General features: G+C 72.0%; 97 protein-coding genes, 5 tRNA genes and 2 pseudogenes (1 of these 104 running past the window's edge). 69 read left to right on the forward strand and 35 right to left on the reverse strand.

Annotation, left to right across the window (positions count from 1 at the left end):
* Nucleotides 1–185: 185 nt before the first annotated feature.
* The gene (locus ABZ635_RS05115; protein ID WP_357759150.1) at nt 186–1,433 is read right to left on the reverse strand and encodes an amidohydrolase family protein; all 1,248 of its coding nucleotides are present in this window, start codon (nt 1,431–1,433) and stop codon (nt 186–188) included.
* Between the two features lie 157 nt (nt 1,434–1,590).
* Here ABZ635_RS05115 and ABZ635_RS05120 point away from each other — a divergent pair, with 157 nt between their 5' ends.
* Nucleotides 1,591–2,424, forward strand: coding sequence for a MurR/RpiR family transcriptional regulator (locus tag ABZ635_RS05120; protein ID WP_357759152.1), 834 nt, complete (start codon nt 1,591–1,593; stop codon nt 2,422–2,424).
* A gap of 111 nt (nt 2,425–2,535) precedes the next feature.
* Nucleotides 2,536–3,945, forward strand: coding sequence for a sodium:solute symporter family protein (locus ABZ635_RS05125; RefSeq protein ID WP_357759155.1), 1,410 nt, complete (start codon nt 2,536–2,538; stop codon nt 3,943–3,945).
* Nucleotides 3,946–4,141: 196 nt separating this feature from the next.
* On the opposite strand, the gene ABZ635_RS05130 is transcribed toward ABZ635_RS05125, so the two are convergent.
* The gene (locus tag ABZ635_RS05130) at nt 4,142–5,293 is read right to left on the reverse strand and encodes a hypothetical protein (RefSeq protein WP_357759158.1); all 1,152 of its coding nucleotides are present in this window, start codon (nt 5,291–5,293) and stop codon (nt 4,142–4,144) included.
* A 306-nt stretch (nt 5,294–5,599) separates the two neighbouring features.
* Between ABZ635_RS05130 and ABZ635_RS05135 the strand changes: the two genes are divergently transcribed.
* The 6 genes from ABZ635_RS05135 (at nt 5,600) to ABZ635_RS05160 (ending at nt 14,716) form a co-directional block, all read left to right on the forward strand.
* The gene (locus tag ABZ635_RS05135; protein ID WP_357759159.1) at nt 5,600–6,982 is read left to right on the forward strand and encodes a nitrate/nitrite transporter; all 1,383 of its coding nucleotides are present in this window, start codon (nt 5,600–5,602) and stop codon (nt 6,980–6,982) included.
* Nucleotides 6,979–9,111 (forward strand): molybdopterin oxidoreductase family protein, encoded by a 2,133-nt coding sequence (locus ABZ635_RS05140; RefSeq protein WP_357759162.1) that lies wholly within the window; start codon nt 6,979–6,981, stop codon nt 9,109–9,111. Before ABZ635_RS05135 ends, ABZ635_RS05140 begins: the two co-directional genes overlap by 4 nt.
* Nucleotides 9,108–10,550 (forward strand): FAD-dependent oxidoreductase, encoded by a 1,443-nt coding sequence (locus tag ABZ635_RS05145; RefSeq protein ID WP_357759164.1) that lies wholly within the window; start codon nt 9,108–9,110, stop codon nt 10,548–10,550. Before ABZ635_RS05140 ends, ABZ635_RS05145 begins: the two co-directional genes overlap by 4 nt.
* 142 nt (nt 10,551–10,692) lie before the next feature.
* Nucleotides 10,693–13,203 (forward strand): nitrite reductase large subunit NirB, encoded by a 2,511-nt coding sequence (gene nirB, locus ABZ635_RS05150; protein WP_357759168.1) that lies wholly within the window; start codon nt 10,693–10,695, stop codon nt 13,201–13,203.
* Nucleotides 13,200–13,562: a nitrite reductase small subunit NirD gene (nirD, locus tag ABZ635_RS05155; RefSeq protein WP_357759170.1), complete on the forward strand. Its 363-nt coding sequence runs from the start codon at nt 13,200–13,202 to the stop codon at nt 13,560–13,562. Before nirB ends, nirD begins: the two co-directional genes overlap by 4 nt.
* Nucleotides 13,559–14,716 carry a uroporphyrinogen-III synthase gene (locus ABZ635_RS05160; RefSeq protein WP_357759173.1) on the forward strand — a complete coding sequence of 386 codons (1,158 nt, stop codon included), beginning with the start codon at nt 13,559–13,561 and terminating at the stop codon, nt 14,714–14,716. The genes nirD and ABZ635_RS05160 overlap by 4 nt, the downstream gene beginning before the upstream one ends.
* Nucleotides 14,717–14,955: 239 nt before the next feature.
* Here ABZ635_RS05160 and ABZ635_RS05165 read toward each other — a convergent pair whose 3' ends face one another.
* The 3 genes from ABZ635_RS05165 to ABZ635_RS05175 all read right to left on the reverse strand — a co-directional run bounded on the left by ABZ635_RS05165 (nt 14,956) and on the right by ABZ635_RS05175 (nt 18,000).
* Entirely contained in the window at nt 14,956–15,216 is a 261-nt protein-coding gene (locus ABZ635_RS05165; RefSeq protein WP_357759176.1) for a hypothetical protein, read from the reverse strand.
* Nucleotides 15,213–16,559, reverse strand: a complete 1,347-nt coding sequence (locus ABZ635_RS05170) for a TRAP transporter large permease subunit (RefSeq protein WP_357759178.1) — start codon at nt 16,557–16,559, stop codon at nt 15,213–15,215. Before ABZ635_RS05170 ends, ABZ635_RS05165 begins: the two co-directional genes overlap by 4 nt.
* Before the next feature lie 88 nt (nt 16,560–16,647).
* Nucleotides 16,648–18,000, reverse strand: coding sequence for an NAD(P)-binding domain-containing protein (locus ABZ635_RS05175; protein WP_357759180.1), 1,353 nt, complete (start codon nt 17,998–18,000; stop codon nt 16,648–16,650).
* 216 nt (nt 18,001–18,216) lie between these two features.
* Between ABZ635_RS05175 and ABZ635_RS05180 the strand changes: the two genes are divergently transcribed.
* Nucleotides 18,217–18,969 (forward strand): IclR family transcriptional regulator, encoded by a 753-nt coding sequence (locus ABZ635_RS05180; protein WP_357759183.1) that lies wholly within the window; start codon nt 18,217–18,219, stop codon nt 18,967–18,969.
* A 114-nt stretch (nt 18,970–19,083) separates the two neighbouring features.
* On the opposite strand, the gene ABZ635_RS05185 is transcribed toward ABZ635_RS05180, so the two are convergent.
* Nucleotides 19,084–19,266, reverse strand: a complete 183-nt coding sequence (locus ABZ635_RS05185) for a hypothetical protein (protein WP_357759185.1) — start codon at nt 19,264–19,266, stop codon at nt 19,084–19,086.
* A gap of 274 nt (nt 19,267–19,540) precedes the next feature.
* Here ABZ635_RS05185 and ABZ635_RS05190 point away from each other — a divergent pair, with 274 nt between their 5' ends.
* Nucleotides 19,541–20,770 carry an FAD-dependent oxidoreductase gene (locus ABZ635_RS05190; protein ID WP_357759187.1) on the forward strand — a complete coding sequence of 410 codons (1,230 nt, stop codon included), beginning with the start codon at nt 19,541–19,543 and terminating at the stop codon, nt 20,768–20,770.
* Nucleotides 20,771–21,007: 237 nt separating this feature from the next.
* Here ABZ635_RS05190 and ABZ635_RS05195 read toward each other — a convergent pair whose 3' ends face one another.
* Nucleotides 21,008–22,102, reverse strand: a complete 1,095-nt coding sequence (locus ABZ635_RS05195) for a glycosyltransferase family 9 protein (protein ID WP_357759190.1) — start codon at nt 22,100–22,102, stop codon at nt 21,008–21,010.
* 233 nt (nt 22,103–22,335) lie between these two features.
* Here ABZ635_RS05195 and ABZ635_RS05200 point away from each other — a divergent pair, with 233 nt between their 5' ends.
* The 17 genes from ABZ635_RS05200 to ABZ635_RS05280 all read left to right on the forward strand — a co-directional run bounded on the left by ABZ635_RS05200 (nt 22,336) and on the right by ABZ635_RS05280 (nt 41,202).
* The gene (locus ABZ635_RS05200) at nt 22,336–24,000 is read left to right on the forward strand and encodes a carbamoyltransferase C-terminal domain-containing protein (RefSeq protein ID WP_357759193.1); all 1,665 of its coding nucleotides are present in this window, start codon (nt 22,336–22,338) and stop codon (nt 23,998–24,000) included.
* On the forward strand, nt 23,997–25,496 hold the full coding sequence (locus ABZ635_RS05205; RefSeq protein WP_357759196.1) for an HAD-IIIA family hydrolase: 1,500 nt from the start codon (nt 23,997–23,999) through the stop codon (nt 25,494–25,496). The genes ABZ635_RS05200 and ABZ635_RS05205 overlap by 4 nt, the downstream gene beginning before the upstream one ends.
* 17 nt (nt 25,497–25,513) lie before the next feature.
* On the forward strand, nt 25,514–26,494 hold the full coding sequence (locus ABZ635_RS05210; RefSeq protein WP_357759514.1) for a glycosyltransferase family 9 protein: 981 nt from the start codon (nt 25,514–25,516) through the stop codon (nt 26,492–26,494).
* Nucleotides 26,491–27,531: a glycosyltransferase gene (locus ABZ635_RS05215; RefSeq protein ID WP_357759199.1), complete on the forward strand. Its 1,041-nt coding sequence runs from the start codon at nt 26,491–26,493 to the stop codon at nt 27,529–27,531. Before ABZ635_RS05210 ends, ABZ635_RS05215 begins: the two co-directional genes overlap by 4 nt.
* Nucleotides 27,528–28,787 (forward strand): glycosyltransferase, encoded by a 1,260-nt coding sequence (locus ABZ635_RS05220; protein WP_357759202.1) that lies wholly within the window; start codon nt 27,528–27,530, stop codon nt 28,785–28,787. Before ABZ635_RS05215 ends, ABZ635_RS05220 begins: the two co-directional genes overlap by 4 nt.
* A complete protein-coding gene (locus tag ABZ635_RS05225; RefSeq protein ID WP_357759205.1) occupies nt 28,787–29,380 on the forward strand; it encodes an SIS domain-containing protein in 594 nt (197 codons plus the stop codon). Before ABZ635_RS05220 ends, ABZ635_RS05225 begins: the two co-directional genes overlap by 1 nt.
* On the forward strand, nt 29,377–30,762 hold the full coding sequence (locus ABZ635_RS05230) for a PfkB family carbohydrate kinase (RefSeq protein WP_357759208.1): 1,386 nt from the start codon (nt 29,377–29,379) through the stop codon (nt 30,760–30,762). Before ABZ635_RS05225 ends, ABZ635_RS05230 begins: the two co-directional genes overlap by 4 nt.
* 27 nt (nt 30,763–30,789) lie before the next feature.
* Nucleotides 30,790–31,476 (forward strand): SDR family oxidoreductase, encoded by a 687-nt coding sequence (locus ABZ635_RS05235; RefSeq protein ID WP_357759211.1) that lies wholly within the window; start codon nt 30,790–30,792, stop codon nt 31,474–31,476.
* A gap of 55 nt (nt 31,477–31,531) precedes the next feature.
* Nucleotides 31,532–32,590: an NAD-dependent epimerase/dehydratase family protein gene (locus ABZ635_RS05240; protein ID WP_357759214.1), complete on the forward strand. Its 1,059-nt coding sequence runs from the start codon at nt 31,532–31,534 to the stop codon at nt 32,588–32,590.
* Complete coding sequence (locus tag ABZ635_RS05245) at nt 32,574–33,416, forward strand: glycosyltransferase (protein WP_357759216.1); 843 nt, start codon at nt 32,574–32,576, stop codon at nt 33,414–33,416. The genes ABZ635_RS05240 and ABZ635_RS05245 overlap by 17 nt, the downstream gene beginning before the upstream one ends.
* The gene (locus ABZ635_RS05250; protein WP_357759219.1) at nt 33,398–34,306 is read left to right on the forward strand and encodes a glycosyltransferase; all 909 of its coding nucleotides are present in this window, start codon (nt 33,398–33,400) and stop codon (nt 34,304–34,306) included. The genes ABZ635_RS05245 and ABZ635_RS05250 overlap by 19 nt, the downstream gene beginning before the upstream one ends.
* Nucleotides 34,307–34,441: 135 nt before the next feature.
* On the forward strand, nt 34,442–35,737 hold the full coding sequence (locus tag ABZ635_RS05255; protein ID WP_357759221.1) for a biotin carboxylase: 1,296 nt from the start codon (nt 34,442–34,444) through the stop codon (nt 35,735–35,737).
* Between the two features lie 18 nt (nt 35,738–35,755).
* Nucleotides 35,756–37,777, forward strand: coding sequence for a CocE/NonD family hydrolase (locus ABZ635_RS05260; RefSeq protein ID WP_357759224.1), 2,022 nt, complete (start codon nt 35,756–35,758; stop codon nt 37,775–37,777).
* 147 nt (nt 37,778–37,924) lie between these two features.
* The gene (locus tag ABZ635_RS05265) at nt 37,925–38,965 is read left to right on the forward strand and encodes an acyl-CoA dehydrogenase (protein WP_357759227.1); all 1,041 of its coding nucleotides are present in this window, start codon (nt 37,925–37,927) and stop codon (nt 38,963–38,965) included.
* Nucleotides 38,955–39,740, forward strand: a complete 786-nt coding sequence (locus tag ABZ635_RS05270; RefSeq protein WP_357759229.1) for a PIG-L family deacetylase — start codon at nt 38,955–38,957, stop codon at nt 39,738–39,740. The genes ABZ635_RS05265 and ABZ635_RS05270 overlap by 11 nt, the downstream gene beginning before the upstream one ends.
* Nucleotides 39,737–40,348: an SAM-dependent methyltransferase gene (locus ABZ635_RS05275; protein ID WP_357759232.1), complete on the forward strand. Its 612-nt coding sequence runs from the start codon at nt 39,737–39,739 to the stop codon at nt 40,346–40,348. Before ABZ635_RS05270 ends, ABZ635_RS05275 begins: the two co-directional genes overlap by 4 nt.
* A complete protein-coding gene (locus tag ABZ635_RS05280; protein WP_357759235.1) occupies nt 40,348–41,202 on the forward strand; it encodes a glycosyltransferase in 855 nt (284 codons plus the stop codon). The genes ABZ635_RS05275 and ABZ635_RS05280 overlap by 1 nt, the downstream gene beginning before the upstream one ends.
* On the opposite strand, the gene ABZ635_RS05285 is transcribed toward ABZ635_RS05280, so the two are convergent.
* The 4 genes from ABZ635_RS05285 to ABZ635_RS05300 are packed head-to-tail and all read right to left on the reverse strand — an operon-like array spanning nt 41,108 to nt 43,539.
* Nucleotides 41,108–41,437, reverse strand: a complete 330-nt coding sequence (locus ABZ635_RS05285) for a PRC-barrel domain-containing protein (protein ID WP_357759238.1) — start codon at nt 41,435–41,437, stop codon at nt 41,108–41,110. The genes ABZ635_RS05280 and ABZ635_RS05285 overlap by 95 nt on opposite strands.
* On the reverse strand, nt 41,434–41,820 hold the full coding sequence (locus ABZ635_RS05290; protein WP_357759241.1) for a hypothetical protein: 387 nt from the start codon (nt 41,818–41,820) through the stop codon (nt 41,434–41,436). The genes ABZ635_RS05285 and ABZ635_RS05290 overlap by 4 nt, the downstream gene beginning before the upstream one ends.
* A gap of 1 nt (nt 41,821) precedes the next feature.
* Nucleotides 41,822–43,051, reverse strand: coding sequence for a divalent metal cation transporter (locus ABZ635_RS05295; protein ID WP_357759244.1), 1,230 nt, complete (start codon nt 43,049–43,051; stop codon nt 41,822–41,824).
* A complete protein-coding gene (locus ABZ635_RS05300; RefSeq protein WP_357759248.1) occupies nt 43,048–43,539 on the reverse strand; it encodes a hypothetical protein in 492 nt (163 codons plus the stop codon). The genes ABZ635_RS05295 and ABZ635_RS05300 overlap by 4 nt, the downstream gene beginning before the upstream one ends.
* Before the next feature lie 103 nt (nt 43,540–43,642).
* Between ABZ635_RS05300 and ABZ635_RS05305 the strand changes: the two genes are divergently transcribed.
* Nucleotides 43,643–44,377 (forward strand): DUF2071 domain-containing protein, encoded by a 735-nt coding sequence (locus tag ABZ635_RS05305; RefSeq protein ID WP_357759250.1) that lies wholly within the window; start codon nt 43,643–43,645, stop codon nt 44,375–44,377.
* A 72-nt stretch (nt 44,378–44,449) separates the two neighbouring features.
* On the opposite strand, the gene ABZ635_RS05310 is transcribed toward ABZ635_RS05305, so the two are convergent.
* Entirely contained in the window at nt 44,450–45,778 is a 1,329-nt protein-coding gene (locus tag ABZ635_RS05310) for a cytochrome P450 (protein WP_357759253.1), read from the reverse strand.
* A 53-nt stretch (nt 45,779–45,831) separates the two neighbouring features.
* Nucleotides 45,832–47,727, reverse strand: a complete 1,896-nt coding sequence (locus tag ABZ635_RS05315) for a glycoside hydrolase family 15 protein (RefSeq protein WP_357759256.1) — start codon at nt 47,725–47,727, stop codon at nt 45,832–45,834.
* Between the two features lie 234 nt (nt 47,728–47,961).
* Here ABZ635_RS05315 and ABZ635_RS05320 point away from each other — a divergent pair, with 234 nt between their 5' ends.
* Nucleotides 47,962–48,417, forward strand: coding sequence for a hypothetical protein (locus ABZ635_RS05320; RefSeq protein ID WP_357759517.1), 456 nt, complete (start codon nt 47,962–47,964; stop codon nt 48,415–48,417).
* Between the two features lie 284 nt (nt 48,418–48,701).
* Here ABZ635_RS05320 and ABZ635_RS05325 read toward each other — a convergent pair whose 3' ends face one another.
* Entirely contained in the window at nt 48,702–49,607 is a 906-nt protein-coding gene (locus tag ABZ635_RS05325) for a sigma-70 family RNA polymerase sigma factor (protein ID WP_357759259.1), read from the reverse strand.
* Nucleotides 49,608–49,894: 287 nt separating this feature from the next.
* On the opposite strand from ABZ635_RS05325, the gene ABZ635_RS05330 reads away from it, so the two are divergent.
* Together ABZ635_RS05330 and ABZ635_RS05335 are read left to right on the forward strand one after the other, a co-directional pair.
* Nucleotides 49,895–52,360: a nitrate reductase gene (locus ABZ635_RS05330; protein ID WP_357759262.1), complete on the forward strand. Its 2,466-nt coding sequence runs from the start codon at nt 49,895–49,897 to the stop codon at nt 52,358–52,360.
* Nucleotides 52,357–52,824, forward strand: a complete 468-nt coding sequence (locus ABZ635_RS05335) for a hypothetical protein (protein WP_357759264.1) — start codon at nt 52,357–52,359, stop codon at nt 52,822–52,824. Before ABZ635_RS05330 ends, ABZ635_RS05335 begins: the two co-directional genes overlap by 4 nt.
* 97 nt (nt 52,825–52,921) lie before the next feature.
* Here the strand turns inward: ABZ635_RS05335 and ABZ635_RS05340 are convergent, their stop codons facing one another.
* On the reverse strand, nt 52,922–53,140 hold the full coding sequence (locus ABZ635_RS05340; RefSeq protein ID WP_357759267.1) for a hypothetical protein: 219 nt from the start codon (nt 53,138–53,140) through the stop codon (nt 52,922–52,924).
* Nucleotides 53,141–53,359: 219 nt separating this feature from the next.
* Here ABZ635_RS05340 and ABZ635_RS05345 point away from each other — a divergent pair, with 219 nt between their 5' ends.
* The 3 genes from ABZ635_RS05345 to ABZ635_RS05355 all read left to right on the forward strand — a co-directional run bounded on the left by ABZ635_RS05345 (nt 53,360) and on the right by ABZ635_RS05355 (nt 57,476).
* Nucleotides 53,360–53,971 (forward strand): NAD(P)H-dependent oxidoreductase, encoded by a 612-nt coding sequence (locus ABZ635_RS05345; RefSeq protein ID WP_357759269.1) that lies wholly within the window; start codon nt 53,360–53,362, stop codon nt 53,969–53,971.
* A 148-nt stretch (nt 53,972–54,119) separates the two neighbouring features.
* Nucleotides 54,120–56,207, forward strand: a complete 2,088-nt coding sequence (locus tag ABZ635_RS05350) for a catalase (RefSeq protein WP_357759272.1) — start codon at nt 54,120–54,122, stop codon at nt 56,205–56,207.
* Nucleotides 56,208–56,291: 84 nt separating this feature from the next.
* The gene (locus ABZ635_RS05355; RefSeq protein ID WP_357759274.1) at nt 56,292–57,476 is read left to right on the forward strand and encodes an alcohol dehydrogenase catalytic domain-containing protein; all 1,185 of its coding nucleotides are present in this window, start codon (nt 56,292–56,294) and stop codon (nt 57,474–57,476) included.
* 60 nt (nt 57,477–57,536) lie between these two features.
* Here ABZ635_RS05355 and ABZ635_RS05360 read toward each other — a convergent pair.
* The 5 genes from ABZ635_RS05360 to ABZ635_RS05380 form a co-directional block, all read right to left on the reverse strand.
* Nucleotides 57,537–57,610: transfer RNA gene (locus ABZ635_RS05360), tRNA-Val, on the reverse strand.
* A gap of 20 nt (nt 57,611–57,630) precedes the next feature.
* Nucleotides 57,631–57,705, reverse strand: a tRNA-Cys gene (locus ABZ635_RS05365).
* A gap of 48 nt (nt 57,706–57,753) precedes the next feature.
* Nucleotides 57,754–57,826: transfer RNA gene (locus ABZ635_RS05370), tRNA-Gly, on the reverse strand.
* A 70-nt stretch (nt 57,827–57,896) separates the two neighbouring features.
* Nucleotides 57,897–57,969: transfer RNA gene (locus ABZ635_RS05375), tRNA-Gly, on the reverse strand.
* A 159-nt stretch (nt 57,970–58,128) separates the two neighbouring features.
* Nucleotides 58,129–58,560 carry a roadblock/LC7 domain-containing protein gene (locus tag ABZ635_RS05380; RefSeq protein WP_357759277.1) on the reverse strand — a complete coding sequence of 144 codons (432 nt, stop codon included), beginning with the start codon at nt 58,558–58,560 and terminating at the stop codon, nt 58,129–58,131.
* Between the two features lie 399 nt (nt 58,561–58,959).
* Between ABZ635_RS05380 and ABZ635_RS05385 the strand changes: the two genes are divergently transcribed.
* The gene (locus ABZ635_RS05385; RefSeq protein ID WP_357759280.1) at nt 58,960–59,802 is read left to right on the forward strand and encodes an aminotransferase class IV; all 843 of its coding nucleotides are present in this window, start codon (nt 58,960–58,962) and stop codon (nt 59,800–59,802) included.
* A 107-nt stretch (nt 59,803–59,909) separates the two neighbouring features.
* On the opposite strand, the gene ABZ635_RS05390 is transcribed toward ABZ635_RS05385, so the two are convergent.
* On the reverse strand, nt 59,910–60,332 hold the full coding sequence (locus ABZ635_RS05390; protein ID WP_357759281.1) for an SsgA family sporulation/cell division regulator: 423 nt from the start codon (nt 60,330–60,332) through the stop codon (nt 59,910–59,912).
* A gap of 479 nt (nt 60,333–60,811) precedes the next feature.
* Between ABZ635_RS05390 and ABZ635_RS05395 the strand changes: the two genes are divergently transcribed.
* Nucleotides 60,812–60,885: transfer RNA gene (locus tag ABZ635_RS05395), tRNA-Val, on the forward strand.
* 129 nt (nt 60,886–61,014) lie between these two features.
* Here the strand turns inward: ABZ635_RS05395 and ABZ635_RS05400 are convergent.
* Nucleotides 61,015–61,311, reverse strand: a complete 297-nt coding sequence (locus tag ABZ635_RS05400) for a PGPGW domain-containing protein (RefSeq protein WP_357759284.1) — start codon at nt 61,309–61,311, stop codon at nt 61,015–61,017.
* Nucleotides 61,312–61,865: 554 nt separating this feature from the next.
* On the opposite strand from ABZ635_RS05400, the gene thrS reads away from it, so the two are divergent.
* Nucleotides 61,866–63,842 carry a threonine--tRNA ligase gene (gene thrS / locus ABZ635_RS05405; protein WP_357759287.1) on the forward strand — a complete coding sequence of 659 codons (1,977 nt, stop codon included), beginning with the start codon at nt 61,866–61,868 and terminating at the stop codon, nt 63,840–63,842.
* A 338-nt stretch (nt 63,843–64,180) separates the two neighbouring features.
* Here thrS and ABZ635_RS05410 read toward each other — a convergent pair whose 3' ends face one another.
* From ABZ635_RS05410 to ABZ635_RS05435, 6 genes are all read right to left on the reverse strand, one after another.
* Nucleotides 64,181–64,342, reverse strand: a complete 162-nt coding sequence (locus ABZ635_RS05410; protein WP_357759290.1) for a hypothetical protein — start codon at nt 64,340–64,342, stop codon at nt 64,181–64,183.
* Between the two features lie 116 nt (nt 64,343–64,458).
* Nucleotides 64,459–65,145, reverse strand: coding sequence for a hypothetical protein (locus ABZ635_RS05415; RefSeq protein ID WP_357759293.1), 687 nt, complete (start codon nt 65,143–65,145; stop codon nt 64,459–64,461).
* A 438-nt stretch (nt 65,146–65,583) separates the two neighbouring features.
* Nucleotides 65,584–67,197: a serine/threonine-protein kinase gene (locus ABZ635_RS05420; RefSeq protein ID WP_357759296.1), complete on the reverse strand. Its 1,614-nt coding sequence runs from the start codon at nt 67,195–67,197 to the stop codon at nt 65,584–65,586.
* A 147-nt stretch (nt 67,198–67,344) separates the two neighbouring features.
* Entirely contained in the window at nt 67,345–68,502 is a 1,158-nt protein-coding gene (locus ABZ635_RS05425; protein ID WP_357759299.1) for an acyl-CoA dehydrogenase family protein, read from the reverse strand.
* Nucleotides 68,499–70,610, reverse strand: coding sequence for a biotin carboxylase N-terminal domain-containing protein (locus ABZ635_RS05430; protein WP_357759302.1), 2,112 nt, complete (start codon nt 70,608–70,610; stop codon nt 68,499–68,501). The genes ABZ635_RS05425 and ABZ635_RS05430 overlap by 4 nt, the downstream gene beginning before the upstream one ends.
* Nucleotides 70,611–70,617: 7 nt before the next feature.
* A complete protein-coding gene (locus ABZ635_RS05435; RefSeq protein ID WP_357759520.1) occupies nt 70,618–72,228 on the reverse strand; it encodes a carboxyl transferase domain-containing protein in 1,611 nt (536 codons plus the stop codon).
* 136 nt (nt 72,229–72,364) lie between these two features.
* Between ABZ635_RS05435 and ABZ635_RS05440 the strand changes: the two genes are divergently transcribed.
* A complete protein-coding gene (locus ABZ635_RS05440; protein ID WP_357759305.1) occupies nt 72,365–72,970 on the forward strand; it encodes a TetR/AcrR family transcriptional regulator in 606 nt (201 codons plus the stop codon).
* Nucleotides 72,971–73,075: 105 nt separating this feature from the next.
* The gene (locus tag ABZ635_RS05445) at nt 73,076–74,542 is read left to right on the forward strand and encodes a catalase (protein ID WP_357759308.1); all 1,467 of its coding nucleotides are present in this window, start codon (nt 73,076–73,078) and stop codon (nt 74,540–74,542) included.
* Nucleotides 74,543–74,619: 77 nt separating this feature from the next.
* Here the strand turns inward: ABZ635_RS05445 and ABZ635_RS05450 are convergent, their stop codons facing one another.
* Complete coding sequence (locus tag ABZ635_RS05450) at nt 74,620–75,090, reverse strand: hypothetical protein (RefSeq protein ID WP_357759311.1); 471 nt, start codon at nt 75,088–75,090, stop codon at nt 74,620–74,622.
* A gap of 302 nt (nt 75,091–75,392) precedes the next feature.
* On the opposite strand from ABZ635_RS05450, the gene ABZ635_RS05455 reads away from it, so the two are divergent.
* The gene (locus ABZ635_RS05455; RefSeq protein ID WP_357759314.1) at nt 75,393–76,769 is read left to right on the forward strand and encodes an FAD-dependent oxidoreductase; all 1,377 of its coding nucleotides are present in this window, start codon (nt 75,393–75,395) and stop codon (nt 76,767–76,769) included.
* On the opposite strand, the gene ABZ635_RS05460 is transcribed toward ABZ635_RS05455, so the two are convergent.
* Together ABZ635_RS05460 and ABZ635_RS05465 are read right to left on the reverse strand one after the other, a co-directional pair.
* Nucleotides 76,754–77,464: a metal-sensitive transcriptional repressor family protein gene (locus tag ABZ635_RS05460; protein WP_357759316.1), complete on the reverse strand. Its 711-nt coding sequence runs from the start codon at nt 77,462–77,464 to the stop codon at nt 76,754–76,756. The genes ABZ635_RS05455 and ABZ635_RS05460 overlap by 16 nt on opposite strands.
* A 68-nt stretch (nt 77,465–77,532) precedes the next feature.
* Nucleotides 77,533–77,823, reverse strand: coding sequence for a metal-sensitive transcriptional regulator (locus ABZ635_RS05465; protein ID WP_357759319.1), 291 nt, complete (start codon nt 77,821–77,823; stop codon nt 77,533–77,535).
* Nucleotides 77,824–78,137: 314 nt separating this feature from the next.
* Between ABZ635_RS05465 and ABZ635_RS05470 the strand changes: the two genes are divergently transcribed.
* From ABZ635_RS05470 to ABZ635_RS05495, 6 genes and pseudogenes are all read left to right on the forward strand, one after another.
* Complete coding sequence (locus tag ABZ635_RS05470; protein WP_357759322.1) at nt 78,138–79,691, forward strand: LPXTG cell wall anchor domain-containing protein; 1,554 nt, start codon at nt 78,138–78,140, stop codon at nt 79,689–79,691.
* Between the two features lie 62 nt (nt 79,692–79,753).
* A complete protein-coding gene (locus ABZ635_RS05475; RefSeq protein ID WP_357759324.1) occupies nt 79,754–79,999 on the forward strand; it encodes a DUF2630 family protein in 246 nt (81 codons plus the stop codon).
* A 109-nt stretch (nt 80,000–80,108) separates the two neighbouring features.
* Nucleotides 80,109–80,720: pseudogene (locus ABZ635_RS05480) on the forward strand (DUF4126 domain-containing protein); the annotation flags it as partial.
* A gap of 342 nt (nt 80,721–81,062) precedes the next feature.
* On the forward strand, nt 81,063–81,737 hold the full coding sequence (locus ABZ635_RS05485) for an HAD hydrolase-like protein (RefSeq protein ID WP_357759327.1): 675 nt from the start codon (nt 81,063–81,065) through the stop codon (nt 81,735–81,737).
* Between the two features lie 214 nt (nt 81,738–81,951).
* Entirely contained in the window at nt 81,952–83,991 is a 2,040-nt protein-coding gene (locus ABZ635_RS05490; RefSeq protein WP_357759330.1) for an acetoacetate--CoA ligase, read from the forward strand.
* A 122-nt stretch (nt 83,992–84,113) separates the two neighbouring features.
* The gene (locus ABZ635_RS05495) at nt 84,114–85,445 is read left to right on the forward strand and encodes a heparan-alpha-glucosaminide N-acetyltransferase domain-containing protein (protein ID WP_357759333.1); all 1,332 of its coding nucleotides are present in this window, start codon (nt 84,114–84,116) and stop codon (nt 85,443–85,445) included.
* Between the two features lie 79 nt (nt 85,446–85,524).
* Here the strand turns inward: ABZ635_RS05495 and ABZ635_RS05500 are convergent, their stop codons facing one another.
* Nucleotides 85,525–86,214, reverse strand: a complete 690-nt coding sequence (locus ABZ635_RS05500; RefSeq protein WP_357759336.1) for a hypothetical protein — start codon at nt 86,212–86,214, stop codon at nt 85,525–85,527.
* A 358-nt stretch (nt 86,215–86,572) separates the two neighbouring features.
* Between ABZ635_RS05500 and deoC the strand changes: the two genes are divergently transcribed.
* The 7 genes from deoC to ABZ635_RS05535 all read left to right on the forward strand — a co-directional run bounded on the left by deoC (nt 86,573) and on the right by ABZ635_RS05535 (nt 93,772).
* Nucleotides 86,573–87,520, forward strand: a complete 948-nt coding sequence (deoC, locus tag ABZ635_RS05505; RefSeq protein ID WP_357759338.1) for a deoxyribose-phosphate aldolase — start codon at nt 86,573–86,575, stop codon at nt 87,518–87,520.
* Nucleotides 87,521–87,523: 3 nt separating this feature from the next.
* Entirely contained in the window at nt 87,524–88,954 is a 1,431-nt protein-coding gene (locus ABZ635_RS05510) for an aldehyde dehydrogenase family protein (RefSeq protein ID WP_357759341.1), read from the forward strand.
* On the forward strand, nt 88,947–89,882 hold the full coding sequence (locus ABZ635_RS05515) for an aldehyde dehydrogenase family protein (RefSeq protein ID WP_357759344.1): 936 nt from the start codon (nt 88,947–88,949) through the stop codon (nt 89,880–89,882). Before ABZ635_RS05510 ends, ABZ635_RS05515 begins: the two co-directional genes overlap by 8 nt.
* Before the next feature lie 67 nt (nt 89,883–89,949).
* A complete protein-coding gene (locus ABZ635_RS05520; protein ID WP_357759347.1) occupies nt 89,950–90,594 on the forward strand; it encodes a GNAT family N-acetyltransferase in 645 nt (214 codons plus the stop codon).
* The gene (locus ABZ635_RS05525; protein ID WP_357759350.1) at nt 90,591–91,211 is read left to right on the forward strand and encodes a GNAT family N-acetyltransferase; all 621 of its coding nucleotides are present in this window, start codon (nt 90,591–90,593) and stop codon (nt 91,209–91,211) included. The genes ABZ635_RS05520 and ABZ635_RS05525 overlap by 4 nt, the downstream gene beginning before the upstream one ends.
* 13 nt (nt 91,212–91,224) lie before the next feature.
* Complete coding sequence (locus tag ABZ635_RS05530; protein WP_357759353.1) at nt 91,225–92,022, forward strand: purine-nucleoside phosphorylase; 798 nt, start codon at nt 91,225–91,227, stop codon at nt 92,020–92,022.
* Nucleotides 92,023–92,098: 76 nt separating this feature from the next.
* On the forward strand, nt 92,099–93,772 hold the full coding sequence (locus ABZ635_RS05535) for a phospho-sugar mutase (RefSeq protein ID WP_357759356.1): 1,674 nt from the start codon (nt 92,099–92,101) through the stop codon (nt 93,770–93,772).
* 18 nt (nt 93,773–93,790) lie between these two features.
* Here the strand turns inward: ABZ635_RS05535 and ABZ635_RS05540 are convergent, their stop codons facing one another.
* Nucleotides 93,791–94,285, reverse strand: coding sequence for an Lrp/AsnC family transcriptional regulator (locus ABZ635_RS05540; protein ID WP_017546759.1), 495 nt, complete (start codon nt 94,283–94,285; stop codon nt 93,791–93,793).
* A 622-nt stretch (nt 94,286–94,907) separates the two neighbouring features.
* Here ABZ635_RS05540 and ABZ635_RS05545 point away from each other — a divergent pair.
* The 10 genes and pseudogenes from ABZ635_RS05545 to ABZ635_RS05590 all read left to right on the forward strand — a co-directional run bounded on the left by ABZ635_RS05545 (nt 94,908) and on the right by ABZ635_RS05590 (nt 106,211).
* Nucleotides 94,908–95,945, forward strand: a complete 1,038-nt coding sequence (locus tag ABZ635_RS05545; RefSeq protein ID WP_357759359.1) for a thiamine pyrophosphate-dependent enzyme — start codon at nt 94,908–94,910, stop codon at nt 95,943–95,945.
* The gene (locus tag ABZ635_RS05550; protein WP_357759363.1) at nt 95,942–96,961 is read left to right on the forward strand and encodes an alpha-ketoacid dehydrogenase subunit beta; all 1,020 of its coding nucleotides are present in this window, start codon (nt 95,942–95,944) and stop codon (nt 96,959–96,961) included. The genes ABZ635_RS05545 and ABZ635_RS05550 overlap by 4 nt, the downstream gene beginning before the upstream one ends.
* 5 nt (nt 96,962–96,966) lie before the next feature.
* The gene (locus ABZ635_RS05555) at nt 96,967–97,311 is read left to right on the forward strand and encodes a biotin/lipoyl-containing protein (protein ID WP_357759366.1); all 345 of its coding nucleotides are present in this window, start codon (nt 96,967–96,969) and stop codon (nt 97,309–97,311) included.
* Between the two features lie 168 nt (nt 97,312–97,479).
* On the forward strand, nt 97,480–98,181 hold the full coding sequence (locus tag ABZ635_RS05560) for an alpha/beta hydrolase (RefSeq protein WP_357759369.1): 702 nt from the start codon (nt 97,480–97,482) through the stop codon (nt 98,179–98,181).
* Nucleotides 98,182–98,519: 338 nt separating this feature from the next.
* Nucleotides 98,520–99,569 (forward strand): BMP family ABC transporter substrate-binding protein, encoded by a 1,050-nt coding sequence (locus tag ABZ635_RS05565; protein WP_357759372.1) that lies wholly within the window; start codon nt 98,520–98,522, stop codon nt 99,567–99,569.
* A 179-nt stretch (nt 99,570–99,748) separates the two neighbouring features.
* A complete protein-coding gene (locus ABZ635_RS05570) occupies nt 99,749–101,356 on the forward strand; it encodes an ABC transporter ATP-binding protein (RefSeq protein WP_357759374.1) in 1,608 nt (535 codons plus the stop codon).
* On the forward strand, nt 101,353–102,831 hold the full coding sequence (locus tag ABZ635_RS05575; protein WP_357759377.1) for an ABC transporter permease: 1,479 nt from the start codon (nt 101,353–101,355) through the stop codon (nt 102,829–102,831). Before ABZ635_RS05570 ends, ABZ635_RS05575 begins: the two co-directional genes overlap by 4 nt.
* Nucleotides 102,828–103,847, forward strand: a pseudogene (locus ABZ635_RS05580) (ABC transporter permease); the annotation flags it as partial. The gene ABZ635_RS05575 and the pseudogene ABZ635_RS05580, both read left to right, overlap by 4 nt.
* Before the next feature lie 560 nt (nt 103,848–104,407).
* The gene (locus tag ABZ635_RS05585; protein WP_357759380.1) at nt 104,408–104,824 is read left to right on the forward strand and encodes a cytidine deaminase; all 417 of its coding nucleotides are present in this window, start codon (nt 104,408–104,410) and stop codon (nt 104,822–104,824) included.
* A gap of 97 nt (nt 104,825–104,921) precedes the next feature.
* Nucleotides 104,922–106,211, forward strand: coding sequence for a thymidine phosphorylase (locus ABZ635_RS05590; protein ID WP_357759383.1), 1,290 nt, complete (start codon nt 104,922–104,924; stop codon nt 106,209–106,211).
* Between the two features lie 47 nt (nt 106,212–106,258).
* Here the strand turns inward: ABZ635_RS05590 and ABZ635_RS05595 are convergent, their stop codons facing one another.
* Both ABZ635_RS05595 and ABZ635_RS05600 read right to left on the reverse strand, forming a co-directional pair.
* Nucleotides 106,259–106,825 carry a hypothetical protein gene (locus ABZ635_RS05595; RefSeq protein ID WP_357759386.1) on the reverse strand — a complete coding sequence of 189 codons (567 nt, stop codon included), beginning with the start codon at nt 106,823–106,825 and terminating at the stop codon, nt 106,259–106,261.
* A 79-nt stretch (nt 106,826–106,904) separates the two neighbouring features.
* Nucleotides 106,905–107,372, reverse strand: a complete 468-nt coding sequence (locus tag ABZ635_RS05600) for a hypothetical protein (protein WP_357759389.1) — start codon at nt 107,370–107,372, stop codon at nt 106,905–106,907.
* Nucleotides 107,373–107,569: 197 nt separating this feature from the next.
* Between ABZ635_RS05600 and ABZ635_RS05605 the strand changes: the two genes are divergently transcribed.
* The 6 genes from ABZ635_RS05605 to ABZ635_RS05630 all read left to right on the forward strand — a co-directional run.
* A complete protein-coding gene (locus tag ABZ635_RS05605) occupies nt 107,570–109,330 on the forward strand; it encodes an acyclic terpene utilization AtuA family protein (protein WP_357759391.1) in 1,761 nt (586 codons plus the stop codon).
* Nucleotides 109,327–110,925, forward strand: a complete 1,599-nt coding sequence (locus tag ABZ635_RS05610; protein WP_357759393.1) for a carboxyl transferase domain-containing protein — start codon at nt 109,327–109,329, stop codon at nt 110,923–110,925. The genes ABZ635_RS05605 and ABZ635_RS05610 overlap by 4 nt, the downstream gene beginning before the upstream one ends.
* Before the next feature lie 13 nt (nt 110,926–110,938).
* Nucleotides 110,939–113,062, forward strand: coding sequence for a biotin carboxylase N-terminal domain-containing protein (locus ABZ635_RS05615; protein WP_357759395.1), 2,124 nt, complete (start codon nt 110,939–110,941; stop codon nt 113,060–113,062).
* Nucleotides 113,063–113,070: 8 nt separating this feature from the next.
* The gene (locus ABZ635_RS05620) at nt 113,071–114,231 is read left to right on the forward strand and encodes an acyl-CoA dehydrogenase family protein (protein ID WP_357759398.1); all 1,161 of its coding nucleotides are present in this window, start codon (nt 113,071–113,073) and stop codon (nt 114,229–114,231) included.
* A 21-nt stretch (nt 114,232–114,252) separates the two neighbouring features.
* Nucleotides 114,253–114,864 (forward strand): TetR family transcriptional regulator, encoded by a 612-nt coding sequence (locus ABZ635_RS05625; RefSeq protein WP_357759401.1) that lies wholly within the window; start codon nt 114,253–114,255, stop codon nt 114,862–114,864.
* 167 nt (nt 114,865–115,031) lie between these two features.
* Nucleotides 115,032–115,343 carry the 5' portion of a hypothetical protein gene (locus tag ABZ635_RS05630; RefSeq protein ID WP_357759523.1) on the forward strand. 210 nt of this gene lie beyond the right edge of the window, so the window shows 312 of its 522 coding nt (coding positions 1–312); the start codon lies at nt 115,032–115,034; the stop codon falls past the right edge of the window.

A 115,343-nucleotide genomic window follows, 5' to 3' on the forward strand; every position in this document is an offset into this window, starting at 1 on the left:
ATCTGGCCGAGCGGCTGCTTTTGGTCCCACACCCCTAACACCCCCTCCCGCCCCCGTTTTTTAAACCCCCACCCCCCCGCCGGCGGCCGCCTGGCCAGGCGGCCTCGGCCGGGTGGTTCGGCAACCGTCGCTGACGGGGGCCGTCCGGCCGATCCGGTCCGACCGGCCCCCGTTCCCCGCTTCCGCTACGCGCGGGAGCGGCGGATCACACCGTCGCGCAGGACCGCGCGCACACCGCGCTCCGGTTCGGCCAGCAGGGTGAGGTCGGAAAGCGGGTCGCCGTCCACGACGATCAGGTCGGCCCGCGCCCCCGTGCGCAACGTGCCGATCTCGCCCTCCAGTCCGAGGAGCGCGGCCGCCTCACTGGTGGCCGAGCGCACCACGTCGGCCGCGGGCTGGACCTCGCCGCGAAGGGCGAACTCGGCGCTCTGGTGCGCCTGCATCCCGCCGAGCAGGTCCGTGCCGAACACCAGGCGCACGCCGCCCTCGTGCGCCATCCGCAGGGCCTCCAGCCCCTTGTGCAGCACCGTGTCCACCTTGGCCTGGCTCTCGGCGGGAAGCCCGTTGCGCGCGCCCTGGCGCGACAGTTCGCGGTAGGTGACCAGGGTCGGTACCAGGAAGGCCCCGTGCTCCACGAACAGCTCCACACTGCTCTGGTCGATGAGGTTGCCGTGCTCGATGCAGCGCACACCCAGGCGCAGGCCCCGGTTGACCGCCCGCGCGGTGTAGGCGTGCCCGGTGACGTACCGGTTGGCGGCCTCGGCCTCCTCGACGACCGCCCGCAGTTCGTCCTCGGAGGACTGGGTGGAGTCGATCCGGTCGGTGGGGGAGGCCACTCCGCCCGAGAGCATCACCTTGACGTGGTGGGCGCCGGTGCGGAGCTGTTCACGCGCGGCCTTGCGGAACTCGACGGGGCCGTCGCAGACCAGCCCCGCGCCGGGGCAGCACCCGTGCTGGTCGGTGCCGTGTCGCCCGCGCGGCCGGAAGTCGCCGTGCCCTCCGGTCTGGGAGAGCGCCTTGCCGCCGAACACGAGGCGGGGGCCGTCCACGAGCCCGTCGTCCACGGCCTCGGCCAGACCCCAGTCGGCGCCGCCCACGTCGCGCACCGTGGTGAAGCCGCGCCCCAGCATGTCGGACAGGGACCGGGCGGCGAAGGCCGCGACGTAGGAGGGGGAGTGGTCACCGACCGCGCCGAGGTCCGCGCTGAGCGCGGTGACGTGGACGTGGGAGTCGACGAGGCCGGGCATGAGGGTGGCCCCGCCGAGGTCGACCGTCTCCGCGCGGTCGGTGACGGAGACCGGCACCTCGCCCGTGCCGCGCGCCGCGATGACGCCGTCCTCGACGAGCAGCCAGGACCCGGGGGTCCGGGTGCCGGTCTCGGGGTCGAGCAGGGCCGTGTTCGTGTAGGCGGTGGGCCGGGGGCCGTCGGTCACGGGGAACCTCCAGGGTCGGGTGCGCGGTCCGTCGCGGGTCGATTCGCGGCGACGAGATGCAATATACGTTGCACCGGGCCTCGGTTGTCGAGCGGGGGTGGTATCGCTGGATGGGCGCGACCCGGGTGGTCCGGACCGCTCGAACGGAGGAGGACTGATGGCGGACTGGATCGAGGAGACGCTCGCGCGGGGGCGCCTGGGCAGGGCCAGCGAGAGGGTCCTGCACGTCCTGCGGGACGAGCCCCGGTTCGCCTCCTACGCGACCGCCGCCGAGGTGGCGTCCAGGGCGGAGGTCAACGTCGCCACCGTGGTCCGCGCGGCCCAGCAGCTCGGCTTCACCGGGTGGCCCGCCCTGCGCGTCGAGCTGCGTTCGCGCTACCTGGCCTCGCTCAGCGCGGGAGAGGTGCTGGCCGAGCACGCGGGCTCCGACACCGACCCGGTGCGCGCGGCGGTGCGCTCGGACCGGGAGAACCTGCGACTCCTGGAGCGGACGCTCGAACCCGACCGGGTGCGGGCCGTCGCCGCCGCCATCCACGGGGCACGGAACACCCTGGTCCTGGGCTCGGGCACCTTCGCGGCCCCGGGCGTGCAGCTCTCCCACGCCGCCGGGATCATGGGCTACGACGTGCGCCTCCACGACTCCGGAGGCACCGCCCTGGCCAACGCCCTGGCACGGATGGGAGAGGGCGACCTGCTCGTGGTCTGCGACCTGTGGATGCTCCCGGTCGGGCTGCGTCGCGCGGTGGAGATCGCCGCCGAGGAGTCGGTGGCGATCGCCCTCATCACCGACCGGCGGGACTCGCCCCTGGGGGCGCTGGCCGACCACGTCGTGGCCGTACCCAGCGAGGGGGTGGGCATGTTCCCGTCCCTGACGGCGGCGATGACGGTCGTGCACGCGGTGCTCGCGGAACTGGCCAGGATCGGGGGCGACGCGGCGCTGGAGTCGGTCCGGCGGGCCGAGGAGTTCTGGCGGCGAGCCGACCTCTTCTAGGATGATCTGGGTCACACCAATTGCAACAAGCATTGCATTCGGGGCATCGTTGCTGGTTACATCGGGCTTCACCCGCCGTTCACCCCATCGTGTCCCCTCCTGAGGCAGCCCATGCAAACGACCCACCTGGTCCTCATCACCGCCTACCTGCTGGTGATGGTCGGGATCGGCCTGTACTACTCCCGGTCCTCCAAGGTCCGCACCGGTGAGGACTTCCTCTTCGCCGGGCGGAGCCTGTCCACACCCGTCATGATCGCCACGCTCATCGTGACCTGGGTCGGATCGGGCACGATCATCGGTGGCGCGAACTTCGCCTACAACTACGGCCCCATGGCCGGCATGATCTTCTTCGCCGGCACGCCACTGGGCATCCTCGTCCTGCTGCTGGCCGCCCGCCGCATCCGCAGGGCCGCCCGCCACACCGTGCCCGAACTGCTCGAAGCCCGCTTCGGCAGTGGGGTGCGCACCGTCGCGGCGGTGGTCACCACCATCGCCTACGTCGGTCTGGTCGCCTCGCAGTTCGTCGGCGGCGGATACGTCCTCTCCCTGATCACGCCGCTCACCACGACCCAGGGCGCGCTGATCGTCGCCGCCGTCGTGACGATCCTGACCGTCACCGGCGGTCTGTTCTCCGTCGCCTACACCGACTTCGTCTCGGCCATCCTCGTCTTCGGCGCGCTGATCGTGGCGGTGCCGCTGATCCTGGTCGCGGTCGGCGGACTGCCCGTCTACTGGGAGGGACTGCCCGAGGCGGCCCGCACTCCCAGCGGCGGCCTCAGCCCGCTCCAGCTGCTCGGCTACTTCCTCCCGCTGTTCCTGCTCCTGCTGGCCGACCAGAACCTCTACCAGCGGCTGGCCGCCGCCAAGGACGAACGCTCCGCCCGCAACTCCACGCTGGGCATGCTCATCGCGAGCTTCTTCGTGTTCGTCCCCGTGATCATGCTGGCCACCTCGGCGGCCGTGCTCATGCCCGGGATCAACGGCGACGAGTCGGTCCTGCGCCTGGCCACCGACGGCCACCTGCCCACGCTCATCGGCGGGCTGCTGCTGGCCGGTGCCGTCGCGTTCGTCGTCACCACCGGTTCGTCGTTCATGCTCTCCGGTGCCTCCAACATCGCCTTCGACCTGTTCGCCAGGTTCAGCGGGGGCAAGGTGGGCGAGCGTGGCACCCTGATCGTGCAGCGCCTGTCCGTGGTCGCCATTGCCCTGGTCGCGGTCGCCCTGGGCCTGTACTTCCCGACCGTCCTCGACCTCCAGATGTACTCGTACACGATCTACGGCGCGGCGATCACCCCCGCCGTGCTGGCGGTCCTGTTCTGGAAGCGCGCCACCACGGCGGGCGCCGTGGCCGCCCTGATCACCGGTACCGCCGTCACCATCGGCTGGGAGGTGGCCGGTGCCCCGGGCGGCTTCAACGGGGTGATCGTGGCACTGCCCGCCGCCGTGCTCGCCCTGGTCGTCGCGAGCCTGCTCACCAAGGCCCCCGACCGCCGGACCCTGGAGGCCGCGGGCGTGGACTGAGGCCGTCGCACCGTGCGCGCCGCCGGGGACACCGGCGGCGCGCACGCGTGTCCGGGCGTCCTCCCACGAGCGGCTGACCTCAGTCACCCCCGGGCGTGGGACGAGGGACCGGCGGTCCGGGCGGGCGGTCGTGGACGGACACGTCCCGGTTCCAAGAGGTCGTCGCCGCTGCCCGGTACCCGGGATGTCGCGGGCGTCACTGCCAGGCGACGATGGTCGACCCCAGGTGCTCGGCGGGCACGTCGGAGATCCGCTCGGGCTCTGTAGAGCCGTCGAAGGGCACGCGGTACCAGCTCGCCTCACCGGATTCGGTCTCCGAGAGGAAGACGATCTCGGTGCCGTCCGGGGAGGGCTGCGGCGAGGTGTTGGTGCGCTCGCTCGGAGGCACCAGGGTCCGGGAGCCGAGGTCGTCGCCCACCGCTCCGTCCGCGGTGAGGTCCTCGGCGGTGAACTCCACCACGGTCAGCTCGTCGTTCTCGACCAGGAGGCTGGGGCCCTCGAACATGTGGGCGACCTCGCCCATGACGTTGGTCGGCTCGCCGGTGCCGTAGGAGAACTCGGGGAAGCCGTCCGTGCTCTCGGAACCGGGGTCGAACAGGAAGACCGAGGGTTCGTAGGCGCCGTGGGACGCGGCAGCGAGACCACTCCCGGGATCGACCACGATCCGATGTGTGGCCAGTCCGAACAACGGACTCTCCGCTCCAGGCGGCAGCGTGATCGTGTGGCAGTGGGTCTCACACTCACCGATCGGCGTGGTCTCGCCCGAGCCGAGGTCGAGCGCGTGGACGGTTCCGTCGCCCTCGTCACCCTCCTGCTCGACGAAGACGATCCGATTCCTCTCACGGTCGAGGTGTGGCCGGGTGTAGTCGCTCAGGACCGTGAAGTCGCCGGTGTCCCGGGGCGGACTGAGGGCAGTGAGGGTTCCGGCCTCGTCGACCACGCCGAAGCCGTTGACCTCCGTGCCGTCGAGCTCTTCGACGAAGGAGACGAAGAGAAGCTCTCTGTCGTTGAGGAAGGGGTCCGCGTTCTCGCAGTCGACGCCGCGCACCGACCCCTCCTGCGGCAGTACCGCGTGGCCGAAGGGGAAGTGCTCCGACTCGCCTCCGGTGACGGAGTCGGTGTCGAACGTGCGGGCGGAGAGCTCGGTGCCGTCCTCGTCAGAGAGGAGGGTGAGGGTCACCTCCCCCGATCCGCAAGCGGCGGTCAGGATTCCCGGGGCGGTCAGATCGGTTCCCTCCTCGTCGACCACCCCCTCACTCGGCTGGTCGGTCGGTGGCCTTCCCTCACCGGGACCGCAGGCGGAGGCCGCCAACGTCAGGGTCGCGAGGGGTATCAGCAGGCGCGGCACGGAGGAAGAGAGAATGGCACACACAGCTCGTGTCTAGCACCGGCAGTGCCCATGACCGTCCGAGGTGACCGGATGCGGTCACGGGCGCCACGGCCAGCGGGGGTGACTCTGTTCACAGTCGGGTGTCCGTCGCGGCCAAGCTGGCGTACCACCATCCCCCCACCAGCGGTGACGGGGGTTCTCACCATGACCGTGCCCGCTCGGTGAGCGGACTGTCTCCGTGCGTGTCATCAAAGGACACCCCCAGGCAACGAGGCCTCCCTATCGTCGGTTCGTCGACAGCCGCCGAGCAGGAAGGCACCAGCCGTGACCGGAACAGGCCAACGCGCGCCGCGCACAGGCAGGAGCTGGATCTCCCGCTGGGACCCCGAGGACGAGGCGTTCTGGGACGCCGGGGGGCGCCGGGTGGCCCGCCGCAACCTCTGGGCCTCCATCGCCTCCGAACACATCGGCTTCTCGGTGTGGAGCATCTGGTCGGTGCTCGTACTGTTCATGACCCCCGAGCACGGCTTCACCACCACCCCCGAGCAGAAGTTCCTGCTGCTGTCGGTGGTCACCCTGGTCGGCGCCGTCCTTCGCGTGCCCTACACCCTGGCCGTGCCCGTCTTCGGCGGGCGCAACTGGACCGTCGTCGCCACCCTGGCGCTGATCGTCCCGACCGTGGCCGCCTTCTTCCTGGTCCGCGACCCCGACACCCCCTTCTGGCTGCTGCTGGTCCTGGCCGCCACCGCGGGCCTGGGCGGCGGCAACTTCTCCTCCTCCATGGCCAACATCAACTCCTACTTCCCCGAACGGGAGAAGGGGTGGGCCCTGGGCCTCAACGCGGGCGGAGGCAACATCGGCGTCGCCACGGTCCAGCTGGTCGGGCTGGCCGTCATCGCCCTGTTCACCACCTCCGCCGGATACCTGGTCCCGCTCTTCTACGCGCCGCTGATCCTGCTCTCCGCCTGGTGGGCGTACCGGTCCATGAACAACCTCGTGCACGTGCGCGCCGACGCGGCCGCGCAGCTGTCGGCCACCCGCGACCACCACTTCTGGATCATGTCCCTGCTGTACGTGGGCACTTTCGGCTCCTTCATCGGCACCGGGTTCGCCTTCGGTCTCCTGCTCCAGGCCCAGTTCGGCCTGGAGCCCGTGCAGGCCGCGGGGATCGCCGTCCTGGGCCCGGTCCTGGGCTCGCTCATCCGGCCGGTCGGCGGCCGACTGGCCGACTCCCTGGGCGGTGCCCGCGTCACCCTGTGGGTCTTCGCCGCCATGGCCGCCTGCTCCGCCGTGCTCGTCCTGGCCGTCCAGGCCAGTCAACTGACCCTGTTCATCGGCGCGTTCGCGGTGATGTTCGTCCTCACCGGCCTGGGCAACGGCTCCACCTACAAGATGATCCCCTCCATCTACGCGGCCCGGGCCGAGGACGCCATCGCCGCCGGTGAACCCCGGGAGCAGGCCCTGGCCCGCACCAAGCGCGTGGCCTCCTCCATGCTCGGCCTGATCGGCGCGGTCGGCGCACTGGGCGGCGTGGGCATCAACGTCGGCTTCCGCGAGTCCTTCGCGGCGACCGGTTCCACAGCGCCCGCCTTCGTCGCCTTCGGCGCGTTCTACCTGCTCTGCGCCATGGTTACCTGGGCGGTGTACCTGCGTCGTCCCGCGAGCCCCGCCTCCGCCGACCAGCTCGTCCCGGTCACGGCCCGATGACCACGACCCACTGCCCGTACTGCGCGCTCCAGTGCGCCATGAGCCTGGAGCCCGGACCGGACGGGCGTCTGGCCGCCCGCCCCGCTCCCTTCCCGACCAACCGGGGCGGCCTGTGCCGTAAGGGGTGGACCGCCGCCGAGGTCCTCACCGTGCCCGACCGGCTCACCCGCCCCCTGCTGCGCGAGAGGCGCGGCGGCGAGTTGGTCGAGACCGACTGGGACACCGCCCTGGACCACGTCGCGGAGCGTCTGCTGGCCCTGCGCGCCGCGTCAGGGCCCGACTCCGTCGCGGTCTTCGGCGGTGGCGGCCTGACCAACGAGAAGTCCTACACCCTGGGCAAGTTCGCGCGCCTGGCCCTGGCCAGCTCACAGATCGACTACAACGGCCGGTTCTGCATGTCCTCGGCGGCCGCCGCCGGTACGCGCGCCTTCGGCCTGGACCGGGGCATGCCCTTCCCCCTGACCGACGTGGCCGAGGCGGAGACGGTCCTGCTCGCCGGGGCCAACCCCGCCGAGACCATGCCACCGATGATGGGACACCTCCGCGCGCCCACCCTCATCGTCATCGACCCGCGCCGGTCGGCCACCGCACGGGTCGCCCTCGACCAGGGCGGCCTCCACCTGGCTCCCCGGCCCGGCACCGACCTCGCCCTGGCACTGGGCCTGCTGCACGCGGCACGTGTGCGGGGCTGGTGCGACGAGCCGTTCCTCGCCGAGCGCACCACCGGGTTCGACGCCGCCTGGGAGCACGCCGCGGCCTGGTGGCCCGAACGGACCGAACGGGTCACCGGTGTGCCCGCCGCGAGCGTCCGCGCCGCCGCCGACCTACTGGGCCGGGCCGCCGGAAACCGGTCGGCCTACGTCCTCACCGGCCGCGGCACAGAACAGCACGCCAAGGGCACCGACACGGTGTCGGCCTGGATCAACCTGGCGCTGGCCCTGGGCCTGCCCGGCCGCCACGGTTCGGGCTACGGGTGTATCACCGGTCAGGGGAACGGCCAGGGAGGCCGTGAACACGGGCAGAAGGCCGACCAGCTGCCCGGGTACCGCCGTATCGACGACCCGGACGCGCGCGAACACGTGGCCGGGGTGTGGGGAGTGGACCCCCGCTCCCTGCCCGGTCCGGGCCGCTCGGCCTTCGAACTCCTCGACGCCCTGGGCGCCCCCGACGGGCCGCGCGCCCTCCTGCTGTTCGGCTCCAACCCCCTGGTGTCGGCTCCCCACACCGCGCGCGTCCGCGACCGCCTGGACTCCCTCGACCTGCTGGTGGCGGCCGACTTCGTGCTCTCGGAGACCGCCGCCACGGCCGACGTGGTCCTGCCCGTGGCCCAGTGGGCGGAGGAGGGCGGCACCATGACCAATCTGGAGGGCCGCGTGCTCCGCCGCGCCCCCGCGACCGCCCCGCCCGAGGGGGTGTGGACCGACCTGGAGGTCCTCTCCGCCCTGGCCGTGCGGTTGGGACAGCCCGCCGGACGCTTCCCCACCGACCCCGACGCCGTCCTGGCCGAACTCGGCCGCGCCTCCGCCGGAGGCCCGGCCGACTACTCCGGGGTCACCCCTCGGCGCCTGGCCGACGGCCAGGCGCTGTACTGGCCGGTCCGGACCCCCACCGGGTCCACGCCCCGCCTGTTCCTGGAAGCCTTCGCCCACCCCGACGGGCGCGCCCGCCTCGTACCGGTCACCCACCGCGACCCCGCCGAGACCACCGATGACGAGTACCCCCTGGTGGCCACCACCGGCAGGCTGATGGGCCACTACCAGTCCGGAGCCCAGACGCGCCGCGTGGCCGAACTCGACGACGCCGAGCCCGAGGCGTACGTGGAGGTACACCCCGCCACGGCCGCGCGCTCGGGCCTGGCCGCCGGTGACTGGGCCCGCGTCACCTCCCGCCGGGGACACACGCGCGCCCGGGTGCGCCTGGAACCCACCGCCCGTCTGGACACGGTGTTCCTGCCCTTCCACTTCGCCGGTGAGCAGGCCGCCAACAACCTCACCCACCCGGCGCTGGACCCCGTCAGCCGGATGCCCGAGTTCAAGGTCAGCGTCGTACGCCTGGAACCCGAACCGCCCGGCCCGGGGCGAGGAGCCCCGGACCCGGCGGACACACCCACGCCAGGAGGCCCCAGGTGAACACCGCGCAGAGGACGTCGCCGCGCCGAGTCGTGGTCGTCGGGAACGGTATGGTCGGCGCCCGCTTCGCGGAGGAGGCGGCCCGGCTGGACCCGGCGGGGAACCGCGTCCGCGTCAGCGTGGTCGGCGCGGAACGGCACCCCGCCTACAACCGCGTTCTGCTCTCGGGTGTGCTCGCCGGGGACTACGGACCCGACCAGATCCGGCTGCCCGCCCCCGGTGGTCCGGGGGTCACCGTCCGCACCGGTGTGGCCGCCACCGCCCTGGACACGCGGCGGCGGACCCTCTCCCTGGACGACGGGACCCGCCTGCCCTACGACGAACTCGTCCTGGCCACCGGGGCGCACGCCGCGCTCCCGCCGGTCCCCGGCGTGCGCGCCCCCGACGGCGGTCCGGGAGAGGGGGTGTGCACGCTGCGCGACCTGGAGGACTGCCAGCGCATCGTCGCCCTGGCCCGGCCCGGCGCCCCCGTGGTGGTGCTGGGCGGCGGAGTCCTGGGCCTGGAGGCCGCGCGCGGCCTGGTGGTCCGGGGGACGCGGGTGTCCGTCGTGGAGTCCGCGCCCTGGATCATGTGCCGACAGGTCGACCAGGGCGCCGCGCGGGTCCTGGCCGCCGGGTACACCGCCCTGGGGGTGGCGGTGCACGCGGGCCGGGCCGCCGCGCGCTGGGTACCCGGTACCGGTCTGGAACTGGACGACGGCACCGTCCTGCCCGGCGACGCCCTGGTGGTCGCGGCCGGGGTACGCGCCAACACCGAACTCGCCGCCCGGGCCGGGATCGTGGTCGATCACGGTGTGGTCGTGGACGACCGCCTGGCCACCTCCGACCCCCGGGTCCACGCCATCGGTGACTGCGCCGAGCACCCCGGCGGCGGTGCCGGGCTCGTCCAGCCGGGCTGGGAACAGGCCGCCGTGCTGGCCCGGCGCCTGACCGGTGCCGCGCCGCAGGCCGCCTACACCGGGGCCCGACCGCTGACCCGGCTCAAGGCCGAGGGCATCGAACTGACCGCGTTCGGGCGGGTCCACGAGGAGGACGACGCCCCGGGGCTGGAGACCGTCACCATCAGCGACCCCCACGGCGGCCGGTACGCCAAGCTCTCGGTGCGCCGTGAACGGGTGGTGGGCGCCGTGCTGCTGGGCTTCCCCGAGGCCGCCGCCACCCTGTCCCAGCTCTACGACACCGGCGCCCCGGTGCCCTCCGACCGCCTCGCCCTCCTCCAGCGGCCGCCCACCGCCGTCGCCGCGACCCGGGAGGAGGCGCAGGCACCGGTGTGCCGCTGCAACGCGGTCGGCCGTTCCGACATCGAGAAGGCGTGGCTGGACGGGGCCCGTACCCGCGAGGCCGTCGCCGAACGTACCCGTGCCACGACCGGCTGCGGAGGGTGCGTGCGCGACGTGGGGGCGTTGCTGGAGCGCCTGCGGGGCACACCGGTCGGCTGACCCCGGACCGCGCATCACACGCCGCCCGCCCCAGGAGTCGGCACAACGAAACAACCGTGACACAGGCGGCTGACCACGGGGAAACACCCGGAAGGTTGCCTGGGGAAAGTCCGCCCCCGTACCAGGAGGAGCCGCGCACACCATGGAAGAACTCGTCGTCATCGGCAACGGCATGGTCGGCCACCGGCTCGTCGAGGCCCTCCGGGACCGCGACACCGACCGGCGCTGGCACGTCACCGTGGTGGGGGAGGAACCCCGCGCGGCCTACGACCGCGTCGCCCTGTCCTCCTACTTCGACGGGGCCAGCGCCGACGACCTGTCCCTGGGAGACCTGTCCGGCCCCGGCGTCGACGTGCACGTCGACGAACGCGCCACCGCCGTCGACCGCGACCGTCGCACCGTGACCACCGCCAGCGGACGGGTGCTGCCCTACGACCGCCTGGTCCTGGCCACCGGCTCCACCCCGTTCGTGCCGCCCGTTCCCGGCCGCGACCTGCCCGGCTGCCACGTGTACCGCACCATCGAGGACCTGGAGGCCATCACCGCCTCCGCCCGGGGCGCCAGCACCGGTGTGGTCGTCGGCGGCGGCCTGCTGGGCCTGGAGGCCGCCAACGCCCTGCGTCTGCTGGGCCTGGAGGCGCACGTGGTCGAACTCGCCCCGCACCTGATGCCCGCACAACTCGACCGGGGCGCGGCGTCCCTGCTGCGCACCCTGGTGAGCGACCTGGGCGTCCACGTGCACACCGGCACCGCCTCGACCGGTGTCGAACCCTCGCCCGGGGGTCGGGCCGCCCGCCTGACCCTCGACGGCGGCACCCACCTCGACACCGACCTGGTCGTGTTCTCCGTGGGCATCCGCCCCCGCGACGACCTCGCCCGCGCCGCCGGACTCCGGGTGGCCGAACGCGGCGGGATCGTCGTCGACGACACCTGCACCACCAGCGACCCCCGCGTCCACGCGGTCGGCGAGGCCGCCCACCACCGGGGCACCGTCTACGGCCTCATCGCCCCCGGCAACGCCATGGCCGAGGTCGTCGCGGACCGCCTCCTGGGCGGTACGGCCACCTTCACCGGTGCCGACACCTCCACGCGGCTCAAACTCCTCGGGGTGGAGGTGGCCAGCTTCGGTGACGCCCACGGACGCGCCCCCGGGGCCCTGGACGTGGTCGTCAACGACGCCGCGGGCGGCCGCTACGCCAAGCTCGTGGTCTCGGACGACGCCACCACGCTGCTCGGCGGAGTCCTGGTCGGGGACGCCTCGGCCTACGCCACCCTGCGCCCCCTGGTCGGATCGCCGCTGCCCGGTGACCCGCTCGCCCTGATCACGCCCGAGGGCACCACCGGCGCCGGTACGGACGCCCTGCCCGACACGGCGCAGATCTGTTCTTGCAACGCCGTCACGAAGGGCGACCTCACCGACGCCATCGCCGACGGGCACCACGACGTCCCCGCCCTCAAGGCCTGTACCAGGGCGGGTACCAGCTGCGGCTCCTGCGTTCCCGTGCTCAAACAGATCCTCGACCAGTCCGGGATCGAGCAGTCCAGGGCCCTGTGCGAGCACTTCCCCCAGTCCCGCGCGGACCTCGTCGAGATCGTCCGCGCGACCGGTACCGCCACCTTCTCCGGCCTGATCGCCGCCCACGGCACCGGGCACGGATGCGACGTCTGCAAGCCCGCCGTCGCCTCCATCCTGGCCTCGCTGGGCCACGGCCACATCCTGGAGGGCGAACAGGCCACCCTCCAGGACACCAACGACCGCTACCTGGCCAACATCCAGCGCAACGGCACCTACTCGGTCGTGCCGCGCGTCCCCGGCGGTGAGATCACCCCCGCCAAACTGATCGTCATCGGCGAGGTGGCACGCGACTTCGACCTCTACACCAAGATCACCGGCGGCCAGCGGATCGACCTGTTCGGCGCCCGGCTGGAGCAGCTGCCCGCGATCTGGGCGCGCCTGGTGGAGGCCGGGTTCGAGTCCGGACACGCCTACGGCAAGGCCCTGCGCACGGTCAAGTCGTGTGTGGGCACCACGTGGTGCCGCTACGGGGTCCAGGACGCGGTGGGGCTGGCCATCCGCCTGGAGGAGCGCTATCGGGGCCTACGGTCACCCCACAAGCTCAAGTCCGCGGTCTCCGGATGCGCCCGCGAGTGCGCCGAGGCCCGGGGCAAGGACTTCGGGGTGATCGCCACCGACCAGGGCTGGAACCTGTACGTGGGCGGCAACGGCGGGTTCACGCCCCGCCACGCCGAGCTCCTGGCCGGTGACCTGGACGAGCCCACCCTCATCCGCTACATCGACCGGTTCCTGATGTTCTACGTGCGCACCGCCGACCGCCTCCAGCGCACCGCCCCGTGGATCGAGTCCCTCGAAGGCGGCCTGGACCACCTGCGCGACGTCGTCGTCCACGACTCCCTGGGCGTCGCCGCCGAGCTGGAGGAGGCCATGGACCGCCACGTGGCCTCCTACGCCGACGAGTGGGCCGCCGTCCTGGCCGACCCGGACAAGCTCTCCCGGTTCGTGTCCTTCGCCAACGCCCCCCACACACCCGACCCCACGATCAGCTTCACCACCGCCCGCGACCAGCGGGTGCCCGACACCGCGTCCGTGAACCTGGGCATGCCCGCCCGACGACCGCAGGAGGCCACCCGATGACCGTCACCACGCAGGCACCCGCCACCACCTGGACCGACGTCTGCCCCGCACACCTGCTGCGCGTCGAGGACGGTGTGGCCGTGCTGCTCCCCAACGGCGCGCAGGTCGCCCTGTTCCGCACCCGCGACCACCACCTGTACGCGGTGGACAACATCGACCCCCGCACCGGTGCCGCCGTCATCTCCCGGGGCATCGTCGGTGACCGGGGCGGGGAACCCACCATCACCTCGCCCATGCTCAAGGAGGTCTACTCCCTGCGCACCGGTACCGGACTCGACGACGACACCCGCCTGACCACCTGGCCCGTGCGCCAGAGGGGCGGCACGGTGCAGATCGCCGTCGAGGGGGGAACACCGTGAACACCGCCCCCGCCACCACTCCTCCGGGGAACGAACCCGCGACCGTCGCGCCGCTGGCCGGGTTCACCGTGGCCGTGACGGCGGCGCGCAGGGCGGAGGAGATGAGCGCCCTGCTGCGCCGCAAGGGCGCCGACGTCGTGGCCGCGCCCGCCCTGCGCATCGTGCCGCTCAGCGACGACCAGCGTCTGGCGTCGGTCTCCGACGAACTCGCGCGCCGTCCCGCCGACGTCGTCGTGGCCACCACCGGGATCGGCTTCCGTGGGTGGGTCGAGGCGTGTGAGACGTGGGGGACCGCCGAAGGGCTCCTGGACGGGATGCGCGCCTCCCGCCTGCTGGCCCGGGGACCCAAGGCCCGTGGAGCGATACGGGCGGCCGGGCTCACCGAGGAGTGGTCACCGCCCTCGGAGTCCTCCGCCGAGGTCCTGGACTACCTGCTCGACCAGGGCGTCCAGGGCCTGCGCGTGGCCGTCCAACTGCACGGCGAGCCCCTGCCGGACTTCACCGCCGCGCTCCGCCTGGCCGGAGCCGAGGTGGTCGAGGTGCCCGTCTACCGGTGGACCCCGCCCGAGGACACCGCCGCCCTGGACCGGCTCATCGAGGCCGTCACCAGCGGGGGAGTGGACGCGGTGACCTTCACCAGCGCGCCCGCCGCCGCCGGATTGCTCGCCCGCGCCCGCGCCACCGGCCAGGGGGACGGCCTCGTCCGCGCGCTGCGCGGCGAGGTGCTGGCCATGTGCGTGGGTCCGGTGACCGCGCGCCCGCTCATGGCCCACGACATCCCCACCGTCTGGCCCGCCCGGGCCCGGATCGGCTCCCAGGTCCGCAGGCTCGCGGAGGAGCTGCCAGCCCGCTTCCCCACGCTGGACGTGGCCGGACACCGCCTGCGCCCGCGCGGCCACGCCGTCCTGGTCGACGGCGTCGTCCACCCGCTCTCTCCCACCCTGATGCGGCTGGTGCGGGCCCTGGCCCACCGCCCCGGGCAGGTCCTGGACCGGTCCCGACTGCTCACGTGCCTGGGCGAGGACGCCGACGCCCACGCCGTCGAGACCGCCGTGGCCCGGCTGCGCACCGCCCTCGGCGACCCCCGGATCATCCAGACCGTGGTCAAGCGCGGCTACCGGCTGGCCCTGGACACCCCCGACTGCGCCGGCTGACCCGGCACCAGAAAGGAAGAAGCGGCTACGCCCGCAGCCACGCGATGAAGACCGGCAACCTGATCCTGGCCGTCCAAGGCACCCGCGACCCGCACGGCACCCTGGCATCACCGAACCGGACACCGCGCTCACGGACTGAGGGGAGTTCCGGAAGCGGGTCGGTGGAGCACGCGGCGCCTGAGCGGGACCTCGCGTCGGCGGGATGGGGCACGATGCGCCCCACCCCGCCGTTCCGGACCTCAGTCCTCCTCGGGGGCGGTCTCCTGCGGCGTGAGGTAGTTGCCGATGAAGCCGAGGACTCCGAAGGCCGCCGCCGCGCCCACGCTCGGCACGAACAGCAGGTCGGAGGCACCGGTCACCCACTCCGGACGTTGGATGAGGACTCCGGCGATCTGCCCCAGGACCAAGAGCGCTCCGAGCGCCAGGCAGCAGACGAGACCGATCTTGAACAGCGCGCGAACCACGCCGAAGGTTCGGGACTTGAGAGCGAGCACGGTCATACCCCCGGGATCGGAAGGACGTTCCAACCGATCAGACAGCCGATCAGGAAGATCGGGATCATGTAGTAGACGATGAGTGGCAGGAAGGTGCTCTCCGGCCGTGCCCCGGTCAGACCCGCGGCGACGAAGATCGAGCCGGAGGCGGGAGGCGAGGCCCCCTCGGTGGAGGCGAACACCAGGATCGCGATGATCGCGAGGAGCGGGTCGACCCCCACGCCGACCAGTGCGAGCAAGGAGATCTGACCGACCGCCGTCAGGGTGGCCGTGGACGAGAGCGGACCGGCGACCAGGGTGACCACCAGGCCGACGACCACCACCATCACCGTGGAACCGACGGGCAGGGACTCCAGGATGACGTTGACGTCCTCCGCGAGACCCAGGCGCCCCAGGATCTCGCTCGCGGCGATCGCAAAGAACAGCAGGGCTCCGATGGTCGCGAACTTCGGCAGGGCGCCGTCCAGCAGACGGGACCAGTCGCGCACCGTCCGTGGGAGACGGTCCCGTCCGGCGATCAGGGAGAAACCGATGATGAGGACGGGTATCCAGGTGAGCAGTGAGATGTCGCCGACCGCGTCGCCCAGGGGAGTGGACTCGGTCAGGTACGTAGCCAGGGGGCCCACGGTGAAGGCGATGGGGATGAGCGCTCCGAGGAAGATCGTCAGCGCGCCGGCACCCTGACGCAGCGACGTACGCATCGGCACCAGGTCGTGCTCGTCCACCTTGGAGACACCGTCGCGGCGGACGAAGTACGTGACCAGACCGATGCGCAACAGGATCTGGTACAGCCCGGCGATCAGGAGACCCAGGTACACCTGGCCTGTGGTGACCATCCCCCCGGCGAACCCGATCATGATGACCATCGAGGCACTGGGCGGCAGGGCGGCGCCCATCCCGCCGTTGCCCGCGAGCACGGTGGCGGCCCGAGTGGGGGACCACCCGGTGCGCACCATCCAGGGGCCGGTGAAGGACCCGCTGGAGGCGGTGTTCGCGGAGTTGGACCCGGAAAGGGCTCCGAAGACGGCGGAACCGGCCGTGTCGATGAACGCGGGACCGCCTCGGACGCGCCCGAACGCGGAGTTGAGGATGGCAAGGATTTTCTGGATCAGCCCCGTGGCGTCGATGAGGTAGGCCATGAACACGAAGGCCAGGGCCGCGAAGAGCACGTCGTGGGTGAGGGCGTCGGTCAGCCCTCCCAGGAGGTACTCCGGGGCACGCGTCCCGGCGAACAGGGCGGTGACCACGAGGCCGAGGAGCATGGCTTCACCCATGTTCCGCCTGAACACGACGTTCCACACGATGATCACGGCGATGAACGCCGCGAGGGCTAGTAGTGCGATCGGCATGGGTCGACTTTCGGTGGAGGGGAGTACTGGTGCCCGTGGACGGGCGGTGTGTCGCCCCGGGGGAGCGACCTGGTGGGGTAGGGGTGCGTCACGCGCGTTCCCTCCGGATGGCCTCGCGGCGCTCGGCCTCGTCGGAGAGGACGAGCCGGGCGCCGACCAGGGTCCGCTCGGCCTCCAGACGCGGTACGACGAACACCCCGTCTCCGTCGGCCACCACGATGTCCCCTGGAGCACAGACCGCGCCGCCCACCGCGATGGTGCGACCGACGTGGCCGGGCCCGTCCTTGTAGGGGCCCGCGGGGGAGATCGCGGCGGACCAGACGGGGAAGCCGAGCTCGCGCAGTTCGTCGGCGTCACGGACCGCGCCGTCGATCACCATTCCGCGCACTCCCTTGTTGATGGCGCGTTCGGCGATCAGCTCACCCAACAGCGCGCGGGAGTCGTCGCCCCCTCCGTCCACGACCAGGACGTCACCGGGGCGCGCGACGGTCAGTGCCTGGTGCAGGGCTCGGTTGTCACCGGGCCGTGTCTGCACCGTCAGGGCGCGTCCCGACAGACGGGCCCCGGCCCAGACCGGCCTGATCCTGGAGGACAGGAAGCCGAGCCGGTCCCGCGCGTCCCCGATGGCGGCGGTGGGGATCGTCGCGTAGGCGTCGATCAGCCGCTCGTCGGGGTGTTCGCTCACACGTGCCAGATGCCGGTGACGGTCGGCCGCGCCGTTGCTGACGGGGGCTTCCACGTGGAGTTCGTCCAGCAGGGCGATGCTGGCGTCCAGCTCCTGGGAGCGCCGTACGGCGTGCAGCCGCGTGCCATGGTCCAGCCGTTCCAGCGCGGCGTCGCCGTCCGTGAGGGCGGCGGCCACCTGCTCACGCATCCACTCCTGCTCGCCCGCCGCGCTTCCGGCGTCCATGGCCTCGGTGATCAGCGCACCCAGCCCCTTCATGAACACGCTGCGCAGCAGCTTGCGCCCCGACGCGGCACCCACGTTCTCGCCGATCGGCTCGGCATTCGCGCCCACGGTTCTGAGCATCTGGGCGGCCTCCTCGGCCGCGGGCCCCGCGAGGAGGATCTCGACCTTCGGCCCGAACTTGACGACCGAACCGATGAGGGCCCCGTCGACCACGCGGGCCGCACCATCGACAGTACGTGCCACATCCGTCTTGACCTGCGGAGAGGCCGCGTTGAGATCGATGTAGACGGCGTCGGGTCGCAACGCGGACGCGGCCTCGCGGGCGACGGAGACCGCGTGCGCGGCCGTCGCGAGGCTCAGGACCACGTCCGCTCCGGCCACGGCCTCCGCCGTCGACGGGGCCCGATCGACGCCCTCGGGGGTCCGCACCGTGCTCGCGGGATCGAAGCCGACGGCCTGCCAACCAGCGGCGGCGTAGGCCTCCGCGAAGATCGCGCCCGCCTCGCCCAGTCCCAGAACGGCTACCTTCATCATTGCACCAGCTATCATTGAGTGATAGTTTCTCTTGTTGATTGATAGCGAGTGTGACCTGTGGCTCTCTTGGCTGTCAACCTCCCGGAAACCTCTCCGCTACCTTGGACGGAGCGGCAGCGAGCTGGATCGCCGTGTCCTGCGGGCCTCGAGGTCGCTGCCCGGGGGCCAGGAAGTTCTCCAAAGGAACACGAGCGAAGAAGTGGCGAGGCGAGCATGGGCGCCGGAGGCGGAAACCAGGGACGCACGCTCGACCGTGCGCTGGACGTGCTCGAATGCCTGGAACGCGCGCGCGGTCCGTTGCGGCTGAGTGACATCGCGCGGGAGGCCGACCTGCACCTGGCCACCACGCAACGGACGGTGAACCAGCTGGTGCGGCGCGGCTACGTCCAACAGGGGCGCCTGGGGTACGCGCTCGGTCCGGTGGTGCTGGGGCTGGCGCACGGCTTCGTGATCAACGACCGGGTGAGCACGATCGCGACGCCGGTGCTCACCGAGCTCTCCGCGACCACCCGGCTGACCTCCTCCGTGTTCGTCCGCTCGGGGGACGAGCGCATCCTCATCGCCCGTGTCAGCGGAGCCGATCCGCTCCGCTACCAGTTCCCGATCGGGCGCCGAGTGCCGCTCGACGTCGGTGGCGGGAAGGTGTTGCTGGCGGCCTGGCCGGACGCGGAGATCGAGGAGTACGTCCGCCGCTTCCCGGAGGTCTCACTGGCCTCGGGGCGGGTCCAGGGTGAGCGGGCCCTGATGGAAGATGTCCGGCGCGTGCGCGAGGACGGTTACTACCTCGCGGAGTCCGAGCGGGAACTCGGTGCGCTGAGCCTGAGCGTGCCGGTGTACGACGCCGAGAAGGAACTCGTCGGGGCGATCAACCTGGTGACGACGACCGACGTCACCAGTGCGGAGAAGCTGATCACCTGGTTGCCCGAGCTGTCACGGGGGGCGGGGGCCATCGGCGCTCGCGTCTGACCGGTTCGGGACCTCCCGAGGCCTGGCTTGCGGCGCTGACTCGCGGGTGGTCCCGCGACCGCTCTCGGGGCGGCTTTGCCGGGTGTTCGCCGCGTAGAAGCGCCTTCGATCTCTTCAGGGGACGGTGTCCCGGGTGCCGGAGTCCAGGAACCGGGGGACGTGTTCGGAACGGACCCGGCGCACGAGGGAGACCTCCCTGCGGAACCGGGCGCGGAACTCCGGATCGGCGGCCAGCGAGGAGTGGACCCGTTTGACGGCGACGGTGCGCCCGGCACCGTCCACCGCCGCGTGCACCACCCCCATATCCCCCCGAGCCCAGGCGCCCGAGCAGGCGGAAGGGGCCCACGTGCCGGGGGTCGTCGGCGAGCGGCGGCCGCACACCCGGGGGGAAGGGTACGGGGGAGGAGCGGGGGGAGGATGACGACATGGACCTGATCCGGTGGGGGAGTCGTGAGGTGCAAGGGGAGGTCTCCCCACTCACGAGGCTCTCTTCGGCCGCTGACCGTATCCGGCCACCGCCCGTTCCCGCGCGACGGACGACCCCGTGCGTGCCACGACGAAGGAGAAGCCGATGAGCCCATCGACGACCTGCGCCATCGTGGGCGGTGGACCCGCCGGGATGGTGCTGGGGCTGCTGCTCGCCCGCGCCGGTGTGCGGGTGACCGTGCTGGAGAAGCATGCCGACTTCCTGCGCGACTTCCGAGGCGACACCGTGCACCCCTCCACCCTCCGACTCCTGGGGGAGCTGGGCCTCTACGAGCGGTTCGCCGAGTTGCCCCAGAGCAGGGTCGACCACGTCGCCTGGCCGGTGGGGGCGGGGCGGACGGTGACCCTCGCCGACTTCCGGAGGCTGAGGACGCCCTACCCCTTCGTCGCCATGGTCCCCCAGTGGGACCTGCTCAACCTGCTGGCCGAGGCGGGCGGCGAGGAGCCCTCCTTCACCCTGCGGATGAGGACCGAGGCCACCGGCCTGCTGCGCGGGCCCGGCGGGATCGAGGGGGTGCGCTACCGGTCCCCGGAAGGGGAGGGCGAGCTGCGCGCGGACCTGACCGTGGCCTGTGACGGCCGGTGGTCCCTGGTGCGGCGCGAGGCGGGCCTGGTGCCCAGGAACTTCCCCGTCGGCATCGACGCCTGGTGGTTCCGCCTCCCGGCGGCACCCGGACTGGTGACGAGTCTGACGCCGAGCGCCGGCAGGGGCGGCTTCGCCGTCGTCATCCCCCGCGAGGGCTACCTCCAGGCCGCCTACCTGGGGCCCAAGGGCACCGACGCCGAACTGCGCGAACGCGGGGTGGAGGCGTTCCGCCGGGACCTGGAGGGCGTCATGCCCGACCTGACCGACCAGATCCGCCAGCTGGGCTCCATGGACGAGGTCAAGCACCTGGACGTGCGGGTCAACCGCTTGCGCCGGTGGCACCGGCCCGGTCTGCTGTGCGTCGGGGACGCGGCCCACGCCATGTCCCCGGTGGGCGGGGTGGGGATCAACCTGGCCGTGCAGGACGCCGTGGCGGCGGCCGCCGTGCTGGCCCGGCCCCTGCGCGAGCGCACCCTCAAGGGGCGCGACCTGGCCCGGGTGCGTCGTCGGCGGCTCCTGCCGACGGTGGTCGTCCAGGCGCTACAGCGGGCCATGCATCGCACGTTGGCAGAGCCGATCGTCCGGGGGGAGAGGCAGGGGCCGCCGAGGGCGGTGTTGGGCCTGCTGCGGGCCGCCCCGTGGCTGACCGGTGTGCCCGCGTACGTCATCGGCGTGGGCGTGCGTTCGGAGCACGCGCCGGACTTCGCCCGCCGCCCGCCCCGAACGTAGGGCCGGGGGTCGGGCGCGAAAAGGGTGCCCCAGGGGGAACCCGGTACGGCCCGCCCGAGGCGGGCCCGTCCCTCGCTGGTGTCCGGGCCCGCCGACGGCTCGGCGCCCGGCGGGTTCCCGAGCGGGCCGAGTCCGAGGGGTGACCCCTGGTGGCCCGCACCCTTCCTGGCGGGTGCGGTGACGGATCGAGGACGAGTCGCTACCGAGCCCGTGTTCGGGACTCCCCGGGGTGAACCCTCACGCACCCGCCTGTGACCAGGTGCGGCCACGGCGGAGGGCACGCTCGCAGGCCTCGCGTACCTCCGTGGGGCCCAGAGCGTCCAGGCCCGGATCGAGTCGGTCCCCATGGGGGTCGCCCGATTCGCCCTTCCACAGACACTCGTGCAGGTCGAGGTCGATCAACGGACCCCACAGTGCGGGCGACACCGGTCCGAACAACCGGACCGACGGTGTGCCGTAGACGGTCGCGAGATGGGCCACACCGGTGTCGCCACTTACCAACAGCCTGGCCTCGGCCACCAGCCGCGCCAGACAGGCGAGGTCGGTCCGACCTGCCACGACCGCCTCCGGGTCCAGACCCGCCTCTGCGGCCACCCGGAGTCCGAGGGGGCGTTCACCGGCCGAGCCGGTGATCACCACACGGAGCCCCTGTGTCCGCAGCCACCGAGCCACCGACGCGAACCGTTCCGAGGGCCACCGTCTGGAAGCGGACTTCGCACCGGGGTGCAGGATCGCCGCGCCCGGGTCCGCAGTCCTTCCCGGGGCCGTGTCTGTACGTCCCCCGCGTACCCCACGCCCAGCAGGCCGCGGCCAGCACATGTCTGTCGGATTCGCGCTCACGCCGTTCCACTCCAGGAGACCGCACCAGAGGCGGGCGTCGTGCACGGGCCCGGGCCAGGGCGCCTCCGTGTATCGGGAGGGTTGGGCAGGGCACGCGTGCCCGTGCGGCGCTGCCCCCGGGGCTCCTCCCGGCGGAGTGTGGGACCAGAGCCCGGCCGGTACGAGCGCGCGCAGGGCGGCGGTGCTCTCCGGGCCCCGACCGTGCAGGTTCACCGCCAGGTCGGGCGCCGGGCCCCGCCACGGGGGAGGGCGCAACGGCTCGGCCGGAACCACGGTCCACGCCAGCCCCGCCAGACGAAGCAGATCGCGATACACGACCGGTGCCGCGAGCAGACGCTCGTGGTGGGGGAACGCCCGCTCCAACGCGCGCAGCGCGGGAACGGCGGTGACGAAGTCCCCCAGCCCCAGGCACCGCAGCGCCAGGAGGGCGCGCCGTGGCGGCGCCGTCGACCGACCCGGGACGGCATTGCGCCGAGTGTGTCGACCGCCCATCGAACCCCCTCGCCATCCAGCGCCACGTGCCTCGGACCTGACCCCTCGCGTGGTCCGGCAAACACCGCGACGCGCATGGGACCACCGAGCTGGCTGCCGAGCCCGATCGAAGGTGATCGACAACGAAACCGCAGGTCAATCGTTCGACCGTCACGTTTATACCGTTTCGCGCTAGGTAGTCGACTGCTTGTGTTCGGTGTCCAAGCGGCACCCAGACGGTGAGGAGGATGTCCATGCGGGTACTCGGCGTCAACGCCGTCTTCCACGATCCCGCTGCGGCACTGGTGGTCGACGGCCGAACCGTCGCCGCGGCTGAGGAGGAGAGGTTCTCCCGACGCAAGCACGGCAAGGAGGCCGTTCCCTTCTCCGCTTGGGAGCTGCCCGAGCAGGCCATGCGCTGGTGCCTGGACCGGGCCGGGCTCCATCCGTCCGAACTGGACGCGGTCGCCTACTCCTACGACCCCGGCCTCGCGAGGAGCGAGGGTCCGGGACTCGAGCCGGTCTGGGAGCGCCTGCGGTCCATCTACGTCGAGCGCGCCCCCTACTTCCTGGCCACGGCACTGCCGGGCCTGGACCCGGCCAGCGTCGTATACCTGCCGCACCACGTCGCGCACGCGGCCTCCGCCGCCCTGGCGGCGCCAGCCCCCTCCGACGGTTCCGAGGGGACGGCGGTCCTGGTCGCCGACGGGCGGGGGGAGACCACCTCGCACCTGGCCGGTGCCTACACCCCGGACGGGGAGCTGGACGTCTACGCGAGGCAGCACCTCCCGGAGTCGCTGGGCCTGGTCTACGAGGAATTGACCGAGCACCTGGGGTTCCGGCGGTCCAGTGACGAGTACAAGGTCATGGCCCTGGCGTCCTACGGCGAACCCGCGCTGGACGAACTCCTCAAAGACCGGATCGCTTATCTGGGCGACGGGCTCATCGTGGCGTCCGGAGTGGACTGGGAGTCCCTGGTGCCCGCGCGACAGCCCGGGCAGGAACCGGACCGGCGTCACGCGGACCTGGCCGCCAGTGTGCAGAACCGGATGGAGGAGGTCCTCCTCCAACTCGTCGAGTGGCTTTACCAGAGAACGGGGCTGAGCCGCTTGGCGATGGCCGGCGGGGTGGCCCTGAACTGCGTGGCCAACAGCCGTATCGCCGCTGAGGGCCCCTTCGACGAGGTCTGGGTCCAACCCGCGGCGGGCGACGCCGGGACCGCGTTGGGCGGAGCACTCCAGGTCGCCGCCGACCTGGGCGACACGATTCGCCCCATGCCCGGTGCCGACCTCGGCCGCAGTTGGGACGAGGACCAACTCCGCGAAATCCTGGAGGACGCCGACGTCGAGTTCGAGCGCCCCGACGACCTCGTCGCGGAGGTGGCCCGCGCGCTGAGAGACGACGCTCTGGTCGCGTGGTTCCAGGGGAGGTCGGAGTACGGTCCCCGGGCCCTGGGGCATCGCTCCCTGCTGGCCAACCCCTCCAAGGAGGAGAACCTCGAGAGGCTCAACCGGGTCAAGGGTCGGGAACAGTTTCGCCCGGTCGCCCCGATGGTGTCGGCCGAACGCGCCCCGGACATCTTCTCCCGGGGGCCGCTGCCCAGCCCCTACATGCTCTTCGTGCACGAGGTCGCGCCGGAGTGGTGTGAACGGATACCGGCGGTGGTCCACGTCGACGGCACCGCCAGAGTGCAGACCGTGGAGCGCGAGGACGATCCGACCACCGCGCGGCTGATCGCCGAGTTCGAGGCGCTGACCGGGCTTCCGGTCCTGGTCAACACGAGCCTGAACACGGCGGGGCGGCCGATGGTCGACTCGCCGCGTGACGCCCTGGAGTGCTTCGGTTCCGCGCCGGTGGACGTCCTCGCGCTGGGGCCCTTCCTCATCCGACGGGCCGGGGCCGACGGGGCGAGGCCGTGACGGGGCCCGAGTACGCGATCGTGATCCCGACCGTGGGAAGGCCGGGGTTGGACGAGGTCCTGCGTGCTCTGGTCACGGTTCCGCGGGCGGTCGCACCCAGTGAGGTGGTGGTCGTCGACGACCGCCCCGGAGCCGACGACGCGCAACCGGTCCTCGGCGTCAACTGGCCGGGTGTCCGTGTCCTTCGGACCGGGGGCCGTGGCCCGGCCACCGCGCGCCAGGCCGGGTGGCATTCCTGCTCAGCGCCGTGGATCGTCTTCCTGGACGACGACGTACGGCCGCCCCCGAACTGGTCGGAACGGCTCAGCGCCGACCTCGAGGACCTGCCACAGCACGTCGCGGGGAGCCAGGGGCGCATCGTCGTCCCGCGTCCGGCGGGACGGCGCCCCACCGACAACGAGCGCAACACCATCGCGTTGGAGCAGGCCCGGTGGATCACCGCTGACCTGGCGCTGCGTCGCGGCGCCCTCGAACGGGTCGGGGGCTTCGACACACGTTTTCCCCGCGCCTACCGGGAGGACACGGACCTGGCGCTGCGGATGGAGGAGGCGGGCCTGTGTCTGGTTCTGGGAGAGCGCGTGTGCGTGCACCCGGCGTCGAAGGGACGCAGGGGTGCCTCGCTGACCGCCCAACGAGGCAACGCCGACAACGCCCTCATGCGCCGTCTCCATGGGTCGCGCTGGCGCGAACGCGTGGACGAGGCGCCCGGGTCGCTGCGTTCCCACACGGTCACCACCACCCTGCTCGTCGCGTCGGCCGCCGCCGCCCTCGCCGGCCGGCCACGGACGGCGGGCGGGCTCGGCGCCCTGTGGGCCGCGCGTACGGCTCGCTTCGCGGCGGCCAGGATCATGTCCGGGCCCGCCGACGCCGGGGAGTGGGCCGACATGGCGTTGACCAGTGCGCTCGTCCCGCCGCTGGCCGTCTGGCACCGGGCCGCGGGAGAGCTTCGACACGCGCGTTCCCGGCGGCGGCCATCCCTGAGGGCGATCCTCTTCGACCGCGACGGGACCCTGGTGGAGGACGTGCCCTACAACGGAGACCCGGCGCTGGTCGCGCCGCGCGACGGCGCGGCGCGGGCGATCGAACTGGCGCGGAGCCACGGACTCGCGGTGGCGGTGGTGACCAACCAGTCAGGCGTGGGGCGCCGTCTGATCACCGAGGATGACGTGTCCGCCGTCCACCGCAGGATCGACGACCTCGTCGGGCCGGTCGACGTGTGGGAGGTCTGCGCCCACCGGGAGGACGAGGGTTGTGCCTGCCGTAAACCGCGTCCCGGGATGGTGCTCTCCGCGGCCAGGAAGCTGGGGGTCTCCCCGGCCGAGTGCGCGGTCGTGGGCGACATCGGGGCGGACGTGGAGGCGGCCGCGGCGGCGGGTGCCAGGGGTGTCCTCGTTCCCACTCCTCGCACTCGGGAGGCCGAACTGCGTGCGGTGCCCGAGGTGGAGGACGGACCACTCGAAGCGGTCGTCAGGCTCCTGGGGGGTGGGCGGCCGTGACCGTGATCGTGGCGCGGATGGACAGCATGGGCGACGTGGCGCTGTCGGGGCCCGCCGTGCGCGCGGTCGCGCACCGATCGGAACGGGTGGTCATGCTGGTCGGGCCCAGGGGCGCGGCCGCCGCCGAGCTCCTTCCGGGCGTGGACGGCACGATCGTGTGGCGGTCACCGTGGATCGATCCGGTGCCGCCGCCCGTCGACCGCGCCGACGTGGACGACCTGATCGCCCGGATCGTCGCGACCGGTGCGCGCGAGGCCGTCATCCTCACCTCTTACCACCAGTCGCCGCTGCCCTTGGCCCTGCTGCTCAGGATGGCCGGGGTGAGACGAGTCAGCGCCATCAGCGAGGACTACCCGGGGAGCCTTCTCGACGTACGCCACCGGGTCGCTCCCGCGATCCCCGAGCCCGAGCGCGCCCTCTCCCTGGTGGAGGCGGCGGGATTCGGTCTGGCGCCGGGTGACGACGGACGACTGGCACTGACCGACAGGCTTCCGGACACGGTCGCTCTGACCGGCCCGGGCGCGTACTTCGCGGTTCATCTGGGAGCGGACGCGCCCGCACGCGAACTCCCCCCGGTTCTCGCCTCGGAGGTCGCGGCGGCGCTGCACGACCGCGGACATCGCGTCGTCGTGACGGGGTCGGACGGTGCCGACGCCTCCTCCGTGGCGGCGGACCACGCCCGCAACCTCGCGGGACGCACCAGCACCGCCGAACTGGCGGACGTGCTGCGCCGGGCCAGGGTCCTGACGGTGGGCAACACCGGCCCCGCCCACCTGGCGGCGGCGCTGAGCACTCCCGTGGTGTCGCTCTTCGCTCCGGTGGTGCCCGTCTCGGCCTGGGCCCCCTACGGGGTGGCGCGTCGTGTCCTGGGCGACCAGACGGCGCCATGCGCCGGGACTCGCGCCCGCGAGTGCCCGGTTCCCGGCCACCCGTGCCTGCGCGGAGTGACCGCCGGGGACGTGCTGACCGCCATTGAGGAACTGGAGGGTCCGCGATGACCGCGAACACGTACACGACGCACACACGGGAGCGGGGGGCGGCCACGGCGGTGCGGACCCCGGCGAGAGTCCTTCGAGTCCTCTTGTGGCACGTGCACGGGTCCTGGACGACGGCGTTCGTCAGGTCGGGCCACACGTGCCTGCTACCGCTCGAACCGGAGCGCGGGCCCGACGGGAGGGGCAGGGCCCGCACCTGGGACTGGCCCGACAACGCCGTCGAGGTGCCTACCGAGGAGCTCCTCGACACCGACGTCGACCTGGTGGTGTTGCAGCGGCCGCACGAACTCGAGCTGTCCGCGCGTTGGTTGGGGCGGGCTCCGGGTCACGAGGTTCCCGCCGTCTACGTCGAACACGACACCCCCCGTGGCGCGGTGCCCGACACGCGGCACCCCCTCGCCGACCGGTCGGACATACCGGTCGTGCACGTCACGCACTTCAACGACCTGTTCTGGGACTGCGGACGCGCTCCCACCCGAGTGGTCGAGCACGGTGTCCCCGATCCGGGTCACCTCTACACAGGAGACGTCCAGCGTGCCGGGGTGGTCCTCAACGAGCCCCTGCGCCGTTGGCGCTTCACCGGCACCGACCTGCTGCCAGGCATCGCGGAGCACGTGCCCCTGGACCTGTTCGGAATGGCCGTCGAGGGCGCACCCGCGCGGTTGGGGCTGAGTGAGTCCCGGCTCCGGACCCACGAGGACCTGCCCCAGCTCGCCATGCACCACGAGCTGGCCCGGCGGCGAGCTTACCTGCATCCCCTCAGGTGGACCTCGTTGGGACTCTCGCTCATCGAAGCCATGATGCTCGGCCTGCCCGTCGCCGCCCTGGGTGCCACGGAGGCCTACGAGGCGGTGCCGCCGGAGGCCGGAGTGGTGTCGACCGACCCCCGAGTGCTCCGGGACGCCCTGCTCGCCTTCCTGGAGGACCGGGAACACGCGGAGCGGGCCGGAGCCGTGGCCAGGCAGGCCGCGCTGGAGCGGTACGGGCTTCCCAGGTTCCTTGACGACTGGGATCGGCTGTTGGAGGAGGTGTCACGATGAGGATCGCGATGGTTTCGGAGCATGCCAGTCCGTTGGCGTGCATCACCGGAGAGGACGCCGGGGGGCAGAACGTCCATGTCGCGGAACTGGCCACGGCCCTAGCGGGCCTGGGGCACGAGGTGGTCGTCTACACGCGTCGCGCGGACACCACGAGTCCCGATCGGGTAGCCCTGGCCGACGGAGTCACGGTCGAACACCTGCGAGCCGGACCGGTCGCCGCGGTCGGCAAGGACCACCTGCCGCCGCACATGCCCGAGTTCGGACGGCGGCTCCGCAGGGCCTGGGCCTGGTGGCGGCCGGACGTCGTGCACGCCCACTTCTGGATGAGCGGAGCCGCGGCCGTTCCGGCCGCGGAGGCCTTCGGGATTCCCGTGTTCCAGACCTTCCACGCCCTCGGGTCGGTCAAGCGCCGGTTCCAGGGGGCCGCCGACACGAGCCCGCCGCAGCGCCGAGGGGTCGAGCGCCAGGTGGCCCGAGCCAGCACCATGGTCGTGGCCACCTCGAACGAGGAGCGGGACGAACTGCTGACCTGGGGGGTGGGGCCCGAGCGGGTGGCGGTGGTGCCCTGCGGGGTCGACTCGACACGCTTCTCACCGACGGGCCCCGTCATGGAGCGGGGCAGGCGTCCCCGGGTTCTCAGCCTCGGCCGACTGGTGCCCCGAAAGGGCGTCGACACGGTCGTCCGGGCCGTGGCGGCGGTGCCCGAGGCGGAACTGCTCGTGGCGGGCGGACCACCGCCCGGCGAGCTGGCCGACGACCCCGAGGCGGTACGCCTCCAGGCGATGGCGGCGCAACTGCGGCTGCGCGACCGGGTGCGTTTTCTCGGCTGCGTCGACCGCGTCGACGTTCCCGCCCTGATCAGGTCGGTGGACATCGCGGTCAACGTGCCCTGGTATGAACCGTTCGGGATCTCGACCCTGGAGTCGATGGCCTGTGGTGTTCCCGTGATCGCCTCGAGAGTGGGAGGGCACCGGGACACGGTCGTGCCGGGTCGGACGGGGGTGCTGGTGCCCCCGAGGCGCCCGGCACGACTCGCCGAGTCCCTGCGGTGCCTGCTCGCGGACCCGGGGGGTCGGGAGGACCTGGGCAAGGCGTCCCGGCGCAGAGTCGAGGACCTGTACACGTGGGAGGCGGTCGCCCGGGCCACGGTGGACTGCTACCGCGCCGGGGCCTCCGCTGACGTGCCCCGGCCCAGACGCCCCCGTACCCAGGTCCTCGAGCGAACGGTCGGTACCGCCACGGGAGGCGAGGACTGATGCACACGCACCTGCGAGAACTCGTCGACGCCCTGGCCGGTACCGACGTGGAGAGCGTCGAGCGCTGGGGACGCACGGCGGCGCCCGAACTGGCGTCCGGCAGGCGCCTTTTCGCCTGCGGGAACGGAGGCAGCGCGGCCGAGGCCCAGCACCTGACCGCCGAACTGACCGGGCGCTTCGAGAGGGAGCGAGCCCCGCTGTCCGCCCTGGCACTGCACGCGGAGACCTCCAGTCTCACCGCCATCGCCAACGACTACGGCTACCGGTACGCGTTCGCGCGGCAACTTCGCGCACACGCGGCGCGGGGCGACATGCTCGTGTGCCTGTCCACCAGTGGTACCAGCGAGAACGTGGTCGAAGCGGCCAGGGCCGCCCGTGAGCTCGGGGTGGTGACGTGGTCGCTGACCGGTCCGGAGGCCAGCGCACTGGCCGTACTCAGCGACGAGGCGGTGGGTGTGCCGGCGGTCTCCGCGTCGACCGTCCAGGAGGTTCACCTGGCCCTCGTGCACGTCTTCTGCGCGTCCGTCGACAACCGGCTGGAGCGGCTCGGACTCGCCCTGGAGGTCCCGGTACAGAGGAGGACGACGACATGAGCACCGGAACCATCGTGGTGGTCGGCGACGCGCTGCTGGACGTCGACCTGATCGGCCGTTCGTACCGCACGTGTCCGGACGCGCCCGCCCCCGTCGTGGAGAACACCACCCGCCGCCACCGGCCCGGGGGCGCCGCACTGACCGCCCGCCTGCTCAGTGAGCACTCGGGAGTCGACGTCGTACTCGTCACGGCGCTCGGAGCCGACGCCGCCGCCACGGAGGTGGCCCGTGGACTGGGCGCCGGGGTGGTCCTTGTCACGCCCTCCCCGCGCGCCCACACACCGACCAAGACCCGCGTCCAGACGGCGGAGGGCACCGTGGCCCGTGTGGACGAGGGGTGTGAACCCGGGTTCGCGTGGAGGGGCGGCACGGACATGTACGCCCTCCTCGACGGGGCCAGCGCCGTCCTGGTCTCCGACTACGGCCTCGGCATGACGGGCCAGGAAATCGTCCGCGACGCCCTGGCCCGGGTCGTGGGGCGGGTGCCCGTGGTGTGGGACCCGCACCCGAGGGGTGCCCCGCCCGTTCCCGGCACTGCCCTGGTCACACCGAACGAGGCCGAGTCCTTCCTGGGCGGCGCCGGAGCTCTGAGGACCCCGGAGGAACGGGCCCGGAGCCTCGTGGCCCGTTGGGGGGCGGACGCGGTCGCTGTCACGTTGGGCGAGGAGGGCGCGGTGTGGTGCGACCGCTGGGACGAAGGGGGGCGGACCGCCCCGTCTCCGGTGCGCACCCCGGTGGACACCTGCGGGGCCGGCGACGCCTTCGCCGCGGCCTGTGCCAGGTCTCTGGCCTCCGCACCGGACACGCACCGTGCCGTGTGCGAGGGCGCCAGGGCCGCCACCGCGTTCGTCGGCCGGGGGGCGGCGGGCGCGCACACGACCCCCGTACCGGGCCGCGGGCCCGCCGTCACCCTCCACACCCCGTCGCCGGTCACCGAAGCCGTCCGTCGGGGCGGCGGACGGGTGGTGGCGACCGGCGGCTGCTTCGACGTGCTCCACGCCGGTCATGTGGACCTGCTCCGACGCGCCCGCGCGCTCGGCGACCACCTGGTCGTTCTGCTCAACGACGACGCCTCGGTCCGGGCTCTCAAGGGGGAGGGGCGTCCGGTGGTGCACCAGCACGACCGGATCAGGGTCCTGTCGGCCCTGGACTGCGTGGACTCGGTCGTCCTCTTCGACGAGCTCACTCCGGTCCGGGCTTTGGAACGGCTGCGACCGGACATGTGGGTCAAGGGTGGCGACTACGACCCGGATCTCCTGCCGGAGACACCCGCGGTGCGGAACGCGGGCGGCGAAGTGGTCACCGTGCCCCTGCTCGCCGGGCGCTCCTCCACCCGGCTCATCGACCGCATCCGCGAACACGAGGACGTTCCCGCGACCTGAACGCACCCACTGGAAGGAGCAGGAACCATGAGGAAGATCGGAACGACGATCGTCACCGGCGGAGCCTCCGGGCTCGGAGCCGCCACCGCCCGGGCCGTGGCGGAACAGGGCGGGACGCCGGTGGTGCTGGACCGCCGCCACCCCGGGAACGGCACGGCCTTCGAGGAGGTCGACCTGGCCGACCGGCACGCCGTCGAACGGGCGGTGTCCCACGTGGTGGAGGGGCACGGGCGGATCGACGCCGTGGTCAACGCCGCCGGGACGGACGCCTGCGGGACCCTGGGGGAGGTCGCGGCGGACGAGTGGGAGCGCGTGGTCGCCGTCAACCTGCTGGGGACGGTCGCGGTCACCCGCGCGGCCCTGCCGCACCTGCGGGCGAGCGGGGGGACGGTCGTGAACTGTGCCTCGACGCTGGGCCTGCGGGCGCTCAGCGACGCCACCGCCTACTGCGCCTCGAAGTTTGGCGTGGTGGGATTCACCCGGGCTCTGGCCGCCGAACTCGCCGGGTCCGTCGGCGTCACGCTCCTGGTACCAGGCGGGATGCGGACCGCCTTCTTCGACGATCGGCCCGAGCAGTACAAGCCGGGGCCGGACGCCAAGCTCAACGATCCGGCGGACGTCGCGGCGACGGTGCTGACAGCGCTCCGTCAGCCGCGCGGGTGTGAGGTGCGGGAGATGGTCGTGTGTCCGTCCATGGAGACCTCGTGGCCCTGAGAAACGAGCAACCGTCCCGGGCCGGCGCGGCCCGTATCCAGAGGAGGGAACAGACATGCCGCATTCCGGACAGGGCGCCGTCCTGGTGACGGGAGGCGCCGGATTCCTCGGGTCACACCTGTGCGATCGCCTCGTGGAACGGGGCCGCCGGGTGGTGTGCCTGGACAACCTGGCGACCGGGCGGACGGAGAACGTCCGCCACCTGCTCGACCACCCGATGTTCCGCCTCCACCTGGCCGACGTCACGGAGGCCTGGGAGGTCGACGAACCCGTCTCGGCGGTGTTCCACCTCGCCTCCGCCGCCTCGCCCGCCGACTACCTCCGGCTGCCGATCCCGACCCTGGAGGCCGGAAGCCTGGGCACCCGCAATGCCCTGGCCTGCGCCAGGACGCACGGCGCGCGTTTCGTCCTGGCCTCCACCAGTGAGGTCTACGGGGACCCGAGGGAGCACCCGCAGCGAGAGACGTATTGGGGACACGTCAACCCGGTCGGTCCGCGCAGCGTGTACGACGAGGCCAAGCGGTACGCCGAGGCGCTGGTGATGGCGCACCACAGGGAGGGCGCGACCGACGTCGGTATCGCCCGGGTCTTCAACAGCTACGGCCCCAGGATGCGTCCCGACGACGGGCGCATGATCCCCACGTTCATGACGCAGGCGCTGTCCGGACGTCCGATCACGGTGACCGGCGACGGGCACCAGACGCGTTCGATCTGCTACGTGGACGACACCGTGGAGGGATTGCTGCTCCTGGAGGAGTCCGAGGAGCCCGGGCCGGTCAACATCGGCAGCCAGGAGGAGGTCAGCGTCCTCACGCTGGCACGTTTCATCCGCGACTTCTCCGGCTCTGGCTCGGAGGTGGTCTTCGTCGACCGGCCCCAGGACGACCCGCACTTCCGCAGGCCCGACATCACCCGGGCCGGGTGGGCCCTGGGCTGGAGCCCGCGTGTCCGGCTGGAAGAGGGCCTGCGCCGAACGCTCGCCCATTTCATGGGTCGGCACGCGGAGATGGACATCGCCGACAAGGCGGACGGGGTGCTCCGCCAGGCAAGGGAGGAAGAGGATGGAGCCGGACACGAAGCGATCCAGGGTGTCGGTCGTGGTGATCACCCGTGACCGGGTCGGGGAGTTGTGCCGTACCCTGACCCGCCTGCGTTCGCTGGAGCCCGCGCCGCCGGTTGTGGTCGTGGACAACGCCTCGCGTGACTCCACACGAGAGACCGTCCGGAGCAGGTTCCCCGAGGTCACACTGGTGGAGAACGACCGCAACGCGGGGTGCGCGGCACGGGACACGGGGGTCGCGCTCACCGAAACTCCCTACGTGGCCTTCAGCGACGACGACTCCTGGTGGTACCCGGGTGCGTTGGAACGCGCGGCGGACGCGCTGGACGCGCACCCCCGGCTGGGCCTGGTGGCGGCGGCGGTCTACGTGGGGGAGGAAGAGCGCCCCGACCCCGTCAACGGGGACCTGCTGCACAGCCCGCTGGCCCCGGCGGCCGACCTGCCCTGGCCCCGGGCCCTGGGGTTCCTGGCCTGTGCGAGCGTCGTGCGCCGAGCCGCCTACGACGAGGTGGGAGGGTTCGGTTCGCTGCTGTTCTTCGGCGGTGAGGAGGCGCTCCTCGCGCAGGACCTCACCGTCCGCGGGTGGGGCTTGTGCCACCTGCCGCAAGTGCACGCCCACCACCGGCCGTCCGCGTCGCGCCCGCCCAGCCGGTGGCGGCGCACTCTGGAGCAGCGCAACGCGCTGCTCACCGTGTGGCTGCGGCGCAGACCCGGGGTGGTCCTGGAACGCACGGCCAGGGCGCTGGCGCGGGGGGTGCGGGACCCCGAGGCCCGCCGGGCGCTGCGCCTGGCGGTGGCCATGGCGCCCCGCGTGTGGGCAGCGCGTAGTCGACTGCCCGCGTCGGTGGAGGAGGATCTCGCGTGTCTGGAACGGACGTGAACACCCGGATCGGCGTCGTGGTCATCACGCACAACCGAAGGCGTGAACTGGCCCGGACCCTGCGGTTCCTCGAGGAACTGCCGGAGTCGCCACCGATCGTGGTCGTGGACAACGCCTCCACCGACGGCACCGCGCGGACCGTCGAGGAGGAGCACCCGGGGACGCACCTCATCCGCGCGGGTGCCAACCTGGGCGCGGTGGGCCGTAACCTGGGGGTCGAGGCCCTGCCCACCCCCTATGTGGCCTTCTGCGACGACGACACCTGGTGGGAGCCGGGCGCGCTCGGCCGCGCGGTCCGCCTGCTCGACGCACACCCGCGCCTCGGGGCGATCACCGCCCGCCTACTGGTGGAGCCCCGGGGCGAGGAAGATCCGCTCACCCCGGAGCTGCGCCACTCGCCGCTGCCGTGCCCCGACTGGCTTCCCGGGCCCGCCCTGCTGGGCGTCCTTGCCGGGGTGACCGTGTTCCGGGTGGAGGCGTTCCGCCGTGCCGGGGGTTTCTCCTCGCGTCTGTGGTTGGGCGGTGAGGAGGAGCTCCTGGCGTTGGACCTGGCCGCCGACGGCTGGTGGATGTGCTGGGACGAGGCCATGGTGGCCCACCACGAGGCGTCGGAGGTCCGGCAGCCGCGTCGACGCAGGCGCCAGGGCATCCGCAACACCCTGTGGACGGCCTGGCTGCGCCGCGCCCCGAGCGGGGCACTGGACCACACTCGGTCCGTGCTGGGGTCGGTCCCGTACGACGTGACCAGCGCGCTGGCGGTGCTCGACGCCCTGGCCGGGCTCCCCTGGGTGCTCAGGGAACGCCGCCCGGTGCCCGCGCACGTGGAAGAGGGGTTGCGCCTGCTCGCGGGGCCGCGCCGTAGGTCCGAGGCCCGGCGGTACGTGGGGTAGCGCCTCTGGTGGCCGCCCGGGGCCCCGGGCGGCCCTTCCGGTTCCGGACGTACGTGTACCGCCCCGGGAGCCGGGGTAGCCGCGCGAGTGAGCCCGCACGTCCGTTCGCGCACGCGTGGGGAGGAGGGAGAAGCCATGAAGAACGTCTTCGTGATGGGGTTGGACCAGCGCAACCGCCGACTGCTGGAGAGGACCCCGACGGGACGGGAGTGCCGGTTCCACACACTCCTCGGCATCGAGGAGCTCCAGCGCGGCGAGATCGACGTCGAGACAACGCTCGCGGCCGCCCGCGGGGTCCTGGAGGGCTTCGAGGGGACGGTCGACGCCATCCTCGGGTTCCGGGACTTCCCAGTCACCCTGCTCGTCCCGATCCTGTGCGCGGAGCGCGGCCTGCCCGCACCGGACCTGGCCGCGGTGGTGCGCTGCGAGCACAAGTACTGGAGCAGGCTGATCCAGGCCGGGGCGACCGACGCCCTCCCGCCGTTCGCCCTGGTCGACCTGGACGCCGAGCGGCCCCGTCACGGGCTCGACTACCCGCTGTGGATCAAGCCCATCAAGTCGGCCTCCTCCGAACTCGCGTTCCGGGCGCAGGACGACGAGGGCTTCGACGGCGCGGTCGCGCGCTTGAGGAAGGGCGTCGACCGGCTGGGGCGCCCCTTCGAGAGCGTCCTGAGCCGGGTGGACCTGCCCGCCGAGGTCGCCAGGGCCGGTCGGAGACACTGCCTGGCCGAGGGGGAGTTGCACGGGGTACAGGCCGCCGCGGAAGGGTGCGTCCACCGTGGTGAGGTCACCGTGTACGGAGTACTCGACTCGGTCGACTACCCCGGGGACGCGTCGTTCCTGTGTCACCAGTACCCGTCGGGACTTCCGGAGCGGGTCCGGGGGCGGATCGTCGAGACCACCGAACGCGTCATCACCGCGCACGGGCTGGACGACGCCACCTTCAGCGTCGAGTTCTTCTACGACCCGATCACGGACGGCCTCGGCGTCGTGGAGGTCAACCCCCGGCACTCCCAGAGCCACGCGGCGCTGTTCGAGGTCGTCGACGGGGTGGCCAACCACGAGCGGATGCTCCGCCTGGCCCTGGGGCGCGACCCCCACCCGACCGAGTCGGCCGGGGACAGGTTCCCCGTGGCCGCTGAGTGGTACCTGCGCCGATTCCGCGACGGCGTGGTGACCCGGGTACCGACCCCGGACGAGGTGGTGGCACTGAGGGAGTCCATAACGGGGGTGAGCGTCCAGGTGGTGCCGCAGGAGGGCCAGCGTCTCTCCGACATGCTCGCCCAGGACAGCTACAGCTACGAGCTGGCCAAGATCATCACCGGAGGGGCCGACGAACTGGAGCTGCGCGCCAAGTTCGAGCGCTGCGTGCGGGCTCTGCGGTTCGAGTTCCGCAACGACGCCCAGGCCGCGGACGTCGTGCGCGGCTGAGGCAGAGGAGGTGCGCTGATGCGTACGGTCGACGACCTGCCCCACGAGGTCCGGGCCGAGGACCACTTCTGGATTCCGATGTCGGACGGCGTGCGCCTGGCGGGGAGGCTGTGGATGCCGCGCACGGCCGAGGAGTCCCCCGTCCCGGCCGTCCTGGAGTACATTCCCTACCGGCGACGCGACCTCACCTCGGTGCGCGACTCCACGCACCACCCCTACCTCGCCGGGCACGGGTACGTCTGCGTCCGGGTCGACCTGCGGGGCACGGGGGACTCCGAGGGGGTGCTCACCGACGAGTACCTGGACCGCGAGCAGCGGGACGCGGAGGAGGTCCTGGCCTGGCTCGCCGACCAGCCCTGGTGCGACGGGAACACCGCGATGATGGGTCTGTCCTGGGGTGGGTTCGCCGCCCTCCAGGTCGCCGCGCGGCGTCCCCCGAGCCTGCGCGCCATCGCGGTCAGCTGCTTCACCGACGACCGCTACGCCGACGACTTCCACTACATGGGCGGCTGCCTGTTGTCGGACAACCTGGCCGAGGCCGGGACCACCTTCGCGTTCGCCACCTGCCCGCCCGATCCGCAGACCGTCGGCCCGGCCTGGCGTGACATGTGGTTGGAGCGGCTGGAGGCCAACCGCCCCTGGGTGGTGGAGTGGCTCCGCCACCAGCGCAGGGACGGTTACTGGCGGCATGCCTCCGTCAGCGAGCACTACGGCAGCGTCGGGTGCCCGGTCCTTGCCACCAGCGGTTGGGCCGACGGCTACTCGAACGCCGTCCTGCGCCTGCTGGAGCACCTAGAAGCCCCCGTCAAGGGCTTGGTGGGCCCCTGGTCGCACCGGTACCCGCACCTGGGAGTGCCCGGCCCGGCGATCGGCTACCTCCAGGAGGTGGTGCGCTGGCTGGACCACTGGACCAAGGGCGAGGACAACGGTGTGGAGCGGGAGACCGGCCTGTGGGCGTGGATGCAGGAGAGCGTCCCGCCCTCCACCTCCTACGAGGAGCGTCCCGGCCGCTGGGTCCGTGAACCCGGCTGGCCGTGCGCCCGGGTGGAGGAGCGCGAGCTGACGCTGGCCGAGAACGCGATGGGCGCGCCCGAGACGCGGGGCGGTACCGCGGAGAGGACGGTGCGCTCCCCGCTGTCGGTGGGACAGTTCGCAGGCAAGTGGGCCTCCTACAGCGCGCCGCCGGACCTGCCCTTCGACCAGCGCGAGGAGGACGGCGGCTCCCTCGTGTTCGACACCGAACCACTCCAGGAGCGGTGCGAGATCCTGGGGACGGCGCGCGCGGTCCTGGAACTGTGCGTCACCGAGCCGGTGGCGATGGTCGCCGCGCGGCTGTGCGACGTCGCCCCGGACGGGAGCGCCACACGGGTGACCTACGGGCTACTCAACCTCACTCACCGTGATCGCGACGACGCGCCGACGACGCTGGTTCCGGGGGAGACCTACCGGGTGGAGATCACCCTGAACGGGGTGGCGCAGGCCTTCCCGCCCGGGCACCGGATTCGGCTGTCGCTGTCGACCTCCTACTGGCCGCTGGCCTGGCCGCCGCCCCGGCCCGTGCTCCTGACGGTGTACCCGGACCGGAGCAGTCTGGTCCTCCCGGTGCGGCGCGTCGAGGGTGGTGAACCCGGCGGTGACGCGTTCGCGGAACCGGAGGCGGTGGCCCCGGCACCCACCACACGGATGCGACCCGGTGAGCACCACTGGACGGTCCGGCGCGACATGGCGGACAACCGTTTCGTCCTGGAGATCGAGAAGGACGGCGGGGTGCTGCGCTACGACGAGATCGGCCTCGATGCCACCCGTCGGGCCCACGAGCTGTACGAGGCGGTGGGGGACGACTTCACGTCGGTGCGGGGGCGGACGGCGTGGACGATGCGGTTCTCCCGGGGCGGGTGGCGGACCCGTACCGAGACGTACACCGCGCTGGAGTGCACCGAGGAGGAGTTCCGGGTGCACGCGACCCTCGACGCCTACGAATCGGGGGAGCGGGTCTTCTCCCGGGAGTGGACCGAGCGTGTCCCCCGAGACCACGTCTGACCCGGGCGCTCGCACCGGAGTGGGCCCGGGGCGGCCGGACCGGCACTGCGGGTTTGGGGGAGGGCTGACCGGGTCAGACGCCCAAGGAGGGCACGGGCGGACCCCGCGTGTGCGCGGCGGGACCGAGGAGAGGCCAGGGGAGGACCGATGAGCCGACCGACCACCTCGCGGGCACCGGTGGAAGCGGAGGAGGGGGAGGCGCCACGTGACGGCGTGCCGGAGGTGAGCCGCCGCCGGGTCGCCGCGTCGTTCGCCCGAGCGGTCCGCTCCGGCGACCTGGAGCTTCCCCTTCCGGGCCGGGGGCGCACCCGGAGCCGGTGGAGGGCTCTCCGGAACCTGGCGCGCGAGGACCTGTGCCTGGCCCGGCTCGCCGAGGGACACGCGGACGCCGTGGCGATCCTCATCGAGCTCGGCGCGGAGCCGCCCCGGCACGGACAGCGATGGGGTGTGTGGGCGGCCCATCCGCCCGGCCCCGGCCTCACCGCCCTGGCCGTCGACCGGGGCTGGCTTCTGAGGGGTGTCAAACCCTTCTGTTCGGGTGCGCGCAGCTGTACCCACGCCCTGGTGAGCGCCGAGATCGCGGGGGGTGGACGCCGCCTTTTCGCGGTCGCCACCGCTGACCTCGGGCCGCCCGAGGGCACGTGGGCCAGCGCGGGCATGGCGGCCAGCGACACACTGACGCTCCGGTTCGACGACGTGCCCGCCGAGGCGGTCGGGGACCCGGGGGCCTATACGCGGAGGCCGGGTTTCCACCACGGCGGCGCCGGGGTCGCCGCCTGCTGGCTGGGCGGTGCGGTCGCGGTGAGTGCGCCGCTGGCGGCCCGGGCGGCGCGGGAGACGGCCGACGTGCACACCCGCACGGCGTGGGGGAGCGTGGATCGGGACCTGTACGCGGCCGCCTCCGTGCTGGGCCGGGCGGCCGACGAGATCGACGCCGACCCCGAGGACGTCCTGGACCGTGCCGCCCCGCGCGCCGCACGGGTCCGCGCGGTCGTCGCCGGGGTCTGCGGGGACGTCCTGAGACGCACCGGCGAGGCCTTGGGCGCGGGCCCGCTCGCGGCCGACGCCGACTACGCCCGTGCGGCGGCCGACCTCGCCGTGTACCTGAGCCAGCACCACGCCGACCGCGACCTGGCGGCCCTGGGCGGGATGGACGTTTCGGAGGGGGGCGAACCCCATGGCCTCTGAGACCCGTGGCGACGCGCACCCGATCGACGCCGAGGGCACCCCCGAACGGCTCTGGCGCAAGTGGGGCGTCTTGCGGCGGTTGCCAGCGTTCGCCCTGGCGGGAGTCACGGACGCGGTGGTGGTCGCCCCCCACCCCGACGACGAGACGCTGGGGTTCGGCGGGGCGACGGCCCTGTTGGCGGCGCTGGGCGCGCGGATCACCGTCGTGGCGGTCACCGACGGAGAGGGCTCCCACCCCGGCGGCAGCCTTCCTCCGCGGGCCCTGGCCGAGGCGCGCGCCGACGAGCGCGCGCGGGCACTGTCGTTGTTGGGAGCCGGGGGCGCCCGCGTCGTCCGGCTGGGGTTCCCGGACGGCCGGGTCGAGGAGTGCCGCGCCCGGCTCACCGAGCGCCTCGCGGAACTGTGCGCGGGCGCCCAACTGTGCGTCGCCACCTGGGAGGGCGACCTGCATCCGGACCACCGTGCGACCGGTCTCGCGGCCCGTGAGGCCCTCCACCGCGCGAACGGGGCGGGATCGGTTTCGGGGCCGGGCCCGGCACTCGTCTCCTACCCCGTGTGGACGTGGCACTGGGCCCGACCCGCCGAGGCCTCGGTGCCCTGGGCACGGGCGCGGCGGATCGACCTGCCGCCGGACGTACGCCGGCTCAAGGCCCGGGCTCTGGGCGCCTTCACCACGCAGACCGGGCCGATCGGCCCGACCGCGGCGGACGGCGCCGTCCTCGACGAGGCGATGCTGGCACACTTCCGGCGCGGATGGGAGGTGGTGTTCCGGTGAGTGTGGGGCGGGGATACTTCGACTCGGTGTACGCGGGAGAGGCGGACCCGTGGGGGTTCCGGAGCCGCTGGTACGAGCACCGCAAGCGGGCGCTCACCCTCGCGTCGCTGACCCGTGAGAGGTACGCGCGGGCGTTCGAACCCGGGTGTTCGATCGGGGTCCTCACGAGTGGGCTCGCGGCGCGGTGCGACGCGCTCCTGGCCTGGGAGGTCGTTCCGGAGGCCGCGGCCCGCGCCAGGAGCGCGCTGACCGGCGCCGAGCACGTCGAGGTCGGCCGCGCCGCCGTTCCCGAGGAGTGGCCCGGCGGAGGCTTCGATCTCGTGGTGCTCTCGGAACTCCTCTACTACTTCGACGACGCCGACCTGGCCACGGTGCTCGCCCTGACCGTGCGCTCCCTGACACCGGAGGGGACGGTCGTCGCCGTGCACTGGCGTCACCCGGTCCGCGACCACGTGCGCTCCGGGGACGACGCACACCGGGCGGTCGACGCTGTGCCGGGGTTGGACCGAACGGTGCTGCACGTCGAGCGGGATTTCCAGCTCGGCGTCTACGAGTGCCCCGGCGTCCGGGGGTCGCGCTCGGTCGCCGAGCGGGAGGGGCTGGTTTGATGGACGCCGTCACCGTGGTGATCCCCGCACATGACGAGGCGGAGAGCATCGTCGCCTGCCTGCGGTCGGTCCACGCCTCCCTGCGCCGTTGCGGGCTGGCCCCGAGGCGTCGGCGCGTGGTGGTGGTCGCCGACGATTGCGCCGACCCGACGGCGGAGTTGGCCCGCGCCGAGGGCGCCCACGTGCTGGAGGTCGCGTGTCGCAACGTCGGAGCGGTGCGGCGGGCCGGGGCCGAGCTGGCGCTCGACCTCGTCGGTCCCGCTGACGACGTGTGGATGTCCTTCACGGACGCCGACAGCGTGGTGCCGGAGCGCTGGATACCGGCCCAGCTGGCTCTGTCCCGGAACGCCGACGCCGTGGCGGGGACCGTCGAGGTCGCGGACTGGTCCGGGCGTCGCGCCGAACTGGCGGAGCGCTTCGTGCGCACCTATCCGGTGGTCCGGGGCGGGGAGCACCCCCACGTGCACGGGGCCAACCTCGGGGTGCGGGCCTCCGCCTACCTGGACTGCGGCGGTTTCGAGGCACTGCGGATGGCGGAGGACCAGGCCCTGGTCAACGAACTGGTGCGGCGCGGACACCGTGTGAGCCGCCCGTGCGACCTGCCCGTGACGACCTCGGCCCGGAGCTCACCGCGTGCCGCAGGGGGGTTCGGGGACCGCCTCAACCGACTGGAGGGGCAGCTTTTCCGGAACCGGGGCGAGCGGGAGCCGGAGGTGCGGGCGACCTCCCGGGTTCCCGGGGCCCCGGCACCGCGCGGACTCACGCCTGCTGATGCCAGTGCCTGGGAAGGGAGTCATGGTCCACGGCGATCGTCACGCGTCCCGTCTCCACCGACACGACGTCCTCCCACCTGACGTAGCGTTCGTGTCGCCGTAGCCAGGCCAACACGTGCCTCCAGGGGGTGGGGGGTTCGAGGGAGTCTCCGAACCCGAGGCGCCCGGCGAACGCGGAACGTCCCAGGACCAGGCCGAGGACCGTGTACCCATCGTCGTCCCGGCGGACCACGACGTCCTGGACCGACCCGATCGACCGGCCCGAGCGGTCGACGATCCGTGACCCCAGCACGTCTCCGGCGAACACCCGACTCACCGTGTGCCGCCCGGGACCCGGGCGATGACGTTGCGGGCGATCCAGTCCTCCACGGGACGCCCGCCTGTCGGAGCCCTCGTGGACAGCACCGTGGTCGGTGTGAACTCCTCGACGTCGGAGACCGCGACCGTGGTGGGGGAGTGATCCAGAGGGCGCAGGCGTTTGAGGACCGCCTCCCAGGACCGCCCGAGCCGGCCGGCGAGCCGACCGCCGAGCGAGGCGGCGTCGACGACCAGGGCCGTCATGGCCGGGGCCCGCCCCGGCTGCCACGTGAACTCCACGTCGTCGACCTTGCCCAGGTTCTCTCCGTGCCGGTCGACGACCTGACGGTCCAGGACCGTGAAGCCGATCCGGAAGACGTGCTCGCTCCTGTCCTGCGTCATCTCACTGCCCCGCCTTCGTGTAGGCCATCAAGGGAATCGCGGCCACCGACACCACGCACACCAGGACCAGGTAGACCGAGGCCAGGACGTTGGTGAAACGCGAATTCACCCGGTCGCCCAGATAGCCGTGATCGTTGGCCACGACGAGGATCGGCAGGTAGGTCAACGGAAGGGCCGCCGCGGAGAGGATGAGGCTGTACTCGGTGACGGTCACCGGGTCGACCCCGGTCAGGACGAAAAGGGTGCCGCTGAGCAGGCTCACCATGATGACCAGGTGGAAGAAGGGTGCCCGTACAGGCGGCAGTGACTTCCCCCAGCGCCAGCCGAAGTACTGGGCGACGCCGTAGGCGGCGGCCAGCCCCGACTCCAAGGCGGCGCCGAAGGTCGCGGCGAAGAATCCCAGGATCACCACGATGAGCCCCAGCTTGCCGAGGGTCGAGACGACCGGCAGGGCCACCTGCCCCAGGTCGGACACCTGAATCCCGGCCGGCATGAGGACGACCGCCGCGCATCCCATGATGGCGAGGGAGAGCAGCCCTCCCAGAGGGAGGCCGACGAAGGCGTTGATCCGGGCCGTCGCCAGGTCCTGGGTCGTCCACTTCTCCTCTACGCCCCCCGACGAGAAGAAGAGCACTGTGTACGGGGTCATGGCGGCGCCGAACAGGGCGATGGCGTAGTACCACCACACGGCCACGCCCTCGTTCGGTGGAGGGGAGAAGGACGCCGCGTCGGAAGCGAGCGCCACCCAGTCCGGACCCAGCCGCCACAGAGCCACGGCGAACACGATCAGGGTCAGGCCGAGGAGACCGTAGGTCTTCTCCATCTTCTCGAACGGCAGGCGCCACAACACGACCCACACGAGGAACCCGACCACGGGAACCCAGAGGAGGTAGTGGATGCCGCTGGCCAGTTCGAGCGCCAGGGCGATGCCGCCCATCTGCGCGGACAGGGTGAGCAACGTGATGAGGTAGGAGGACAGCAGGTTGGCGAGCCCGACCCGGGCGCCGAGCCGTTCGCGTACCAGGTCGAAGGTCCCGCGTCCGGTGGTCGCGACGACCCGGGCGGACATCTCGGTGAAGACCATGAGGCCGACGACTCCCACGGGGACGACCCACGCGAGACTCATCCCGAACCGGGAGCCGACCACGGAGTTGGCGACCAGGTCCCCGATGTCGAGGAAGCCGCCCACGGCGGTGAGCAGGCCGAGAGTCACGGCGCTCAGCCACCTCAAGAGAGCTCGTCCTGGAGCTCGGTGAGGTCGACGGCGACGCTCCTCAAGCTTCTCTCCGCCGTCCGCACTGCGGCACCGTCGTCCTCGCGCAGGGCGATGCGCAGGTCAGAGAGGGCGTTCACCGCGCTGTCACACAGCGGAGCCAGTTCCGAGCGCAGCGACCGCGCCCGGGGCGTGGGCGGTTGCCGTGTTCCGAAGGTGTCGTTGACGGAGCGTGCCGCGTCCTCCGCGTCCTCGATGGTGGTCTCCGTGTAGGGGGAGAAGGCCATGTCCCGGCGATGGATCTCGGAGAGCATGATCCCCGTTCCCACGGCGGAGAGGAGGGCGGTGACGGTCTGTTCCGCGGCGTCCCGGTACAGCGATTCGGTGGGGGTGGGCCCGGTGCAGCCGCTGACCAGCACCAGTACGAGCCATGACGCGACCACGGCCGTGATGCGGCGGGGTCTGCCCGGGTAGGGATCACGTGACGGCGACGGATGGGAGAGCACACCCCGACGTTAACTCGCCGTGACAGGAAAGTCGCTCATGGTGTTCACTGGGTTTCGTGTCGTCGTCGGGCACGGCGGGAAAGAGGACGAGGTGACCGGGGAGATGGAACGGAAGGGCCAGGTACCCCCCGTGGAAGCGCCGCCGCTTCCGGGGCCGGCGGTGCTGCGTCAGGTGTGGGCGGGGGTGGTCTTCCTGCACTGGCGGGTCGATCCCGCCGCGGTGACCCACCTGTTTCCCTTCGGCACCCGACCCGATCTGTTCGACGGAACGACCTACGCGGGTCTCGTGGCCTTCCGTGCCCCGACCACCCGGGTGCTCGGCGTGCGCGCCCTCGGTGCGTTCGACGAGGTGAACGTCCGACTGTACTCAGTGGACGGCCAGGGACGGCGGGGCGTGGTGTTCCTCTCCCTGGACGCCGACTCGCTCCCCGGCGTACTCGTCGCCAGGACGGTGCCGAGGATGCCCTACACGTGGTCCGACACCAGCCTCCGACAGTCGGGTGTCGGGCCCTGCGCGGGTGCGGTCAGACGCCGGTGGCCCCAGGGCGGGGCCCACGGACGATGGCGGCTGCGCGTGGAGGCCCGCCCGACGGCTCCGACGCCCTTGGAACACTTCCTCACCGCCCGGTGGGGCCTGCACACGCCCCGGGCCGGCACCACGCGTTGGGTGCGTGTGCGCCACGAGCGCTGGGTGCTGCACCGTGCGGGGGACGTCGCCTACGAGGGGGACCTCCTGGCGCGAGCGGGGGTACGGCTGCCGCGCACAGCACCGGTCTCGGCGTTGTGGTCACCCGGCGCGGTGGCGGAGCTGACGCCGTCGGTGCTGCCGGTGCGCTGACACGAACGCTGGGACGGCTCGGCGCCGGTCCGGCCCCTGCCAGGCACCCACACCCGCCTGACCGGTCGGGCCTCAGAGTACGAACCGCAGGTCGAAGTGGTTGAGTGACGCTGGCAGGGCGTCGGTCCGCAGCTCCGGCGATCCGCCGACCGGCAGGGGACCGCCCACCCTGAACAGGGCCCTCAAGAGGTAGGAAACGGAGAGGGGCACCAGATCACGGCCCGGGCAGCCGGCGGGCCCGTAGCTGAAGGGCACGATCCCGGGGTCGTCCTCAGCACGGCCGTCGTTCCAGATGGCGGGGGCGAAGGCGTCCGCGTAGGGGAGCCGGGTGGGGTCGCGGTGGAAGTAGGAGCTCAGCACCAGGAAGGCGGTTCGGGGTGGGATGCTCCGCTCCCGCCAGACCGTCTCCCGGGTGCTTTCGCGAATCACCACCAGGGTCGTGGGCCACAGGCGGACCGACTCGCGCAGGGCGGCGCGCAGCATCGGAAGATCGGGACCGTCCTCTGTGAGCGCCTCGGCCCGGACGGCGTCCACCTCGGGACCGCTGGAGGTCAGCACGGCCAGTGACCGGAACGCGGCCACCGCGGCGGCGTCGAACGCGAACATCCAGTGTGCGATCTGGGCCTCGGGACGTTCGCTCGCGCCCGGAGGCCCGAGCCGGGCGGCGAGGCTACCGGGTTCCGCACGGTCGATGCCCGTGCGGATACGGTCGAGGAACTCCGCTCGACGGTTGTGGTCCACCGGCAGCAGATACGACCAGTTGGCCCTGTGCCTCAGCCGCCGCAGCAGTTGGGTACTGCGGCGGTCCCCGGCGGCCGCCCTGCCGAAGACCACCCGTCGCGCGAGGGCGTCGAAGGTCTCGGAGAACCGTGCCCAGTCCAGCACCCCGCCCGGCGGCCCCGGGCCGCGCAGCGCCCTGACGAGGGATCGGGCCTCCTCTTCCGCGTGCTCGGCGATGGCGGGGGCGTCGGGATGGAGGCGCTGTCCCGGAGCCAGGGCCTCCTCGTTGGCACGGCGCCGGTCAGGCCGGTCGCGTCGATCGGAGACGAGGGCTCCATGGGGCTGGAAGTGGTTCAGCGCCCCCCGTTTCTCCGCGCCGCCCGGGGAGAACGTGTCCGGGGTCTCCGACAGAAGCCGCCGAACGTCCTCAGGTGACAGCACCAGCGCGATGCGGCGGCCCGTGTAGCCCAGGGGGAGCGGGTCGTCGCCATGGCGCCGTCGAAGCTCGCGCAGCACCCCGACACTCTTGTGGTCCGCGCTCAGGGCCGCCACCAGCGCCTCTCCGGTGGGGCGGCGCACGATGGCGCCACGGGCCGCGGTGGGGACCAGGACCGTGGACAGTACCCGCGCGGTCTCCGGCAGACTCGTCGTGTGGCGTTTCGGCTGTGCGTTCTCCGTCATGGGCGAGTACCTCCGCCTCGTCGATGTCGGACCGGGATGCGCGGGCGCCCTGGTCAGTCATCGGTCCCGTTCGCTCCCGGCTCTCCCGCCGCCCCCTTCGAGGTGGAGCGGTCGCGGTTCTCGGCCCTGCCCCGGGCCCACGCGTGCAGCGCCTCGCCGCCGCCCGAGCCCTCCAGGTTGACAGCGGCCTCGATCAGGGCCAGGTGGGCGAAGGCCTGGGGGAAGTTCCCCAGAAGGGTGCCGTCCGGCGCCATCTCCTCGGACAGCAGACCCAGGCCGCCCACGGTCGCGCAGAGGCGGTGGAACCTGCGTGAGGCCTCCGCTTCCCGTCCCGCGAGCACCAGCGCTGACACGAGGTCGAAGGAGCACAGCAAGAAGGCGCCCTCGGGGGTGCCGATGCCGTCCGCGGTCTCCTCGGGCTCGTACCTGTGGACGAGCCAGCTCTCGTCTCCGAGTTCGGTCTCCACCCGTTCGAGGGTCCGGAGCACACGGGGGTCCTTCCCGCCGAGGAAGCCCAGGAGCGGAATCCTCAACAACGCCCCATCGACGTTGGTCGAGCCGTAGGACTGGACGAACGACCCCGTCACGGGGTCGTGACCGAGCTCGAGCACCTGCTCACGGATGGCCTGTGCCTCCGCACGCCATTCCCCCAACGGCACCTGGTCGGCCCGCCCCGTGGCTTCCGCCAACCGGATCGCCCGGTCGAGGCAGACCCAGGCGTGCACCTTGGAATTGGTCCAGTGGCGCGACTCGGACCTGACCTCCCACACGCCGTCGTCCGGTTCGCGCCACAGGTCCCGTACCGCTTCCACCACGGTGTCGAGCTGCCGGAGCTCGTGCGGTTCGAGACCGCCTCCGGCCTCCTCGTAGCAGTGCGCCGCGTCCAGGATGTGTCCGTAGACGTCCAGCTGGTGTTGTGAGAACGCGGAGTTGCCCACCCGCACCGGCCGGGCTCCGCCGTGTCCGGCGAGGTGACCAAGGGTCGTCTCGGTGGGAGGTGGCTGACCGTCCACGGTGTGGACGGGGGCGACCCAGCCGACCGGCCGACCGCACGCGCCGAGCAGGTAACGAAGGTAGCGCCCGGCCTCCTCCGCGTGCCCCAAACGGAGGAAGGCCAGGACGACCAGAGCGGCGTCCCGATGCCAGACGTAGCGGTAGTCCCAGTTCCTCGGCCCCCGGGGCCATTCCGGCAGGGAGGTCGTGGGCGCCGCGATGAGGGCGCCGCTCTCCTGGTGGAGGAGCCCCCGCAGAACCAGGGCGCTTCGCCGCACCTGCGACGCCCCCACCCCGTCGTAGTCGGTCCTGGCCGACCAGGCGCGCCAGGCTTCGAGGGTCTCTCGCAGCAGTGCGTGTCCCTGCCCGGGAACGACACCGCGCTCTCCCGTGAGGTAATCCAGTGCGAAGACGGCCGTCTCTCCCTCAGCGAGCTCCACACGGAACTCGGGGTCTCCACCCGGGCCCAGAGTGGGAGGCGGCGTACCGGACAGGAGGGGTCCGGACGCCTCACGTAGGCACCCGCGGACGGTCTCCCAGGAGGGCCGCGCGCCACCGAAACGGGGACGGGCGCGTAGACGCGAACGCACGGCGCTCGTACCGGACCTGCACTCCACGATACGGACCAGGAGGCCCTCCCTGAACGGGCCCGCGCCGCCCTCCCCCCGGCCGACCGCGAGCAGGTCCCGCACCAGCACCTCGACGTCGTCCCCCCGCCACAGGGTCTCCAGGACGAGGCTGTCCTCCATGTAGGAGCGTGCCACCGGCAGTGCGCCCTGCACCTCCAGGCCCCATTCTCCGCCGACCCGGGGGTCGAGTATCCCCGAGAGGAAGGCGGAGCCGTCGAAGCGCGGCGTGCACAACCATGTGATCGCCCCGTCCGGGGAGGTCAACGCGGCGGTGTGACAGTCGGAGAGGAAGCCGTGGTCACCGATCGTCGTCTTCTCGCGCGCCATCGAGCCCCTCCTGTCGCGACGCGGACACTCCGTGTCGACCGACTGCCCCGGTGAACCCGCGCCGAAACAGCGGTGGGGGCGTCGGCCCACGTGAGGGGCCCGATGTGTACGAAGCGGTCGACGTGGTCAGGGACGCGACAACAGCGATGTCAGGAGGTAGCCATGCCGGACCAGACTCGCCTCCCTCCTCGTCGGCCCCTGCTGAGGGGAGCCGCTCGGGGGGCCGTGGCGGCGATGGCGATGAGCGGTATGCGCCAGGCGGCGGTGGGCCTGGGGATGATCGAGAGGACGCCGCCCGAGGCGATACTGCTCGAGGGCGTTCCCACGATGCTTCGCGCCGTTCCCGAGCACCGACGGACGGCGTTCATCGAGTTCGCGCACTGGGGGTACGGTGCGGGGGCCGGCGCGGCCTTCGCCCTGGTCCCCTCGCGTCTACGCGCGTCCAGGCTCACCGGACCCCTCTACGGACTGCTGTCCTGGGGGCTGTTCGAGCTCGCTCTGGCTCCCGCCCTCGGCCTGGCGCACGCCCGTCGGGCCCGCCCGCGGGAGCGGCTCGCCCTCTTGGTCGACCACGTGTTCTTCGGCCTCATCGTGGGTGCGTCGCCAGAAGCCGACATCGTCGATCCCGTTACGGAGAGCCCGGGCGAGGGAGACCGGAGCCGTGAGGGCGAGACCGACTCGGGGCGGTGACGGGCCATACGAGGGCGCCGGTTCACCGGCAGGAGCCCGACGGCCCACGCCGGTACGTGTCGCGGGTGTCGGGCGGTGGAACACCGCCGTGCGGGTCGCGTGCCGGACAAGGCAGAACACCGGGCCGACGGCGCCAACAGCGCCGACTCCATGATCGACCTGGTCCCCGAACGGCACGACCTCGCACGACTGGAGGACTTCATCAGGGCGGAACTCGGGTCCGGCCGAGTGAACGGTTCTCCGTGTTCGTGGCGCGCGGCGTACAGCGCGGACGGCCCTGGTCCTCACGGACGGTCATCGGCCGTCTCGGTGTGCGACACGGATTCGGGCGGGGTCCGTCCCGTCACGGCGGTCGGCCCCGTCGGCGCCTCGGGGGCGCTCAGTTCGGCGCGCAGCCACTCCAGGGCCTGTGACAGCAGCCGGGAGACGTGCATCTGCGAACATCCGACCTCGCGGGCGATGCGTGCCTGCTTCCACTCGTCGAAGTAGCGGCGCTTGATGATGTGCCGCTCCCTGGGCGTCAGCCGGACCAGGGCCGACCGTGCGGCCTGCCGATCCACGACCAGGCCCAGGCCCGGGTCCTCCACACCCATGAAGCGCTCCCAGGCGAGGCCGGACTCCTCACCACGCAGGTCCGGCTCGTTGAGCGAATAGGTGTTGTAGGCCTCCGAGATCAGGAGAACCTCCTCCACGTCCGCCACCGTGACCCCCATCTTCCGGGCGATCTCCTTGTTGGAGGGGTGGCGGCCCAGGTGCTGCTCCAGATCCTGGCGGGCCTGGCGCATGAGCGGTCGGCGGGACTGGGCCGTACGCGGTGTGTGCACCGCCCACGTGTGGTCACGGAAGTGCCGCTTGATCTCTCCGGTGACCGTGGGCAGCAGGTAGGCGATGAAGGGCCTGCCCTTACGCGGGTCGTACCCCTGGATGGCCTTGGCCAGCCCCAGGCAAGCGGTCTGCCGCAGGTCCTCGAGGTTCTCGCCTCGTCCGCCGTAGCGGCGGGCGAGGCGGTTCAGCAGGGGCCGGTAGTGGTCCAGGATGCGTTCCTTGAGCCGCACGGCGGTCACGCTGCCCTCGGGTTCGTCCTCCAGTGCCTGGAGGAGTTCCTCTGCCGAGGCGTCCTCGGCCGGCCCCTCGTTCGTGTGGGCGCTGAGGTCTGACGGCGCCGTGGGTGTCTCGGTGCTGGAGCTCATACGGGTCCTCGCAACGATGGCATGGAGCCAGAACGTGAAACGGACGGATGACGCCCTCTCCATGCCCGAGGCACCACCGAGCGAAAAGCCGGATGTCAGGACTTGGCACCGTATTGCTGCCGGTTTGGAACGCCGCCGCGCTCGTGACGGCGCCCTCTCGAGTCCGCGGGCCCGCACCGGGACCCGTCCGGACCGCGTGTGCCACCGGCCATCCGCCCGTTCAGCGCCCATACTGAGGGGGATCTTCCGACGCCGCTCCAGGTACGACGACGAGTGAGGGGACCCGCGTGCCGTCCAAGGACCCGATCGCCGAGCCCTGGGGGACGCGCACCCCCTACGGCTCCGGTCAGCCGTGGCCCGTGCGGGTCGACCTCCATCTGGCCCGCGGCGTGGCCCCCCACGAGGTGGACCGCTGGGTGCCCTCCGCGTCGATTCTGCATTCCAACGGTGACGGGCTGGACATCGCGGTCAAGGACGGCCGCATCGTCGGCGTGCGCGGGCGCGGGGAGGACCGGGTCAACCGCGGTCGCCTGGACCCCAAGGACCTCTACGGTTGGCAGGCCAACCACTCCCCGGACCGGCTCACACGCCCTCTCGTGCGCCGGGGAGGGGAGCTGGTCGAGACCGACTGGGACACCGCCATGGACCTCGTGGTGGAACACAGCGGGAGGACCCTGGAGGACCGGGGTGCCAGCGCTCTGGGTTTCTACACCAGCGGACAGCTCTTCTTGGAGGAGTACTACACGCTCGCCGCCATCGCTCACGGCGCGATCGGTACCAACCACCTGGACGGGAACACCAGGCTGTGCACGGCCACGGCGGCGAGCGCCCTGAAGGAGTCCTTCGGTTGCGACGGACAGCCGGGCTCCTACGAGGACATCGACCACGCGGACGTCATCGCGTTGTACGGGCACAACATGGCGGAGACGCAGGCGGTGCTGTGGAGCCGTGTCCTCGACCGGCTGGCCGGGGCGAACCCTCCCCGGCTGTTGTGCGTCGACCCCAGGGCCACTCCCGTGGCTCGGAGGTCGACGCTTCACCTCGCCCCGCGCCCCGGCACCAACGTCGCGCTGATGAACGCGATCCTGCGGGAACTCGTCCGGACCGACCGGGTCGACCACGCCTACGTGGAGGCGCACACGGTCGGCTACGAGGAACTGGTCCGGGTGACGGCCGCATACCCGCCCGAGCGCGCCGCCGCGATCTGCGACGTGCCCGCCCGTGAGATCAGCGCGGCCGCCGAACTGCTGGGTGGCGCGGAGCGGCTGGTGTCGACCGTCCTCCAGGGCTTCTATCAGTCGAACCAGGCCACCGGGACCGCCGTACAGGTCAACAACGTGCATCTGCTGCGGGGCATGTTGGGCAGGCCTGGAGCGGGTGTGCTCCAGATGAACGGTCAGCCGACGGCGGAGAACACGCGTGAGTGCGGCGCAGACGGCGACCTGACGGCGTTTCGCAACTGGAACAACGACCGGCACGTCCGGGAACTGGCCGCGCTCTGGAACCTCGACCCGCTACGCGTCCCCCACTACGCTCCGCCCACGCACGCCATGCAGATCATGCGCTACGTCGAGAAGGGTTCGATCCGCTTCCTGTGGATCAGCGCGACCAACCCGGCCGCGTCATTGCCCGACCTACGGCGGGTGCGTGAGTTCCTCTCCAAGGAGGGGCTGTTCCTGGTGGTGCAGGACGTCTTCATGACCGAGACGGCCGAACTCGCCGACGTGGTGCTGCCCGCGGCCACCTTGGGTGAGAAGACCGGAACGTTCACCAACAGCGACCGCACCGTGCACCTGTCCGAGAAGGCCGTGGAACCGCCGGGTGAGGCACGGCCCGACCTGGACATCTTCCTGGACTACGCGAGGAGGATGGGCTTCCGGGACGACGACGGGCGCCCGTTCCCGCAGTGGGATGACGCCGAATCCGCCTTCGAGGCATGGAAACGGGCCAGCCAGGGACGCCCCTGTGACTACTCCGGACTGTCCTACGAACGTCTGCGGTCCACCGGCGGAGTGCAGTGGCCCTGTAACGAACAGAACCCGGAGGGTACTCCGAGACTCTACGCGGACGGCCGGTTCTGGGCCGGGCCGGACGAGTGCGAGAGTTACGGCAAGGACCTCGTCACGGGAGCTCCGCTGGAAGAGGAGGAGTACCGTGCGGCCAACCCCCGCGGCCTGGCGATGCTCAAGGCCGTGGACTTCGTGCCCCCGCACGAGACGCCGGACCGGGAGTACCCGTACGCGCTGATCACCGGCCGTACGCTGTACCAGTTCCACACGCGGACCAAGACCGGTCGAGCCCCCGAACTCCGCCGGGCGGCCCCTGAGGTGTGGGTGGAGATCGCGCCCTCCGACGCACGAGCGGAGGGGATCGGGGAGGGAGACGTGGTGGAGGTGCGCGCGCGGCGGGGTGCCGTCCGTGCCCGGGCGAGGATCAGCGGAGTACGGCCGGGCGTACTGTTCGTTCCCTTCCACTACGGATACTGGGACGTCGACGTCGCGGCCGCCTCGGACGGGGAACGAGCCAGAGCCGCCAACGAGATGACCGCCGATGACTGGGACCCGGTCTCCAAGCAGCCCCTCTTCAAGACCGCGGCAGCGCGTGTGCGTGTCCTGAGCCGTGGCGGTGGGCGCCCTTCCCCGGCTCCCACCACGACCGCCTCCGCACCGGTTGGCGAGGCGGCGGAGGCCGTGGAGGCCACCCGGGGGGAAGCCGACACTCTGGAACAGTGCCACCGGGAGGGGACGCGATGAGGATCGGAGCGGCCCTGAGAGAGCTGCACCATGCGGAGAGCTCCCTCGTGACGGAGCTCTCGCGGGTGGCCGACCGGCACGCGAAGGAGCAGGAGATCCAGCACGTGACCACCGATCTGGCGGTGTGGTCCAGGGAACACCTGAGCGAGATCGTCTCCGTCGCGCCCCGGTACGGTGTGACCCTGACGGACCTCCGGAGCACCGATCCCGAGAAGGAGGGGAGCCGCGAACTTCCGGGGGAGGGGTCGGACCCGGACCTGGCGCTCCTCGCGGACCTCAGACGGCTGTACCGGATGAGCGGCGGGGTCGCTCTCGACTGGGATCTGCTCGGTCAGGGGGCTCAGGTGGTCGCGGACCCCGGTCTGCTCGCGGTCGCCCGACGGTGCCAGCCCCGTTCCCTGCGCCAGATGCGTTGGGCGCGGGCGATGCTCAAGACGCTCTCACCGCAGATCCTGGCGAGCTGAGCGGGGGCAGCGGTCAGAGGTCCCTGCCCGGCCCCTGACACGGTGCCAGGGGCCGACCTCCATCGGTGCCGACTACAGCCGACGTCCCGTGAAGGAGTCAGGTCCCGGTCTCTTCGAGCCGCAGGGCGACGCCCAGGGCGAAGAAGGTGGGCGCCCACTGACCGACGAAGATGCCCCACCGGTCGGCGCGGTCGGTGCCGGCGTCCTCCTTCTTCTTGGACACGGCCCAGCTCAGGAACGAGAGGCCGATGCTGACGGCACCCGCGGTGTAGGCCATCTCCGAGGTGACGCCGAGCTCCGACAGTTTCGCGATCATGTTGCCTCCCACACTCGTGTGACGGTCCAGTGCCCCTGCCCGCCCCGCCCGGATCTACGGGCAATCCCACGCAAACTCGTGGGCCGTCGTCCGCCCCCGACCACTCGCGCTCGGAGAAACCCCCGTGGGGCGGGCTGTTGACGAGGCGTTTTCGAAAAATGGTCCGCCACTGGCCCGGACCCAAGGGGGCCCGGGCCGGGTGACACGTAGGGTCCTCCCATGCCTTTCGAACTTCGGGCCCTGGCCCTGACCTGCAGCCTCAAGCCCAGTCCGACACCCTCCAGCAGTGAGTTGCTCGCTCGGCAGGTTCTCGACGAACTCGCCGGGCACGGAGTGCGAGGGGAGTCGGTGCGCGTCGTCGACCACCGGGTCAATCCCGGAGTGACCGTCGACACGGGCCAGGGCGACGCGTGGCCCCAGTTGCGGGAGAAGCTGGTCGCCGCCGACATCCTCGTCCTGTCAACACCCACGTGGGTGGGCCACATGTCGAGTGTCGCGCAGCGGGTGCTGGAGCGGATCAACGCCGAGCTCTCCGAGACCGACGACGAAGGCCGACCGTCGATGTACGGAAAGGTCGCCGTGATCGCGGTGGTCGGTAACGAGGACGGGGCGCACAAGATCGTCGCTGACTGCGCCCAGGCGCTGAGTGACTGCGGGTTCACCCTTCCGGCGACGGGGTCCACCTACTGGAACTCCGAGGCGATGAACCCGAAGGACTACATCGATCTCGACAGCACTCCCGAAGCGGTGGCGACCACCACGGCGACGGTGGCCCGCAACGCCGCGCACCTGGCGCGCCTACTCCGGGAGCGACCGTATCCGAGCCCGTGAACGGCCCTCGTCACGCTTACGGCCCCAGCGGTGCGCGGCCGAATTCGCGCGGTCCCGTACGCGGTGTTTACGAGCAGACCCCGTCGGTCATGGCAACGCACGACGGGCAGTCGCTCGACACGACCGCGAACTGACGGGGGAGTCCGACATGACCGAACGAGGTAACGACAAGGACCGGATGCTGGAACAGCACCGCACCGACTCCCGGGACCCACTGACCACTGAGACCGGAGTCCGGGTCGAGGACACCGACAACTCCCTCAGTGTCGGCGAACGCGGCCCCACTCTCCTGGAGGACTTCCACGCCCGGGAGAAGATCACCCACTTCGACCACGAGCGCATCCCCGAACGCGTCGTCCACGCCAGGGGGGCGGGGGCCTACGGCCACTTCACGCCCTACGAGGACCTCTCCGACCTGACCGGCGCCCACTTCCTCAGCGGGCCCCACGTCACCACCCCCGTGTTCGTCCGCTTCTCCACCGTGGCCGGATCTCGAGGCTCGGCGGACACGGCGCGCGACGTGCGGGGCTTCGCGGTCAAGTTCTACACCGAACAGGGCAACTACGACCTGGTCGGCAACAACATGCCGGTCTTCTTCATCCAGGACGGCATCAAGTTCCCCGACTTCGTGCACGCCGTCAAGCCAGAACCGCACAACGAGATCCCCCAGGCCCAGTCCGCGCACGACACTCTGTGGGACTTCGTCGGACTGCAACCGGAGACCACTCACATGGTGATGTGGCTGATGTCGGACCGTGCCATCCCGCGCAGCTACCGCACGATGCAGGGCTTCGGTGTGCACACCTTCCGCTTCGTCAACGCGGACGGACGGGGGACGTTCGTCAAGTTCCACTGGAAGCCGGTCCTGGGCACGCACTCGCTGGTGTGGGACGAGGCCCAGCGCATCCAGGGCAAGGACCCCGACTACAACCGGCGCGACCTCTGGGAGGCCATCGAACGCGGCCAGTACCCCGAGTGGGAGCTGGGTGTGCAGCTCGTCGCGGAGGAGGACGAGCACGCGTTCGACTTCGACCTCCTCGACGCCACCAAGATCATCCCCGAGGAGCAGGTGCCGGTACGCCCCGTCGGTCGAATGGTGCTCGACCGCAACCCGGACAACTTCTTCGCCGAGACGGAACAGATCGCGTTCCACACCGCGAACGTCGTCCCCGGGATCGACTTCACCAACGACCCGCTGCTCCAGGCCCGCAACTTCTCCTACCTGGACACGCAGCTGCTGCGCCTGGGCGGGTCCAACTTCCAACAGATCCCCGTCAACCGGCCCGTGGCGCCGGTGAGCAACAACCAGCGTGACGGGTTCGCCCAGCACCGGGTACACCGCGGCCAGACCTCCTACTTCCCGAACTCCCTGGGCGGCGGCTGTCCGGCGCTGGCCGACGAGAACGTCTACCGGCACTACACGGAGAAGGTCGAGGGGAACAAGATCCGCAAACGGGCGGAGAGCTTCAAGGACCACTACTCCCAAGCCAGGTTGTTCCTGAACAGCCTCGCCGACTGGGAGCGCGAACACCTGGTGGCCGCGTTCCGCTTCGAGCTGGGCAAGTGCGAGGAGCTGGCCGTGCGTCAGCGGGCGGTCGCCAATCTGGCCCACGTCGACCACGGTCTGGCGGTCGAGGTCGCCGAGGGCCTGGGAGTGGAGCCGCCCCAGGACCCTGGCACCGGGCGCCACACCCGGACCTCTCCCGCGCTCAGCCAGGCCAACACCGCGTTCGGAGACCTGACCGGACGCCAGGTCGCCGTGCTCGTCGACCACGGCGTGGACGGGGCCGACGTCGAGACCCTCCGGCGGACGCTGGTGGGGGAGGGGGCCGTGGTGGAGGCGCTCGCCCGGCTCGACGGTTCGGTGCGCACCCGCGAGGGCGGCACCCTGCCAGTCGACCGCGCCTTCACGACCGTCTCCTCGGTCCTCTACGACGCGGTGGTCGTCCCCGGCGGCGGCGACGCCGCTGCATCCCTCGCCCAAGACGGCGAAGCCCGGCACTTCGTCCTTGAGGCCTACAAGCACGCTAAGGCGATCGCTGCGGTCGGCGCGGGAACCTCGCTGCTCGACGCCCCTGGGCTACCGGACGCCCTCGGACGTCCACCCACGGTTCCCGAAACCATCGCGGGAGTGGTTCGGGCCCCCGGGGTGGACGAGAGCGTGGCCCGGGAGTTCGCCCGCCTGGTCGGGGGGCACCGGCACTGGAACAGGTCGACCGGGACCGTCTCCGCCTGAGCCCGCGCGGCTCGACCCCGCGTGACCACGAACCTCGTGGCCGGTGGAACAACGGGACGGTACGAACTGAACGGAGGAGACTCCATGAGAGCAGTGGTGTGGAACGGCACGCGCGACGTCAGGACCGAGAACGTACCCGATCCGCGCATCGAGCAGCCCGGTGACGCGGTCGTCCGTGTCACCAGTTCCGGTCTCTGCGGCTCCGACCTGCACCTGTACGAGGTGCTCGGGCCGTTCATGAGTGCGGGAGACATCTTGGGGCACGAGCCCCTGGGAGTGGTTGAGGAGGTGGGGCCGGGAGTGACCTCGCTGGTACCGGGGGAGCGCGTGGTCATCCCCTTCCAGATTTCGTGCGGACACTGTCCGATGTGCGAGTCGGGCCTACAGACCCAGTGCGACAACACGCGCGTCGAGGACCAGGGCACGGGCGCGAGTATCTACGGCTACAGCGCGCTCTACGGTTCCGTCCCCGGAGCTCAGGCCGAGTACCTGCGGGTTCCCCGTGCGGACGCCAACGCCATTCCCGTCTCCAGTGAGGGGGCCGACGACCGGTACGTCTTCCTGTCGGACGTCCTCCCCACGGCTTGGCAGGCGGTTCGTTACGCGGACATCCCGCGGGACGGCTCCGTCGCGGTACTGGGTCTGGGACCGATCGGAGAGATGGCCTGCCGCGTCGCCCGGCACCTGGGGGCGGGGCGTGTCTTCGGCGTCGATCCGGTTCCCGAGCGCCGCGCCCGGTCGGAGGCGCGCGGGGTGGAGGTGTTCGATCCGACCGGCGGAACCGACGAGCTCATCGGTCGCATTCGGGAGCGCACCGACGGCCGGGGGCCGGACGCCGTCATCGACGCCGTCGGCATGGAGGCGCAGGGACACGGATCTGCGCGGATCGCCCAGCGGGCGGCCAACCTGCTCCCCAAGGGCGCGGCGGCCAGACTCATGGAGACCTCCGGAGTCGACCGCCTGGCGGCCTTCCAGACGGCGATCGATCTCGTGCGTCGCGGGGGAACCATCTCACTGATCGGCGTCTACGGAGGGATGGCCGACCCTCTGCCCATGCTCACGCTCTTCGACAAGCAGATCCAGGTGAGGATGGGCCAGGCCAACGTCCGCCGCTGGGCTCCGGAGATCCTCCCGCTTCTGGACGGCGAGGACGTCCTCGGAGTGGCGGACTTCGCCACTCATCACGTGTCCTTGGACGACGCGGCCTGGGCCTACGAGAACTTCCAGAAGAAGACCGAGGGAGCCTTCAAGGTGGTCTTCCGCCCCTGAGGGCCGGGACACCGGAAACGACGGAAGCGGGCTCCCGAGGGAACCCGCTTCCGCGTGATGTGGGCGATACAGGACTCGAACCTGTGACCCCTACCGTGTCGAGGTAGTGCTCTAGCCAACTGAGCTAATCGCCCCTATGGAAATGTGCTGCGCGTGGAGCCGGAGACGGGAATCGAACCCGTGTGCAGGGATTTGCAGTCCCTTGCCTCAACCACTCGGCCACTCCGGCCTGCAAAGCACGGGGGAGCCGCGTGGCACCCATGCGTGCCTTTCTCCGAGCGGACGACGGGATTCGAACCCGCGACCCTCACCTTGGCAAGGTGATGCTCTACCAGCTGAGCCACGTCCGCGTGTGCCCGGGGTGGTGCCCCGAAGCCGATCCGATTGTGCCATCCGAGGAGGCGCAAGGCGAATCGTTCGAGCGGACGACGGGATTCGAACCCGCGACCCTCACCTTGGCAAGGTGATGCTCTACCAGCTGAGCCACGTCCGCGCGGCGAGTGTGTCCGTGGCCTCCGGGGCTTCCCGGTGCCGCGTCCCTCGCTGCGTTAAGAACTCTAGCGGAAGTTGCGGGGAAGTGCGAAATCGGTTCCGTGCGGGGGTTCCCGCCCCTGCCGAGGCAGGCCGGTGCGGCCCGCCGCGGCGGCAGGAACTACTTCTCCACGTGCGCGGGGGTGGAGGGCATGTCGGGGCGCGGAGGCGCGGACAGGTACTGCCCGACCCGTTCGATCACCTTGTTCATCTCGTAGGCGATCAGGCCCACGTCGCTGTCGGCGTCCGACATCAGCGCCATGCACGCGCCCTCGCCCGCGGCGGCCACGAAGAGGAAGGCCCGGTCCATCTCGATGATGCTCTGGCGGATGCCCCCGGCGGAGAACTGCTTGCTGGCGCCCCCGGCGAGGCTGTGCAGCCCCGAGGCGATCGCCGACAGGTGTTCGGCGGCGGGCCGGTCCAGCCCGCTGGAGGTGGCCATGAGGAGCCCGTCCGTGGACAGGACGATGGCGTGTTGGGTGCCCGAGGCGCGGGTGAGGAGGTCGTCCAGCAGCCAGCTGAGTTCGCCGCGGGCGGTGCTCGGTGGGGTCATGTCTCTCTTCGCTGTGTCTGGTGCGGTCGTGGGCGAGGGGCACGCGCGTCCCGCGAGGGCTCCGCGTGTACCGGCAGGGGAGGCGGCTGGGGGAGGCGGCTACCGGTCCCGCATAAGCGTTGCCCAGATGATAGTCATTCGTAACTTATCTGTCCCGTGCGCGCCGCCGGTTCCGGGTGGTCCACCCTGTCGTGACATCCATTCTGACCTGCGAGGACGCGCTGGAAAAACCCGTCGGCGTACCGGACCGGCGGCCGGTGCCGGACAGGGGACTTGCCAGGGCGCGGCCCCGGCCGGTAGGGCGGCACCGGGGTTCACCAGGCGGGACCCGGTGCGGAGGTGGCAGGATTCGGGGTGTCACCGCCCCGACCAGGGGCCGAGAGAACGCGGGGGTTGGACATGAGGGTGTGGATCGCGGGCGCCGGGTACGGGTGCGGCGCCGTACTGGAGGAGAAGGACGCGAGGATTCCCGTGGCCGACCACGGGATCACCGTGGGCGACGGCGTCTTCGAGACGGTGCGGGCCCAGCACGGCGAACCCTTCGCGCTCACCCGGCACCTGAGGCGGCTGGCCCGCTCCGCCCGGGGGCTGGGGATGGACGAGCCCGACCTCGACCTGGTCGCCGACGGCGTCGCCCGGGCGATCGCCGCGAACCTCGAGCTGACCGACGCCCGGGTACGCATCACCGTCACGGACGGGAACGGGCCGCTGGGCTCGGCCCGCGGGCAGGGAGAGCAGACCGCCATCGTGGCGATGGGCCCCTTCCCGCCCATCCCCACCACCACGGACGTGGCCCTCGCGCCGTGGCCGCGCAACGAGTTCGGGGCCCTGGCCGGGCTGAAGACCACGTCCTACGCGGACAACGTGCGCGCGCTCGCCTACGCGAGTGAGCGGGGCGCCAGCGAGGCGGTCTTCCGCAACGTCTCGGGCAACCTGTGCGAGGGCACCGGCAGCAACGTCTTCGTGGTGCTCGACGGCAGGCTGGTCACGCCTCCGCTGTCGGCCGGTCCGCTGGCGGGCGTCACCAGGGAGCTGGTGCTGGAGTGGTACGGCGGCGAGGAGGAGGACGTTCCCATGGAGCGGCTCCCCGAGATCAGCGAGGCCTTCCTGACCTCCACCGGGCGCGACGTCCAGGCGATCCTGACCATCGACGACCAGAAGGTGTCGACGGAACCGGGGCCGGTCACCCGTGAGGCGATGGCGGTCTTCGCCGAGCGCTCCGCCGCCGACATCGACCCCTGACCGGGTCCTCGGTCCGCGCCTCCGGGGCGGCGGAGGGGGTGCGACAGAGGGAGGGGACGGCGCCGGAGCGCCGTCCCCTCCCTCTGTCGTCCTCGCGGTGCGGCGGCCTAGGAGTGGAGGTGCTGCTGGATCTCGTCGTCGAGGTCCACGAACTGGCCCTCCTGGCCGGCGGGGACGATCTCGTAGGTGCGGTGGAGGAACTCCGCCAGCGGGGACACCTGGGTGTCGAACTCGGCCTGGCCGAAGGGCGAGGACAGCGCGATGCTGACCGAGCGGTCGCCGCTCTCGTCCTTGGAGGGCCACACGCGGACGTCGCCCTCGCCGACGGGGCGGACGATGCCCACGGTGAGGAGTTCGCGAGCGAAGATCCACTCGACGGGGTTGTCCTCGCCGGTGTGGAACGCGACGCGGATCGCGTACGGGTCGTCAGCGCTGTAGTCGAGTCGCGCGACCAGGGGAACCGCGGTGCGCTCCGGGACCACGAGTCGCAGGCCCAGCTCGGCGGTGGCAGTGGTGTCGCTACTGTTCATGTTCGCCAAACCTTTTCTCGTCCGGCCCAGAGTCCTGGGGCGCGGGCCGGTTGCCGCCTCACTCGCTCCAACGCGGACGCCCGCGGACTATGACGTGAGTACGGAAACTTTCTTGGTCGGTGGGACCGGAGATCTCGCTGCCCGCCCAGCGGGGTCAGCGCGCCGCCTGGCGGCACCACGATCCTTCGTCACTGTAATGACCAGGGGAAACCAAAGATTTCCCCATGTTGAGTGGCCCGCGTCACGCGGAGGTCGTTCCGCGGTCGCTGCGGGAGGGTTCACGGGGACTGGAACTCCTACTCACTGCGGGGATCATCGCTGACGGGGGAGCCCCATGGGAACCCGTTGACCAGCATATGTGACCTCGATCACGTACCTTTGCGTTCGCTGGGCGGGTCTGTGTGCGTCGAGCACCCCCGAACGTGCGCTAGAGTTTTTCTTGTCAGGCCGACGAGGCCGGACGGGTCACCAGCCCAGAGGGGCGATTAGCTCAGTTGGCTAGAGCGCATCGTTCACACCGATGAGGTCACTGGTTCGAGTCCAGTATCGCCCACCTCGTGGAGGAGCCCGGTTCGTATCGCACGAACCGGGCTCCTCTTCTTCGTGTCGCGTCGGGTCAAGTTCGGGCAACGCGCGCGTCCGCCCGGGGTCTGCGGAGGCCGCCGGAGCGGGCCCGCCGTGGTCAGTCCGGGGGAGCGGGGCGTCCTCGGCGTGCGGCCGCGCGCTCGCGGCGGCGTTCGAGGAACTGGTCCCTGGTCCGCAGGGCCCACCTCTCCCCGCGCCGGGTCCACACGCGCGCGGGCCGGAGCAGGCGGTGCGCCCAGCGGAACTCGGTGCTGAGGATGAGGAGCCCGAGGAGGATCGAGGCCACCCCCGGTCCGGGGACGACCAGCATGACCACCCCGGCCAGGGCCACGACGGTGCCGACGGTCCCGACCAGGACGCGCCAGGGCAGGTGCAGGGCCGGATGGGTGTGCATGCGTCTACGGAACAGGCGGAGCCGTGCGCGCAGGCGCCTCCACCGCCGTACTCGGGCATGGCGAGTGGGGGATGTCTCCGGGGCCGGTGGCCCGCTCGGTGGGCTCGGTGACATGCGCTCACAGTATTCGGTCGATGAGACTGGTGCTTTCGGGTCGGGGTTGGTCGCCATGATCGGATGTCTGCTGATTGTCACTGATCTCAAGGAAGGGATCAATGGTTCCTGCGGAGGCGCTGGAGAAACCCTGAAAAAGTGATGATCCATGACAGAACCTCCTGTGCCGAGCGGATTCGGGCTCGTCAGAGGGGTTCGAGCGGCCACGCTGGTTTGTGGGTCGACGCCGATCGGAGCGGCCGAATTCCACGACCGAATCACGGGGGTTCCTCCCTGATCCGTCCTTTCCCGCGCTCCGTTCCCCGGCCGGTGCCGCGCCTGTGGACAACCAGGGGCACCCCCATCCCGGAGCCGATAGCATCGGGGGAGCGAGACCCAGCCCCGGCGCACCGCGGGGGCGGATCGCATCCACGACATCGACGTAATCCCTAGGAGTCACCGTGTCCGCCGCGTCTGAGCTGCACATCACCCTCGCCGGAACCCCGCGTGCGGTGGCGGCCACGACCACCGCGGGCCAGGCGCTGGAGGCGGACGGCAGGACCGTGATCGCTGCCCTGGTCAACGGTGAGCCCCGCGACCTGGCCTGGGTGCTCGCCGACGGCGACACCGTCGAGCCAGTCGCCATCGACTCCGAGGAGGGGCGGGCGATCCTGCGCCACTCCACCGCGCACGTCCTCGCCCAGGCCGTCCAGGAGCTCTTCCCCGAGGCCAAGCTGGGCATCGGACCGCCCGTCGAGAACGGCTTCTACTACGACTTCGACGTCGCCGAGCCCTTCACCCCCGCCGATCTCAAGAGCATCGAGAAGAAGATGCAGCAGATCATCAAGCAGGGGCAGCGCTTCGACCGCAGGGCCGTCTCCGACGACGACGCCCGCGCCGAGCTGGCCACCGAGCCCTACAAGCTGGAACTGATCGGCCTCAAGGGCGGTGCGGCCGAGGCCGCCGAGGGCGCCTCCGCCGAGGTCGGCGCGGGCGAGCTCACCATCTACGACAACGTCCACCCGCGCACCGGCGAGCTGTGCTGGAAGGACCTGTGCCGCGGACCGCACATCCCGACCACCAAGGTGATCCCGGCCTTCAAGCTCATGCGCACCGCCGCCGCCTACTGGCGCGGCAAGGAGACCAACCCGCAGCTCCAGCGCGTCTACGGCACCGCCTGGGAGACCAAGGACCGGCTCAAGGAGTACCTGGCCTTCCTGGAGGAGGCCGAGAAGCGCGACCACCGCAAGCTGGGCTCCGAGCTCGACCTCTTCTCCATCCCGGACGAGATCGGTTCCGGCCTGGCCGTCTTCCACCCCCGTGGCGGCATCATCCGCCGGGTGATGGAGGACTACTCGCGCAAGCGCCACGAGGAGAGCGGCTACGAGTTCGTCTACTCGCCGCACGCCACCAAGAGCGCCCTGTTCGAGAAGTCCGGGCACCTGGACTGGTACGCGGAGGGCATGTACCCCCCCATGCAGCTCGACGGCGGACAGGACTACTACCTGAAGCCGATGAACTGCCCGATGCACAACCTGATCTTCGACGCGCGCGGGCGCTCCTACCGGGAGCTGCCGCTGCGCATGTTCGAGTTCGGCACCGTCTACCGGTACGAGAAGTCCGGCGTGGTGCACGGCCTGACCCGCGCCCGGGGCTTCACCCAGGACGACGCGCACATCTACTGCACCCGCGAGCAGATGGCCGACGAGCTCGACTCGCTGCTCACCTTCGTGCTGGAGCTGCTGCGCGACTACGGCCTGGAGGACTTCTACCTGGAGCTGTCCACCAAGGACCCGGAGAAGTACGTCGGTGACGACGCCAGCTGGGAGGAGGCCACCGACACCCTGCGCCGGGCCGCGGAGAAGCAGGGCCTGGAGCTGGTCCTGGACCCGGGTGGCGCCGCCTTCTACGGGCCCAAGATCTCCGTGCAGGCCAAGGACGCCATCGGCCGCACCTGGCAGATGTCCACCATCCAGCTGGACTTCAACCTGCCCGAGCGGTTCGACCTGGAGTACACCGCGGCGGACGGCACCCGTCAGCGCCCGGTGATGATCCACCGCGCCCTCTTCGGCTCCATCGAGCGGTTCTTCGCGGTCCTGTTGGAGCACTACGCGGGCGCGTTCCCGGCGTGGCTGGCCCCGGTCCAGGCGGTGGGCATCCCGATCGCCGACGAGCACGTGCCCTACCTCCAGGAGGTCGCGGCCAGGCTCCGGGCCGAGGGCATCCGGGTCGAGGTCGACGCCAGCGACGACCGGATGCAGAAGAAGATCCGCAACGCCCAGAAGCAGAAGGTGCCGTTCATGCTGCTGGCCGGTGACGAGGACATCAGCAAGGACGCGGTGTCGTTCCGCTACCGGGACGGCTCCCAGAACAACGGTGTGCCGGTGGACGAGGCGGTGGCGGAGATCGTCGCCGCCGTCCGCGAGCGTCGCCCCTAGGGTGTGTTCCGTGGGTGCTTTCGGTTGGTTCGGCGCTTGCGCCGATCGACGCGAGCGGCCTCCAGGCAATCTCTCGCAAGACGAGGAGCGAAGCTGCCCCTACTGTGCTCTGCTCCGCAAGCTCCGCAGTGTCGCACAGCGGGGGCCCGCCCGGGTTTGGCTGTCCGAGCGAAGTCGGCGCAGCGAGAGGCAGCCTGGTGGTCGCGAGCCCGGAATGACCGCGGAACACGCCCTAGGGTCGGCGGGCGTCCCCACGGGGGCGCCGTGTGCCCGCGAGACGGCAGGAGCGCCCGTCCCCCGGTGGGGGCGGGCGCTCCGCCGTGGCGGGGAAGCTCGGTTCAGTCGCGCTCACGCGGGCCGTTCTCCGGGGCCCGGTCGTCCTTGAACAGGTCCTCGCGGGAGATCCTCGCGGTGGCGTTGGGGTCCGGAGCGGTCTCCTCCTCGTCGTCGCGGAACAGGTCCGCGCGCGAGATGCGGTGCGTGGCGTTGGGATCACTCATGGGGTGCAGCTCCCTTGTGTGCGTTGGGGTATCCCGGATTTTATCGGCCCGTCCCGACAGGAGGGGACGCCCGGACGACGCGCACCGTCGATCCGGTCGCGGTGGAGCGGTCGGGTTCAGGAACCGGCGGTGTCGTGCGCCCAGGCCCGGGAGGGGACCCGGTCGACCAGGGCCGTCAGGTAGTCGGCGGCGGCCAGGGCGTGGTCGGGGTCCAGACGCAGGGCGGTCCAGGTCATCGCGTGGCCGCCGGTGAAGCGCACCGGAAGGGAACGGGACCGGCAGTCCGACAGCAGCCAGGACACGGTGGCGTGGTCCAGGACGGCGTTGGTGAAGCCGGCGTCGGTACCGTTCGTGTAGAAGGCCTCGTCGAACGACCGGCTGACCTCCTCGGGTCCGCCGCTGGCGTCCAGGGACACGCTGCGTGCCAGGTCGCGTCGGCGGATCTCCAGGTCGGCGCCGAGGCCGGGGGTGCGGACGGCCACGACACGGTGGGTGCGCCGGGGGCCGTCCGCGCCGCGTCGCGCGTTCGGGGCGGCGTGGGTGAGTTCGAACATGGTGACCAGGTGTGTGCCGCGCCTGCCGGTGAGCACGTGCCGTACGCGCGGGTTCCGGCCCTGGAGCGCGTCCGGGAGGGTCGCCTCCTCCAGGGGGCGCGGGTGGTGCTCGGTGTAGTGCCAGCCGTGTGCGCGTGCCCAGCCCTGGAGCTCGGCGACCCGTTCCTTGCGAAAGTGCGCGGCCACCGTGATCGTCCCTGCCGACACCACCACGGCGACCAGGGCGATCAGGGACAGTGCGCCTTCCATCCGGTATCTCCTCCGGTGGGGAAAATGACGGGGCCGGGGACCGTTGCGGCCCGCCGTGGCGGGCCGGGTCTCCGCGAGCCCGGAGATCAGGGGGCCCGCACCGGCCGTGCGTCCATTCTGGGCTCATCGTCCGCCCTTGTCACCCCTCGGAAGCGGGGCTGCTCTGCGCCCCGGCTCGCCTACTCCGTGTGATCGGCCGCCCGGTCCTCGCCCGAGCCCCGGCGCGGGCGGCGGTCGGAACCGTGGCGAGAGGGTGTCCCGAAGGGGCGCGAAGGCCGCCCGTGTCGGGGGTGCGGGCACGGCCGGGGCGATGCGCGGGCGTGCGCGTTCGTTCCCCCGCGGCGGCCCGGGAGCGCCGGGAGCACCGCGCGGGGGTGTCCGGAAGCGGCCAACCCGACGACGTCGGTGACGAAGGTCGGCGGAGGGCGGCGCGGACCCTCACGTGCACCGTGAGTAGTCGACGGAGAACGCCGCGTCGGCCCCGCCGTAGCAGACGCCGACGGCCGGTGCCGTGCGCCAGCCACGGCCGTACCCGTGCTCGTGCACGACCAGCAGACCGGAGTCCGGAGCGTCCTCGAACCCCACGGTGAAGTGAATCCGGCCGGCTCCGTCCTCCCTACCGGAGGGACGGACGGCGTCGCGTTCCCGCTCCTCGGTGACCACGGAGAACCGCGCTCCGACGAACCCCCGCGGGTACGGGGACGCGGGGCCCGGGTCGTACTCGCCACGGAAGACCAGGACGCCGACGGCGGACCGCTCAGGAGGGGAGAGCCGGACCGTGGCGCCGTCGGGGGCCGACCCGCCCAGGACGAACTCGGCCCAGTCCTCCCGTGCCCGGGACCCCGCCTCCGGCTCCCCGCCCCCGGCCCTCACCCCGCTGGAACGCCCGGCGGCGGTCGCCGTCTCCCGTGCCTCGGGAGGCGGCCAGTCAGCGGGCCCGGGCACGACGTCGCCGAGGGAGGGTGTGACCTCGCCCGCGCCGTACATCGAGATCCGCTCCGGGACCACGTCCGAGCCGTGCCGCGCCCCCACGGCCCCGCCCGCGGTGACGACGGCGGCGGCCGCCAGCACGGCGGCGCCCCTGCGCAGGACCCTGCGGTGCCGGGAGGCCCCGCCGACCGAGGCGGCGGTGAACGACCGCGCGTCGCGCGTCGCGCGGGTCACGGCGGCGGCTCCGGTGACGCCGAGCGCGCGCAGGACGGTCCGGGCGTCGGGACGGTGGTCCGGACGGGGGCTCAGGGCCGCGAGCACCAGGGGCAGCAGAGCCGCGGGCACCCCGCTCACATCGGCCTGGCCGCGCAGCATCCGGTGGAGCACGCTCCGCGCGTCTCCCCGTCCGAAGGGGTGGCGGCCGCTGGCCGCGTAGACGGTGAGCTGACCCCAGGAGAACACGTCCGAGGCGGTGGTGGCGGGCGCCCCGTGAAGGCGCTCGGGGGCGATCCATCCGGGGGTGCCCAGGGTGTCCCCGCCGCCGGTGCGGACGGAACCGTCCAGGGGGCGGGCGATCCCGAAGTCCAGCACCCTCGGGCCGTCGGGGCAGAGGATCACGTTGCTCGGCTTGAGGTCGCGGTGGACGACCCCGGCGGCGTGGATGTCGGCCAGCGCGGCGGCCGTCCCGGCGGCCAGCTCCGTCAGGGCGCCGCCGCGCAGGGGGCCGCCCGCCCTCACCCGTTCCCTGAGGGTGGGCCCGTCCACGTAGGAGGTGGCCAGCCAGGGGATGGCGGACCGGGGGGAGGCGGCGACGAACCGTGGCACGAAGCGGCTGCGTACGCGGCGCAGGGACTCGACCTCGCGGGCGAAGTTCGCGCGGAACTCGGGTTCGTCGGCCAGCTCCGGGTGCACGGCCTTGACCGCGACCAGCCCGCCGAACCGGGTCCGTCCCAGGTAGACGGTGCCCATCCCGCCGGAGCCGAGGCGCCCGAGCAGCCGGTGCGGGCCCAGTCGGCGGGGGTCGTGCGCGCCCAGGGGGGAGGCGTCCGCGCCTCCGGCGGATCGTCGCCGCAGACGCCGTCCGCCCGGGCCGGGGCGGGGAGGCGGATCGGAAGGGGACACGGACGGGACCTCGCGAGGGTCGGGGGTCGGGAGGTGGGGCCGCCCCCGTCGTGACGTGCCGACAGGAGGAGGGGCCCTCGCACGGTGGACGCGCGGGGGCCCCGAAAAGTTCGGCCGAGGGCGCGGCGCGGGGCCCTCCCACGCCGCCTACGCGGGCAGGCCCAGTTCCCTCGCGATGAGCATCTTCTGCACTTCGCTGGTGCCCTCGCCGATCTCCAGGATCTTGGCGTCCCGGTAGAATCGGCCCACGGCGTAGTCGTTCATGAACCCGTACCCGCCGAAGACCTGTGTGGCGTCACGGGCGTTGTCCATCGCCGCGTTGGACGCCACCAGCTTGGCGATCGCCGCCTCCTTCTTGAACGGCTCCCCGGCGAGCATCCTCGAGGCGGCGTCGTAGTAGGCGAGGCGGGCGGCGTACGTGCGGGACTCCATCTCGGCGATCTTGAACTGGATCGCCTGGTAGCGGCCGATGCTGTTCCCGAAGGCCTGCCGCTGGTGGGCGTAGCGCACGCTCTCGTCGACGCAGCCCTGGGCCAGGCCCACGGACAGCGCCGCGATGGCGATGCGGCCCTCGTCCAGGATGCGCAGGAACTGGGCGTAGCCCCGCCCGCGCTCGCCCACCAGGTTGGCCTCCGGCACCCGGCAGTCCTCGAAGACCAGCTCGTTGGTGTCCGAGGCGTTCCAGCCGACCTTGGAGTATTTCTGCCCGACGGAGAAGCCCGGGGTGCCCTTCGGCACCAGGATCGAGGAGATCTCGGGACGACCGTCCTCACGCCGTCCGGTCACGGCGGTCACGGTGACCAGGGCGGTGATGTCCGTGCCGGAGTTCGTGATGAACGACTTCGTCCCGTTGATCACCCACTCGCCGTCCTCCAGGCGCGCGGTGGACCGGGTCGCACCGGCGTCCGATCCGCCGTCCGGTTCGGTCAGCCCGAACGCGCCCAGGGCCTCGCCCGAGGTCAGCCGGGGCAGGTAGGCCTTCTTCTGCTCCTCGGTGCCGAACCGGTGGATCGGCATCGCGCCCAGCGACACCCCGGCCTCCAGGGTGATGGCCACCGACGAGTCGACCCGGGCCAGCTCCTCCAGGGCCAGGCACAGGGCGAAGTAGTCGCCGCCCATGCCACCGTGCTCCTCGGGGAACGGCAGGCCGAACAGGCCCATCCGGCCCATCTTCGCGACGATGTCGTAGGGGAAGGCGCCCCGCTCGTAGAAGTCGCCGATGACCGGCGCGACCTCGGTCTGGGCGAAGGTCTCCACGGCGGCGCGGAGGTCGGCGTGCTCGGTCGAGAGTTCGTGGCGGTTCATCGCTGCTGCTCCTCGCGGATGGCGGGGGTGGACGGGGCGTCGGCCGGTTCCTCGGCTGACGCGGGGTGGGGTTCGACGGTGACCAGGACGGCGTCCATGGGCACCGACGCCCCGGGGCGGACCGCCACGGCGGTGACGGTCCCGTCGACGGGTGAGGGCACGGAGTGCTCCATCTTCATGGCCTCGACGACGGCCAGCGCGGTCCCGGCGGTGACCTCCTGGCCCACGCTGACCGGGACGTCGAGCACGGTGCCCGGCATGGGGCTGCGCACCGTGCCGTCGGCTGCGGCGTCGTCCTGGCGCAGGGCGGCGGTCACCGGCTCCTCGTGCGGGCTCCACGCCGCTCCGCCCGCCCCCAGCCACCGGTGGTCGGTGCGCGGGTCGTCGGCGCGGGCGTAGGTGACGGTGCCGGAGGCGTCGGAGACGGTGAGCCGGGTCCCGTCCTCGGAGCGGTGGGCCCGTACGGCGACGGGTGCGTCGTCCTCCAACCGGACCAGGTAGTGCCCGGCCGGGCCGTCACGCCGGACCCGGACCACGGTGGCGTCGTGGCCGGGAAGCCGCAGCCGCCACTGAGTCCAGGCCGGGTCACCCATCCGCCAGCCGTCCGGGACCGCGAACCGGTCGGGGTCGGGCGGACCCTCCAGGTCGATCTGGTGGTCCAGCGCGGCCGCCGTGTACACGGCGGACCGGTGGTCCGGCGCGGGCTCGGGCGGGTCGGTGGCGATGAGGTCCGTACTCAGGTCGCCCTCGACCACGCGCGGGTGGCGCAGGAGCCGCCGCAGGTAGGCGGTGTTGGTCACGCAGCCCAGCAGTGTGTACGAGGCCAGGGCCGCGTCCATCCGGCGCAGCGCCTCGGCCCGGTCCTCGCCCCAGGTGATGACCTTGGCCAGCATGGGGTCGAAGTCCGAGGTGACGGCGCCGCCCCGGGCGATCCCCGAGTCCACGCGCACGTGCGGACCGGCGGGCTCCTCCAGGAGCAGGATCGGCCCGCCCGAGGGCAGGAAGCCGCGGTCGGCGTCCTCGGCGTACACACGGGACTCCACCGCGTGCCCCACCCAGGAGACGTCCTCCTGGGCGAAGGGCAGTGCCTCCCCGTAGGCCACGCGCAGCTGGAGTTCCACCAGGTCGACGCCGCGCCGCCCGCGGACGGCCACGACCTCCTCGGTGATCGGGTGCTCCACCTGCAGGCGCGTGTTCATCTCCAGGAAGGAGTAGGAGAGCGCGCCGTCGGGATCGGTTTCCGCGATGAACTCCACGGTGCCGGCGCCCACGTACCCGCAGGATCGGGCGGCGGCCACCGCGGCCTCGCCCATGGCGGAGCGCTGGGCGCCGGTGAGCAGGGGGGAGGGCGCCTCCTCCACCACCTTCTGGTGGCGTCGCTGGAGGCTGCACTCGCGTTCTCCCAGGTGCACGACGTTGCCGTGGGAATCGGCCAGGACCTGCACCTCGATGTGGCGCGGCCGCTGGACCAGCTGTTCCACGAGCAAGGTCGCGTCGCCGAAGGACGCCAGCGCCTCGCGTCGGGCGGCCGCCGCGTCGGCGGCCAGGGTGGCGGGGGAGCGCACCTCCCGCATGCCCTTGCCGCCGCCTCCGGCGGAGGGCTTGATCAGCAGGGGGTAACCGGTCTCCTCGGCGGCGCGCAACAGGGCGTCGTCGTCCAGGGGTTCTCCGGGCTTCTCGGTGAAGCCGCCCAGGACGGGCACCCCGGCCGCGGCCACGGTGTCCTTGGCGCGGATCTTGTCGCCCATCGCCTCGATCGCGGAGGCGGGCGGGCCCACGAAGACGAGCCCGGCGTCCGCGCAGGCGCGGGCGAACCCGGCGTTCTCGGACAGGAACCCGTACCCGGGGTGCACCCCGGTGGCTCCGCAGTCCCGGGCCAGGGCGACGATCCCGTCGGCGTCGAGGTAGTGGTCCACCCGCAGTGCCACGTCGGCGGCGCGCGTGTGCGGGGCCCCGGCGTCGGCGTCGGTGTACACGGCGGCGGGACTGAGGCCCATGCGGCGTAGGGTGCGGATGACGCGCAGGGCGATCTCGCCCCGGTTGGCGACCAGGACGCGTGAGACGCCCGGGGTCCGCCCCGGCGCGGTGGTCGGTGGTGTGGTGGTCAAGGGTTCCTCACATCCGGAAGACGCCGTAGCCGACCGGCTCCAGGGGCGTGTGGCGGGCGGCGGACAGGGCCATGGCGAGCACGTCGCGGGTGTCGGCGGGGTCGATGACCCCGTCGTCCCACAGACGGGCGGTGGAGTAGTAGGGGCTGCCCTGTTCCTCGTACTGGTCGCGGATGGGGGCCTTGAAGGCCTCCTCGTCCTCGGCGGACCACTCCTCGCCGCGCGCGCTCATCTGGTCGCGGCGCACGGTGGACAGCACGGACGCGGCCTGTTCGCCGCCCATCACCGAGATGCGGGCGTTGGGCCACATCCACAGGAAGCGGGGCGAGTAGGCGCGGCCGCACATCGAGTAGTTGCCCGCCCCGAACGATCCGCCGATGACGACGGTGAACTTGGGGACGCGGGCGCAGGCCACGGCGGTGACCATCTTGGCGCCGTGCTTGGCGATACCGCCCGCCTCGTAGTCGCGGCCGACCATGAACCCGGAGATGTTCTGGAGGAAGACCAGCGGGATGGAGCGGCGGTCGCACAGCTCGATGAAGTGCGCCCCCTTGAGCGCGGACTCGGCGAACAGGATGCCGTTGTTCGCGACGATGCCCACCGGGTGCCCGTTGACGTGCGCGAACCCCGTGACCAGGGTGGTGCCGTACTCGGACTTGAACTCGGTGAACTCGCTGCCGTCCACGACGCGGCCGATGACCTCGCGCACGTCGTAGGGGGTGCGGGTGTCGGCGGGGACCACGCCGTAGAGCTCCCCGGGATCGAGCGCGGGGGGCCGCGGGGTGCGCGTCTCCCAGGACGGGGGGTCCTGCGGGCCGAGGGTGTCGACGATCCGCCGCACCTTGGTGAGGGCGTCGGCGTCGTCGTCGGCGAGGTGGTCGGTGACGCCGGAGACCCGCGAGTGCAGGTCGCCGCCGCCCAGCTCCTCGGCGGTGACGACCTCTCCGGTGGCGGCCTTCACCAGGGGAGGGCCGCCGAGGAAGATCGTGCCCTGGTCGCGGACGATCACCGCCTCGTCGCTCATCGCCGGGACGTAGGCGCCGCCCGCGGTGCACGAGCCCAGGACCGCGGCGATCTGCGGGATGCCCGCCCGGGACATGGTGGCCTGGTTGTAGAAGATGCGGCCGAAGTGCTCGCGGTCGGGGAAGACGTCGTCCTGCATGGGCAGGAAGGCGCCGCCGGAGTCGGCCAGGTACACGCAGGGGAGGCGGTTGTGCAGCGCCACCTCCTGGGCGCGCAGGTGCTTCTTGACCGTCATCGGGTAGTAGCTGCCGCCCTTGACGGTGGCGTCGTTGGCCACCACCACGACCGGTCGTCCGGCGACGCGGCCGATCCCGGCGATCATCCCGGCGCCGGGGGCGTCCCGGCCGTCCCTGCCGTAGAGGCCGTCGGCGGCCAGGGGGGCGATCTCCAGGAACGGCGATCCGGGGTCCAGGAGGAGGTCGACGCGGTCGCGGGGGAGGAGCTTGCCGCGCTCGACGTGGCGCGCGCGGGTCTTCTCGGGGCCGCCGAGGGCCGCGGTCGCGATCCGCTCCCGCAGCTCCAGCGCGAGCGCGCGGTTCGCGGCGTCGTTGGCGGCGAACGCGGGACCGGCGGTGTCGACCGCCGAACCGAGCACAGGTGCCCTGCTCATGGTGTCCTCTCGTGGAGGGATGTTAATGCTCACTAACAGGGGTGATGTTAGTAACTACTAACATGGGTGTCCAGGGCCCGCGTGGCACGGGCCCCGCGGACGGGCGGCGAGAGGCGGACGGATGGCGGCGGGAACCCAGGGCCAGCGGCCCGCGGGCGAGCGGAGAACGGCGATCCTGGGGGCGGCGGCCCGGCTGTTCGCCGCGCACGGCTATCGGGGGGTGACCATCGACGACCTCGGGCGTGCCGTGGGCACCACCGGGCCCGCGCTCTACCGGCACTTCCCCGGGAAGGAGGCCCTGCTCGGCGCGGTCCTGGTGGACGTCAGCGAACGCCTCGCCCGCCGAGGCCGGGCGCTGGTGGCCGACGCGGACGGCCCGGAGGAGGCGCTGGAGGCGCTGCTGCGCGGCCACATCGACTTCTCCCTGGGAGAACCCGACCTCATCACCGTGCACGACCGCGAGCTGGGCAACCTCACCGACGACGACCGCCGCCGGGTCCGCCGTCTCCAGCGCGGCTACGTCGAGGAGTGGGTGAACGTCCTGGCCGCGCTCCGTCCCGCCGCTCCCCGCGCCGACCTGCGCGCGTCGGTGCACGCCGCGTTCGGGCTGCTCAACTCCACGCCGCACAGCAGGGGGCCGTTGTCGAGGGCCGCGATGTCGGCCCTGCTCCTGCGCATGGGTCACGCCGCCCTGCTGTCCGGGGAGTCCACGCCAAGGCCGAGTTGAGTCCCCGCAGTACGTGGCTTGACCCGCTCACGGGTAGACCCGCGCACGAGTCGCCCGGGCCCGACACCCGGGACGCGCGTCCACCGCCACAGGGAGAGATGGTCCATGGTCGAGAAGCGACCGGAGTCCGAACGCACCACCACCAACGCGGGCATCCCCGCGCCCAGCGACGAACACTCGCTGAGCGTGGGCAGCGACGGCCCCATCGTCCTGCACGACGCCTACCTCGTCGAGAAGATGGCGCACTTCAACCGCGAGCGGGTACCCGAACGCGTGGTGCACGCCAAGGGCGGCGGCGCCTACGGAACCTTCCGGGTGACCCGCGACGTCAGCCAGTACACCTGCGCGGACCTCTTCCAGCCCGGTCGCGAGACCCCGATGCTGGCCCGCTTCTCCACCGTCGCCGGGGAGATGGGCAGCCCCGACACCTGGCGCGACCCGCGCGGCTTCGCGCTGAAGTTCTACACGCGCGAGGGCAACTTCGACATGGTCGGCAACAACACGCCGGTCTTCTTCGTCCGGGACCCGCAGAAGTTCCAGGACTTCATCCGCTCCCAGAAGCGCGACCCGCGTACGGGACTGCGCGACAACACCATGCAGTGGGACTTCTGGTCGCGGTCCCCGGAGACCTCGCACCAGGTCACCTGGCTGATGGGGGACCGTGGCATCCCCCGGACCTGGCGCCACATGGACGGGTTCAGCTCGCACACCTACCAGTGGATCAACGCCAAGGGGCAGCGGTTCTGGGTCAAGTACCACTTCCGGACCGACCAGGGGATCGAGTTCCTCACCCAGGCGGAGTCGGACCGCGTCGCCGGTGAGGACGCAGACCACCACCGCCGTGACCTGTTCGAGGCGATCGAGCGGGGCGAGCACCCCTCGTGGACCCTGAGCATGCAGATCATGCCGATCGACGAGGCGGCGGACTACCGGTTCAACCCCTTCGACCTCACCAAGGTGTGGCCCAAGGGCGACTACCCGCTGATCGAGGTCGGCCGGATGACGTTGGACCGCAACGCGGACAACCACTTCATCCACATCGAGCAGGCCGCCTTCGAACCCTCCAACATGGTGCCGGGCACCGGGGCGTCCCCGGACAAGATGCTGCTGGGTCGCATGTTCTCCTACCCCGACACCCACCGGTACCGGATCGGGGTCAACTACGACGAGCTGCCGCCCAACCGGCCTCACGTGCCGGTGCGCTCCTACGGCAAGGACGGGGCGATGCGGCACTTCCCGCCGGGGACCGGTCAGACGTACCACCCCAACTCCTTCGGCGGACCCGAGGCCGCCCGCCAGCAGGGCGTGGAAGAGGCCGGATGGAAGGTGGAGGCCTCCGAGCTGGTGCGGGAGGCGTACCGGCAGCGAGCCGACGACGACGACGTCTCGCAGCCGCGCGCGCTGATCCGCGACGTGATGGACGACGCGGCGCGGGACCGGTTGGTCTCGAACATCGTCGGCCACATCGGCGCGGTCACCGACGCGGGCATCCGTCAGAGGGCCCTGGGGTACTGGAGCGCGATCGACCCCGGGATCGGCGCACGCGTGGCCGAGGGCGTGGGCGGGGGCTGACCCGTCCGGGGGCGGCACGCGGAAAGGGGGGCGGGTGGCCACGGGCACCCGCCCCCCTTTGTTCCGTCGCGGTGGTGCTACGGGAGGCCGACACCGCCCACGACTTCCTCCACGGGCTGGGTGGCCCCACCGGTGTCGAGACCGTCCGCGGGCAGCTGGCCGGTGACGTCGTCGGTACCGGCCGGGAGGTCACCCGTCCCGACGGGGAGGTCGTCCGTGGCCACCGGGAGGTCGAGCGCCTCCAGGGCACCGGCCGGGTCCTCCAGCTCCATGAGCGCCTGGAGTGTCTTCAGGGAGTCGGCGTCGCTGAGCAGTGCGACGGCGTCCTCGTTGGCCAGGAGCTCCTGGACCTGGGGGTCCTGGAGCAGGGCCTCCGCCTCGGGCGAGAGGTCTCCGGCGGCGCCGGTCGTCCCCTCGACGGTCTCGGCCGCCCCCTCCACGGGCTGGTTGACCTCGTCGCGCGGGTCGGCCTGAGCCGCTCCGACGCCGACGACGGCCAGTCCTGCGGCCAGTACCGTTGCGGTGGTGATCCTGGTGAAGGCGCGCATACGCGTTCCTTGCCCCTCTCTGCGACACGGGTCAGCACGTTCGGTAAGTGCATGACAACACATAGTCACCTAGTGTCGGGTTCGGGTCACCAAGAGCGGGTGTGGTCCCGGTGAAGTCGCCGTCTTCCTTTCGCGCCCAGTGCCAATGGCGGACAAAGACCCCGAAACGTCTCGTGTGGGAACCGGGGGAACGCGATCCCGGACCCGTACATTCGGCAGCGGTGACGTGGGTAGGTCCGAACTCGACGGCCCACAGACGCCCAGGCGTCCCGCCCCCGACCCGAAGAAGGAGCGGTGTACCTATGTCTCGGCCTCGAATCGTGGTGGTCGGCGCTGGTTTCGGTGGCTTCCACACCATCCGTCACCTGGAACGGCGCATACCCACGGGAGCGGCGGACATCGCCCTCGTGGCTCCCCACGACTACATGCTCTACAGCCCGCTGCTGCCGCAGGTGGCCTCGGGCCTGCTCACCCCGCAGTCGGTCGTCATGTCCGTGCACCGGCTCACCAGACAGACCCGGCTCGTCCCCGGCCACGCCGTCGGGGTGGACACCCGCGACCGCACGGTGGTCGTGCGGCGGCCCACCGGCGAACTCGCTCCCTGCCGCTACGACCGGCTGGTGCTCGCACCCGGTTCCATGACGCGGGAGTTCGGCATCCCCGGGCTCACCGAGCACGCCTACGGAGCCAAGACCCTGGCCGAGGCGGTGCTCCTGCGCGACCACGTCCTCGCCCAGCTGGAACTGGCCAACGACTCGCGCGACCCGGTCGAACGCGAGGAGCGCTGCCGCTTCGTCGTCGTCGGCGGCGGTTACACCGGGGTCGAGACCGCGGCCTCGCTCATGCGGCTCTGTCAGGAGGCGGCCCAGCGCTACCCCGAACTGCGCTCGGTCATCCGGTGGCACCTGGTCGACATCGCCCCGACCGTCCTGCCCCAGCTCGGCGACCGGCTCGGCCGCAAGGCCATCGACCTGCTCCGCGGCCTCGGCATCGAAGTCAAGATGAAGGTCAGCGTCCGCGAGGTGACCGCCGACAAGGTGGTGCTCACCGACGGCCGCGCCCTGCCCTGCCGCACCCTCATCTGGACGGCGGGCATCACGCCCAGCCCGCTCATGGAGACCGTCGGTACCCCCACCCAGGGCGGTCGCCTGGAGGTCGGCACCGACCTGTCGGTGCCGGGCCTGCCCGAGGTGTTCGCCCTCGGCGACGCCGCCGCCGTCCCCAACCTCTCGCACAGCGACAGCGCCTACTGCCCACCCACGGCCCAGTACGCCAGCAGACAGGCCTCCACCGCCGCCGAGAACGTGGTCAACTCGGTGCTCGGGAGGCCGCTGCGGGAGTTCCGGCACCGCGACATGGGACTGGTCGTGGACCTGAGCGGGCGCGACGCCCTGGCCAGGATCATGCAGTTCGACCTGAGCGGACTACCCGCGCTGGCCGCCACACGCGGCTACCACGTGGCCTCGGTGCCGTCCGGGACGGCGCGGGCCCGGATCGTCGCCAACTGGGGAATCCGTGCCTTCCTGGGCAGCGAGGTGTCCCGCATGGGGTTCGCGGACGACGGCCGCCCGTCGTCGTTCGTGGCCAACGAAGCCGTCGACTACCTGGACTCCGACACCTCCCGATCCGAGGGCGCCCGGCTACTCGACAACGAGCGGCAGCGCTACGGGGAGGACTGACCCGACCCGTCCCGGCCACGCGAGCCACGGGGTCCGGCGGTCCGGGCGGCCCGTCTGCGGCGTACGAGCACGAAGGCCAGTGACGCGGTCACGACCGCGGCGGCGGTGACCACCGGCCACGGCCCCAGGCCGGACAGCAGGGCGTCCGCGTACCGGCGGCTGGCGGAGTCGGGGTCGGACAGCACCGCCGCGACGAACACCGCACACAGGACGGTGGTGGCCGCGGCCACCACCGTCGCGCGTGTCCCGGTCAACCCCAGGCGGCGGCGCAGCACCCCGCCGGCCTCGGCGATCCGGGTGACGCGGAGCAGGCGCAGGGTCGCGGCTGCACGGACCAGCCGCAGGACCTGCGCCGGGCCGAGCGCGAAGACCACGGCGGGTAGCGTCAGGGCCGCGACGAACGTGCTCCACCGGTGGGTGCGCAGCCAGTCGAGCCTGTTCCGGGCCAGCGCGACGAGGAGTATCCACTCCGCCCACAACACGAGCCCGGCCAGCCAGTTGACCCGGTGCCCGAACTCGGCCCACCGCCCCTGGCCCCACATGTCGAGGAAGACCGCGGGGACGGAGGCCGAGGCGCAGACCAGCACCGGCAGCGCCAGGCGGCGTTCCAGCGCGCGGGCGAGCCCGTTCTCCTCGGAGGGGTCGGTGACGGGGGCCGTGTCGAGGGTGCGCCCAGGCGGGACTTCGGGGGACATACCCGTACGTTAGCCCTGGTGCGGGGAGGTGGCGGCCGAGTGGCCGGGTCCGGTCGGGTGGCTCCGTGTCAGGAACGGACCAGGCGGGCGATGGCGTCGGAAGCCTCGCGCACCTTCTCGTCGGCCTCGTCGCCGCCGTTGGCCACGGCGTGTGCCACACAGTGCTTGAGGTGCTCGTCCAGCATGGACAGGGCGAAGGAACGCAGCGCCTTGTTGACCGCGGAGGTCTGGGTGAGGATGTCGATGCAGTACTGGTCGTCCTCGACCATCCGCTGAAGGCCCCGAATCTGGCCCTCGATGCGGCGGAGCCGGTTGATGTGGCTCTGCTTGTCGCTGCTGTAACCGTGGTTCGCCGCCATGCCACCGTCTCCGTGTCGTTCCTGCTCAGCTGCCATAACAATACCCCCTCAAGGTATTCAAGCGGGGAGCTTCGCGGTCTATTCCGCCCGTCCGGGCGTCGACCGGCGGACCATTTGTCACCAACCAGGCCGTACGAGAAGTTTCCCAGACCGCCGGGGCCGGTCGCTCCGTCCGCGCCGACACCGGGGGCTTTGCCCTGGTTGACGTGATCTTGCCGCGAGTGGCCCGCCAGCGTCCCGGGGGCCGGACCCTCGGAACCCTATGATCACACTCGGTAATCAAGTAAATCCTTACAGTGAGGAGTCGGCCGTGGGTGCACACCATAGCGGCGACACGGGCCACCACCCTGCGGCGAAGGGGCGTGGCCGTGGTTGCCTCCGTGCTGCTCGCCTCCGGAGCCGTCGCCGCTGGTGCGACCTTCAGCGCCCGTGACGCGGTCGCCCAGCCCGCCACGCCCTACGCGTCCTCCACGTGGGGAAGTCTCACCCTGGACCCCGGCGTCTACGGCGGCGGCGCGGTCTCCGGCACCCTCAACGAGCTGGAGGTCAGCGGCAACGGCAACCAGCAGTGGGACATCAACACCGGTCCGGGTTCGGAGATCTCCGACTACCTGACCTCCGCCACCGGCACGGCCGAGGTGAACGTGCAGAGCGCCCCCGAGTCGGGGATGTCCAACGCCAACGGAGCCTTCACCAATCTCGACGTGCCCTCGCCCGCCACCGGCGGCGCCGCGGCGGTGGTCAACCAGGGGCCGTTGCAGCCCAACGGGAACCACCGCCTCTTCACCGTCTCCACCTGGAACAACCGCGTGCAGTGCGCCCCTCCGGCCGGGGTCATCATCCAGGACTCCACCACCGCGCCCATGTTCCTGGGGCGTCTCGTCGACGCCCCGCCACCCAACTCCGCCGGCACCGCCGTGACCGTGCTCGACTTCCCCGGAGGCTACGGGGACGGGATCACCAACGCCCGCGTCACCGTCACCATCACCCACGTGTACGAGATCGAGGACCCCTTCATCGGACACGCCCGCACCGACTACACCGCGGTCGTCCAGGGCCAGGACGCCGACGGCAACGCGGTGGGGGGACCTGAGACGCTCTTCGACATGACACTGGGCGACGTCCGGGCCGACTGCCACGAGCTCGTTCCCCAGACTCCGTCGCCGATCCCGATCCCCACGTCGACGCCCACGGAGTCACCGATCCCCACGGAGTCGCCGAGCCCGAGTCCGAGTCCCAGCCCGAGTCCCAGCCCCACGCCGTCTCCGAGTCCCACGGAGTCGCCGAGCCCGTCTCCGACGCCCGGTCCCACGGGGTCGCCCAGCCCGTCTCCGACACCCGGCCCCACGCCGTCTCCGAGCCCCACGGGGTCGCCCAGCCCGTCTCCGACACCCGGCCCCACGCCGTCTCCGAGCCCCACGGGGTCGCCCGGCCCGACACCGTCGCCCACACCGTCTCCGACGCCCGGCCCCACGGAATCACCGAGCCCGAGCCCCACCGGATCGCCCAGCCCCACGCCGAGCCCCACGGAACCTCCGGGCCCGAGCCCTCGTCCCACACCGTCTCCCACGGAGTCCCCGAGCCCGTCGCCGTCACCCACGCCTCCTCCGACGGGGTCACCGAGCCCGACGTCGTCCCCGACGGAGGCTCCCGGTCCGTCGCCGTCTCCCACGGGGTCGCCGAGCCCGTCCGAGTCGCCGTCCCACCCCGGGTACCCCCACCCCGGCTACCCGCACCCCGGGCCGCAGGACGAGCGGCCGACGCTGCCGGTGACCGGAGCCAGCGTCACCGCGCTGGTCATCGGGGGCCTCGCGGCGGTCGCGGCGGCGGTCGCGGCCTTCGCGGTCTCGCGTAAACGTTCGGTCTGACCTGGGCAATCCCGGGACCGGGGCCCTTGCCCCCGGTCCCGGTCCGCGCTGACCATGACGGTATGAGCGACACCGCCGAGCAGGACATCATGACCACCATCCGCGGGCTGATGGACGAGGAGCACACGCTCCGCTCCGCCGAGGGAGGGCTCGATCCACAGGAGCGCCGCCGGATGCGGCAGGTCGAGGAGGCGCTCGACCAGTGCTGGGACCTCCTCCGTCAGCGCCGGGCCCGTACCGAGCACGGACAGGACCCGGAGGAGGCCCGGGTCCGACCGGTCTCCGAAGTCGAGAACTACCGACAGTAGTCAGGCCTGAGCGAAAACCAACGGTCCACTCCGAGCGTCAGTACAGATGACCGGGTCGGCCCCCGTACCCGGCCCCCGCCCTGCCCGGCTCGCTCGAAGGAACGCCCCCATGTTCGCTTCACTGACCGGCCTCGGCCTCGCCTCCGCGGCGGGTCTGAACGCCTACGTTCCCCTCCTGATCCTCGGCTTGATGGCCCGATACACCGAGTTCGTCCCGCTCACGCCCGCCTGGGCCTGGCTGGCGCACCCCGCCACCCTGGTCATCATCGGCGTGCTGCTGGTCGTCGAGTTGGTGGCCGACAAGGTGCCCGCCCTCGACAGCGTCAACGACCTCCTCCAGACGGCGGTCCGGCCCACCTCGGGCGGGATCACGTTCGGTGCCGGGGCCTCGGCGGTGCAGCTCTCCGAGATCACCGAGATCTCCGGTGAGGCCTCGGCCATGTCGGTCGCCGCGACCGGCGTGAGCTGGGGAGCGGTCATCATCGGTGTGCTCGTCGCCCTGTTCTTCCACGTGGCCAAGGCGCTGGCCCGGCTGGTGGTGAACACCCTCACCTTCGGTATCGGCGCCCCGGTGGTCTCCTTCCTGGAGGACGTCGCCAGCGTGGTCACGGCCTTGCTGGCGATCCTGCTGCCCCTGCTCGTCCTCGTGGTGTTCCCCCTGATGGCGCTGCTCGGTGTGTGGGCCGTTCGCAAGGGACGCAGGGTGCGGGCGCAGCGCAAGGCCGAGCGCGAGGCCTCACACGGAGGGCCGGGGTCGGGCCCCTTCCCCGGGCCGGGCGCTGGCCCCCACCCCGGTCCGCCCTACCCGAGTTCCCCTCCCGGTCCCTACCCCGGCCCCCGGCCGGGTCCGCCCTACCCGAGTTCCCCTCCCGGCCCGTACCCCGGCCCCCGGCCCGGTCCGCCCTACCCGAGCTCCCCTCCCGGTCCCTACCCCGGTCCCCGGCAGGGGCCCGGACACGGCGTCCCACCCCAGCGGTGACACCCGCTGCGGCCTGCGCGGACGGCGGCGGGGTGGCGGAAAACGCATACCGGGACCGGGGCGCGGGGCCGTACAGTGCTGCCAATGGCTGAGATGACTTCCGCGAATCCGAACACCCACCACATCGTCTGGGACTGGAACGGCACCCTCCTGGACGACAACCACGCCAACCTCGCCGCCGTCAACGCGGTGTGCGCCCAGTTCGGCCGTGCACCGGTCGAGCTGGACCACTGGCGCACCGTCTTCCGGCGCCCCCTCATCCCCTGCTACGAGGAACTCCTCGGCCGGAGCCTGTCCGCCGAGGAGTGGGAGCGCGTCGAGAAGACCTACGACGACAGCTACCTGGAACACCTGCACACCTGTCAGCTGGCCGCGGGCGTCCCCGACGTCCTCCACCAGTGGACCGGAACCGGGCGGACCCAGTCCCTGCTCTCGATGGCCACCCACGACCACCTCGTGCCCCTCATCGCCGAGCGCGGCCTGGGCTCGCACTTCACCCGGATCGACGGGCGCCGGTTCGAGACCGAGCACGACTCCAAGGCCGAGCACCTCGTGCACCACCTGGAGCAGCAGGGCCTGGACCCGGCACGCGTCGTGCTCATCGGCGACATCGACGACGACGCCCGCGCGGCCCGCGAGGCCGGAGCCCGCCCCGTCCTGGTCGCCAGCGGCCTCATGGCCCGTGAGCGGCTGGAGGCCACCGGCGCACTCGTCGTGGACACCCCGAGCGACGCGGTGGCCGCCGTCCGCGCCCTCTGACCCGGCCCCGCGACCCGGGTCAACGTGGCCCGTCCACCCAACGGACCCGGTCCGGGGGTGGGCGGGCCACGTTCGCGCGGCACGGCGGTGACCTGCGCTCTTCGCCCCGCCTCCCGTGTCCCCGTTAGCCCGGACCGGCCGCTCGCGCCGACGGCGGTGTGCTGTTAGATGTGTCTCACAGCAACACACAGCGACGCGATTGGGAAGGCCTGCAATGACGGAGAGCAGCGTGCCCCGTGTGCTCTGGGAGCCCGGTGAGGACCGTATCGAGTCCTCCAACATCGTCGCGTTCGCCCGGTGGGCCGAGCGCGAACGGGGGGTCAAGGCCTTCGGCGGCGGGGGCTCCACCGCCGCCACGGACTTCGACTTCGACGCACTGTGGCGGTGGTCGGTAACCGACGTCGACGGCTTCTGGGCGTCCATCTGGGACTACTTCGGGGTCCGCGCCGCCACCCCGTACGAGAGCGTCCTCGCCGAACGCTCCATGCCGGGCGCACGGTGGTTCCCCGGGGCGACCCTCAACTACGCCGAGCACGTCTTCGAGGGGCGCGACCCCCACGCGGTGGCCATTCGCCACGCCACCGAGCTCAGGGCACTGGACTCCTGGACCTGGGGCGACCTTCGGGAGCGCACCGCAGCGATCGCCGCGGGCCTGCGCGAGCTCGGTGTGGGCCGGGGCGACCGCGTGGCCGCGTACCTGCCCAACCTGCCCGAGACCGCCGCGGCGTTCTACGCCGTCGCCTCCCTCGGCGCGATCTGGTCCTCCTGCTCGCCCGACTTCGGCGTGCGCAGCGTCATCGACCGCTTCGCCCAGATCGAGCCCAAGGTGCTGCTCGCCGTCGACGGCTACCGCTACGCGGGCAAGGACTTCGACCGCCGCCCGGTGGTGGGGGAACTGCGCGCGGCGCTCCCCACCGTCGAGCACACCGTCCTCCTCGACTACCTCGCCCCCGGGGAGCCCCTCGACGGGACCCTGTCCTGGGAGCGGCTCACCGAGGGCGGCGCGGACGCGGAGCTGACCTTCACCCCGGTCCCGTTCGACCACCCCCTGTGGGTCCTGTACTCGTCGGGGACCACCGGCCTGCCCAAGGCGATCGTCCAGGGCCACGGCGGCATCCTCCTCGAACAGCTCAAGAACCTGAACCTGCACCTGGACGCCCAGGCGCACGACCGGGTCCTGTGGTTCACCACCACGGGTTGGATGATGTGGAACTTCCTGGTCAGCGTGTTGTTGACCAGGGCGTCCATCGTGCTGTACGACGGCAGCCCCGCCCACCCGACCCCCGCCGCGGACGGCAGCCGGGCCCGGGCCGCGGCCCCTGACCTGGGCTCGCTCTGGGACCTGGCCGCGCAGGCCGGGGTGACGGTCTTCGGCACCAGCGCCGGATACCTGTCCTCGTGCATGAAGGAGGGTGTGCACCCCGCCCGGGGCCGCGACCTGTCCGCGCTCAGGGCGATCGGTTCCACCGGCTCCCCGCTCAGCCCGGAGGCGTTCTCCTGGGTGTACGAGGAGTTCGACGACGACCTGTGGCTGTTCTCCACCAGCGGCGGCACCGACATCTGTAGCTGCCTGGTCGGCGGGACCCCGACCCTGCCCGTGTACGAGGGCGAGATCCAGTCGCGCGGGCTGGGCATGGCCGTGGCCTCCTGGGACCCGGACGGCAACGAGCTGGTCGGCGAGGTCGGCGAGCTGGTGGTCACCGAGCCCGCCCCCTCCATGCCGGTGTTCCTGTGGGGCGACACCGACGGCGAGCGCCTGCGCGACAGCTACTTCTCCGTCTACCCGGGCGTGTGGCGGCACGGCGACTGGATCGAGATCACCGACCGCGGCACCGCGATCATCTACGGCCGCTCGGACTCCACCATCAACCGGGGCGGTGTCCGCATGGGCACCAGCGAGATCTACCGCGCCGTGCTGGCCCTGGACGACGTGGTGGACGCCCTGGTCGTGGACGTGCCGCAGAGCGACGGCTCCTCAAGGATCGAGCTCTTCACCGTGCTGCGGGAGGGCGCCGACCTGGAGGGCGACCTGCCCAGGGAGATCGCGCGCCGTATCCGCACCGACTGCTCGCCCCGGCACGTGCCCGACCGGGTCCGGGTGATCGCGTCGGTGCCGCGCACCCTGTCCGGCAAGGTGCTGGAGGTGCCGGTCAAGCGCATCCTCATGGGCGAGGACCCCAAGAAGGTGGCCAGCCGTGACTCGCTGGCCAACCCCGAGGCGCTGGACCACTTCAGCGAACTGGTCGACGACTGAGCCGGGGCGGCGGCGCCGCCCGCCGACAGGGCCCGGAGGAGCACCACTCCGGGCCCGGTCGGCCCCGTGGCCGGGTACGGCCGTCGCTCGCTCCGGGACAGAGCCGGGCGTAGCCTGACAACGTGTCCCAGAACCGATCCGCCCGCCCCCCGTCCGCCAGCCCGCCCGCGCCGGACCGGCGCCGTGTCGACGGCATCGACGCCGCGCGGGCGCTCGCGGTGTTCGGGATGTTCGCCGTCCACCTCGGGGTCGTCTCCTTCGGTCTGCTGCCCGAGGAACAGGGGTGGGAGCTGCACAGCCTCGTGCGCGGCAACTCCTCCGCCCTCTTCGCCTTCCTCGCCGGGCTCTCCCTGGCCCTGATGACCGGGCGCACCGCCCCGGTCGAGGGCGTCCGGTTGCGTGAGGCGGTCGTCCGCGTCCTGGCCCGGGCCCTGCTCATCGGGGTGTTGGGGCTGGTCCTGGACTCCTTCGCCGTGCCGGTGGCGATCATCCTCACCTACTACGCCGGGTACTTCGTGCTGGCGCTGCCGCTGCTACGGGCGCGCGCGGCCCCGCTCTGGGCGGCGGCGGGCGCCCTGGCGCTGCTGGGGCCGGTCGTGTCGTTCGCGCTGCGGCTGGAGTTCTTCCCGGCGGGCGTGCGCACGGGCGCGGTCACCTCGCTCACCGAGTTCCTGCTGACCGGCTACTACCCGGCGATCACCTTCATGGTGTTCGTGATCGCGGGGATGGCGGTGGGCCGCACGGACCTGACCTCCACCGCGGTGCGGGTCCGGTTGGCGGTCGGCGGGGCGGTCGCGGCGGCCTCGGGCTACCTGGGTTCGTGGGTGCTCCTCCAGCCGTTGGGCGGCCTGGACCGACTGACCGAGGCGGAGCACCCGTTCCTCGAGGGCCGACCGCTCAGCTCGCTCGACCCGGGGTACGCCGAGGACCTGCGTTACGCCACCACGGACCACGCCCACAGCATCAGCGGGCAGGTGCCCACGGACTCCTGGTGGTGGCTGGCGGTGAACACCCCGCACACCGGTACGACCTTCGAGATCCTCGAAGCGGTGGGACAGGCCCTGGTGGTCCTGGTGGTGTGCGTGGTGCTGGCCGAACGCCTTCCGCGCGTGCTGTACCCGCTGACCTCCGTGGGGAGGATGCCCCTGACCGTCTACACCGGGCACATCCTGGTCCTGGCGGTGGTCGTGGCGCTGCACCCGGAGGGTTCCGCGAGCGGCTCCTGGTACCTGGAGTACTTCGTCGTCGGCTCGCTGGTCTTCGCCAGCCTGTGGCGCTGGGCGGTGGGCCGGGGACCGTTGGAGACCGGACTGGGCGCCTTCGCCGACGCGGCGGTCGACTACGCGGGGGTCGGTCGCTCCGACCGTCCGGGGCCCGGGCCGGACGGCGAGCGCGGAGAGCGGGGACCGGGTCGCGACCCCGAAGGTCCGGACCCCGGGACGGGCACGGGCTGAGGCCCGGGCCGCCGCCCGTGCCCCGGTGCGGCCCCCGGTCCGGGGGTCCGCGCGACCGGTACGGGCGGGGGAGAACCGCTCAGGTCCGGTCCTCGGGCCGGGTGATGTGCGCGGACGTGCGGTCCCGGTGCGCCAGCGTGTCCGTGGTGGTGCGCGTGTTCTGCCGGATCAGCCGCCGGGCGTCGTCGGCGGCCGAGCGCGCCGCCTCCGGGCTGGCGACGGGGCGGGCCGACAACTCGGCGTCCTCGGGCAGGCCGATGTCCACGGGCAGCCCGGCCCGGCTGATCACCCGCAGTTGTGCCGACTCCTGCGACTGGGAGGGCCGGATGTCGCCGTCCGGGGTCTTCCACGCCGACAGCCGGTGCGCGAACCAGGGGGCGCCCCGAAAGTCCGGGCCGCTCTCCCACGCCATCCCGTCCGGGCGGTGGGCCAGGGCGTGCCGCAGGTCGGCCAGGGTCCACCCCGCCGAGAAGAACCGGGCGCTCTCGTCGCGCAGGGCCGCGAAGTCCACCCCGCGCAGGGAGGGGTCCTCCCGGCGCAGCAGTTCGCAGGCGTCGTGCACGGCGTGCGGGGTGTGCCGGGGCCGGTGCTCGGGGTCGGCCTCGGGCCTGCGCAGCAGGGAGTCGTCGATGTTCACGATCACCTCGCCCCGGCGGTTGTCCCAGATGCTCACGTCCTCGCGCGCCCACCCTTGGGACTCGGCCAACGCCGTGGCCATCCTGCGCAGGTCGACCTGCGTGTCGTCACTGCTGATCCGGAACTCCGCCATGCCTCCCAGCGTAGTCGCGCGCCCCCGCCGGGGAGGCCGGGGCCGGTACGGGTGGCGCGCCCTCGGGAGGGCATCCGGTCTAGACCGCGCTGCCCTCGCGGGTCCCGTTCCGCCCGCCCGGAACCACGCTTTCCGGGCTTTCCCCGCCCCTGATTGGAGGAAAGAACCATGTCGGCCGCCTTCGCCTCTTGGAGCCTCCTCCAACCTTCGGGGCGCGCACCCGCCCGGGCCTGACGGCGGACCGGCCCGGGGTTATGGTGACTGCCTGACGGCGGGGGACACCCACCCCGCGTCGAGCGAGGACACGCCGTTCGCGCAGGCAGCAGCGGACGGCCCCAGTTGAACCGACGAGCTGTAGGTGCCCGTGCCCCACACCGCATCCGTGCCCGAGGCGACGACCAACCGCGCGCTCCGGGCGTTCCTGCACGGCCTCCCGGGAGTCGACGAGGTCGGCGCCCGCGCCCGGGCCCAGGACCTGGCCACCCGGTCGATCAAGACCACCGCCAAGGCCCGCGCCATCGACCTGGCCGTCTCCATGGTCGACCTCACCACCCTGGAGGGCGCCGACACACCCGGCAAGGTCAGGGCCCTGTGCGCCAAGGCCGCCCTGCCCGACCCCGCCGACCGCACCGTGCCGCACGTGGGCGCGGTCTGCGTCTACCCCGACATGGTCTCCGTCGCCGTGGAGGCCCTGCGCGGCACCGGGATCGGTGTGGCCTCGGTGGCCACCGCCTTCCCCGCCGGTCGCGCACCCCTGGAGGTCAAACTCGCCGACACCCGGCGAGCGGTCGCCGACGGCGCCAGCGAGATCGACATGGTCATCGACCGGGGCGCCTTCCTCTCCGGCGACTACCTCAAGGTCCACGAGGAGATCGTCGCGGTCAAGGAGGCCTGCGGCGACGCCCACCTCAAGGTCATCCTGGAGACCGGCGAACTGGTCACCTACGACAACGTCCGCCGCGCCTCCCACCTGGCCATGCGCGCCGGCGGGGACTTCGTCAAGACCTCCACCGGCAAGGTGGCGCCCGCCGCGACCCTGCCCGTCACCCTGGTCATGCTGGAGGCCGTGCGCGACCACCACGCCGCCACCGGCCGCCGGATCGGCGTCAAACCCGCGGGCGGCATCCGCACCACCAAGGACGCCCTCCGCAACCTGGTCCTGGTCAACGAGACCGCCGGACCGGAGTGGCTGACCCCCGACCTGTTCCGCATCGGCGCCTCCAGCCTGCTCAACGACCTGCTCATGCAGCGCACCAGGCTGACCACAGGCACCTACCCGGGCCCCGACTACTACACGCAGGACTGAGCCGTGATCTTCGAGTACGCGCCCGCACCGGAGTCCCGCTCCGTCGTCAGCCTGCGCGAGACCTACGACCTGTTCGTCGACGGCGAGTTCACCCCGGCCCAGAGCGGTGAGTACCTCACCACGCTCAATCCGGCCGACGAGGAGGAGCTGGCCCGGGTGGCCGTCGCGGGGGAGGCCGACGTCGACCGCGCCGTCGCCGCCGCCCGCCGCGCCCACGACACCGTGTGGGGCCGCATGAGCGGCGCCGAACGCGGCAAGTACCTGTTCCGCATCGCCAGGATCATCCAGGAGCGCTCACGCGAACTGGCGGTCCTGGAGACGATGGACAACGGCAAGCCCATCAAGGAGACCCGCGACGTCGACCTGCCGCTGGTCGCCGCGCACTTCTTCTACTACGCCGGATGGGCCGACAAGCTCGCCCACGCCGGACTGGGCCCGAACCCCGCCTCCCTCGGGGTGGCCGCCCAGGTCATCCCCTGGAACTTCCCGCTGCTCATGCTCGCCTGGAAGGTCGCCCCGGCGCTGGCCACCGGCAACACCGTGGTGCTCAAGCCCGCCGAGACCACGCCGCTCAGCGCGCTGGTCTTCGCGGAGATCTGCCAGGAGGCCGACCTTCCCCCCGGCGTGGTCAACATCCTCACGGGCGCGGGCGAGACCGGACGGGCCCTGGTCCAGCACCCGGGTACCGACAAGGTCGCCTTCACCGGCTCCACCGGGGTCGGTCGCGAGATCGCCCGCGCCGTGGCCGGGACCGACAAGCGGCTCACCCTCGAACTGGGCGGCAAGGGCGCCAACATCGTCTACGACGACGCCGCCCTCGACCAGGCCGTGGAGGGTGTCGTCACCGGCATCTTCTTCAACCAGGGCCACGTGTGCTGCGCCGGTTCGCGCCTGCTCCTCCAGGAGTCGATCGCCGAGGAGTTCCTGCCCCGGCTCAAGGAACGCGTCGCCAAGCTCCGGCTGGGCGACCCGCTCGACAAGAACACCGACATCGGCGCCATCAACTCCGCCGCCCAGCTGGAACGGGTCCGCGAGCTCACCGCCACCGCCGACGAGGAGAACGTCGAGCGCTGGTCGCCCGCCTGCGACCTGCCCGCCAGCGGGTACTGGTTCGCGCCCACCGTGCTCACCGGCGTCAGCCAGGCGCACCGGGTGGCCCATGAGGAGATCTTCGGCCCCGTGCTGTCGGTCCTGACCTTCCGCACCCCCGAGGAAGCGGTGGCCAAGGCCAACAACACGCCCTACGGGCTCTCGGCCGGAGTGTGGACCGAGAAGGGCTCCCGCATGCTGTGGACCGCCGAGCGCCTGCGCGCCGGCGTCATCTGGTCCAACACGTTCAACAAGTTCGACCCGACCAGCCCCTTCGGCGGCTACAAGGAGTCGGGATACGGCCGCGAGGGCGGCCGCCACGGTTTGGAGGCCTACCTTGGCTGAGCGGCGCGGCAACAAGAAGAAGGGCGCCGGTTCCGGGGAGGGGGCACCCGCCCCGGCCCGGATCGCGGTCCGCAAGACCTACAAGCTCTACCTCGGCGGGGCCTTCCCCCGATCGGAGTCCGGCAGGAGCTACCCGGTGACCTCAGCCGACGGCACCCACCTGGCCAACGCCTCCCAGGCCTCACGCAAGGACGCGCGCGACGCCGTCACGGCCGCCCGCAAGGCCTTCGGCGGCTGGTCCGGGCGCACCGCCTACAACCGGGGCCAGATCCTGTACCGGGTCGCCGAGGTCATGGAGGGGCGGCGCGCGCAGTTCGCCGCCCGCCTCGTCGAGGCCCTGGGCGCGACCCCCGCCGAGGCCGACCGCACCGTGTCCGCCGCTGTCGACCGCTGGGTGTACTACGCGGGCTGGACCGACAAGTTCGCCCAGGTGCTCGGCGGCGCCAACCCGGTCTCCGGCCCCTACTACAACCACTCCGCCCCCGAACCCACCGGCGTGGTCGCGGTGTTCGCGCCCCAGGGCGCCCCGCTGCTCGGGCTCACCTCGGTCCTCGCCCCGGTGATCGCCACCGGCAACACGGCCGTGGTGGTCACCTCCGAGGCCGCGCCCCTGGCCGCGATCGAGCTGGCCGAGGTTTTCGCCACCTCCGACCTGCCCGGAGGCGTCGTCAACCTGCTCACCGGGAGCGCGGGCGAGATCGGCCCGCACCTGGCCTCGCACGCCGACGTCAACGCCCTCGACCTCACCGGTGCGGGCGGGCACGCGGTGGAGTTCGAGCGGACCGCGGCCACCACCCTCACCCGGGTGCTGCGCCCCGGCCCCGAAGCGACCGGGGGAGAGGACGCCTGGCTCGACACCGACCCCGGGACCTCCCGGTTGTCGCCCTTCCTGGAGACCAAGACCGTCTGGCATCCGGTCGGGGTGTAAGACTGACGGTCCGGCCCGCCCCCACCTTCCGGGGGCGGGAACGGCCCGACAGCCGAGTGGAGGAACGGTGTCAGCGAACACCCCCGAACAGGCCGAGCCCCGAACCACCGGGCCAGGCGCCCCCGAGCGCGTGCCCGGACTGCGCCTCGTGCGCCTGGACCGCACCACCCCCGAGGTGGCCCTGCTGCGCGAGGTCCTGCCCCGCCAGCGGGTCGCCCCCGACCAGCGCCGGTTCATCGACGAGGCGGTGCACACCCTGCCCCGCGCCGACCAGGACCCCGCACGCCACCCCTACGCCGTCGTACTCAACGACGGCCCCCTGACCGACCGGGCCACCGTCCTGCGCGCCTGCGTGGGCTTCGGGGTCATCGACCGGGTCGGCCAGCTCCGCGCCCTCGTCGACGACCCGGAACGCGCCGTGCAGCTGCGCGCGTTCTACATCGCCCTCGAACACCAAGGGAAGGGGATCGGCCGCGCCGCCTGCTCCGCTCCACTGCTCGACCTGCTGGTGGCGGCGATCGCCCCCGACGCCACCGAGATCGCCCTGTGCGTCAACGACGGCAACGACATGGGCGAACGCACCTACCGGGCCGCCGGGTTCACGCCGAACGGCCGCCGCCACGACGCGGGCGAGCACGGCACGCAGTCCGTGCTGACCCGGCCGGTCGAGACCGGCTACCACCCCGTCCCCCAGCTCCCGGAGCCCCGGTGACCCGGTGGCGTGGATCGCGCAGACGGGCCGCCGGACTCTGGGACACCTCCCAGGTCCGGCTGGTCCGGCTGGACACGGGGACGGCCGAGGCGGACCTGCTCAGGGAGGCCGCGCTCTCGCACCGGCTGCCGCCGGAGCAGTCGCGCTTCACCGGGCTGCCCGCACGGACCCTGCCCGACGCAGACGGCGACCCCGAGCGCTTCCCCTACGCGGTCGTGGCCCTGGAGGGGCCGGTGGACGGCCCCGAACGGGCGCGCGAGGCCTGCGCCGGATTCGGCGTGCTCGACCGGGTGATCCGCTCGGAGCTGGTCGACGCGCCGGAGCGCGCCGTACTGCTGCGCGCCTACTACGTCACGTCACAATGGCAGGGCCGCGGCGTGGGCCGGGCGTCGTGCTCCGCCCCCCTCCTGGACGGGCTGGTCCGCGAGGTCGCCCCGCACGCCAGGGAGGTCGTGCTCTGCGTCAACCGGGGCAACCTACCGGCGCAGCGCGTCTACAAGGCCTCCGGCTTCGACTTCACCGGCACGGTCGTGCCCGGCGACGCGGGCCCCCAGGAAGTGATGTCGCGCCCCCTGGAGCCCGCACCCCACCCCGAACCGCTCCAGCGGTCCAGATGAACGGAGACACCCAGTGACTCGTACACCCCAGGCCGCCGCCGAGGAGGCCGCCGCCGAGCTGCGCGCGCGTACCGGTGTGGACAGCTACGACGTGGCCCTGGTGATGGGGTCCGGCTGGGCGCCCGCCGCCGACCTGCTCGGCGACTCCAAGCACGAGTTCGCCACGTCCGAGCTACCCGGCTTCCTGCCCCCGGCGGTGGAGGGCCACAGCGGCACGCTGCGCAGCATCGCGGACGGCGACCGGAACGTGCTCGCCTTCCTCGGCCGCACCCACCTGTACGAGGGCCACGGCACCGACGCGGTCGTGCACAACGTCCGCACGGCCGTCGCGGCGGGCGCCGGGACCATCGTGCTCACCAACGCCGCGGGGGGCATTAACCCCGACTACGCGGTGGGCTCTCCGGTGCTGATCGCCGACCACCTCAACATGACCGCGCGCTCGCCGCTGACCGGCGCGACCTTCGTGGACCTGACCCGGACCTACACCCCGGAGCTGCGTTCCCTGGCCCGCGAGGTCGCCCCGGACCTGCCCGAGGGCGTGTACGCGGCCATGCCCGGACCGCACTTCGAGACCCCGGCCGAGGTGCGCATGCTCCGTGCCATGGGCGCCGACCTGGTCGGTATGTCCACCGTCCTGGAGGCCATCGCCGCCCGCGAGGCCGGTGCCCGGGTGCTGGGGATGTCCCTGGTCACCAACATCGCCGCCGGTCTGGAGGGTGCCAACCTCGACCACGAGGACGTCCTCGCCACCGGCCGCGACTCCGCCGCCACGGTGGGCCGCCTGCTCGCGGACATCGTGCGGCGCTTCTGAGCCGTCCGACGACGTGAACCCCCCCGGCCCGACAGGGCCGCCACCGCCACCACCGACCTCCGGACGGGAGATCCCCATGACCGACTCCGCCCTCCTCCGCCAGGCCGGGGCCTGGCTCGACCAGGACCCCGACCCCGCGACGCGCGGTGAACTGGGTGACCTCCTGGCCCGGGTCGAGGTCGGCGACGGGCAGGCCCTGGCCGACATCGCCGACCGGTTCTCCGGCCGTCTGGAGTTCGGGACGGCGGGGCTGCGCGGAGCGCTGGGGGCCGGGCCCAACCGGATGAACCGGGTGGTGGTCATGCGGGCCGCCGCCGGGATCGCGGCGTGGCTGGGGGAGGGGCCCGCACACGTGGTGATCGGGTACGACGCCCGGCACCGGTCCGCCGACTTCGCGCGGGACAGCGCCGCCGTCCTCACCGGGGCCGGGCACCGGGTCTCCCTGTTGCCCGGCCCGCTGCCCACCCCGGTGCTCGCCCACACCCTGCGTCGGCTGGGCGCGGACGCGGGAATCGTGGTGACCGCCAGCCACAACCCGCCCCAGGACAACGGGTACAAGGTGTACACGGGCGGGTCCGGCGACGACGCGGGCAGTCAGATCGTCTCCCCGGTGGACGCCGAGATCTCCGCCGCCATCGACGCGGTGGGACCGGTCGGCGCGCTCCCCCTCGGCGAGGACTGGGAGGTCCTGGGCGAGGAGGCGGTGGCCGCCTACCTGGACGCGGTCACCGCGCTGGTCCCGGACGGCCCGCGTGAGCTGTCGGTGGCCTACACGCCCCTGCACGGTGTGGGCGGCCGCGTGCTGCTGGAGGCGGTCGGCCGGGCCGGGTTCGCCCCGCCCCGGGTGGTGGCCGAGCAGTTCGACCCCGACCCCGACTTCCCGACGGTCGCCTTCCCCAACCCGGAGGAGCCGGGGGCGATGGACCTGGCCCTGGCGGCGGGGGAGGCCCAGGGCGCCGACCTGGTGGTGGCCAACGATCCGGACGCCGACCGGCTGGCATTGGCGGTGCCAGGGTACGGGCTGCTGACCGGCAACGAGGTGGGCGGCCTGCTCGCCGAGTACGTCCTCGACCACACGGGCGGCGCGGACCGGGTGGTGGCCACCTCGATCGTCTCCTCCAGCCTGCTCGGCGCGATCGCCCGCGACCGGGGGGTGCGCTACGAGGAGACCCTGACCGGGTTCAAGTGGCTGGCCCGGGCGGGGCGGCCGGGCGAGAACCGGGTGTTCTCCTATGAGGAGGCCCTGGGCTACTGCGTGGGGGGAGACGACGGCCGCCCGGTGGCGGACAAGGACGGCATCAGCGCGGCGCTCGTGGCGTTGGCGCTGGCCGCCGAGGCGAAGGACCGGGGGCGCACGCTGGTCGACCTCCTCGACGACCAGGCCCGCAGGTACGGTCTGCACCTGAGCGACCAGCTGTCGGTCCGGGTGACCGACCTCGCGGAGATCGGGGCGGCGATGCGGCGGCTGCGCGCGCAACCGCCCGCCGCGTTCGGCCCCCTGAGGGTGACGGGGGTCGTGGACTTCGCCGACGGCCACGGGGGTCTGCCGCCGACGGACGCCGTGCGCTTCGAGCTCGGAGGGGGGACGCGGGGGCGGGTCACGCTGCGCCCCTCCGGGACCGAGCCCAAACTGAAGGCCTACGCCGAGGTGGTGTCGGAGGTCGGGGGCGACGTCGCTGCCAGCCGCGCGCGCGGCTCGGAACTGCTGTCCGAGCTGATGGCGGCGGTCGCCGGGGTGGTCGGGGGGTGAGCCGGGGCGGGTCCGGTGCTACTCGCTCCCCTCGGCGGGTTCCACGACCGGCCGGTGGACGACCTCGTCGATGACGGTGAGCGTCTGGGTGGACGTCACACCGGGGAGGGACTGGAGTCGGCTGAGGATCAGGTCGCGCAGCTGGTTGGTGTTGGCGACGCGGACCAGCAGCACGATGTCGGCCGACCCCACCACGTACCAGCAGTACTCGATCTCGGGGTAGGACGAGAGGATCTCCCGGTTGGCCCGCCAGTCGGGCTGGCTGCCGGAGATGAGGACCAGCGCGGTGACGCCCAGCCCCATCTTGGAGTGGTCGGTCACCACGGAGTAGCCGCGGATGACCCCCTCGTCGGTGAGGCGCTTGATGCGGTTGTAGGCCGTGGCTCGGGAGACGTTGGCCAGCGCGGCGATCTCGGTGATGCCGGTCCGGGCGTCCTTGGCGAGCGCGCTCAGAATGGTCTGGTCGGTCGTGTCCGGCCGCCGGCCGTTCCTGTGCTGTTCGCCCATGGCCATGTGCGTGCTCCTCGTGTGCTCTTGTCGCAGGGCTCTGCTCCGTGCCGTCGTCATTGACAGGAAGCTCGGAAAAACCGGTCGGGAGATGTCGGACGCACGTTCCGTGGTGTTCGGGTCGGTGTGGGGGCGGGGGGATTCGTGCGACCGGACCTCTTGTGCGAACCGCCAAACGGGGGAGTGGCGGAGAAGTTCCGACTGTACTCATGGTTGACGCACGCGGTGGGTCGAGGGTTTCCCTGACTGGGCACTAACTACACCCGATGTGCCAGATTCCGCCAGAAATTCTTGGTTTGGTACCCATTTCCGGCCTATTTGTCGTGACGGTTCGGGCATACGACGACTCCTGTGCGTGGCCTCCGGGGTGCCTCGCGGTGGGGCGGGAGGATGGTGGTGTTGATGGTGATTCGTGATGTTTGGCACTGCGTGTCGTTTTCGCTCGTTCGAGAGGTCTGATCCTGGACGATCGCGAACCAAACAGGGTGCAACGTTCGTGATCGTATCGACTGTACGGTCATATCTAGCGGAACTGTCCAGTTGTGCGGAGAATCAAGGGCAGACCGTGACCACCCCGAGCCCGGGTCGCGCCACCACGCGCGCAGGGCCACGTTGGGAGCCGCTCGACATGCCGACCCCAGAGCCCGAGGGACAGGGCCCCATCACCGTGGAGCACCTGCGCCCCGAACTCACCCGCGAGCTGTACCGCGCCATGCGCACCGCCCGCGACCTGGACACGGAGGCCATCGCCCTCCAGCGCCAGGGCGTCTTCCCCGCCTACGTCTCCGTGCGCGGCCAGGAGGCCGCCCAGGTGGGCAGCGCCAGCGCGCTCGACCCCGCCCGAGACTTCGTCTTCCCCACCTACCGCGAGATGGCCTCCGCCCTCGCCTACGGCGTCGAGATGGTCGGCTACATGTCCACCCACCGCGCCCTGTGGCACGGCGGCCTCTACGACGTCATGGAGTCCCGCTTCGGCGCGATCAACGCGGTCGTGGGCGGCCCCGTCCCCCACGCGGTCGGATGGGCGGTCGGTGAGCGGCTCCGCGGCGGCGACGGCGTCGCCATGGCCTACTTCGGCGACGGCGCCAGCTCCGAGGGCGACGTGCACGAGGCCATGAACTTCGCGGGCGTCTTCACCGCCCCCGTCGTCTTCCTCTGCCAGAACAACCAGTGGGCGCTGTCGGTACCCAACGAGCGCCAGGTCGCGGGCGGCTCCGTCGCCGCGCGGGCCGAGGGATACGGCATGGCCGGGGTCCTCGTGGACGGCAACGACGTCGGCGCCGTGTACACCGCCACCGCGGAGGCGGTCGAGCGCGCCCGCACCAGTGGCGGCCCCACCGTCATCGAGGCCCTCACCTACCGCGTCGAACCCCACTCCACCTCCGACGACCCCGGCCGGTACCGGGACGAGACCGAGGCCGAGCCCTGGCGCCGACGCGACCCCCTCGACCTCCTCCGCGCGGCGATCGTCGAGGCCGGACACGCCGACGAGACCGAGCTGGCCGCCGTCGACGCCGAGGCCGCCAAGCGTGCCGAGGAGATCCGCGACGGAGTGGCCGAGGCCCCCGAGCCGCACGGCTCCGAGCTGTTCACCCACGTCTTCCGGGAGACCACCGAGGAGCTGGCCCGGCAGCACCGCACCTGGCAGGAAGAGGTCGAGCTGTGACCGAGCTGATCGAACGCGCCGACGCCCCGGTCGAGTCCCCGGCGGTCGAACTGTCCATGCAGCAGGCGATCAACCGCGCCCTGCGCGTCCTGCTGGAGGAGGACCCCGACGTCCTCGTCTTCGGGGAGGACGTGGGCGCCCTCGGCGGTGTCTTCCGCGTCACCGACGGGCTCCAGAAGGAGTTCGGCGACCAGCGCGTCTTCGACACCCCCCTGGCGGAGTCGGCCATCATGGGCATGGCGGTCGGTCTGGCGATGAACGGCTGGCGGCCGGTCCCCGAGCTCCAGTTCGACGGATTCGCGTATCCGGCCGTCGACCAGATCGTCAACCAGGTGGCGCGCATGAACTACCGCACCCGTGGCGCGGCGCCCATGCCGATCACCCTGCGACTACCGTCCTTCGGCGGTATCCAGGCCCCGGAGCACCACGGCGAGAGCCTGGAGGCGCTCTTCGCCCACACCCCGGGGCTGAAGGTCGTCGCGCCCTCCGACCCGGCCGAGGCCTACAGCCTGCTGCTCCAGTCCGTGCGCTCGGACGACCCGGTTGTGTACATGGAGCCCAAGGCGCGCTACTGGGATCGTCGCCCGGTCCGGTTGGGCGAGCCCACCGACCCCATCGGAACCAGCCGCATCGTGCGCCCCGGCCGCCACGCCACCCTCATCGCCTGGGGCGCCATGGTGCACCGCTGCGTCCAGGTGGCCGAGCTCGCCGCCGAGGACGGTGTGGAACTGGAGGTCCTCGACCTGCGCTGGCTCAAGCCCATCGACGCCGCCGGACTGGCCGCCTCGGTCGGCCGCACCAAGCGCGCCGTCGTCGTGCACGAGGCACCGCTCACCGCGGGCCTGGGCGCCGAGGTGGCCGCCTTGGTCACCGAGAACTGTTTCCGGGAGCTGGCCGCCCCGGTCCAGCGGGTCACGGGGTTCGACGTCCCCTACCCGGCCGGACCGTTGGAGAACCAGTACCTGCCGACGATCGACCGCGTCCTGCTCGCGGTCCAGCGAACCCTGGAGTACTAGCCCGCATGGCAGAAGAGAACATCACCTTCACCCTCCCCGACCTGGGTGAGGGCCTGGTCGAGGCGACCGTCCTTGAGTGGCAGGTGGCGGTCGGGGACACCATCGGCCGCAACGACCCGCTGGTCGAGGTGGAGACCACCAAGTCCGCCGTGGTCATCCCCTCGCCCAAGGCCGGTCGCGTGGTCGAACTGCACGCCGAGGAGGACCAGGTCGTCCCGGTGGGCGCACCCCTGGTGACCTTCGCGGTGGAGGTCGAGGAGAAGGCGCCACAGGCCGGAATCGTCGGACGGGTCCCCTCCGAGGACGCCGCGCCCAAGCGTCGGGTCCGGCTCAGGCCGCCGACGGACTGACGCGCTCGCGGCGAGGGCCCGTTCGGATGTCGACACGAACGGAGCGACCCTTCGGGTCATTCCGTTTATAGGAACATCTGAATGGGCCCTCGCCCGCTTCCGGTAAAACCCACCCCCGCACGAGAACGGAATGGATTCATGAACGCGAATCCCGTCGGAGACGTGACAATGCGTTATGCGGATTTGCCGTCGCAGGCCCCCGGCGACCCCGTACCGGTGCTTCTGCTGCACGGTTTCGGGACCAACTTCGAGATGAATTGGAGCGCGGCCGGGTGGCCGCGCGCCCTCGACACGGCCGGGCGCCGGGTGATCGGACCCGACCTGCGCGGGCACGGGGGCAGTGACAAGCCCACCGACAGCGGGCTCTACCTGCCCGAACACTTCGTCGCCGACGTCCTCGCCCTCCTCGACCTGCTGGAGGTGGAGCGGGTCGACGTCGTCGGCTACTCGATGGGTTCCCGGATCGCCTGGGAACTCGCGCTCACCGCCCCCGACCGGGTGCGCCGGACGGTCCTGGGCGGCTTCGGCCCCGCCAACGCCCTGGCGGGTCTGGACACCGCCGAGCCGGGTACGGGCGACACCCCCTTCGACCACGTGTACCGGACCGTGGTCGGGCTCCCGGGCAACGACGCCGCGGCGCTCGCCGCCTGTGTCCGGGGTCAGGCGTCCCGGCCCTTCAAAGAGGAACCCCGTCCCACGGGGGGCCCGATGCTCCTGGTCGCCGGGGCCAGGGACACCGTCGCCGAGGGTGCCGCCGGGCTCGCCGAGCGTTGCGGAGGCGCCTTCGTGGAGGTGCCCGGACGCGACCACGCCAACGCCGTCTCCTCGCGTGTCTTCAAGCAGGCTGTGGCGGAGTTCCTGGAGGGGTGAGTCCGAGCTCACGCGCCGTGGGCCAGTCCGGTCTAGACCGGCTGGGCCCCAACAGGCGAATGTGACCGAGGGTAAGGGTCACGGTACACACGGTCGCACCGCCGGATTCGTCGGGAGAACCGGAGGTCAAAAACAGCGATAAGGAGGAAGGTTGCCCCGGCCGGGTGTGCTCTTGGTAACTTCCCGGTAAGGCCCCGTGTCGCTCTGCTCTCGCCTTCATAACAACTCCGGCTGTTCGTTAGATGTACATTCGGCCAGCGGATATCGTCCGGCTGCAGAACTCAGGTCGGTCCCGCGCGGAATGCGGTCCGCTGAGAGGGCGAAGGGGAGACTTTCAAGTGAAGCGCAGCAACGCAGCCAAGTTCGCGGCGGTCGCCGCCGCGGGCGTGCTGGCACTCACCGCGTGCGACAACGCGGCCGATGACAGCGCTGCCGAAGGCGGCGACAGCGACGGGATCAGCGTTGGTCTGGCCTTCGACGTTGGTGGCAAGGGTGACCGCTCGTTCAACGACTCCGCCTATCGGGGTCTGACGCAGGCGGCTGAGGAACTCGGTGTCGAGATCACCGACTTCGAGCCCGCGGAGAACGAGGCCGACTCCGACAAGCAGGATCGCCTCGCGAACATGGCTCGTGAGGGCTTCGACGTCATCATCGGTGTCGGGTTCGCCTACCAGGAGCCCATGGAGGCGGTGGCCGGGGACTTCCCGGACACCAACTTCGCGATCGTCGACTCCGAGATCGACGAGGACGAGTTCCCGAATGTCACGAGCCTGGTCTTCTCTGAGGAGCAGGCCTCCTTCCTGGCTGGCGCTGCTGCCGCCCTGACCACGGAGGAGGACCATGTCGGTTTCGTTGGCGGAGTCGAAACCCCGCTGATTCGCAAGTTCGAGGCCGGCTACGTCGCGGGCGTCGCGCACATCAACGAGGACATCAACGTCGAGGTCGACTACCTGAGCCAGCCTCCGGACATGAGCGGCTTCAGCGATACGGCCAAGGGGCTCCAGGGGGCCCAGGCCCAGTACGATCGCGGCGCCGACGTGATCTACCACGCCGCCGGCTCCGCGGGAATCGGAGTCCTCGAGGCCTCGGTCGAGAACGACTTCACCTTCATCGGTGTCGACAGCGACCAGTACCTGAACGCCGAAGAGGACCAGAAGCCGCATGTCCTGACCTCCGCCATCAAGCAGGTCGACCTCGCTGTCTTCGAGATGATCAAGTCCGTGGTCGACGGTTCTCCGCAGACCGGCGTCCAGAGGTTCGACCTCAGCCAGGGCGGCGTTGACTACACGCTCTCCAACGAGGAGGCCATCGAGCCGATCCAGGAGGAGCTCGAAGCGATCAAGCAGGAGATCATCGACGGCGACATCGAGGTTCCGACCCAGCCGTAGCTGCCGATTGACAAGGTTGCGCCTCATCGCGGCCCAGGCTGCGATGTGCCCCAGGACGGTGCCGGAAGCGGAGCAGACCCCTTCCGGTGCCGTCCCGGTTGCCGTTTTCCGTGACGATGGTGTCCGGACACGACCGCACAGGTCCCGTACACCACGTTGCTGTTTTCACGAGGAGAAAGATGAGCAGCACGCCATCGGGCGACGAGGCCTCAGGGCCTCTCGCCGTTGAGCTGCGCGGGATCACGAAGCGTTTCCCCGGCGTCGTGGCCAACCACGACATCGACATCTCCGTGGCTCCCGGTACCGTGCACGCCATCGTCGGCGAGAACGGGGCGGGTAAGTCCACGCTGATGAAGACCCTGTACGGCATGCACCGGCCGGACGAGGGCACCATCCGCATCCGGGGCCAGGAGGTGCGCTTCCACTCGCCCTCCGACGCCATCAAGCACGGCATCGGCATGGTGCACCAGCACTTCATGCTGGCCGACAACCTCACGGTGCTGGAGAACGTCGTTCTGGGCGCCGAGCGCAGGCACGGCATCGGCCGCAGGGCCCGCGCCCGCATCCGGGAGCTCTCCGCCCAGTACGGTCTCGGTGTCGAGCCGGACCGCCTCATGGAGAACCTGGGCGTCGGTGACCGCCAGCGCGTGGAGATCCTGAAGGTGCTCTACCGGGGCGCCGAGACCATCATCCTGGACGAGCCCACGGCCGTGCTGGTGCCGCAGGAGGTCGACGAGCTCTTCGACAACCTGCGCGTGCTCAAGCGCGAGGGTCTCACGGTCATCTTCATCTCGCACAAGCTCGACGAGGTCCTGTCGGTCGCCGACGACATCACCGTGATCCGTCGCGGCACCACCGTGGCCACCGCCGACCCGCGCACCACCACCGCCCGCGAGCTGGCCACACTCATGGTCGGCGGCGAGCTCCCCGTCCCCGAGCTGCGCGAGTCCACGGTGACGGACAGGGTCGTGCTGTCCCTCAACGGGATCACCGTCCTCTCTCCCGAGGGCCGATCCGTCGTCGACGGCGTCACCCTGGACATCCGCGAGGGCGAGATCGTCGGCATCGCCGGTGTCGAGGGCAACGGCCAGTCCGAGCTCATCGAGGCCATCATGGGGATGCGGCGGGTCGCCTCCGGCACCATCTCCCTCGGCGGGGACGACACCACCGCGTGGTCCACGCTGCGCATCCGGGAGGCGGGTGTCGGGTACATCCCCGAGGACCGCCACCGGCACGGCATCCTGCTCGACTCCCCGTTGTGGGAGAACCGCATCCTGGGCCACCAGACCCGCACGCCCAGCGTCAACGGCGCCTGGATCGACCGGACCGGCGCCCGCGCCGACTCCGAGCGGATCGTCGCCGAGTACGACGTGCGCACCCCCAACATCGACGTCGTCGCCGACGCGCTGTCCGGGGGCAACCAGCAGAAGTTCATCATCGGCCGGGAGATGAGCGGGAACCCCCGCTTCCTGGTCGCCGCCCACCCCACCCGGGGTGTGGACGTCGGCGCCCAGTCGGCCATCTGGGAACAGCTGCGCGAGGCCCGAGCGGCCGGCCTGGCCGTCCTGCTCATCTCCGCCGACCTCGACGAACTCATCGGCATGTCCGACACGCTCCACGTCATCCTGCGCGGCCGCCTGGTCGCGGAGGCCGACCCGACCAGCGTCACCCCCGAACAGCTCGGCTCCGCCATGACCGGCGCCGGCCTGGACGGGGCGGTGGCACACACAGAAGGTGGCAGCGGTGCTCAAGGCACCCATCAAGACGAGAGCGAGGACGGCGCGTGAGTAACTCCGGACGCCGTACCGTCGCCACACCGATCGTGGTCCTTCTCGCCGTCCTCGTGGGCGGTGTGACCACTGTCGTCCTCGACGTGTTCCTGCTGTGGTGGGCGGCACTCCTCATCGGTGTGACCCTCTCCTTCGGTCTGGTGGCGGTGTTGGCGCCGTACACCCCGGACCGGACCCGTGTGGGCGCCGACGGTACCAAGGAAGAGGGCACCCCCCTCCACAACGTCCTGGTCGTCCCGATGTCGTTGATCCTGGCGCTCGCGGGCGGTTTGGTCTCTGCCTGGGTGCTCGACCTCCAGTTGCTCGAGCCCGTCGCGGCCGCGCTCGGCGCCTTGATCGGAGCACTGCTCGCGTTCGTGCTCTTCCACCGTCTCGCGGCGATGATGGCGTTGTCCTTCGCCGCGGTGCTGACCGCGGCCGTGATCGCGGTCGCCGTCACCGCCGCGGTGCTCTACTTCAGCGGAATCGCACCGTTCCAGACCTTTGGTCGGATGGCGGAGTTCGGCACCCGGCCGGACAGCCTGGTGCAGATCATCAACAACAGCATCACGTTCTACCTGGCCGCGGTGGCAGTGGCGCTCGGATTCAAGATGGGGCTCTTCAACATCGGCGTGGACGGCCAGTACCGGCTCGCCGCGCTGTTGGCTGCCGCGGTGGGGGGTTACGTCATGCTCCCCCCTGTGCTCAGCCAGATCGTCATCATCGTCACCGCCGTCGTGGTCGGTGGTGTGTGGGCGGGTATCGCCGGATACCTCAAGGTGGCGAGAGGTGTGTCCGAGGTGATCTCCACGATCATGCTCAACTCCATCGCCACGGGCATCACCGCCTACCTCTTGAGCACCAACCGTCTCGCGGTCGAGATCAGCACCAACAACATCGGTACTCCGCCCATGCCGGAGTCGGCATGGGTACCGGGAATCCCCGCGACCTTCCTCGGCTCCGAGAGGGAGATCTATGGCCTGATCGTCCTCGCCGCCGCGGTCGGCGTTCTCTACTGGTTGATGCTCAACCGCACCCGGTTCGGATTCGAGCTGCGGGCCACCGGCCAGTCGCAGTCCGCCGCCGAGGCCAGCGGCGTGAACGTGAAGAAGATGGTCTTCCTGTCCATGCTCTTCTCGGGCATGCTCGCCGGACTGGTGGGTCTGCCCCAGCTGCTCGGGCACTCGCACTACTACGCCCTCGACTTCCCCGCTGGTATCGGCTTCATCGGCATCGCGATCGCGCTCCTGGGCCGAAATCATCCGGTCGGCATCGTCTTTGCCGCCTTGCTCTGGGCCTTCTTGGACCAGGCGGCGGGCATCCTGCCCTTCGACGGAATCCCGCAGGAGATCGCCGTCATCGCGCAGGCCACCATCGTCCTCACGGTCGTCGTGGTCTACGAGGTCGTGCACCGCTGGGGCCGTCGCTACCAGCAACAGCAGATCGGTAAGCAGCTCGGCAGGACCGTCGAGTCCAGCGGGGAGGCGAAGTGAGCCAGGAACTGAACGTCAAGGAATCAGTGAAACCGCCGTTGCGTCCCAGGGGGTGGGCTCGTTGGCGCGTCCTCACCCTCTTCGCCGCGGTGCTCGTTTCCCTGGCCGGCCTGCGTGTCATCACCGGCCAAGACATGCTGACCGACGCGGGTACCATTCGCACCACGCTCACCTTCGCGGTCCCGATCGGTCTGGCGGCCCTCGGAGGGCTGTGGGCCGAACGCGCGGGCATCATCAACATCGGCCTCGAAGGCATGATGATCCTGGGAACCTGGTTCGGCGCCTACTTCGCCTGGAGCACCGGGAATCCGTGGATCGGCCTTCTCGCGGGCATCTTGGCGGGGATGGCCGGCGGACTACTGCACGCGGTCACCACGGTCACCTTCGCGGTGGACCAGATCGTGTCCGGTGTCGCGATCAACATCCTCATGCTCGGCGCGATGCGCTACCTGTCGATCCTGGTCTACGCGGACGTGGCCGGTGCCGGGGCCGCTCAGTCGCCAGCCACTCCCAACTTCCCGGTACTGAACATGCCGGTCATCCCCGATCTGCTCCAGCCCCTGGCGGCCAGCGGCGTGTTCTTGGCCAGCGACCTCGCGGCCATGGCGATCGGGTTGACCACCAGGATGTCGGCGTTCACCCTCTTGGCGCTGCTGATGGTTCCGCTGACCTATCTGGTGCTGTGGAAGACCGCCTTTGGTCTGCGGCTGCGTTCGGTCGGGGAGAATCCTGACGCCGCGGAGTCCCTCGGAGTGGCGGTCTATCGTCTCAAGTACACCGCGGTCATCATTTCTGGTGGACTGGCGGGGATGGGCGGTGCGTTTCTCTCCCTAGTCGCCGCGAGCATCTATCAGGAGGGACAGACCGGTGGTCGCGGGTACATCGGACTCGCCGCGATGATCTTCGGTAACTGGCGTCCGGGTGGGCTGATCATGGGGGCCGGGCTGTTCGGGTACACCGACGCCCTCCAGCTCCGCGGTGGTGGCGCGGCCATCCACGCGATGCTTCTCCTCCTCGTGGCGGCGCTACTGGCCTGGACCCTGTGGAGCACGCGCGCGACCCTACTCGGCCGGGTCGGTTCCGTGGTCGTCGTGATCGGTGCGTTGGTGTACGCCCTTGCTGCGGCTGGTCCGTTGGCCGCCCAGGCCGCCGTGTGCTATCCGGTCTCGGCACTCCTTCTGCTGGTGGGTCTGGCTCTGGCTCTGTGGAGTACCTGGAACAGAGGAGACTCCCCGCTGGCGCTGATCTCCGTCGGGCTGAGCGTGGTCGGCGCGCTGGCCTACTGGACGAGTTCCTTCACTGCCCTCGTCATGGGCGACGTCTCGCTGACCACCGTCTATGTCGTGCTGACGTTGTCGGGTCTCGCTGCCGCGCTCGTAGCGATGTGGAAGACCGAGAAGCGGACCGCGGGCCTTACCGCTCTGGCAGTCGGAGTGGCCTCCTTCCTGCTGTTCTGGTACTTCAGCACCGACTCGCTGCCGCGTGAGCTGGCCACCTACAGCCCGCACATCGCAACCCTGCTGGTGCTCTCGTTGGCGTCGCAACGGTTGCGCGCGCCCGCCGGAGTCGGCAAACAGTGGAGGGCGAGCCGGTCATGAGCGAACTCCGTGAGAAGGACTGGGAGGCCCTGCGCGAGGCCGCCCGGGAGGCCATGCGCCACGCCTACGCGCCCTACTCGAACTACCCGGTGGGCGCGGCCGCGCTGGTCGACGACGGCCGGACCGTGAGCGGCTGCAACGTGGAGAACGCCTCCTACGGTGTGGGCCTGTGCGCGGAGTGCGGTCTGGTCAGCGCCCTGCACGCCTCCGGGGGCGGCCGCCTGGTGGCCTTCGCCTGCGTGGACGGGCGGGGTGAGACCCTGATGCCGTGCGGGCGCTGCCGTCAGCTCCTGTACGAGCACGGCGGGCCGGACCTGCTGGTGGACACGCCCGAGGGCATCTGGCCCATGGAGCGCGTCCTGCCCCAGGCCTTCGGGCCGCAGCACCTCGCCTGACGGGCGTAGCAACCACGATCGTCTCCCCGGTCGCCGGTCCACGGCGGCCGGGGAGACGTCGTTGCGCACCACCTCTTCACGACGGAAGGAACAGGACATGGACGTCATCGAGATCATCCGCGCCAAGCGCGACGGGGGACGGCTCTCCCCGGAGCAGATCGACTGGGTGATCGGGGCCTACACGCGCGGCGAGGTGGCCGAGGAGCAGATGGCGGCGCTGGCGATGGCGATCTTCCTGCGCGGCATGGACCGCGGCGAGGTCGGCCGCTGGACGGAGGCGATGCTCGCCTCCGGCGAACGTCTGGACTTCACCGACCTGGCCCGCCCCACCACCGACAAGCACTCCACCGGCGGGGTGGGTGACAAGATCACCCTGCCGCTCACTCCCACCGTGGCGGCCTGCGGCGCGGCCGTCCCGCAGCTGTCCGGTCGGGGGCTCGGCCACACGGGCGGCACCCTCGACAAGCTGGAGTCGATCCCCGGCTGGCGGGCGTCGCTGTCCACCGAGGAGATGCGGGCGGTCATCACCGAGACCGGCGGGGTGATCTGCGCGGCCGGGAGCGGGCTGGCGCCCGCCGACCGCAAGCTGTACGCGCTGCGCGACGTGACCGGCACCGTGGAGTCGATCCCGCTGATCGCCGCCTCCATCATGAGCAAGAAGCTCGCGGAGGGCACCGCGGCCCTGGTGCTCGACGTCAAGGTGGGGTCGGGCGCGTTCATGAAGGACGCGGACTCCGCCCGCGAGCTGGCCCGCACCATGGTGGACATCGGCAACGACCACGGTGTGCGCACCGTCGCCCTGCTCACCGACATGGCCACACCCCTGGGCCGCCAGGTCGGCAACGCGCTGGAGGTCGCGGAGTCGGTGGAGGTGCTCTCGGGCGGAGGGCCCGCCGACGTCGTGGAGCTCACCGTGGCGTTGGCCCGGGAGATGCTCGCCGCCGCCGGGATGACGCCCGGTGAGAACGGGGTGAAGGACCCGGCCGAGGCACTGCGCGACGGCAGTGCGCTGGAGTCCTGGAAGGCGCTGGTGCGCGCTCAGGGAGGTGACCCGGACGCGCCGCTGCCCGTGGCCGCCGAGCGGCGGGTGGTGCCGGCCCCGGTCGGCGGGACGGTCACCCGGCTGGACGCCTACCAGGTGGGTCTGGCGGCGTGGCGGCTGGGCGCGGGCCGGGCCCGCAAGGAGGACGCGGTCTCCTTCGGCGCTGGAGTCACCCTGCATGCCAAGCCGGGGGAGCGGGTCGCCGAGGGCGAGCCGCTGTTCACCCTGCACGCGGACGAGCCGGAGCGCTTCGACCGCGCCCTCCAGGCCCTGGAGGGCGCGGTCGGCATCGGCGCCGACGCCGGTGCCGCGCCGGGGCCGATCGTCATCGACCGGATCTCCTGACCCGTCCGGACCGGGGGCCGCGCCCGGGCGCGGCCCCTAGTTCGGCCCTAGTTCGGCATGGGCGGAAGCATCTGCTGCGGCGCGGCGTCCGGGACGAGCAGGAACGCGGCGGCCGCGACGAGCACGAACAGGACGCCGACCACCAGCGTCGCCGTGGCGGTCCAGCGCGCCCATGATCGGCTCCCCGCGTTGAGCAGGGTCAGGGCCAGGGCCGAGGCGAGCACGGTCAGCAGCGCCACCGCCCCGCCCATCCACAGCTGGGCCTCGATGGACCGGATCTGCCCGGCGTCGATCGGCTGCCCGCCGAGCATGATCATGCTGGTGAGGAGCTCCAGGAGCTGGCCTGAGGAGATGGTGACGGCGAGCAGGGCCACGCCGACGATGCTCAGCGTCTCGGTGGAGAAGCCGCCGCCGGGGCGCGGCTCGGGCTCCACGGCGACGAACGCGTACTCCTCGCCGTGCTCGGCCCCGGTGAACCCGTCCTCCGCGCTGTCGGCGGTCTCCGCCGTGCCGGTGTCGGAGGTGACCCCCGGCTCGAACTTCGGCTGCGGCGAGCCCTCCCCGGTGCTCGTGGTGTTCTCGGGCCTGTCGTTGTCTTCCGGTGCGGTACTCACGCGGCCAACGTACCCGCGCACACGGATAAGCGGGACCTAAGAATCACCAGCTCAGACCAGGGATACCGCCAATTTCCGTTCAGCCGACGGCGACGGGCGGGGTCAGCAGCGCGTACGACAGGACCGTGAGCGCGACGAGGAGCAGCCCCACCAGCACGGTCGCGGCGGCCAGGTGGAAGATCCACGGGCGCGTGTCGGGGCGGGACCGGAACAGGGCCGTGGCGGCGGACAGCACGGCCAGCGCCGAGAACAGTCCGGCACCGGTCAGTTCGCCCTGGACCGCGGGTCCGAGCGTGCCCTGGGCGCCGATCAGGGTCTGGGTGTTGAAGATCCCGATCAGCTGGGTGGAGAGCAGGGTGGTGGCGAGCAGCAGGACGCCCGCCACGCTGAAGGTCGCCGGGCCGAAGAGGGAGTCCCGGCGGCGTGCGGGCCGCCCGTCGAGGAAGGCCTCGGAGGCCTCAGAGCCGACGGCGCGGGCCGGGGGCAGGGGGGCGTCCGGTGTGGTCGGCGCGGCGGCCTCGGGGGTCTCCGGGGACGTGGGGGTCACGTCAGGGGTGCTGGGGGACGCGGTGTCTTCTGAGGAGGTACTCACGCGCGCCAAAATACCCCGCGTTCGTCCCGGTTTCGGTCTCCGTAACCGGTTGAATGCGGCCGGTTCCGGCCATTTCGCCCGAGAGTGCCGTTCGCCGGAAAAACAATCAGGGGTGCTTGTTCTTTTGTGTGTCCGGTGTCACCCTCGTTCCCATGACCGCTACAGCAGCCCCTCCTCTGCGGATCGGGAACGCCTCCGGTTTCTACGGCGACCGGCTCGCTGCCGTCCACGAGATGCTCACCGAAGGACCCGTCGACGTCCTCACCGGTGACTACCTGGCCGAACTCACCATGGCCATCCTCGGCCGGGACCAGCTCGCCGACCCCGATCGGGGCTATGCCCGCACCTTCCTGCGACAGATGCGCGCGAGCCTGGCCACCGTCATGGAACGCCGGGTCCGCGTGGTCACCAACGCGGGCGGCCTCAACCCGCGCGGGCTGGCCGATCGCCTCACCGAGCTCGCCGACAGCCTCGGCTTCGAGCCCCGCATCGCCTGCGTCACCGGCGACGACCTCCTGTTCCGCGCCGAGGAGCTCAACCTCGGCACCCCCCTCACCGCCAACGCCTACCTGGGCGCCTTCGGTATCGCCCGCTGCCTCGACGCCGGGGCGGACATCGTGGTCACCGGTCGCGTCACGGACGCCTCCCTCACGGTGGGCCCGGCCATCGCCCACTTCGGCTGGACCCGGGACGACCTCGACGCCCTCGCCGGGGCCACCGCCGCCGGGCACGTCATCGAGTGCGGCACCCAGGCCACCGGCGGCAACTACGCCCTGGCGCACGAACTCCACGGCCGCGACCCCGACCACCCGGGGTTCCCGATCGCCGAGGTCTTCGCCGACGGCACCTCGGTCATCACCAAGCACGCCCGCACCGGCGGCGCGGTCACCGTGGGCACCGTCACGGCCCAGCTCGTCTACGAGATCCGGGGCGCCCGCTACCCCGGGCCCGACGTCACGACCCGCCTGGACACCGTCCGCCTCGACCAGGAGGCCGAGGACCGGGTGCGGATCAGCGGGGTCGAGGGGGAGGCGCCGCCCCCGGACCTCAAGGTCGGCCTGACCGGGATCAGCGGCTTCCGCAACGAGGTCGAGTTCCTCGTCACCGGCCTGGACGCGCCCGCCAAGGCGGCCCAGGCCGAGCGGCAGTTGCGCGCGGCCCTCGACGACCGGGGACCCGCCGACCTCCGGTTCGAGTTCGTTCCCGCCCGCGACCCCCACGGCGACAGCCAGGACGACGCCACCGCCCGCCTGCGCGCGGTCGCACGCGACCACGACCCGGCCGTCATCGGCCGCCGCTTCGGCGCCGCCGCCGTCGAACTCGCCCTGGGAAGCTACGCCGGGTTCCACATCAGCGCGCCGCCCCGCGACGCCCGCCCGGACGGGGTCACGGTCACCCACGCGCTGGTGCCGGCGACCGAGGTCGAACACACCGTCATCACCCCCGACGGCGTGCGCGAACGCGTCGAACACCCCGTCCGCACCAGGACGCTCGCCGAGGTCCCCGAGCCCCCGCTTCCGCAACCCCCGCCCGCAGGCCCCACACGCACGGCACCGCTCGGCCTGGTCGTGGGCGCGCGCAGCGGCGACAAGGGCGCCGACGCCAACGTCGGCGTGTGGGCCACCACCGACGAGGGCTGGCGGTGGCTGGCCCACACCCTCACCGCCGACGCCCTGCGCGGGCTTCTCCCCGAGACCGCCGACCTGCCCGTCACCCGCCACCTGCTGCCGGGCCTGCGCGCCGCCAACTTCTGGATCGAGGGGCTCCTCGCCCCCGGAACGGCCCGCCGTGAGGGGCTCGACCCCCAGGCCAAGGGGCTCGGCGAGTGGTTGCGCGCCCGTCGACTACCACTCCCCGAGTCGTTGTTGGCCGCGACCCGCGCGCCCGCCCCGCTGCCCGAGGAGGGCCCATGAGCGTCCTGACCTCCGCACTCGACACCCGGAGCCCGGCCTACGCCGAGGCCAGGGACACCATGACCGCCAAGCTGGCCGAGCTGGACACGGAGCACGCTCGCGCCCTGGCCGGGGGCGGCGAACGCTACGTGGAACGGCACCGCTCCCGGGGCGGTCTCCTGGCCAGGGAACGGATCGAACTCCTCCTGGACGAGGGCAGTCCCTTCCTCGAACTCTCGCCCCTGGCCGCGTGGGGCAGCGACTTCCACGTGGGGGCCAGCGTCGTCACCGGTGTGGGCGTGGTCTCGGGCGTGGAGTGCGTGATCGTCGCCAACGACCCCACCGTGCGCGGCGGCTCCAGCAACCCGTGGACCCTGCGCAAGTCCCAGCGGGCCGGGGAGATCGCCGAACGCAACCGGATGCCCATGATCAGCCTCGTGGAGTCGGGCGGAGCCGACCTGCCCACCCAGAAGGAGATCTTCATCCCCGGCGGCGGCACCTTCCGCCACCTCACCCGGCTCTCCGCCGCCGGCATCCCCACCGTCGCCCTGGTCTTCGGCAACTCGACGGCGGGCGGCGCCTACATCCCCGGCATGAGCGACCACGTGGTCATGGTGCGGGACCGCGCCAAGGTCTTCCTCGGGGGCCCTCCGCTGGTCAAGGCCGCCACGGGGGAGGAGAGCGACGACGAGTCCCTCGGCGGTGCCCGCATGCACGCCGAGGTCTCCGGGCTGGCCGACCACCTCGCCGAGGACGAGCGCGACGCGATCCGGATCGGCCGCCGGGTCGTGGCCCGCCTCAACCACGTCAAGGCCGGGCCCGTCCCGGCGCGCGCGGTCCGCGAACCCCTCCTGCCCGCAGAGGAGCTCCTCGGGATCATGCCGCCCGACCTCAAGGTCCCGGTGGACCCCCGCGAGGTCATCGCACGGGTGGTGGACGGCTCCGAGTTCGACGAGTTCAAACCCTCCTACGGACCCGGTCTGGTGACCGGCTGGGCCACCCTGCACGGGTACCCGGTCGGCGTCCTGGCCAACGACAACGGGGTGCTGTTCAGCGCCGAGGCGCAAAAGGCCGCCCAGTTCATCCAGCTCGCCAACCGCTCCCACACCCCGCTCGTGTTCCTGCACAACACCACCGGGTACATGGTGGGCGCCGAGTACGAGCAGGGCGGGATCATCAAGCACGGCTCGATGATGATCAACGCCGTCTCCAACAGCACCGTGCCGCACTTCTCGGTGCTCATCGGCGCCTCCTACGGGGCCGGGCACTACGGCATGTGCGGTCGCGCCTACGACCCCCGCTTCCTCTTCTCCTGGCCGAGCGCCCGCTCGGCCGTCATGGGCCCCAAACAGCTCGCCGAGGTCGTCTCGATCGTCGCCCGCGCCTCGGCCGCCAAGAAGGGCCAGCCCTACGACGACGACCAGGACGCCGCCATGCGCGAGCTGGTGGAGAACCAGATCGAGGCCGAGTCCCTGCCGATGTTCCTGTCCGGGCGGGTCTACGACGACGGCGTCATCGATCCCCGTGACACCCGCACCGTCCTCGGGCTGTGCCTGTCCTTCGCCAGCAACGCACCGGTCCGCGGCACCGACCGCTTCGGTGTCTTCCGAATGTGAGAAGGGGAGGACCATGACCCCCACCGAACCCGCCGCCCCCGCCGCGTCGCCCGCCCCGCCCACCGACCCCCGGGTACCCGGCCCCTCCGCCGCGCCCGTCCGGCCCGTCGGCACACTGCTGATCGCCAACCGCGGCGAGATCGCCCGCCGGATCATCCGCACCTGCCGGGCCCTGGGGGTGTCCGCGGTCGCCGTGCACGCCCCCGGAGAGGAGAACGCCGCCCACGTGCGCGAGGCCGACACCGCCGTCCGCCTGCCCGTTCCGGACGGGGGCGGTCCCGTGGACGCCTACCTCGACCCCGGTGCCCTCGTGGCCGCCGCCCGCACCGCCGGTGCCGACGCCGTCCACCCCGGGTACGGCTTCCTGTCCGAGAACGCCGACTTCGCCCGCGCCGTCACCGCTGCGGGACTCACCTGGGTGGGGCCCTCCGCCGAGGCGGTCGAGCGGATGGGTTCCAAGACCCTCGCCAAGGAGGTCGCCCGCGACGCCGGGGTGCCGGTCGCCGACGCCCTCGACCCCGCCGACGTCCGCGCCGACCACCTCCCCGTCCTCGTCAAGGCCGTCTCGGGAGGCGGAGGACGCGGCATGCGCGTGGTCCGCGACCTCGACTCCCTCGCGGCCGAGACCGCGTCCGCGCGGAGCGAGGCGGCCTTGGCCTTCGGCGACCCCGCCGTGTTCTGCGAGCCCTACGTGGAACGCGGCCGCCACGTCGAGGTTCAGGTCCTGGCCGACCAGCACGGCACGGTCTGGGCCGTGGGCGAACGCGACTGCTCCGTCCAGCGCCGCCACCAGAAGGTCCTGGAGGAGGCTCCCGCGCCCGGACTGCCGGAGCCGACCCGCCGCCGACTGCACGCGGCCGCACGCGACCTCGCCGCCGCCATCGGCTACACCGGGGCCGGGACCGCCGAGTTCCTGGTCCCCGTCACCGAACACGGCTGGGGAGACCCCGTCTTCCTGGAGATGAACACCCGACTCCAGGTCGAACACCCGGTCACCGAGTGCGTCACCGGCCTCGACCTCGTGGAGTGGCAGCTGCGCGTCGCCGAGGGCGAGCCCCTGCCCGACACCGGGCCGCCCGCCCCGCGCGGCCACGCCGTGGAGGCCCGGCTGTACGCCGAGGACCCCCTCGACGACTGGCGGCCCCGCACCGGCACGCTGCGCGCCTTCGAGGTCCCCGACGCCCGCTGCCGCTTCGCCCCGCTCGCCGAGCCGGGAGTCCGCCTCGACCACGGGGTGGAGGCGGGCGACACCGTCGGCACCGACTTCGACCCCATGCTGGCCAAGGTCGTCGCCTACGGCAGGGACCGCCGCGACGCCCTGCGCCGCCTCTCCGCCGCCCTGGCCCGCGCCCGCCTGCACGGGGTGGGCACCAACCGGGACCTGCTCGTCCGCGCCCTGCGCCACCCCGACCTCGCGCACGCCGACCGCAGACCGGAGGGGCTGCACACCGGGTTCCTGACCGGCGACCGGCTCGCCGGGCTCGCCCGCCCCCTCGCCGACCACACCGCCGAGGACCTGTCCGCGCTCGCCGCCTCCCTCGCCGCCGTGGAGGCCGCCCGAGGGAGCGGCGTGCTCCCCGCGGGGGTCCCGGCCGGGTGGCGCAACCTGCCCTCGGCTCCGCACCGGCGCCGCCACACCACGCCCGAGGGCCGCGAGACCACCACGTCGTTCAGGTCCGTGCGCGGCACCCACCTGCCCGAACGGGAGGGGGTGCGGGTGCTCTCGGCCGCGCCGCAACGCGTGGTCCTGGAGGTCGACGGGCTCCGGCACGCCTTCGACGTGGACCGGGCCGGGAGCCGGGACGGGTCCGGCACCGACGTGTACGTGGACTCGTCCCTGGGAGCGGTCGTCCTCACGCCCGTGGACCCGCTCCCCGCCCCCGAGACCGCCGTCGACCCCGGCGCCCTGCCCGCGCCCCTGCCCGGCACGGTCACCTCCGTGGAGGTCGCCGTGGGGGAGCGGGTCGCGCCCGGCCAGACCCTGCTGCGCATGGAGGCGATGAAGATGGAGCACCGCGTCACCGCGCCCGCCGCAGGGACCGTACGGGAGCTTCCGGTCGCCGCCGGGGACCGGGTCCCCGCAGGGGCACCGCTGGCCGTCCTCGCCCACACCGACAACGAAGGGCCTGATCAGTGACTGGTGCCATGACCTTCAACGAACCCCCCGAACGCGTCGAGCTGCGCGCCGCCGTCGCGGACCTGGCCGCGAAGTACGGCTCCGAGTACTACCGGGCCAGGGCGAAGGAGGGCGCCTACCTCACCGAGCTGTGGGAGGAGGCGGGCGGCCTGGGCTACCTCGGTGTCAACATCCCCGAGGAGTACGGGGGCGGGGGCGGCGGCATCGGCGACCTGGCCGCCGTCCTGGAGGAGTTCAGCGCGGCGGGCTGCCCCACCCTGATGATGGTGGTCTCCCCGGCCATCTGCGGCACCGTGCTGTCCCGCTTCGGCACCCCCGAGCAGCGTCGGCGCTGGTTGCCCGGCCTGGCCGCCGGAACCACCATCATGGCCTTCGCCATCACCGAACCCGACGCCGGGTCCAACTCCCACCGCATCACCACCACCGCGCGCCGCGACGGCGACGGCTGGGTGCTCAACGGACGCAAGACCTTCATCTCCGGGGTGGACGTCGCGGAGGCCGTCCTCGTCGTCGGGCGGGTCCAGGACGAGGACACCGGCCGCCTCTCCGCCGCCCTGTTCGCCGTCCCCGTCGGCACCCCCGGATTCACCTCCCAGCGCATCGAGATGGACCTGGTCAGCCCCGACCACCAGTACCAGCTGTTCCTCGACGACGTACGGTTGCCCGCCGACGCCCTGGTCGGCGACCCCGAGGCCGGGCTCCTCCAGCTCTTCGCCGGGCTCAACCCCGAACGCATCATGGCGGCGTCCCTGGCCACGGGCAGCGCCCGCCACGCCCTCGACAAGGCCGTGGCCTACGCCAAGGAGCGGACCGTGTGGCGCGACCGCCCCATCGGCTCCCACCAGGGGCTGGCCCACCCGCTGGCCCAGGTGAAGATCGAGACGGAGCAGGCCCGGCTGATGACCCAGCACGCGGCGCTCCGCTACGATTCCGGCGACGACGTGGGCGCCGGTGAGGCGGCCAACATGGCCAAGTACGCCGCCGCCGAGGCGTGCGTGCGGTCGGTCGACCAGGCGGTGCAGACCCTCGGCGGCAACGGACTGGCCAGCGGGTACGGGCTGGGTTCGGCGATCGCGGCCGCCCGCCTGGCCCGGATCGCCCCGGTGAGCCGGGAGATGGTCCTCAACTACGTGGCCCAGCAGTCCCTCGGGCTGCCCAAGTCGTACTGACACGGGAGAGAGGAGGGCGCGGTGGAGACGGCATCCGACCGGGAGCCGAGACAGGAACGCAGCCGGGCCACCCGGGCCCGGCTGCTCGACGCGGCGGTGGAGTGCCTGGCCGCGCGCGGCGTGGCGGGGGCGACCGTGGGAGCGGTCGCCGAGCGCGCCGGGGTGTCCCGGGGCGCCGCCCAGCACCACTTCCCCACCCGCGAGGACCTGCTGCTCGCCGCGCTGCGGCACATGGTGGACGTCCGGGGCGCCGAACTGCGGCGCAGGGCCGAGGCCGTCGCCGGAGGCCCCGGGCGCACTGAGGCGGTGGTGCAGATGGTGGTGGACGCGTTCAGCGGCTCCGGGTTCAACGCCGCCCTCCAGCTGTGGGCCGGGGCCGCCAGCGACCCCGCGCTGCGGGAGCGCGTCATCCCCCTCGAGGAACAGGTGGGACGCGAGGTGCACCGGGCGGCGGTGGAGCTGCTCGGCGCCGACGAGTCCGTGCCCGGCACCCGGGAGGCGGTCCAGGCCACCCTCGACCTCGCCCGGGGCCTGGGCCTGGCCAACCTCCTGACCGACGACGGACCCCGCCGTCGACGGATCGTCCGGCAGTGGGCCGCGATGCTCGACCAGGCCCTGGAGACCAGCCGGTAGGTTCGTACGGTGAGCGCCTACCACCCCGGAGTGGCGGGCGATTATGATCGAGGCCGGTGGTCGGGGGAACCCACCCCGGCGCCTCCTCACGACAGTGCTGCGGACGGGATGGTGGACCGGTGGGTGCGGATGCGGGTAGGGACCTCCCCGACCTGGCCAGACGGGCGGTGGACGCGTTCTCGGAGAGCGCCGCGCGCGGCAGGGACCGCGACGCGCTGATGGACACCGCGTTCGCGCGGCTGTTCGAGCTCTATCAGGCCACGACCGAGGCCGAGCGCGGATCACCGGCCGGGCAGAACTTCAACGCGACCCTGGCCGAGCTCCTCGTGAGCGGTAACAACCCGGTCCGGCTCAGCCTGTACGTGGTGCGCAGCCAGACCGCGGCCGAGAACGGTCGGCACGAGGGCTACCGCCCGGCCTGCTGGCGCCGGTCCATGATCCAGATCCTCGGCGACGCGTTCGTTCCCCTGGACCGCTTC

This window comes from Nocardiopsis sp. NPDC007018 (assembly GCF_040635075.1).
Lineage (GTDB): Bacteria > Actinomycetota > Actinomycetes > Streptosporangiales > Streptosporangiaceae > Nocardiopsis.

Bases quoted from the DNA above. Each gene is read 5' to 3' on its own strand.
- ABZ635_RS05445 (WP_357759308.1), top strand. From the start codon at position 73,076: ATGGTCGAGAAGCGACCGGAGTCCGAACGCACCACCACCAACGCGGGC.
- ABZ635_RS05400 (WP_357759284.1), bottom strand. From the start codon at position 61,311: ATGCACACCCATCCGGCCCTGCACCTGCCCTGGCGCGTCCTGGTCGGG.
- ABZ635_RS05605 (WP_357759391.1), top strand. From the start codon at position 107,570: ATGACCGCTACAGCAGCCCCTCCTCTGCGGATCGGGAACGCCTCCGGT.
- ABZ635_RS05450 (WP_357759311.1), bottom strand. From the start codon at position 75,090: ATGCGCGCCTTCACCAGGATCACCACCGCAACGGTACTGGCCGCAGGA.
- ABZ635_RS05265 (WP_357759227.1), top strand. From the start codon at position 37,925: ATGAGCCGACCGACCACCTCGCGGGCACCGGTGGAAGCGGAGGAGGGG.
- ABZ635_RS05220 (WP_357759202.1), top strand. From the start codon at position 27,528: ATGAGGATCGCGATGGTTTCGGAGCATGCCAGTCCGTTGGCGTGCATC.
- nirB (WP_357759168.1), top strand. From the start codon at position 10,693: ATGGAAGAACTCGTCGTCATCGGCAACGGCATGGTCGGCCACCGGCTC.
- ABZ635_RS05465 (WP_357759319.1), bottom strand. From the start codon at position 77,823: ATGGCGGCGAACCACGGTTACAGCAGCGACAAGCAGAGCCACATCAAC.
- ABZ635_RS05335 (WP_357759264.1), top strand. From the start codon at position 52,357: ATGAGGATCGGAGCGGCCCTGAGAGAGCTGCACCATGCGGAGAGCTCC.
- ABZ635_RS05620 (WP_357759398.1), top strand. From the start codon at position 113,071: ATGACCTTCAACGAACCCCCCGAACGCGTCGAGCTGCGCGCCGCCGTC.
- ABZ635_RS05320 (WP_357759517.1), top strand. From the start codon at position 47,962: ATGGCGATGAGCGGTATGCGCCAGGCGGCGGTGGGCCTGGGGATGATC.
- ABZ635_RS05190 (WP_357759187.1), top strand. From the start codon at position 19,541: ATGAGCCCATCGACGACCTGCGCCATCGTGGGCGGTGGACCCGCCGGG.
- ABZ635_RS05475 (WP_357759324.1), top strand. From the start codon at position 79,754: ATGAGCGACACCGCCGAGCAGGACATCATGACCACCATCCGCGGGCTG.
- ABZ635_RS05260 (WP_357759224.1), top strand. From the start codon at position 35,756: ATGCGTACGGTCGACGACCTGCCCCACGAGGTCCGGGCCGAGGACCAC.
- ABZ635_RS05355 (WP_357759274.1), top strand. From the start codon at position 56,292: ATGAGAGCAGTGGTGTGGAACGGCACGCGCGACGTCAGGACCGAGAAC.
- ABZ635_RS05195 (WP_357759190.1), bottom strand. From the start codon at position 22,102: ATGGGCGGTCGACACACTCGGCGCAATGCCGTCCCGGGTCGGTCGACG.
- ABZ635_RS05385 (WP_357759280.1), top strand. From the start codon at position 58,960: ATGAGGGTGTGGATCGCGGGCGCCGGGTACGGGTGCGGCGCCGTACTG.
- ABZ635_RS05170 (WP_357759178.1), bottom strand. From the start codon at position 16,559: ATGCCGATCGCACTACTAGCCCTCGCGGCGTTCATCGCCGTGATCATC.
- ABZ635_RS05175 (WP_357759180.1), bottom strand. From the start codon at position 18,000: ATGAAGGTAGCCGTTCTGGGACTGGGCGAGGCGGGCGCGATCTTCGCG.
- ABZ635_RS05390 (WP_357759281.1), bottom strand. From the start codon at position 60,332: ATGAACAGTAGCGACACCACTGCCACCGCCGAGCTGGGCCTGCGACTC.
- ABZ635_RS05615 (WP_357759395.1), top strand. From the start codon at position 110,939: ATGACCCCCACCGAACCCGCCGCCCCCGCCGCGTCGCCCGCCCCGCCC.
- ABZ635_RS05350 (WP_357759272.1), top strand. From the start codon at position 54,120: ATGACCGAACGAGGTAACGACAAGGACCGGATGCTGGAACAGCACCGC.
- ABZ635_RS05555 (WP_357759366.1), top strand. From the start codon at position 96,967: ATGGCAGAAGAGAACATCACCTTCACCCTCCCCGACCTGGGTGAGGGC.
- ABZ635_RS05230 (WP_357759208.1), top strand. From the start codon at position 29,377: ATGAGCACCGGAACCATCGTGGTGGTCGGCGACGCGCTGCTGGACGTC.
- ABZ635_RS05165 (WP_357759176.1), bottom strand. From the start codon at position 15,216: ATGACCGTGCTCGCTCTCAAGTCCCGAACCTTCGGCGTGGTTCGCGCG.
- ABZ635_RS05310 (WP_357759253.1), bottom strand. From the start codon at position 45,778: ATGACGGAGAACGCACAGCCGAAACGCCACACGACGAGTCTGCCGGAG.
- ABZ635_RS05570 (WP_357759374.1), top strand. From the start codon at position 99,749: ATGAGCAGCACGCCATCGGGCGACGAGGCCTCAGGGCCTCTCGCCGTT.
- ABZ635_RS05560 (WP_357759369.1), top strand. From the start codon at position 97,480: ATGCGTTATGCGGATTTGCCGTCGCAGGCCCCCGGCGACCCCGTACCG.
- ABZ635_RS05240 (WP_357759214.1), top strand. From the start codon at position 31,532: ATGCCGCATTCCGGACAGGGCGCCGTCCTGGTGACGGGAGGCGCCGGA.
- ABZ635_RS05325 (WP_357759259.1), bottom strand. From the start codon at position 49,607: ATGAGCTCCAGCACCGAGACACCCACGGCGCCGTCAGACCTCAGCGCC.
- ABZ635_RS05140 (WP_357759162.1), top strand. From the start codon at position 6,979: ATGACCACGACCCACTGCCCGTACTGCGCGCTCCAGTGCGCCATGAGC.
- ABZ635_RS05535 (WP_357759356.1), top strand. From the start codon at position 92,099: ATGACCGACTCCGCCCTCCTCCGCCAGGCCGGGGCCTGGCTCGACCAG.
- ABZ635_RS05345 (WP_357759269.1), top strand. From the start codon at position 53,360: ATGCCTTTCGAACTTCGGGCCCTGGCCCTGACCTGCAGCCTCAAGCCC.
- ABZ635_RS05180 (WP_357759183.1), top strand. From the start codon at position 18,217: ATGGGCGCCGGAGGCGGAAACCAGGGACGCACGCTCGACCGTGCGCTG.
- ABZ635_RS05255 (WP_357759221.1), top strand. From the start codon at position 34,442: ATGAAGAACGTCTTCGTGATGGGGTTGGACCAGCGCAACCGCCGACTG.
- ABZ635_RS05415 (WP_357759293.1), bottom strand. From the start codon at position 65,145: ATGGAAGGCGCACTGTCCCTGATCGCCCTGGTCGCCGTGGTGGTGTCG.
- ABZ635_RS05280 (WP_357759235.1), top strand. From the start codon at position 40,348: ATGGACGCCGTCACCGTGGTGATCCCCGCACATGACGAGGCGGAGAGC.
- ABZ635_RS05305 (WP_357759250.1), top strand. From the start codon at position 43,643: ATGGAACGGAAGGGCCAGGTACCCCCCGTGGAAGCGCCGCCGCTTCCG.
- ABZ635_RS05610 (WP_357759393.1), top strand. From the start codon at position 109,327: ATGAGCGTCCTGACCTCCGCACTCGACACCCGGAGCCCGGCCTACGCC.
- ABZ635_RS05490 (WP_357759330.1), top strand. From the start codon at position 81,952: ATGACGGAGAGCAGCGTGCCCCGTGTGCTCTGGGAGCCCGGTGAGGAC.
- ABZ635_RS05210 (WP_357759514.1), top strand. From the start codon at position 25,514: ATGGACAGCATGGGCGACGTGGCGCTGTCGGGGCCCGCCGTGCGCGCG.
- ABZ635_RS05455 (WP_357759314.1), top strand. From the start codon at position 75,393: ATGTCTCGGCCTCGAATCGTGGTGGTCGGCGCTGGTTTCGGTGGCTTC.
- ABZ635_RS05545 (WP_357759359.1), top strand. From the start codon at position 94,908: ATGCCGACCCCAGAGCCCGAGGGACAGGGCCCCATCACCGTGGAGCAC.
- ABZ635_RS05120 (WP_357759152.1), top strand. From the start codon at position 1,591: ATGGCGGACTGGATCGAGGAGACGCTCGCGCGGGGGCGCCTGGGCAGG.
- ABZ635_RS05235 (WP_357759211.1), top strand. From the start codon at position 30,790: ATGAGGAAGATCGGAACGACGATCGTCACCGGCGGAGCCTCCGGGCTC.
- ABZ635_RS05225 (WP_357759205.1), top strand. From the start codon at position 28,787: ATGCACACGCACCTGCGAGAACTCGTCGACGCCCTGGCCGGTACCGAC.
- ABZ635_RS05440 (WP_357759305.1), top strand. From the start codon at position 72,365: ATGGCGGCGGGAACCCAGGGCCAGCGGCCCGCGGGCGAGCGGAGAACG.
- ABZ635_RS05485 (WP_357759327.1), top strand. From the start codon at position 81,063: ATGGCTGAGATGACTTCCGCGAATCCGAACACCCACCACATCGTCTGG.
- ABZ635_RS05315 (WP_357759256.1), bottom strand. From the start codon at position 47,727: ATGGCGCGCGAGAAGACGACGATCGGTGACCACGGCTTCCTCTCCGAC.
- ABZ635_RS05500 (WP_357759336.1), bottom strand. From the start codon at position 86,214: ATGGCGGAGTTCCGGATCAGCAGTGACGACACGCAGGTCGACCTGCGC.
- ABZ635_RS05125 (WP_357759155.1), top strand. From the start codon at position 2,536: ATGCAAACGACCCACCTGGTCCTCATCACCGCCTACCTGCTGGTGATG.
- ABZ635_RS05290 (WP_357759241.1), bottom strand. From the start codon at position 41,820: ATGACGCAGGACAGGAGCGAGCACGTCTTCCGGATCGGCTTCACGGTC.
- ABZ635_RS05340 (WP_357759267.1), bottom strand. From the start codon at position 53,140: ATGATCGCGAAACTGTCGGAGCTCGGCGTCACCTCGGAGATGGCCTAC.
- ABZ635_RS05380 (WP_357759277.1), bottom strand. From the start codon at position 58,560: ATGACCCCACCGAGCACCGCCCGCGGCGAACTCAGCTGGCTGCTGGAC.
- ABZ635_RS05460 (WP_357759316.1), bottom strand. From the start codon at position 77,464: ATGTCCCCCGAAGTCCCGCCTGGGCGCACCCTCGACACGGCCCCCGTC.
- ABZ635_RS05410 (WP_357759290.1), bottom strand. From the start codon at position 64,342: ATGAGTGATCCCAACGCCACGCACCGCATCTCGCGCGCGGACCTGTTC.
- nirD (WP_357759170.1), top strand. From the start codon at position 13,200: ATGACCGTCACCACGCAGGCACCCGCCACCACCTGGACCGACGTCTGC.
- ABZ635_RS05425 (WP_357759299.1), bottom strand. From the start codon at position 68,502: ATGAACCGCCACGAACTCTCGACCGAGCACGCCGACCTCCGCGCCGCC.
- ABZ635_RS05270 (WP_357759229.1), top strand. From the start codon at position 38,955: ATGGCCTCTGAGACCCGTGGCGACGCGCACCCGATCGACGCCGAGGGC.
- ABZ635_RS05540 (WP_017546759.1), bottom strand. From the start codon at position 94,285: ATGGCCATGGGCGAACAGCACAGGAACGGCCGGCGGCCGGACACGACC.
- ABZ635_RS05200 (WP_357759193.1), top strand. From the start codon at position 22,336: ATGCGGGTACTCGGCGTCAACGCCGTCTTCCACGATCCCGCTGCGGCA.
- ABZ635_RS05215 (WP_357759199.1), top strand. From the start codon at position 26,491: ATGACCGCGAACACGTACACGACGCACACACGGGAGCGGGGGGCGGCC.
- ABZ635_RS05590 (WP_357759383.1), top strand. From the start codon at position 104,922: ATGGACGTCATCGAGATCATCCGCGCCAAGCGCGACGGGGGACGGCTC.